Origin of the sequence: Hominilimicola fabiformis (genome assembly GCF_020687385.1) — a bacterium.
Lineage (GTDB): Bacteria > Bacillota > Clostridia > UBA1381 > UBA1381 > Hominilimicola > Hominilimicola fabiformis.
Map to the genome: position 1 here is coordinate 1 of NZ_JAJEQM010000009.1, position 110,920 is coordinate 110,920.

Sequence of the window (110,920 nt, forward strand, 5' to 3'; positions counted from 1 at the left end):
ATTTTGCTTATCTGCCCAAATAAAACTAAGTATTTTATCATAGAAAAATTAATTTACAGAAATAATCTCACACACTCAGTAATTTTTTATTTACAGTGCTTTTGCTACATGTATCGATTACTCGTTTTAATGATTTATGACTTGAAACCCATTCGACGAGCAGTAGCATGTCCAACTTGGTTTTAGCTTTAAAAGTTCCATTTTTTATAATACTTTCAATGGATTTTGACGAACGAAACATAACATCAAGTTTTAATTTCTTTAGCTGATATGCTATGACGTAGTTCCCAATTTCGATAGATTTTTCAAAAAAATCAGTGATGTTATTTATATCAAATCTCTTATATAGGTCGTTAAGATAAGACTTGAAACATCTGAATTCAGCTCTAAGTATATCTTCGTGCCATTCATCTTTCAAATCCTCTTGTTGCAGTTGCAGTCTTTTATTGTAGAAACTGATTTCAACTCTTTTGGATTTTAAAAAGGTCGCTTCTGTTTTTGGGTATTTTGGTTTATACGATTTTGTATGGAACATTATTTTCTGCGTATAACCCGAAGTTGGATCAAATGCTTGATTTATTAGTTTTATTGAATCCGTCACCTGTTGTTGACTTTCAAGTTTTATGTTGACGCAATAGTCAAAGCGAGATAGAGAGCATATCTCAATATTAGGCAAATTCGGCGATATTGTATTTAAAAGTCGATTTGCTATTTGTGGAATATCTAACGCATTGTTGCAATGAAATACGTCCACATAATTGTCTTTGTTTCCCTCAATCATTCGTGTAGGATTTATTCTATAAATTAGCATGGGTACAAATGTTGATGGTGTCGTTTCTCTTAGTGTAATATAAATTATAATACCATGCTGTGATAATATAGTACAGACATATTTTGTTATTTTATCTGTCTTTTTGTTTTCATATGCCATTTTAGGCCTATTTTCAAAATAGTAACTACCGAATTTCTTCAGTTCTTCATGTAAGGTAGCAAATTCACTACCAGTCAATTGATATGTACATTCAAATGTATGAGATGTCATAATAAGTATCTCCCTCCTAAAAAAATTATTTGCGAAAAATCGTATACGAATGGAAATCTTTAAATTCCTTTATCTGCACTAATATTCTTCGCTTAACTTAATGTTTTAAAGGAAAATAAAATTCTACATTTATTCTATTTTATATGACTATATAGACAGATTTGGAGTGGTTTACACTGTGATAAACAGAGATTTGAATTGTAGTTAAGATAGTTTGTAACAATTTATTTTGAGCCAACAGTGATTTAAGAATCTTAATGAGAGGATGATTTTTAATGTACTATAATGAAAATGAACTTCCGGCAATATTAACATTTGCGGAAGCTGTGGAGTATTTATATATCGGTCGCAATACATTATTAAAGTTATTGCATAACGGAACTATAAAGGGATTCAAAGTGGGGAATCGTTGGAGAATAAAAAAAGAAGACTTGTTGGAATTTATGAATACAGATAGGGCTTGACAGAATCAAGCCCTATAACGTTATTCTTTTCTGCCGAATAGATACATCAGAGCAGTAATCGGCAACAGAGAAATCAGTATCCATTTACCCATTAAAAACACCTCCTTACCAAAGCATAAGCAATACTTTTTTAATTCCTTTTAGTATCGTTCGTATCATACCGGAAACCTCCCTTCGATTATTCGTGTAGATAATGTATAAGTGAATAATTGAATTTTACTAAGATAAAAATTACTCAAGTATAAATGAGTAAAACGTAATTGACTAAAGTTATGAATTGTGATATACTGATTTAAACAAAAAGAACGGAAGTGAGAGAGCATGTTTATTGGAAGAGAACGTGAAGTAGCGGCATTGGACAGATTATACGAATCAAATAAATTTGAATTTGCCGTTATATATGGGCGCAGACGTGTCGGAAAGACAGCACTTATAAATCACTTTATAGATAATAAAGAAGCGATTTACTTTATGGGTGTTGAAAGTAACGAAAAACAAAATCTTGAAAATTTCAGTAAAAGCATCATTGAATACAGTAGCGGCATTGAGGCGGAAACGTCATTTCTGTCATTTCAAGCTGCACTTGAGTATGTGTTTAAGCTTGCTGAAAAGAAACGACTGATACTTGCAATAGATGAATATCCGTATGTAGCACGTTCATCAAAAAGTTTGGCATCAACTTTACAACTGCTTATAGATAAATATAAGGACACTTCACAGCTAATGCTTATTTTATGCGGTTCGTCAATGTCGTATATGGAGGATGAAGTGTTGGCATATAAATCACCGCTTTATGGCAGAAGAACCGCACAAATGAAAATACAACCTTTTAGTTTTGAAGAAACATGCAGATGTTTTAAGAATTTTTCGGACGAAGACAAAGCACTTGCGTATGGTATTGTGGGCGGAACACCTCAGTATTTGTTACAAATAGATGATAGATTAAGCATTGAAGATAATATAAAAAATACTTATCTGAATCCGATTTCCTTCCTATATGAAGAGCCGACAAATTTATTAAAGCAAGAAGTGAGAGAGCCGGCTATATATACTGCGATTATAACCGCTATTGCGGTCGGTGCGTCGAGAATGTCGGACATTTCAAATAAAGTCGGTGAGGACAGTAATATTTGTGCGAATTATCTTAAGAGTTTGATAAATTTGGGGATTGTAAAAAAGGAAACTCCGTATGGTGAGAAAACATCTCGAAAATCTATATATTCAATAGAAGATAATATGTTCAGATTTTGGTATAGATTTGTTCCTAATAATAATTCTGTTATAATGCGCGGTGCGGCTGATATTGTGTATAGACGTATCGAACCGCAACTTTCGGAATATATGGGTGCTGTGTTTGAGGAAATTTGTAAACAGTATCTTTGGAAACTGCTTCTTGACGGTAATTCACCGGTTGAGTTTTCGGAACTTGGGCGTTGGTGGGGAAACGATCCTATTGAAAAGAAACAGACAGAAATTGATATAATGGGCGAACAGGACAAACAGACGGCTTTATTCGGTGAATGTAAATGGACTAATGAAAAAGTTGATCTTGGTGTGCTTGAAACATTGATAAAACGCAGTAAGCTGTTTTCATATATTAATGTGCATTTGTTTTTGTTCTCTAGGTCCGGGTTCACAAAAGGCTGTATTGATAAGGCGAATGAACTCGGAAATGTATCTCTTGTAACCTATGCTGATATGTTGAAGTGAAAAACGTAAAGTCATACATTAAAAATATATAATATCTCTGTGTAATAAAATACACGGAGGTGAAATTTATATGTTCCAAAACGAACGATTTTGTACTTGCGGAGTAATTGAGGAAGTCCCTATTGTATTACAATGTATGATGTGGAATATGGTTGATACAATGGAAGTTGAATCAAAGGATTACTTTCAAGTATTTGAACTGTCAGAGTATGACGGTATGCAGAAAATCGTGCATTCACAAGAAATGCCGGAGTATAAAATGGAGTATCTTATTAAATTACAAGGTGCTCCTATTTTTGTGGGCAAAGTTTATGTGATTGACGATAAAACACATTCGACGATGCTGAAAGCAGAGGAGTATTAAGAGGAGGACGAAAGATGAAAGAGGAAAAATACACTTGTGACATATGTCACGAAGAACATGACGTATCAGAACTAACATATTTTGATGAATCGTATTTGTGTGAAGATTGTTTAAGACGTGAAACATTTATTTGCCGTGATTGCGGCGACAGACATTGGAATGATGATTCGGCAGATGGTGACTTGTGCCAAACTTGCTATGATGAAGATTATGTTAGATGTGAAAGATGTGATGCGGTAATTCATTATGATGACGCTTGTTATCATGAAGATGAAGAATATCACGACCACCCATATTGTCGAAATTGTTTTGATATGGATGAGATAATTCACGACTATTACTACAAACCAGAGCCGATATTTTATGGAGACGGTCCGAGATATTTAGGCGTGGAACTTGAACTTGATGACGGCGGTGAAAATGAATTTTGTGCAAGTAAATTACTTGACATTGCAAATGCTCAAAAAGAACATATGTACATTAAACATGACGGTTCACTTGATGATGGTTTTGAGTGCGTAACTCACCCAATGACACTTGACTATCACATTAATCAAATGCCTTGGAGAGCGATTCTTAACAAAGCGGTAGCAAAAGGATATTTAAGTCACCAAGCCGGAACTTGCGGACTTCATGTACATATAAGCCGAAATGCACTCGGAGCAAATTACGAAGAACAAGAGGCAACAATAGCGAAGATTCTCTACTTTTATGAGAAGTTTTGGAATGAAATCTTAACATTCAGTCGAAGAACGGAATCACAAGTAGAGCATTGGGCAAGACGTTACGGTGGCGGAATAATCAATCCGAAAGAAACGTTAAAGCATGCAAAGAACTCACATATGGGACGATATGCGGCGGTCAATCTTGAAAATGAAGCGACGATAGAAATGCGAATATTCAGAGGTACTTTAAAGTACAGTACATTTATAGCAACCTTACAGATGGTAGATGAAATCTGTAAGGTTGCTATTTCTTTGTCCGACGAATTTATGCAGAGTCTTACATGGCTTGATTTCGTAAAGGGAATAGCAGACGACAAACAAGAACTGATTAATTATTTGAAAGAAAAAAGATTGTATGTAAATGAACCGATAAGAAATGAGGTGGAAATATAATGTGCGGAATATATGGAGTGCTTAGTTACAAAGATAAGCTAAAGGATATGAACGAGCTTGTGGATTTGCTCAGCATGGAAAGTGCAGAACGTGGCACAGACGCAACCGGTGTTGCATATTCAATTTTAGGTAATATGAAGATAAACAAAAGTGCGGTAAGTGCATATAAGTTTAATCCGAATATTCCGAAATTCGTTAATGCCGTAATAGGTCACACAAGACACAGTACGCAAGGGGACAAGAGCAAGAACTATAACAATCACCCTTGGAGCGAGAGGGTGAAGAACTGTCAGTTTGCACTTGCTCATAATGGCGTACTGTTCAATGATAAGGAACTTCAGAAAAAGTATAACTTTAAGAGTAAAATCGAAACAGATTCATTTGTTGCAGTACAGCTGCTGAAATATAAAAATGCACTTAATTTTAAGACAATCAAATTCATGGCTGAAAGTATAGAGGGAAGTTTTAGCTTTAATATACTTGATAATCATAATAACCTTTACCTCGTAAAAGGTGATAGCCCGATTTCATTAATTCACTTTAAAGATGAGGGTGTGTATGTGTTCGCATCAACAAAACAAATACTTTGGAAAGCGTTGGTTGATTCTGAATTGTTTCAAGATTTGGAGAATGGCAAGTATGAACATATAGTTCTCAATGAGGGCGATATTCTGAAAATCAAAAGTAACGGCAAACGTGAAAGGGGTCATTTTAATTATACCGAGTCATACGGTAGACATTGGTACGATTACGGTTGCGATTGTTATATTGATACCGGGTATGAAGATTATTATGCGGAAGAATATCTCGAAGACATAAAGACAGTTGCCGCAATGTACGGCGAGGATCCGGAAGTGATACAGAAATTGTACAACGACGGATACACACTTGAGGAATTGGAAGAAATGATTTACACTTGATACTAAAACAGTGCCGTTAGGGTGGGTAAAACCAAACTAACGGCATTGTTTTTTTATTTTATATAATTATTAATTCAGTTATGGTATTCCATTGCGGTAATACAAATTCATCGAAACTTGTGTTTTGCAAAATGAGTAATCAAAAGATTATGATATGATTATTGCCAGAGTATTCTTGAGGACGATATTTTTGCAAATACACAAAAACCACCTCAAACAATGGATGAGGTGGTTTTGTGATGTAAAATTTATGGATAGGGTAAACTAATTAATATTTTACGATTGTTTCCAACTCTGTTATGCCTTTTTTTATCTTGTATGAGACAAACGGTGTAGCCGTTTTTTGATATACAAGGCTTGTATTCGGGTGGAACGATACCACTTCGGGAGTACCACCCGTTGTGCTTTCAACAGAGCAGAAAGAGAAGTTGTTTTTAACTGTAACAACCCCGTTGCTTTCAAATGATGTACATTCTGCACCGTCAACGCATGATACTGAAAAACCTGCGTCACGAGCTATGCAATCATAATCACTTGTGACTTTATGACGGCGAATATGTCCCCCTTCAATAGGGATGAGAGTAGTTTCGACTTTGATACCTTTGAAAGGAGACCAGAGAGAGAAAAGAGAATTTTCTTTCACAGATATTTTTAGGGAGAGTCTGCGAGTGAAAATGTAGCCGTCTATTTCAAATGAGAGAGTACTGTCTGCACCTGATTGATTGAAGAATTTGTTTGAGCGTGGAACACTGAAACCAAATTCCGAACTGTATGCAAATTTGCAGTATTTCTCTGACACATGAACATGATTGATGTAATGTAACCTACCCGGTGTGAGAGCGGTTACTGCATTACCGCTATGCTGAATTATCAGCTAAGCCTCCGACTGCAATACTGTTTGGTATTGGTCGAATAGCGGGAACGGTAACGGTTCTGCTTGCCAAAACGGATGATTTCCCGGAAGTGCAAGCAATATAAATGCTTTCAAACTCCAGTATGGTGAACCCGGAGAATTGTAGCTTTCTGACATATGTAAATTAGTGTATCTGTAACCTATTGTAAGAACACCGCCGTTATCGGTTATCGGATGAGAAAACCATTCTTCAAAGTGTCTTACGATTATGCCCTTGATAATTCCGTGACTGAACACGGGTACATCGGCATATATACACGCACTCCAGAATGCCGCTTGTGCAAATCTGTATGTAAGTGAACGTCCGTATACCAATGCACGACCTTTGTCGTCAAACCAATAGATATATTGTTTTGCAAATTCTGCGGCACGTTCTTTGTATAATGCACTTCTTTCGGGGTCGCTTTTTTCGCATACTTTGGCGTATATTAAGCTGTAGAAATGCAAAGCGAATGGAATATAATAATCACGTTGTTCCGTAACGCCGTCTTTATACCAACCGTTGCCGAGATAATATGAATCAAGTCTTTCCAAACCAAAATCGATTAAATGTTGGTCGTAAGGCTGTGATAAACTCTTTAGAGCAAGGTTTACAAGTACGGGGAACAGACGCCAGTTGTTATCCGATACTTCGTATGAATTGCTTAAAAGCAAGAAGTCCGCAAGATTCTTTTTTGCACTATCGTCAAGCGGTTCCCATAGCTTGTCGGGAGCTAAAAGCAAGCCGTAAGCTATAGCGGCAATTTCAACGAACTTTTGGTCGTAATTTCTAAATCCGCCCCAGTATTCTTTTGAGTTTGGGTTTGTTCCGGCACTTAAACCTTTGGTGTATATTTCCGAAAAATCTTCAATATTTTCGCCGCCTGCCCATAAAGGAACAAGTCCCCATAAAACTCTTGAAAAGCCCTGCATAGGAATTGTACGATCTTCGAAAGCGGCTCCGGTATGTCCAAGATAAAGATTGGCACATTCTTCGGAATAATGCTCTTTTAAAGGAAGCACAAGCTTTTCAAGCAAATCTGTAAAATATTTTTTATTATAAACTGTACTCATTTTGTATTTCTATTAATTATTTGATATATTAAATTATAACGATTAAATGTACGATTGATTTATTTAATATATCTATTATACAGCTAATTATTCTAAATGTCAACAGTTATTTATAAAAATAAAGAAAAATGCTTGTTTCCCTTGATAAAACAAGCGTTTTTTGGTTTGTTAATTTAATATATTAAATTATACTTGCTAAAAAATAATAGTACAATTGCTATAAATGTTTAGCTCGGTGATATAGTACCGTTAGTTGCATTTGTCGAAATACTGTAATCAATCTTTTTGAATCATAGTTACTATAAATTCTTTAAATGTAAGCCGGTATATGAATTTGTATACGGCTTGCGGTGTGTTAAAGTATGAATAAATACTGCATAAAAATCTTGTTAGTATAAAGAAAATATTTATTAAATCGTAAATAGAGAGAGAAACAAATTGTTTGTTTTAATTGATATATTGTTTGACAAGTCACTCGAAAAGTGATATATTAAATATAAGAAAGAAAATGAATTAAGATATATTGTTCTTGGAGGAATAACGTTAATGTCAGATAAAAAACCATTGTACAAACAAATTATGGATAAATTAAAAGAGCGTATAAAGTCGGGAGATTTTGAATACGACGCACCGTTTGTCACAGAGGACAGAATTACTAAGGAATACGGTGTGAGTCGTATAACCGCAATCAGAGCACTTGAGGAGCTTGAACATGACGGATTGATTAACAGAAAACGAGGCAGCGGTAGTTTTGTTTCAAAAAATGCGATGAGTATTCTTGGCAAGAACAAGGAAGACAATGCCGCAGTTACGATACACAAAAAAAACAGAGATATATCTCTTGTGGCATTGGTTATGCCGTTTGATATAAAGCTTGGTAATATGTTCAAATGCTTTGACGGAATTAATAGTGTGCTCAATAAGGAAAATTGCTTTGTCAGTATATATAATGCAAACAGAAGTGTGGAAAACGAGGAGAAAATACTTCGTTCACTTTTGGAACAGGGGATAGACGGCGTTATATGTTATCCTGTACGTGGTGGCAGAAATTTTGAAGTGTATAATCAGTTTTTAGTTAAAAAAATTCCTCTTGTGCTTATTGATAATTATATAGAAAATATGCCTATGAGTTATATTGTGTCGGATAACAGCGGCGGCGGAAAAGCACTTTGCGAATATGCATTAGAGCATGGACATAAAAAGATTGGATTTTTTTGCAGAGGTCGTGTGAATGAAACTATATCAATAAGGGATAGATATATGGGATATGCGGCGGCACTTGAAGAAAAAGGTTTAGGAGTTAATCTTGATTATGTATATGCGAACATTGACGACAAGTACGAAATGCTGACTGAAGAAGAAAGACAACAATACGGCGACGTTGAAAATTATTTGAAAACGATTGTAAATCGTATGCATGAACAAGGAATTTCTTGTGTTTTGTGCCAAAACGATTGGGTGGCAATTCAAGTATATAATTGTTGTAAGGCACTTGATATATCGGTTCCAAATGAAATGTGCATAATGGGTTTTGATAATATAAGCGAGCTTGACGAAATGGATGGCGGAAACAAGATAATAACCGTGGAGCAAAACTTCTTTGAACTGGGTGTGAAAGCAGGTGAAACCGTTCTTAGAGAAATAAACGGCGAAATGCCCGGAATTAAATACATTGTGCCTGTTAAAATTGCTGTTCGCAATTGAATTTTAAAAATAGACCGTTTGAAACAATCTAACGGTTTATTTTTTTTGTTAAAATTAAATTTTAGATTATGTAAAAACAGAAAAATACTGAACTTTGATATATTGTGTAATATAATTATACATAACAAATAAAAAATTGATATATAATTGGAATGGACGGAGATAATTTGAAGTTAAAATATATCATAAAGAAGTCTATTCGTATACAAATGAGACAGTGCAGAGTAGTTCTATACTCGTGGTACAAATCTTTGTAAAACGCAATGGTGTTTATATTGGAGGGAAGCACTAACGGTATTCAAATAAAACATATTCGTGATAATCAATCTATTGCAACATCAAAGGTTGAACTTTATGACGGTAATAATAGTGCAACAGGTGCAACGAAATTTTACTTGGGTATTGATTTTGATATATAATAGCGATATAATATATAACAAATATATCAAACCCAAATTTATTATATGGTATAAGAAGGAATTTCAAATGAGCAAAAATGTACATATAATATCACACTCTCATTGGGACAGAGAGTGGTATCTTCCGTTTGAACAACACAGAATGCGACTTGTTGAATTGATAGATAAATGTATGGAGGTTTTTGAAAAGGACGATTCATTCAAAAGCTTTTTCCTTGACGGTCAGACTATTGTGCTTGACGATTATCTTGAAATAAGACTGGAAAATAAAGAAAAACTTATTAAGTATATCAAGGAGGGTAAATTTATAATCGGTCCTTGGTATATCTTGCAAGACGAATTTTATACGAGCGGTGAGGCGAATATCAGAAATTTGCTTGTAGGTATGAAAGAAGCTGAAAAGTACGGCGCTATGTGCAAAATGGGATATTTCCCGGACGCATTCGGTAATGCGGGACAAATGCCTCAAATTTTAAAACAAGCGGGAATGGATACAGTGACATTCGGACGTGGTGTACGCCCTGTCGGATTTGATAACGAAATTCAAGAAAACGGAAACTATGAATCTCCGTATTCGGAAATGATGTGGGAATCTCCTGACGGTACGAAGATTTTCGGTATTCTGTTTGCAAATTGGTATAATAACGGCAACGAAGTTCCGACAGACAAGAAAAGTGCAAAAGAATATTGGGACGACAGATTGAAAAAAGTTGCGACTTTTGCGTCAACTGATGAATATTTGTTGATGAACGGTTGTGACCATCAGCCAGTACAAGCGGATTTGGGGAAGGCAATAGAAGTTGCGTCGGAACTTTATCCCGACATTAATTTTAAACATTCAAATTTCCCTGATTATATTAAGGCAATTAAAGAGAAAGTGCCAAATGATTTGGCGGTTGTCAAAGGCGAACTTACAAGTCAGGACACAGACGGTTGGTCAACGCTTATTAATTGTGCGTCATCACACATTTACTTAAAGCAGATGAACAGAAAATGTGAATCGGCACTTGAAAACGGTGCAGAGCCTGTCAGAGTTTTATCATCTGTTTTGGGACAAAATTATCCGTCGGACGAACTTGAATATTCATGGAAGAAACTTATGCAAAATCACCCTCACGACAGTATCTGTTGTTGCAGTGTAGATGAGGTACAAGACGAAATGGCAACACGTTTTAATAAGAGTAAGCAAGTTGCGGACTATCTTGTATCAGAGGGAACAAGATATATTGCAGATAAGATTAATACAAAGGAATACGAAAAGTATAAAAATGCACTTCCGTTTGTTGTGTTTAACACGACAGGCAGAAAACGCACATCAGTTGTGTCGGTGGAAATTGACGTAACTCGTAAATCGGGCTGGCTTAAAAAATGTGCGTATGATTTAGACGAAATAAATGTGCCAAACTATAAGCTTATAGATTCAGCCGGAAATTCAATACCGTTTAAAATCGAAGATTTGGGAGTTAGATTCGGCTACGATTTGCCTAAGGATAAGTTCAGACAACCGTACATGGCAAGACGTGTTCGTGTAACATTTGAAGCTGAAAATATATCCGCTGTCGGATATAAAACATATGCTCTTGTTGAGGGGGACGCAGAAAAAGTAACAGATACACTTGTCAGCGGTGAAAATTGTATGGAAAACGATGCAATTCGTGTAGAAATAAACAAGAACGGTTCGCTTAATGTAACAGACAAAGCAAGCGGCAGAACATATAAAGGTGTCGCTTATTATGAAGAAACAGGTGACTTGGGCAATGAATATATGTATAAAATGCCTGAGGGAAGTAAGGCGATAACAACGCAAGATACGGTTGCGAAGATTGAACTTGCGGAAGATGAGCCGTACAGAGCAATGTATAAAATCACAAACACAATTACAGTTCCGAAGTCGGGCGATGATAATTTCGAGGACGAAAAACGTCATATGGTATTCTTTAAAGAAAGAGTTGGCGGAAGAAGTAATGATACCGTTGAAATGAAGATAGAAACATTTGTTTCACTTGACAAAAACGGTAAGGGTGTAAAAATCAAAACGAGATTTGATAATGAAGTAAAAGACCATAGAGTTCGAATTATGGTGCCGACAGGTATAAATTCAGATGTACATAAGGCTGATTCTGTGTTTGAGGTTGTTACAAGAAATAATCGTCATAATGCAGGTTGGAATAATCCGAGTGGGTGTGAACACGAGCAGGGATTTGTGAGCATTGATGACGGTGAAAAGGGTATAGCAGTCGCAAATATAGGCTTGTACGAATATGAAATGTTACCGGATTTAGATAATACAATCGCAGTTACAATTCTTCGTGCAGTCGGTGAAATGGGCGATTGGGGCGTGTTACCGACTCCTAAGGCTCAATGCTTGGGTATAAGCGAAACGGAAATTGAAATTGTACCGTTTAAGGGTGATTTGATTTCAAGCGGAGCTTATGAGGAGTGCTATCAGTTCAAAACAGATATTATAACCGCCGCTACAGATTGTCATAACGGAGCAATGCCGCTTGATTATTCTATGATTAATTGGCAAGGTGACGGCTTGACGCTTACGGGTATCAAGCAAAAAGGCAACGGCGAAGATATAATACTTCGTTGGGTAAATGTAAGCGATAAACCTACAACGTTGACAATTCAAAAGAGTGATGTTATCGATAATCTTTACATCAGTAATATTATAGAAAAGAAGATTAAGGAAATTGACAGTGATAACGGCTATTTCAATATTGAGGCAAAAACGTATGAGATAATGACCGTAGGAATTGCAAAATAATGTATTATATAGGAATAGACCTTGGCGGAACAAATATTGCGGCAGAGGAGAAAAAGGTTGTTATGGCTCAGCTTTTCAACGATGCGGGAATTATAGGTTCGGCAATGCTTGCGATATAAATTAAGTATGTCCGACTTGAAAAATCTTTTTGCAGCATATATAATATACTTATTGGAGTGATTTTTATGATAGTATTTTTTGATTTGGACGGCACACTTATATCCGATGACGAGGCATATATAATACCAGACAGTGCGGTGAATGCAATACATAAGGCACAGGAAAACGGACATTTGATGTATGTCGATACAGGCAGAACCGTTATGAATGTTGAGCAAAGAATAAGAGATATAGGCTTTGATGGATATGTCTGCGGTTGCGGAATGTATATAGAATGTGGCGGTAAAGTGATATATCAGCATACATTGCCGACGAAGCTTTGCAGAAATGTCGCAAATCTTGTGTATGAATGTAATATGACGCCGATGTATGAACATTCTAAGTCGTTTTATTGTGATAAACGTAGCAGAAATTTAGACGGTTTTGTAAAGCTGAAAAGACGTTTTGAAATGCAGGGTAAAGATTTGTCACCCGATGTAAGTGACAATGATTTTGCTTTTGATAAATTCTTGGCTTGGTATGATGAAAAAAGCGATATAGAACGATTTAAAAGAGAAATTGAAAAAGATTTTGATTTTATTGTGCGTGGTGACGGCTTTTGTGAAATGACCGTAAAAGGATTTTCAAAGGGAACGGGAATTGAAAAAGTCCTTGAATATCATAATATTCCGATTAACAGTGCATATGCAATAGGCGACAGTATGAATGATTTGCCTATGCTTAATGCGGTGCCTAACAGTATCGTTATGGGTAATGGCAGTGACGAACTTAAAAAGTCGGCATCTTTTGTGACAAAAGATTTGCTCGATAATGGCATAGAATACGCACTCAAGCATTTTGGAATGATATAGCGATTAAATTTTAGAAGAAATTATTTATACTTTATAATAAAACAGTGTCGTTAGGTTGGTTTGAAAACCAACTCTAATGGCACTGTTTTTTTGCGTCAATAGGGTTATGGATAATGTTATGGCAAGTCAAGCTTTTAACAGCATATTTTACGATTTATATGACTTTTGTACCGAAAAACATGGTTGGTTTTAATAAATTTAACCGCACAGCTTAAAGTTTACCGCATTTTAATAAAAAAATTCCCGTGGTAAGATTAATAACAAGATATAGTTATTATGAGTAAAAGTATATAAAAACGGAAAGAGGGGAAAAAAATGAAAAAAATTATTTCATTGATGTTAGCTGTGACGATGATATGTGCATCTATCGGTTTGACGGCATTTGCGGCTACTACAACTACAGTAGAAGCGGAAGCGGACGGAGTATCAGCGTATACACTGCCAAGTTCAGACAAAAGTAATAGTAAAATATTAAAAAATACTGTAAGCAGTAAAGAAAGTGTCACTTATTATATACAAGCAAACAATACACCAAGAGCGACAATGTTTAAGTTGGCACAAGTAAATACCGGCGACAAGATTAATGTCGATATTAATTTTACATATCTTGATACTGCAACAATGGAATTGGAATATTGTCTTTTTGTTTCTGATAGCGAAATAACACTTACATCACACTCGCAGGATTTGGTAAAAGAGGAACTTGAAAAGCATACAGATGAAAGTAATATAAAAAACTGGTCAACAAACAAATCAAATATGAAGTATTCCCTGCCTAACGGAATTACGGCATCAAAGGATGGATACGTATATTTATATATAGGCTGTGGAGATTTAAGTGAGGATAAAACTCAAGTCACTAAGAAAATACAGTGGTCTATTGACTCATTTGATGTGAATATAGACAGTGATGGAGGTGGCGAAACAGAGCCGGATACAACACCAACGCCAACCACAACAATCAATCCGGATGTGACACCAACGCCAACCCCAACGGCAAGCCCAACCCCAACGCCTACTCTTGAACCGGAGTTAACTTTGGATGAGGTGTACTCCTCAAACATGGTACTCCAGAGAAAAGAACCTATTACTATTACAGGTACAGGAAAATCGGGGAATACGGTTTCAGTAAATTTTAATGGGGCTGATGAGCAAACAACAATAGAACATGGTTTATGGGAGATAACCCTTCCTGCTATGGAAGCTGTAAAATCAGCAACTATGACAGTATCAAGCGGTGATAACATGATTACTCTCGATAATGTGGCTGTCGGTGATGTTATATTCTGTACGGGACAATCAAATATGTTTAATCGCCTTGAGACTTTTCCAACGTTGATGAACGAAGAATTAAGTGAAGCTTACGAAGACGTGAGATATATGAATTCATTTGACGAGATTTCAGAGTGGAAGGTTGCTACTATGGAAAATTCAAAGCAATTTTCTGCACTTGGATTCTTGATAGGTAAGAGGATGATAAAAAAAGATTCTGATGTTCCTATAGGTCTTATAAGTTCAAGTTTGGGTGGGTCGTCAATAATGCAGTGGATTCCGACATATTCAGTAAATTGGGATTCACAAGCAAAGAGAATGATGGCGGGAGCAAGCTCAAAAGGCGGACTATATACACAAAGACTTCTGCCGCTAAAGAATTTGAAAGCATCTGCTGTTGTATGGTATCAAGGAGAGGCAAATACTACCTTTGAAAGCGGCACAGTGTATGAGCAAGCATTGACTTCGCTTATTAACAACTGGAGAAAAACATTTAATGATGAGGACTTACCATTTGTAGTCGTTCAACTTCCTACTGCGAATTTTGCAAAAATTTATTCGACAATACGCATTGGCACCGGAGTAAGAGCGGGACAATGGAATGTATCACAAAGAATGGATAACGTAAAAACAGTTGTGAGCAATGATACAGGAACTACAAATAATGTTCACCCAAATGATAAAGGACCTATTGCTGACAGAGCAGTTGCTTATATAGAAGATTTTATTAACAATACACAATCAAATGTTGAAAGCCCATCTTTTGATTATATGGAACGCAGTGGCGATAAACTTATTCTTCATTTCAAGAATACATACGGCTCTCTTTCAACCGATGATGGAGGTGTGCCGTTGGGCTTTGAACTTAAAGATGATGACGGAATATACAAAGATGTTACACCGACAATTAACGGCGATACTATAGAAATAGATGTAACAGATATAACAAATCCACAGGTTAAGTATGCATGGTCAGATACTCCGGGTATTGCAAAGGATTTAGTTGAAGCACAAACTGACACCCCAGCCGTGATTAATACATTTAATGCTGCAGGCAGACCTATAGCACCGTTTATGACTGATTTGACAGAGAAATATGCTTCTAAAGCTGTAAATAAAGAGTTGTCAACGACAGAGTTCTATAATTATGCACCGTATATATCAAAAGTAGAGCAGTCAGGCGACGACATTGTAATAAGTGCTTATGACACAGATGGTGTTGTCAGTAAAGTTGAGGTATATATTGACGAGGGAGAAATCAAGGCGGGTGATGCTAAACAACGTGACGACGGTAAATGGGTATTTACACCTGATGTTACATCGGGTGTGCACAGTGTTTATGCAATTGCAACAGACAATGATAACATTAACAGTCTTACCTGTGTTGACTATCCAACTTATAATATTATAAGACCGACAAGATATGATTATGTGAAGGGATATACAGAAAGTCCATCATCTGTTGAGTATAACAACGGCGATGATATGCTGGCAAAGGCAACGAATGACGTTAATGGGACAACAACGACGGTAACGTCGGCAATACCTACAGGAGAAACAACAAAGTCGTTGAAGTTGTCTGCCACCGGCAATAAGGCAACGGCTAATGCAACTATTCCTATAAGTAAGGCAGATAATCCGCAGAAAACATTAACAATAGAATACGACACGATGTTTGAAAGTGCTGATGATGCGATTGGTGCATCAAGAGGTATGTATGCTAAAACAAAGGAAGGAAATGAACTATGGCTTACATATTTCACCGCGTCGTCACTCAGAACAGCTATTACTAATACGGGAGGAAACTGGTGCTATGAACAAGCAATGTCTATAAAGAATAACCAATGGCACCATATAAAACTTGAACTTCATCCAAACACAGGAATATTTTCAGTATGGCTAGATGGAACAATGCTTCAAGATAATGTGAGTTTTGTAAAAGAAGGAAGTTCATTTGATACATGTAAAGGAGCCTTTGACACTTTAAAGGAAGGAATAACAGACTTGCGATTCTATCATACAGCTTCAAATAATATTGAAAATGCGACGTATATAGATAACGTTAAAGTAACAGAAGTATCATATTCGGAGGAGGAAATTATACCACCGGCAAAAATACAGGAAGCAACTCCACAGATAAGCATTGATTATATAAATGAAACACTTACCGGCTTTGAGTCACAGGAACCGTATACGATAAAGGTGGGTGAAGGTAATGCTAAAGATATAACGCTTGGCGAGGGCGTGACGACAATATCGCTTGATGATGAAAAAATCGGATATGCGGGGGATATGCAGTCGTTTACGATTATAAAGAAAGCACGTAATGCAGATAATTATATAGACAGTGAAGCTCAGTTGCTTACCGTTCCCGCACGTTCGATTATGTCTGATGACATAAAAATCGATAACGCAACGGAAAAGATTACAATTCCAACCGGTTATAAATATGGTACAACAAGTGCAGATTATACAACTATTACAACGGATGGAAAAGGAGAAACAGTAACAGTAGCACCATCAGAAAAGATTTATCTATATAAATCCGCAGTAACAACAGGTGAAAATAAAATGTTTAAGAGCGTAGTCAAGACATTTACAGCTCCGGCACGTAAAGAAATAGGAGAGGTTAAGATTGATTTCAATACGGAAACAATTAATACTACTACATCTATGCAGTATAGCACATACGACGAAACAGAGTGGACAAATTGCACCGACACAAATATGTCAGTAACAGCATTTGATAGTTGGGATGGTTCAACTGAAAAAGTTGTTAAATTCCATATTCCGTCAGATGAAGACAATTATGCAAGCGAGGTTGTAAGTGTTACAATTCCCGCTCGTCCGTCAATTCCTAATATAACAGGTGTTGCACCGACAACAAACGGCGGTCAAGGCAAACTGACAGGCACAACAACAGCTATGGAGTACAAGACAGCGGACGGTGGAACGTGGGCGGATTGTTCAGATGTCGAAACACCGGTTGATTCGGGAAGCTATATTGTACGCATAAAGGCTACAGCAACCTCATTTGTTGGTACAGAAACGACAATAATAACAGTACCACCGTTTTCAGCTATAAAGGAAGATACACCTAAAATTACGGTTAATTATAATGATGAATTGCTTGAGGGCTTTATAGATGGTGCGTCATACACAATTACGGTCGACACAGATGTGGCAGAAAAAATAGCTCCGACAGATGGCAAACTTGCCATTGCGGAAAAATATATCAATAAGACAATCAGCATTGTAAGAAAAGCGAGTGACGCAAATCATGTTGACAGTACAGTACAAACTATCACATTAGGTTCGCGTGCTGCACAACCTACCGGTTTGACAGGTATAAAACCGACTGCGGAAAATGGTAATGGCAAAATCACCGGTACTACTGCAGATATGCAGTACAAGGAGAAAGATAATAACGAGGACACATGGCATGATTGTACCGTAACTGAAACAGAAGTGACGGCGGGAAAGACATATATTGTACGTATAAAGGCGATTGTAGATGGTGAATTTAAGAGATTTGCAAGCATATGTACCGAAGTGGAGGTTGGAGAGTATGTTGCTCCGCAACCTTCAAAAACAAAGGAAAATACCCCGCAAATCAGCATTGACTACATAAACGAAACACTGACAGGTTTTACGGTGCAGGAGCCGTATACTATAAAGGTCGGTGAAGGTATAACTCAAGATATAACACTTGATGACAATGTAACAACAATATCACTTGATGATGAAAAAATTGGTTATGCCGGCGAATTATTGTCTATTGAAATTGTAAAAAAAGCACGCAATACCGAAACATATACCGACAGTGACGTGCAACAGTTGACAGTTAAAGCACGTCCTAAGGCACCTACAACCGTTCAAGGTGTAAATGCTACGGAAATAGGCGGCAAAGGCAAACTCACAGGTATGAATGGCATGCAGTACAAACTCAAGAGAACAGATGAATGGAGTAGTACGCAGTTGGTTGATACAGTTGAGGTTGATGCAGGCGAATACAATGTCCGCAAAGCTGCAACAGATACAGACTTTGCAAGTGAGGAGACAACAATTACAGTTGAAACGTTTATAGCTGAAAAGGAAATGACGCCTGAAATCGCAATTGATTATACAACAGAGGAACTTATAAACTTTGTTGAGGATGGAACATATACAATTAATGGTTTAGATGTTACATTAACAGATAACAAGTTATCATTAGCTAATTATATAACAAATGAACAGATAACGCTTTCGATAGTAAAGAAGGGTAATAATGTGACAACGGTTGCGAGTGAAGCACAGACTCTAATAGTTAAGGCACGTCCTGCAGCACCGACAAAATCGGAAATCATAGTAACACAACCGAGTGTGATTGGCGGCAAAGGTACTATTGCAGGTATCGCAGACACTATGGAATATAGTACGAATAATGGTATTAATTGGACTACGGGCGATGGAGATGATATAGGTGATATTGAGCCTGGAACCACATATAAAATCCGTTATAAAGCTGTAAGTGCAGACGAGGAAGCCGAAAGGCAGTTTAAGAGTGCAGAATATTCGGTTACAATTATTGCGTATGATGCAATGCCGGAAACGCAGCCTACAATCTCGATTAACTATGTAAACGAAAAGCTAACAGGCTTTACGGAAGGCTGTGACTATATAATAAAAATAGATGATGGCGTAGCGACGGATAAAGATAATGTAACAGAGGATATCGACATTGACAACACATATTTCGGTCATACCCTAAAAATCGTAAAAAAAGGTGATGGCATAAAAACAAGCAACAGTGAAGCGTTTGAACTTTCTATTCCTAAACGTTCATCCGCACCAAATGTAGCAGCGGTTGAAGAACAGACTTATCAAGGCAATGACGGCAAAATCACAGGTGTTGACACTACAATGGAATATAAATCATTGTCAGAACCTACATTCACATGGACGCAGTGTGCAGGCACGGAAATCACAAATCTTGCACCGGGGTCTTACGTTGTTCGTGTGGCGGCAGTTGCAGATGAATCCTTTGCCAGTGAAGTTATGAGTGTGACAATTAATGCGGCAGCAAAGGATGAGCCTACAGAACCGACAGTGAATATAACGTATGATGATAAAAATGGAAATGTTAATGCTATATTTACCAATATAACAGAAGAAGGCATGGTTTATGTTGCAGAATATAATGAGAATGGTACATTGCTTTCGATAAAATCAGATGAAATTTCAGACAGTGTAATTATTCCATTTACTTGCGTAAATAAGAGTAAGGTGAAGGTCTTTATATGGAAAAATGATATGAAACCATTATTTAATAAAGTATTTACATTGAATTAAGATGAGCATATCGGGCATATTCTGTGATAGGATATGCTCGTTTAACTGACAAAAATTAAGACGGAGTGAATGTTATGTTTAATAAGAAATTTAACTTGTTGAAAGAAGCGACAGAATATGGATTTATGCCGTATATGGAAACGTATATTCTGGACGGTAAGAAACGTCCAATAGTTGTGATATTTCCCGGAGGTGGATATGGAATGGTATCTGAGCGTGAGGCAGAGCGTATTGCTATGGCATATAACGCAGCAGGATTCCATGCGGCAGTAGTGTATTATTGTGTTGAACCGCACACACATCCGCTTCCTATACAAAATGCAGCTAATGCAGTTGCCATGCTTAGAGAAAATGCAGAAAAATGGAATATAGATACGGATAAGGTAATTGTATGCGGATTTTCTGCCGGTGGACATCTTGCAGCATCACTAAGTGCCTTGTGGAATGATTCTGAAATATTCAGCGAGCACGAGATTGAGTTAGCAATGCATAAGCCAAATGCTCAAATTTTAAGTTATCCGGTAATAACATCGGGTGAATTTGCTCATAAAGATTCATTTAAAAATCTTACAGGTACAGATGACGAGTCAAATCATCTATGGAGCAGTCTGTCGCTTGAGAGGCGTATTACGGATATAATTCCACCAACGTTTTTATGGCATACATATGAGGATATATGTGTTCCTGTTGAAAATACACTGATGTATGCAGCTGGCTTGAGGAGGGTTGGAGTACCGTTTGAATTACATATATTTGAGAAAGGCGAGCATGGTTTGTCAAGGGTGAGTGATGAGTTAATATGGTCCAAACGAAAGTTTGAAAGAGAGTATCCGTGGTTGAGTCTGTCAGTTGATTGGCTAAATCAGTTGTTTTAAAACGTGTATATTGATTAGGCAAGAGATGAGCCTATAAAAAGAGAATGAATAAAAGAATGGGAACTGTTATAAAATTTAAAGGGACGCTCTATTTTAAAGCGTCCTTTTAAATTGAAATATAAAAAATTTAACGCATTAATTAAAGATTATCCCGTTTAATATACACAAACAGATGTGGTATTATTGATACATATAAAAACGGGAGGAAGGATTATGACGGATTTTAACATACTAAGAAAACGATATTCGGAGGTTTTATGCGGTAGAGGACACAGCGGCAAAAGAACGGCTGATTGTATACTACGATCAGATGAACGTACAGAACAAAGGCTTGCACAGCTTGATACGCGCATAGAAAAGGCAATCACATCAAACGAGCCGGGAATTGTAAATGCAACGCTGAAGGGAATACTTGACATTTCCACATCATTTTCTCAGAATAACTCGCGATTCTATCATGATGAAAATATAAAAAATAAAATATTTAATGCGCTAAATGCCTTGGAGAAAGTATATAATGACACTATTGCGCCGCAAGGTAACTGGTGGTACTGGGAAATCGGTATACCTCTTAGCCTTAACAGTATTTTCACCTTGATGTATGATTATGCGGACAAGTCGCAGCTCAAACGATATATGGCAGCGGAAAGACATTTTAATGATAGGATAAAGCTTACCGGTGCTAACAGGCTTTGGGAGTCGGTTATTTTTGCCGTTCGCGGAATATTACTTTCAGACAGCGACAGTATAAAGTACGCCATATCTGGCATACAGGACGTAGTGGTTATAACAGACAGCGGTGACGGTTTTTATAAAGACGGTTCATTTATTCAGCATGATAATATACCGTATAATTGTGGATATGGACGCTCGCTTATACAGGAGCTTGCGCCGATGCTCTATACTTTCAAAGATACGGAATTTGAAATCAAAAATACAGATATAATTAATACTTGGGTTGAAAAATCCTATCTTCCTTTTATATATAACGGCAGAACTATGGACATGGTTCGTGGCAGAGAAATCTCGCGTTATTATGAGCAAAGTGATTTTGCCTGTTCACGCATACTCTCGGCAATGCTTATATTAACGGAGTTATCCGAATTTGATATACTTAGAAGTGTGATTAAAACTCACCTTACGGACAGCTTTTTTGAATATGCTTCGTTATTTGCGGTGGAGCTTGCGGAAGGCTTGCAAGAAGATGACAATATAGAACCTAAAGAAATCAAACCGTATTTTATGGCATTTAATAGTATGGACAGAGCCGTAAAGCACGGAAACGGTTATACAATCGGTCTTGCTATGCACTCAGAACGCACGGCAGCATTTGAGTCAATAAACGATGAAAATCATAATGCTTATCATACCTCGGACGGTATGCTATATACATATAAAAAGAATGAGCCGCAATCGGATTTTTTCTGGCAGACAATAGATTTACAGCGTTTGCCTGGCACGACTGTTTTACGCGGGTCAGCAGTAAAACCGAACATCAATGCCTCGGGTGATTTTACGGGCGGATGCGGGATAGGAGAAAATGGCGTATGTGCGATGGAGCTTATTTCAGACGAAAACAGTCTGACAGCAAATAAAGCGTGGTTTTTCTTTGATAAGGAAGTGGTTTGCCTTGGAAACGGTATAAACAGCACAGACGAAAACGAAACTGAGACAATAATCGAAAACCGACTTGTAACGGATAATTCGAGATTTACGGTACACGGAAGCGAAGAAAGTGAGGGTTATCTCATAAAAGGAGCATACCTTGACGGCAGCCATGATGTTGGATATTATTTTCCGGAGGAACAGGAGGTAAATATTCTGCGAGAGATACGTACCGGAGACTGGAATAATATGAGCATAAAAACAGACGGTAAGAGCTATAAGGGTATGTACCTTACAATGTGGATTAAGCATGGGAAAAAGGCAAAAGACGGCTCTTACGAGTATATAGTTATTCCTAAATGCAATGAAGAGGAAATAAAAGATTACTACAGAAAAAGCGGAATAAGAGTAATAGAAAATTCCGACTCAATACAGTGCGTGAAAAAGAATGGTATAACAGGCATTGTGTTTTTAAAGGATAAGACTCACAGCGCGGGTGGAGTGAGCTGTGATAAGCGCTGTGTTGTAATGACAGCACAGAACGGCGAGGAACTTGAGCTTTCGGTGGCTGATATAACTCATAATCATGATAGACTTTACATAGAGCTTGACTACAGCGCCCAAAGTGTGATGACCAAGAGTGAACGTATAAATGTAATACAGCTTGTTCCATATATATGCATGGAGATTAATATGAATGTAGCGAAAGGTGAGGAACAGCATATAAAATTCGGAGGTGTTAAAAATGTATGATGTTGCGGTAGTCGGCGGTGGAATATCCGGCTGTATAGCGGCAATCGCGGCAGCAAGATATGGAGCAAATGTTATATTGATTGAGAGGTACGGTTTTTTGGGAGGTACCCTTACGGCGTGTGGTACGGGACCTATGATGACTTTTCATGCCGGTGATGTTCAGGCGGTACAGGGCATAACGGATGAACTTATAGAAAGACTGAAGGCTAAAGGACTATCGCCGGGACATATTTTTGACACTACAGGCTATACTTATACAGTTACTCCGTTCTCGGCTGAGGGAATGAAACGAGAGCTGGAGACTATGATGACAGAAACCAGTGTTACGCTTCTCTATCATAGCATGGTTTGCGATATTGAATACATAAACGGCAGAATAAATAGCGTTGAGGTGTGCGGGAAAAGCGGTAAAAGACGTATAGAGGCTAAAATATTTGTTGATGCAAGCGGAGATTGCGACATAGCGTTTCTTGCAGGGCTTGAACCGAACAAGGGACGTGAAGGTGACGGCAAATGTCAACCTATGACGATGAATTTTAAGGTTATTAATGTTGATACTGAACGCGTCAAAAAATATATAATGAATAATAACGATGAATTTCCTCGTCTTGAAGGCGATTTAAGTAAAGTTACTCATGCGCCGAGACTATCTATAGGCGGTTATGTAAACACATTAGGAAAAGCGCAGGAAACAGGCAAGATTTCATTTCAGCGGGAAGACATTTTGTTTTTTGAAACAGACAGAATGGGCGAGTTTATTGTGAATACTACGCGTGTTATCAACGCGGATCCTACCGTTCCGGAGGATTTAACCCGAGCTGAAATTCTCGGAAGAAAACAGGCTTGGGAAGTGTTTGAACTGCTTAAAACAGAGGTGCAGGGATTTGAAAATGCAGAACTTGAATTTACCGGTCCGTTTATAGGGATACGAGGTTCGCGCCAGCTAAAAGGTAGTTATACTCTTACGGCTGATGACATTGTATCTTGCAGAGATTTTGACGATACTATTGCCTGCGGTGGCTATCCGATAGATATTCACGCTCCAGAGGGGAATGACGCCGCAATGTATGAAAAAACAAAGCTTTCGCTGGAATATGGGGATATATATCATATTCCGTACCGTTCGCTCATTTCTGATAATGTAAAAAACCTGATTACAGTCGGACGTTGTATAAGTGCAAGCTTTGAGGCGCAGGCGGCAATACGTGTATCGCCGATTGCAGGAGCGGTAGGTCATGGCGGTGGTGTCGCTGCCGGAATATGCGCTGTAAAGGATATAAATGTGCAGGATGTAGATGTGATTGAGTTAAGAAAAGAACTTAAAAAACAGGGTGCTTTTATATAAATACAATGGGCGGTCAGTTGTGTATGACCGCCCATTGTATTTTTCATATTAAATAATTTCATTATCAATACAGTTTTCCACCAGTTCAGCAAAGAGAGAATCAGGCCATGTAAACCATGGTCGCGTATATAGAGATGGATTGTCGGCGCAAAAACTCTCGTGCATATGATTTGTGTTATCATTTGTAGATGATAGAGTGTTAAGTATGGAGCGTATCTCAGAAGCATTATCTGATGTCAACGCTTGCATAATAAGCGAAAGATGCCATATGTATCCGGTGGGCGTATGAGGTGAGCCTATGCCTTCAGCTGCGCTGCCCTCATAATAGTACGGATTATCACAGCTCAATATGAATTTACGTGTATTTTTGTATATCTCACAGTCTCGGCTTTCGTAGCCTATATAGGGAATAGAAAGCAGACTTGGAATGTTTGCGTCGTCAAAAAGGGAATAATTACCCAGTCCGTCCGTTTCACAAGCATATATTTCTCCGTGTTTTTTGTGATTACAGACCGCGAACTCCTTTATACCTCTGTCAATCTCCGATTTAAGTACAATACATTCATCAGAAAGACTTTTATTTTTGCACACGTCATTTAACATCTCAGCCATATATCCGAGAACTACAGCAGCAAACATATTTGACGCAGTAAGATACCCAAAAGAACAGCAGTCGTCACTCGGACGAAAACCTGACCATGTCATGCCTGTATAGGCAAGAGGCTTATCGGAAAGCCTGTCTTGTACGGTTCCGTTAGGACGTGAAAAACTATAAAGCGACTTTTCATAATGGTGCTGTTCGTTTTTCCAAACAGTTAATATAGTTTTTACAGTCGCCTCAAGCTCCTGCTTGATAATTTCAGTATTGCCGGAATGCTTCCAATAGAGATATAAGATGCGTATAGGATAACACAATGAGTCAACCTCGTATTTTCGCTCGAATACCCACGGATTATTTGTGGGAATATCTTCAGTGTGACCATTTCTGTCAGGAATACGATTAAAAGCGTTTGCATAAGGATCAATCTGTATGTACATAAGCTGACGCCGTATGACGCCCTCTATTATCTTTGACACCTCTCCGTCATGCGAAAGTGGTACATAATGCGTAATCTGCGCAGCGCTATCACGAAGCCACATGGCAGGAATATCGCCCGTAAGAACAAAATATGTGTTGTCCTCGCACAGTTCAAGAGCCGTTTTTAATGTGCTCAAATAACATGCTTCATACATGCTGCGAATTCTTGGATAAGTGTTCAGCTTATCGCAATATTGAGCTATATGCTCTGTTATTATTTTCGGTATGTGCATTGCAGTTGCTCCTCATATACAAAATTATAAATCAATAGTTTTATATTCGTGTTCTTTTCGTTTTATTTTAATTGTGGCTGTTACACCACCTGTTTCATTGGTTTTAAACGATAAGCCACAGGTTTTATCAAAATATAGCTGAATTCTCAGATTTACATTTGTAAGCCCGTATTTTTCGATTGGTTCGCTGTAGTCCAATTCACGAGTAACGGCTTTATTTAACTCATCTGTATCAGTGCCGCAGCCATTGTCTGCTACCTCAATAAATATATAATCATCTTCAGAATAGACGCGTATTGTTATCATACCGCCTTCTTCAATTTCATCAAAACCATGGATGATAGAATTTTCAACAAGAGGCTGAATTGTTAATTTTACGATTGTACAGTGCAGAAGATTTTCGTCAATGTCATATACAACGTCAAATTTATCCTCAAAGCGTATCTTTTGTATAGATACATAGCTTGATATTTGATTTAATTCGTTTTCTATTGTAGTATATTCGTTGCCTTTATTAAGAGAATGGCGGAAAAAAGTTCCCAATGCGGACACCATTTTACTTATATCCGGTGCATGATGAGCACGTGCCATCCAATGAATTGAGTCAAGGGTATTGTATAAAAAGTGAGGGTTAATTTGAGCTTGCAAAGCCTTAAGTTCAAATATCTTTTGTTTTTTATATAAATCTTCAACATCGGTTATGAGAGAATCTATGGTGTTGAGCATAGAGTTGTAGGACTCACCCAGTTTGCCCATCTCGTCATGAGAGGTTATTTCTATCGGTATACGCTCATAGTTATTTTCAAAGCGTTCCATATGCTTTATAAGCTTTGTTATAGGAGCTGTAAGCCAACGTGTAAAAATAAAAATGAATATTAGAGCGACAAGTAATGCTATAATTCCTGTAGTTATCATTGATTTTTCGATTATATGTATATCACTGTTAAAATCATCAAGTTTTGAAGCACGTACAAGGATAAGAGAGCTGTCCTTGAGCCGGCTATGGTTTATAATATGTTTTTCTTTGTTTATCTGAACAAGCTGAGGCTTATCGGAATCAGCACTTATTGCTTTAAAAAATTCATTTTCGTTTACAAAGTTGTTTATGTAGCTATCATTCCACGTGTTTATTATGTGATTTTCATATACCAAAAAAAGCTTACCTGTATTGTTCATACTTATATGTGCAATATCATTTGTAAATTGCGAAAGATTAACATCTGCACGGATTATTCCGAGTATTTTATGGGTTCTCGTATCTATAAACGCACGAGCAACGCACAACAAGCCATTGGCATCAGAGGAATCCATAACGCACCAGTATGTGCTTCCGTTCAGTTCCTTTGTGTTTTTATACCATACCTCATTTTTGGAATAAACGGAAGCGGTCACATTCGAATCAAACGGAGATGGGTATGATGTACGGTTTTCAATATATAGACTAAGACGTGATACTGTTGCTTTTAAGGGGTCTATTTTTGAAAGTTCTTGTTCTATGGCGGCAATTTCTTCATAAGGAGACGGAGGATTGGACGCAGTCAGCATTTTTTCAATTGTCGAATTGGCTTGAACACTATACAGAATTTGCTCAATATTATTCATGGTATTTGTCATATTATTGACAGCGAGGCCTGTTATCTGTGCGTTATTGTCAGTTGTTTCATTTTCAAATCTTCTTGAAATGCTCGAAAATACGGTTAAACCAAAAATAATGATACATAATATAATAACCGCAATATATGAAAGCAACAATTTTGTACGAAATGACATATTATTGAACTTTTCAGACATGACAAACACCTCCTTTTTATAATATAATAGCCATTGCAAAATACTGAAAATATAAAGTTTATGAATTTTTATGGATATAGCTAATCCGTTTTATCATTATAAAGTTAAATTGGTATATATAAAAACACTTCTATGATATAATTATACCATAACCATATTAAATTTCAAGTCATAAAAATATTTGGCAGAGTAATACAAAAAAATATGCACTATTTAAAGTTTTCCGCTATTTACTAAATAAAGTATTTAGGGTATAATATTATTAGCAAGACTTATAAAGGAAGTGTTTTTAATGAAAAAATTACTTATTTTGTTTTTGCTTGCTTCTGTGATGTTATCAATGTGTTCAGGATGCACAGTGGAGAAAACAGTGGAATCCGCACAGGCTGTTACTGTTTTAAAAGTAATAAAACCAAACTATATCTCAGATTTCACGCAAAATATAGCTGAATTTAATGAAGCAAACCCAGATATTCAAGTAAAATTTATTGATGCACCCACTTCAACAGAAAAGAGGCATCAGCTATATGTTTCGGCGTTAAGTGGTAAAGACAGTTCAATCGATATATACTGGATTAATGATGAGTGGACTAAGGAGTTTGCTGAGCAGAAATACATAAAGGCTCTTGATGGAGAGATTTTATTAGATAATAGCAGATATATAATTGACGCACAGGAAAGATTTTCTGTTAATGATTCTTTTTATGCTATGCCTGTGGGAATGGATACTGATGTTATATTTTATAGGAGCGATAAGATTCATAACGTTCCTGAAACATGGGACGGAATTATAAATCTTTGCCGTAATTCCGATTTCGGACTACCTATTAAACTGGGACTTACTACCTCAGATATTCAAGATATGATGTATAATATTATAGAAATAAAAGAGGCGATGGGCATAAGCTATGCAGAAACGCTTAATCTATATAAGGAATTTATTGAAGAATACAAAGATATTGAAAATTACACTGATACAATAGCCGCCTTTAAAATTGGCAGTGCAGCGATGTTGATGGGAAACAGCTCTTTATGGAAAAAGCTTAATGGTGATACTTCGGCAGTTAAGGGAAATATAATGGTAGCAAGTCTGCCTAATAAAAATCAATTTGTAAGAAGTTATGCCCTTGCAATAAACTCAAATTCAAAAAATCAAGAGGCAGCAATAAGGTTTCTTGATTTTATGAATGGAAAAGAGCAGCAGAGAAGACTATCAAGAGATACATCGCTTATCCCGATAATAAGAGAACTTTATGACGATGAAATGATATTAGATGCAAATCCACATGTGAAGGGAATAAAGCAAAGTGTACAAAATTCAAGCTCTTTTGCAACAGTAAGTATTAATGGAGAGAATCTAAAAAAGCTGGAGGAAGCACTTATTAAATTCTTTAATAATGAAGAAACGTCAATGAATACAGGAAAAATATTTGAGGATTTGATGCAATAAGAATAAACTAATGTGATATTTAACAGGAAAACCACCATAGCCGCAATGTCATTAGTTAATATGATATTGCTTGGCACAAAATGAGAAAATGGTTTGGAAACATGTAGGTATTGAACCGATTTCCAAAAAGTTAGACCACAAATCTAACTTTTGGAAGTCGGTTTTTTGTGGCAAAATATAGTTATGAATTTAAGTTAAAAGTTGTACGGATACTTAAATAGTGATTGTGGTTACAGTCTTGGATTATCATAATAAAATAGTTTGACCACACCACTGATTCGAGTTCACCTCAGTAAAGCACTTTTTTAATTATTTTACATTCAAGTATATTTCTAAACTTAATTCTTTTTGTTTGCCTTAAATTAATGACATTGAACGTAGTTGGTGTTTTCCCTATATGTCTTGAGGCATAGATGGATTGTGACTCGCTCTATACTGCGATGGAGTTTTACCACAGATACGCTGAAATAACTCACTGAAATAGCGGGTGTTGTTGTATCCTACTTTTTCGGCAATATCATATATTTTTAAATCAGTTTTTTCAAGAAGTTCTTTGGCCTTTTCAATTCTTGTCTGTATGAGATAATTTTTGAAAGTTATATTAGTTTCCTTTTTAAATATAACGCTTAAATAGCAAGGTGAAATAAACACTTGCGAAGCAACCGTTTCAAGCGAGGCATCCCTTGCATAATTTTTTTCGACCAGAGCCTTTACTTGAGTTATTATATTTGCAGCCTTTTGTTTTTGAACACTTTCAATATATGATATTATAACATCTGTAATATTTTCAACAAAGGTTTTAAGTTCTGCAGGAGATTGAGTTTTTCTGATTAATGACCACGCATCCGTATTTTTAAAGAGGATTGTTGGATCGCAGTCAATATCATAGAGTGCATCTGAAATTGAAAGAATAAGTGACATACAGCGTCGCTGCTGATTATAAAGATTCATATCAGAACGTTCCATAACGTCGAAAAGCTCCTTGACGCTTTTTTTGCTTTGCTTTTCGTCGTTGTTTTTAAGTGCTTTTATGTAGGTTTCTATCAGTTTTGACTGATATGCCGAAAGCTGTGATTTTGGTTCAATATCATTAATATAAATAATGTTTCCTTGTCCAAGTCTGTCACTGTAATCGAGTGCTTGCAATGCAGAGGTATAGCTTGCCTCAAGTTCGGATATTTCCGAAGTAAAGATACCTATTCCTATATTATAATTAACGTTAAATTCAGTATCAATAAAGTCTCCCAAATTCTCACAACAAGAGAAAAGTTTTTGCTCGGATTCTCCTTCCGGTTCGTTAAAGCAGCAAATAAATACGAGGTCCGAATTACTAAAAAAGGGAATAAAGTTTATTGTTTTAGGAAGATGTTCGATTAGTGCCTCAAAAATCATAAAATTCATTCCGTAGTTGGTACTGTCTGTATCAAGACGTATTACAAATGTCGTCATTGCCGCAGTTTTTTTAGATATCTCAAATAGTTCAAAATCAAGAATACCGTATTGTGCACGATTAAATAAATAATTCAATAGAAAATAACGGCTATTTCTAAGCGTTTTGCGTAATTCAATTTCTTTTTCTGCTTTTTGTTGCTCAAGGTGTATTTCTTTTGTTAATTTGTCAACTATTTTATAAAGTTCAAATTCATCTATCGGTTTTAAAAGATATTGACATACGCCGTTATTAATAGCACTTTGTGCATATTCAAAATCATTGTATCCTGTAAGAAATATAATTTTTGTATTAGGCGAAATTTTATGAATTTGTTCTGAAAGCCATATGCCGTCTTTTGTTGGCATTTTTATATCTGATATAACAATATCGGGAAGCATTTTCTGAAAAAGCTCAAATGCTACCTCACCATTTTTTGCTGTTCCTACTACCTCAATACCTCTGGTATTCCAATCCAGTGAAGCAAGTCCTTCACGTATTATCTTCTCATCGTCACAAATTAACAACTTTACATTCATAATTCTCCATCCTATCTTATCTTTATATTAAACTATATAACATTTTAACATATTTTTATATTATTTCAAGTAGGAAATGATATAAATTTTATTAAAAAAATATGCACATTTTAAAGTTTATCGCTATTTATATTTGAAATACTATGGTGTATAATGTTAAACATAAAGAAAGACCAATATAAAATGTTCTGATAATGGGAAAGGACGAAACGTCTGAACCGTTATCAAAAAAGAAAGGAGATAAAATTATGAGAAAGAAAATTGCGGCATTATTGGCCATGCTAATGCTTGGAGGTGTGCTTACAGGCTGTGGCGGAGGAAACAAGGTTGCAACAGGCGGTGAAGATCCTAATGTTGTACCGGAGGATACATATGAAATCAACTGGTATATGCAGGGTATGCCACAGGAGGATGTTGCTTCCGTAGAGGCTGCTGTTAATGATTATCTTAAGGATAAAATTAACGCTACACTGAAAATGCACAGACTGGAATCAAATCAGTACAGCAAGCAGCTAAACACAATGATAGCGGCGGGTGAATATTTTGATATTGCATGGACAACGCCCGGAGTTCTTACTTATACGGCAAATGCGAGAAACGGTGCATGGCTTGCACTTGATGATTACATTGACACATATATTCCAAAGACAATTGAGCAGCTTGGAGAAATAGCAGACAATGCAAGAGTGGACGGCAAGCTTTATGCGATACCGACATATAAGGAAATGGCAGATTCAAGAGGCTGGACATATCGCAAAGATATTGCCGAAAAATACAATATCAATATGGATAATATTAAGACATTTGACGAACTGTTACCGGTGCTTAAAATGATTAAGGAAAATGAACCAAATATGCAATATCCGATTGACTGGGGCAGTGACAGAACACCTGAAGCTCTTATGAAGTACGAGGAAATCGCAGGAACAGCCGTTATTTTCTACGATACAGATAAATATGACGGCAAGGTTGTAAATCTTGTAGAAACTCCGGAATATCTTGAAGCATGCAAATGGGCTAATAAGCTTTATAACGAAGGTCTTGTAAAGAAAGACATTATGACTGCTACAGATTTTGAGCAGAGATTAAAGGACGGAAAAACTTTCTGTTATGTGGACTTCTTAAAACCAGGTAAGGCCAAGGAAACTTCCGCTAAGTTTGATTTTGAACTTGACCAATCAACAGTATCGGATATATGGCAGGATAATGGAGCCGGAACAGGTTCGATGCTTGCTGTTTCAAGAACATCAAAGAATCCGGAAAGAGTTCTTCGTTTCCTTGAACTACTTAACACTGATGCGACTCTCAGCAACCTTATCAACTATGGTATTGAAGGAAAACATTACACCAAGATTGATGATAATACTATAACAATTCCGGATGATACATCGTATACATTACAAGGTTATCAGTGGATGCAGGGAAATGTATTCCTAAATTATCTTACAGAAGGAGAAAGCCCTGATAAGGTTGAGGCTCTGAAAGCATTTAACGCAGAGGCTAAGAAACCTATCGATTACGGCTTTAAATTCGATAATACTGCGGTAGAAGCGGAAATAGCGGCATGTCAGACAGTTAAGAGCGAGTATCGTAAACAGGTAATTATGGGTTCAATGGACCCTGAGCCGATTATGAAAGAATATGCCGCTAAACTTAAGGCTGCCGGCATTGACAAAATTATTGAAGAAGCACAGAAACAGTATGATGAATTTCTTGCGAACAAGAACAAGCAATAACAAGAACAAATAATTAGGTATAAGTATAGCGGTCTTTGACCGCTATACTTATATGAGGGATATTTAGGAGATTTAGTTATGAAGAAATTAGTTTCATTAATTATCGCAATGTCAATATTTTTTTCAATAAACTGTGCTATCTTTGCGACAAACGTGTCATATATGGCTGATTTTGAGTCTGCAGATGCGAAATTTGGTAATAGCACAACATATAGCGGAACTAAAAACACAGCTGGCGATTATAGTGATTTTGTCAAACCGGAATGGGTAGCCGATGGTGGAAAGGAAAATTCAACAGGACTTCGCATAACCTACAAAGCTGCGACATGGTATGCAGGCGAGGTTTTCTTCCCAATTCCTGTAGCTTGGCAAAACGGTGCGGATGCTGAGTACCTTAATTTTGATTACAATGGCAAAGGTATTGTAAATATCAGCCTGTCAACAGGAAGTGCCGCAACAGACACTCTTACGAAAGGTACAAAGTACAGTTATAAACTTAATGCCGATACAAACGGTGAATGGCAAAGTATAAGTATTCCACTTTCGGAATTTAAAAATAACGGAAATCCTGTAACAATAGCCAATATAGGCTGCGTGACATTCCAAGCGGGCGAAAACGGAGGTTTGAGTAACAGTGCCTCTGAAACGAAAGCAATGACGGCAGCGGAGCTTGAAGCGAAAGCGAGAAACGGAAGTATAATCTTTGACAATATGGAGTTGTCCAATGTCGGAGAGAATGTTCTTAATCCAAATGCAACACCGGAACCTACAGAGAAACCGGATAATACAACAAGAACCATAGATTTTGATACTTATACTCTCAGTCATAAGCAGACCTGGGCAGGATTCAATAACAATGATAAGACCTACAGTGACAGTATAAAGTCAGAAATAACTGAAAACGGTAAAGAAGGTTGTGCTCTTGAACTGACTTACAAAGCTGCCACATGGTATGCCGGAGAGATATTTATGTCAATACCAAAGGAATGGGCAATAAATAAAAATTCAGAGTGTCTTGAATTTGATGCTAAGGGACAAGGAAAAATAAAAATATCTCTTGAAACGGGCGAGGTTGTAAACGGAATACGATATGGTCATGCAGTGACTATAAACACAAATGATGAATGGCAAAAAATCAGTGTGCCACTTTCTGAATTTGTAAATAACGGTAATGAAGTGCCGTTGACAGATGTGGTAGGAATGGCTTTTTCTGCGGCAGAAAGTGGAAACCTCGATAACAATGCTGAAGAAACAAAGATGATGAGTGCAGATGAACTTGAAGAAAAAGCTGTAACAGGATGTGTAGTAATAGATAACATCACGCTTGCGGAACAGGATACAACTTCCCCGACAGCTGCTCCGGAAGCGACAACTCAACCGACAGGAATATCGTATGTTGCGGATTTTGAAACAGCGGATACTAAGTTCGCAAGCGGTAAGACATGGGGAGGATTCAAAAATAAGTCGAATGATTATCAAGACTATATAAAAGCAAAATGGCTGCAGGACGGCGGAGTTGATGGAAGTACGGCTTTCTGTGTTTACTATCAATCGGCAACTTATTATGCCGGCGAAATTTTTGTGCCGGCTCCCGCAGTGTGGACAAATAACGGTGCAAAGGGGGCTGAGTACCTAAACTTTGATTATAAGGGTAAAGGAGCTGTAAAAATAAGTTTTTCAACGGGCAACACTGCCGATGGAACGCTTACAAGTGGTACACGTTATACGAGGAGATTTGAACTTGATTCTCATGGCGATTGGGCGAAAATCAGTGTTCCGCTTTCGGAGTTTGTAAATGGTGAAAATGCTGTTAATATGACTGAGATAGGCACTGTTACATTTCAAGCGGCTGAGAATGCCAATCTTGATAATAATTCAGACGACACAAAGGCAATGAGTGCAGATGAACTTAAAGAGATAGCGAGAACTGGTGAGATTATCTTTGATAATATGACACTGTCGGAAACAGAAGGAAAAACAACTCTGTTTTCATCTGTTAAAGTAACAGCGGAAATTGACGGAAAGGAAATCACTAATCTTACAAATGGAGATATAAAAATAAAAGCGATAGCATCTGATATTGAAAAAGATACAAATATGGTAATGATTGTAGCTGTATATAAAGAAAACGGTGTGATTGATACAGTTCGTATGGCTGAGCAGAAAATAATCGGAGACGGTGAATTGATGCTTGACTTGAATGTTACAGATGCTGAGCATCAAACTATGAAAGTGTTTATATTTGATGATTTTACAAATCTTCACCCGATAATCAATGTGACAAACTTTTTATAAATTAAACCACCTAGCTTAAAGTTTACCTCATTTTAATGAAAAATAGTACATGTTATAATAATTGCAAGATAAAGAGATTTATATATCTCTTTAATCATTGCAATTATTAAGTTTTTAAGGAGTGGATGAGACGTGAAAAAAAAGAAAAGCCTTATAAGAGATTTAAAAGAAAATGGTTCCTTGCTCTCAATGTGCATTCCAGGATTAATATTTTTTATACTGTTTAATTATTTGCCAATGTTTGGTATTATAATTGCGTTTAAGCAGTATCGTTATGATCTTGGAATATGGGCAAGCCCGTGGAATGGACTCAAAAATTTTGAGTTCATGTTTAGCAGTCCGGACGCATGGGTTATTACGAGAAATACGATAGCATATAATTTGTTGTTTATTTTCGGCGGTCTTGTATTTAATGTGGCAATGGCAATCGGACTTTCTGAATTGAGGAATAAAGCAGTTTCAAAGCTGTGCCAGACAGTAGTAATTATGCCGCATTTCTTATCATACGTAATTGTAAGCTTTCTTGTGCTGGCATTTCTTCACGTTGAGAACGGTCTGATAAATAGAAGTCTTATTCCGGCACTTGGATTAGAAGGTGTAGACTGGTACTCAAATCCGAAATACTGGCCATGGATTCTTGTTATAGTAAACTTTTGGAAAACAACGGGATATGGCAGTGTTGTATATCTTGCAGGTATAGCAGGAATTGACACCTCGCTTTATGAAGCCGCTAAGGTTGACGGAGCATCTCGATGGCAGCAAATACGATACATAACATTGCCGGCACTTGTTCCTCTTATGGTAGTTCTTACAATTTTAAATGTCGGAAAGATATTCAATTCTGATTTTGGTTTATTCTATCAAGTGCCGTTAAATACCGGTGCCCTTTATCCGGCTACAAATGTTATCAGTACATACGTATATAATATGTTGATGTCAGCGGGTACGGGAAGTGTAGGAATGGCTTCAGCGGCAGCTTTTTATCAATCAATTGTTGGATTTATACTTGTTATGACAACTAATTTTATTGTGAAGAAAATAAGCCCCGAAAACGCATTATTCTAAAAGGAGGTATAACAGTGAAGAAACAAGAAATTAATATCATAGATAGTATCAAACAGCCGGAAGTTAAAGCTCCGGCTAAGAAAAAAAGACGTAAAATCAAAGTTTCGGACATTATTCTTTATTTTATATTTTTTCTTATTGTAGTAGCTTGTGTTTATCCTTTGCTCGTGGTTCTTGGAGCATCGTTTACAAGTGAATCGGCAATTTCAGAGTTTGGTTTTCATGCTATTCCTAAAGAATGGAGTCTTGATGCTTATAGATATATAATTACATCTAAAGAAACGATTTTAAGAGCATATGGTGTAACTATTTTTGTTACGATTGTAGGAACTCTTATGAGTACATTGGTGGTTGCACTATATGCATATCCGCTTTCCAGAAAGGATTTTAAATACAGAAAACTGTTTACATTTATAGCGTTTTTTACAATGCTTTTCAGTGGTGGAACAGTGGCAGGATATATGGTGACAACAGGCATTCTTAATCTGAAGAACAGTATATGGGTACTTATTTTTCCTTATGTTATGAATGCATGGCACGTAATTGTAATGAGGTCATTCTATTCAATGTCAATACCGACTGCAATAATAGAGGCGGCGAAGATAGACGGGGCAAATGAGTATCAGATATATTTTAAGATTGTTCTGCACATATCTTTACCTGGATTGGCAACGATTGCACTGTTTGCAACACTTACTTACTGGAATGACTGGTGGCTTCCGCTTCTTTATATAACAGAGCCTCAAAAATATAATCTCCAGTATCTTCTACAAAGTATGATTTCAAATATTCAGAATTTGACCGAAAATTCAGCTCAGATGGGTTCGGCAAATCTTCTCGCTAATGTTCCTAAGGAAGGTGCGAGAATGGCACTTTGTATAATAGCGACTTTACCTATATTGTTTGTTTATCCGTTTTTCCAGAAATATTTTATTCAAGGATTGACGGTAGGTTCAGTAAAAGAATAATTTTATATTTATTCGGATAAGGAGTTCACTATGAAAATAAAAAGAGTTATTAGTTGCTTACTTGTTGCAGTTTTTAGCATGTCATTGTTGCTTGTACAGGAATCAGCACAAGCTAAAATTGGAACGGTACAAAAGATATTACCCTCGGAGCTTCATGTTGAAGGCAGATACATATATAATGCTGAAGGCGAAAAGGTTAGGCTTACCGGAGCGAATATTCCGGATTTGCAGTGGGCCACAGGCGGAGATAATGACCTTATGAAGAGAGTAGGACTTCTTTGTGACAGTTGGAATGCAAATTGTGTTCGTTTGTGCGTTCATTCTAAATTTTGGTTTGGACAAGAATGGTATCAGGGTAAGAGTTATGGTGATTACCGCAAAATGGTTGATAATGTAATTAATCAAATTACATCACGCGGAAAGTATGTAATACTTAATCTGCATGAATTTTATGCTATTACAGAACAGCAGAAGGATTTCTGGAATGATGCAGTAGAGGTTTATGGAAATAATCCGGGAGTTATATTTGGTTTGCTCAATGAACCTCATGATATTGACTGGGAAATGTGGCGTAACGGCGGTATGCTTGAAACTACCGATAGCTATGGAAAGAAAACACAGCGTGTATATGGCCATCAAGAAATTCTGGATATGATACGCAACAAGGGTGCAAAAAATATTGTAATTGCGGGCGGTCTTGATTGGTCATACTATTTTGACGGTCTGTGCGATGGATATAACGGCATGGAACATGGCTATAAATTAGAGGATAAAACGGGTAACGGTGTAATCTATGACACACACATTTATCCAATGAAGCCGGAATATAATCCGGTTGAAAAAGCCGTAGAGTGTCTTGTAGATGAAGCTCCTATACTTGTGGGTGAATATGGACACTGGGGAGAAAGACTTTTTGACTGGTATGACAATTATCTTTGCGAATATCCACATGTATGGATGAATGAAATCCATGATTTTATTGACCGTAATGAACTTAACTATACGGCATGGTCTTTTCACACGGGTGCAAATCCAAATATGTTTATGGACTATGACACATTTACACCATCAAATTATTCGGGTATATATATGAAATATAAAATGCTTCAAGAGCCTGAAACACGTCCGGAGGAAAAAGATAGACAGTATGTCGACCCATCACCACTTTCGACTTGGGAACATATTATTGATTTTGACGATAATACCGTGGACTTTAAAGTGTATGGCAAAGAAGTAAGGACAGAACGAACAGATAGTGGTTATGAAGGCAGAGGTCAGCTTATTGATTTTGACAGAAGCTGTGTTGATAGTTGGGACAGTGCTGCGATTGCTGATTTTGATAAAGATACTGATTTGAGCGGTGCAAAATGGCTTGCCGTGAGAATAAAAGGCGACGGTGATATGCGTAAAATCGGAATTGGACTTGAGTTGAAAGATGGTAGATTATTTACAACTTATATGCAGATGGATTTACATGATAACTGGAAGGACTGGTTTTTTCCATTAAGCTTGTTTAAGAATGAGCAAGGGATACTTGATACAACACAAATTAAGTCTGTACTCTTTACATCTCTTGATGACGGTCCCGGCAGTTTTATAATTGATAATATAAAAGTAGGAGGACTGCCATACGAAGAAATAAAGCCTTTTACGGTATCGAGCGTTACCCAAAAGGAAAGTATGACATGGAAGGCATGGGAAGACGATGAAAACACAGAAACAGACTCGTTTACTGTTACTAATGCAGTTGAAGAAAGCAGGGGACAAGGCTCGAATCCTGTTATGTTTAGCTATAATTGCCCTGAAGGTTCGTATGGAGGGCAGGCGAGGGCAACAATCCCTAAGTCTTGGGATATAGGCGATGCTGAATATTTTACATTTTGGGCAAAGGGCGATGGTTCTAAGCAACGCTTTATACTGCGTTTTGAACAGGAAAAAGGTACAAATCAAAATGAACAGCGTTCAAATTTCAAGAAACGTGAGTTTGAAAGATTTTGTATCGCATTCGATGTCAACAGCACGGAATGGAAACAGTATAAATTTAGGATAAGCGACCTCGGTATGAGCGATATGCTTCATCTTAACAAGGTAAGATATATCAGTCTTTTTAATATGACACTAAACTCTTCGGGACGACTTTGGATTGACGATTTTGCTTTTACGAATATTGGTGATAAACTCACAGGACAATCAGTAAGCCATGCAACGCCGGTCAAATCGGAACCGATAGGTGAACTGGTTACAAAATATCCTGCAAACAAAGCAATTCAAATTCCAAAGACATTTGAGGTTGAGGCAGGAATTGAAGAACATATTTCAATTCATATTATGAATAAAACGGAGCATGAGCTAAATGGTGAACTAAAGGTTGAGGGATTGCCTGTTGACAATGTTGATAATGCACTTTACAAGGTTTATCCGAAATGGGTTTCATATCCGCATTGGCCGTGGAGAAATTATTCGTATAGTAACTTTAAATTTACCATTCCTAAGGATAAAAAGGGAGAATATACAATAACCGTATCGGATGTATCGAATAACGGTATTGAGCCGCAGACCTATAAACTGATAGTAAAATAGAATGGAGGCAGAGAATGAGGATGATTAAAAAAATCTGTTCGGTTATATGTGCCGCTGTAATTGCTCTTGGTGGTGTAAACATTGTTGTAACCGCACAGGATACAGAATCACAAATCAAATATAACTATAAGATTTCAATGGAAAGTGACTCTGACTTTCGTATGGTCTACGGTTATAACGGAGGTACTATAAGCACTAAAAAAAGCTATGTATCAGGTAAGTATGGAAATGCTATGCAGATAACATATCCGGGACATGAGATTTCCGACCCATCAAAAAGATACAATGGCTTTGTAATGCAGTTTAAGAGCGAGCCGATAGAACTTGCTAATGAAAGTATTTCAATGCTTGACCTTATGAGAGATACAAAAAATATTTCCATGTGGGTACATACACCTCAGACAGTTGACCACGGGAATGGTGCAGCAGAGCATCGTGTTCTTGAAATCGCCATGGAGTATTCAAGTACAGAGGGGAACAAGAAGTATTCAAAAAAGTTCCAACTTCCAAACAACGGCGAATGGGAATACATAACAATACCGACATCTGCGTTTAAGTCCGGGTCAGTAACGATGGACCAAGGAATACAGAGCGATATTTATACGGCACTTAATCAAATGACAATAATTTTCCCGTATAAAGATTATTTTGGTGCTAATCCGACTTCAGATACACTTGAAACACCGTGGGAAGAACCATTGAAGATTGACGAAATACTTTTTGACCGTTCTACAGATGAAGTAAAGGCAATAACCCCGCCGTCAACCGGAGAAGAAGCGTATTTTGAAAATGCAAATATTTCAGAAGTTTTTGTAAAGGGAGTAAAAGTCGAGGACTTTGACAAAAACGCGTCATCAAATAATATTCCTGTGCCGGCGTCATATACTGCGGAGGATATTAAGAAAAATGTAACCGTAGATGTTGAGACACCTACTATTCCAAAGACCAATACACGCCAAGAACTTACGGGTGCATCATATGAAATAACCGCTCCTGAGTCTGTTCCCGGAAACGGAATGATTACAATCACTTCAGGCAGCAGAAAAGTAAAGAAAACATATAATGTAAACTTCACTGCCAGAAGCAGTATACAACCGGAAGTGAGCGATATTGAAGAAAACGGAAATAATATAAGTGTACCGGTGACAAATGAATCATCGAGTGTTTCCGTTGAAGCATGTGCTCTCGCAGTTGTAAAAAACAACGATGGAGTATGTACAAGTGCGTCTTTTGCTGAGCAACGCAGTATTGGTGCGGGTGATACAACAACATTTAATTTTAACATCAAAAAAGAAAGTGATAGTTCGGTAGAGATATACATTTTTAATAATGAAACCGATTATAAACTCTTATGCCCGCCTATAGAAGTGGGAAGCGGAGTAATGCAATACACTGCACCTTCCGGAACGATTTTTGAAAGTCATATAATAGCTTCTGACGGTGGTGAAACTATAAACATAAACGGAACCGTCACAGGAGATGGAACTGCATTTGTTGTGTTTAAAAAAGATGATAAATATATAGGTGCGTATACTATTAATACTGAAAATAATACAATAAACAGTGCTATTCATACCGGTGGAATGGCATATGGACAAATATATGCGGTTTTATCGTATGGAAATACAGTATCGAGAAAATTTTATAATGCCTCGCAGACAGAAATAAACTCATGTATAAGCGAGTATAAAACTCTCGGCACTACCGAATCTGATTGTGCAAATTATTTTGAAAAATATAAGGCAATAATAAATCTTGACAATTATTTGTCACAGGAATTAACATTGTCTGAAATTGCAAAAGCCGTGTCGGTTGCCGACAGAAACGTATCAGCAGTAAGCGATATACGAAAAAACATCGGTGAAGAACTTGTAGTTAAGCTTTTAAACAAAACAAATTCAATTCAAACTTTAAAAGAGATATATTCCTCATATAATGACTTGGCTGAACTTGACGGAGGAACCGATTATTTTAAAAAGTATATAACATCTGATAGTTTACTCAGCAATGTTCTTTCGGCTACGGCAAAAAATGATTATGATTCTATAGAATCGTTGAGAAGTGCATTTAATGAAAATGCTCTGCTTGTGGCTTTTGGATGCGTAAATGGTTATGGTGAGATTGGCAATCTTATTTCAGAAAATAAGAATATACTTGCACCTTATATCAGTTATAGCAGCCTTGAGGGACTTAGTGCCAGTAATCGTACAGGATATTATAAATATGTAACTGAAAAAAGAGTGGAGTCGTTGTCATCTTTAGGGACATTGCTTGATGAGTACATGAATTCTATCAGTAAAAATCCAAATAAAACGAACGGGATAGGCTCAGTATCAGGAAACGGTTCGGGAAAAGGCAGTACATCTATGATAGTTTCGCAAGTGACCGGAAATGATACTGTGTCATCTGAAAAAGACAATAAAATATTTACAGATGTAAATACGGACCATTGGGCGTATACTGCGATAAATTCATTAAAAAATCTTGGAGTTATCAGCGGACGCGGAGACGGAAGCTTTGGCACAGATAATTCCGTAACCCGTGAGGAGTTTGTTAAGATGCTTCTTGGAATTTTCGGAAAGGAAACGGAAAATGTTGATAATAAGTTCAGTGATGTGGATGAGAATAAGTGGTATGCTCCATATGTAAATACTGCTGCCGATATGGGTATCGTAAGTGGAATTGAGGAAGATATATTCGGTGTGGGAGAAAAAATTACACGTCAAGATATGTCAGTTCTTATAGTACGATATCTTAAGCAAGAAAACTGTGAATTGAACGGTGCTGCGATAGATAGCTTTACAGATGATGGTGATATTTCTGATTATGCTAAAGATAGCGTGTATGCACTAAAAAATCTTGGACTTATAAACGGTATGGGTGATGGAAGCTTTATGCCGAGGGCAAATGCAACAAGAGCACAGACTGCTCAGATACTTTACTCTGTATCTCTGTTTATGAAATCAAGAAACATATCGTATACGAATTTGACAGGCAGTGACAGATATATGCTTCTTGCCGGAAAGTTTATGGCACTGGATATAATTCCTTTTCCTAACGAGGAAAACGGTATTGTAACGAAAGGTCAGTTTGCAAAATATCTGGCAGGTTTTGTGAATGCTAAAAATTATGAGAAAAGCGATGACAAGACCATATTCAGTGATGTGGTGCCCGGAAGTACATATTACAATGAAATTCGATTTCTTTATGATAACGGTTATATTGATAAGAACAACTCAGTATTTGGGGCTGACAATCCGATAACTCTGGGTGAGGTTGCTATTATCATGTGCCGTGTACTGGGATATGATGTTTATGCTATCGAGAACGGCGGTAATATCAGTTCATACTACAGTGTAGCGGTAAGCAACGATATTATTCCGAATTTGAGAAAGACTATTGATGATACGCTTTCTTTTATGGATATATTGGAGATATTTGATTCGGCGTCCAAGGCATATATGGTTGTGGATGATTTGGATAAATCGTCAATATACTCTATTTCTAATATAACACCTTTGTATTATTATCATAGAATACTTACTCTTGATGATATAGTATATGTATGTGGAACTCGCACATTAGACGGAAGTGGAGGTCTTAGTGCAGATGAAGTGAGAATAGGTTCTTATAGTTTCAGTACGGATATAAAAGATGTATACAGATACCTTGGTTACAGAGTAAACGCTTTTTACGTTGAAGATGATGAAACTCTAAAATTTATTGAGCCGAACCAGAAAAATAATGTCCTTTCATTAGAGCAGGACTTGATTTCAGACTTTGATGGTTCTGTATTGAAATATTATAAAAATGAAACAACAAACTCGGAGAAGAAAGAAACACTTCCGAAGACAATAAATCGCTTGTATAATTACAATTATGTTGCTGAATATGATACAGAAGACATTAAAAACGCTGATGAGGTTATTCTGATAGACAGTAACAATGATGGAATGTATGATACAGTAAATGTAATCAGAGAAGCAATATACTGTATAAATCAGCTTACACCGTATGAAAATACATTATATGATTATTATAATCAGCCGTCGATAAAACTTAATGATTTGGAAACTGTAATTGTATATGACACTGACGAAAAGTTTACATCGATAGGAAATTTAAAGATTTATGATATTCTTTCAGTTATCGAGGATAAACAAAAAGAAAATGCTGTAATTTACATATCGAGGGAAGAAGCTGACGGAGTTGTTAAGAGGACTGCTCGAAACAACGGGAATTTAACAGTTAGTATTGATGATGCGGAGTATGACTTGACAGATATTCTTGCGGCACAAAATACAACATATTCATTATTGTCAGTAGGAAATGCTGTCAGTGTATTGCTTGACCATCGTGGCAGAATAGCATATGCCGAATTTGATGACAATGATGAGGTAAATAACTTTGCATATCTTGCACAAGCTTTTCCGGCAGAGCATAGCGATGGACCATACCTAAAAGTATATACTACATCCGGAAATATGGAAACATTAGAGTTCGCACGGAATGCAAAGGTAAATAACAAAAAAGTAAATGAATATACAGACATTGAAAAGCTATTCAAGGATGTAAATACAGACCCGGATTCAGTTAATCAGCTTATAAGATACAAGCTGAATAATAATGGTGAAATTCAGTCAGTAAAAACTGCACAATATGTAGATGCTGACGAGCTTTATACAACGGCAAGTGTATTCACCCGCAGCACAGACCTTTCTGACACATACTATAATGCAAACTATAGGAGTTTCCCGGGTTATGCAAGACTTTCGGAGAAGACAAAAATAATGTATGTTCCGGCGAGCAAATCATTAATGGACGACTCCCAATATTATGAGATAAAGCAATTTAAAGATTTGAAGTCTGCAACTTTTGGTACGGTGGAACTATATAATATGTCTAAGGACATGGTAGCGGGAATTGCCGTAATACGTTCGGATAATGCAGGAGGAAATGAGCTCACTTACAGTTCTGTTATGGCGGCGGTTAAGAATGTTTCGCTCACTTCTGTTGATGATGACGAGCGTTATTTACTAACTCTTTTATACAATGGTACAGAACAGGAATTTGTGACCGCTGAGGGAGTAGAACTTGAAAGACAGTATAATAGCAGCGAAGGACCTGTTACATCAACCATTGACGAGGGAGACCTTATAAGGATTGCAACGAATGCTAATAATGAAATTGTTGACTATCATAAAATATTTGATTTTGATAACAATGATAATCCCGATGTGGTAATCAGAGGCAATGAATACGGAGAAACAAAGTCATATATCGGTTCTGCAAAGACACTTATCGCATTTGATGACATGGCTGCTAATCCTGATACCGATGTTGTATCGGGACGTATATGGCAAGGCAAAAATCCATACTGGTTCACCGGTGTTCAATATTCAACGGAATTTGGCATTGTAAAATCAATAACAGGTTCATCAATGATTATACAGACATATCCGGGAACAGCAGGAAGCAACAGTCTGGAATGCGAAAGATACTTCAATCTTAAAAATAATCGTGTATATATTTTGGAGGACAGTCGCGAAGGAGTTCATTTGGGAAGTCTTGATGATATAATTCCATCTAATCTTGCAGGAGAGGCAAAAGCTTCGAGAGTGATTATTTCAAGACATAACGATGTGCCATCGATTGCGGCAATAGTAATACGATAAAGGGGGAAGTAACATGAATAAATTAAGAAAAATAATTGCGTTGATGCTTTCTCTGAGTGTAATATTTACAGCGGCAATATCAGTGTTTTCAGCTGAAAACTTTGATGATGACGGCAACAGAGATAATGATGCGGGACTAAGCGATGAGGAACAAAATGTTCTCATTCAAGACTCGCACCCTAAGCATGAACTGGATAACCCCGATGACGCGTACATAGAGGATATTGAATATGATACGTACATTATGGGTAAGAATGAATATGATGAAACAGTAAAAAAGCTTACAGCTTTTGAAATGTGGGTTCCTATTGATGATGGTTCATATCTTCAGCCAATCAAGGCAGGTGAATTTTTTCTGTCAGTGTGCCGCTACATAAACTGTGACTCATTTTATGACGAAGATGCAAACAAAGAAGACATGTGGGAAAAAGCCCATGATATGCTTAAAAGTATGGGATATGTAGATTTCAATATAGATTGTACGGATGAAATAAGTTTTGATAATGCACTCAGAACACTTGTAAATGCTTTGGGGTATAAGCAGATTGCTTATATGTATGGAGGCAATGATAATGCGTATATACAAATTGCCGCAAATTATGATATAACAAAGAACTTTCTGGATAACCGAAGTGCTTCTATCAGAAGAACTGATGCGGCATCTCTTCTTAATGATTCTATAAAGGCCGATGTATACATTTCATATGGAAATAACGGTCATAAAAGCATTAATACTTTAGAGTATTTCAAGGATGCTTATAAAATCACCGGAGTTGTAGAATCTGTTTCAGAGCATGCAATAACGAGTGGTGATACAATATATAAAGGTATTAGAATAGGAGATTATCTTCTTGCCAGTGACCGCAGTGATTTATATGATTACCTTGCGTGTAAGGTGGAGGCATATTACCGAAAGGAAGATTCCGGAGGAAATACTCTCTTATATATCTCTTATCACAAAAATAACAGCATAATAACGATAGACGGCGAAGATATTAAAAGTGTTGAAAATAACATAATACGATACTATAGCGACAATAAAACAAAAAAAGTATCTCTTAATTCATCAGCGAAAGAGATACTTAACGGATTTTCGCCAAAATCGTTAGACGAGGAAGATTTTTATAACTGCGATTATATCAGATTAGTGGATAACGATAACAATGGTAAGTACGATGTTGTTTTTGTATACAAATATGACATAATGGTTGTAAAACGTATTGTAGAGTCGCAGGGAATGATTTATGGTCTGTACAATGATGACCCAAACGGGTCATTAAAGGTAAATTTTGCTGACTGCGACATGACTGACCGTATGGGCAATCCTGTTGATGCTTATTATATAACAGAGGATTCAATTCTATCAGTTGCTAAAGATATTGAAACAAACAAGACAAAGATTATAGTAAGCAATTTGATGTATACCGGTGTAGTAAAGAGCACTAATGGCACTAAAATTAAATTTGAGGACAGGACATATAAGTATTCAACAAATGCTGAATACTATAAAGACGCAAAAGCAATTAAAAATGGAAATAAATATACGGTGTATCTTGATTACCGAGGTAGGATAGCCGGTTATGATTTGCTTAAAACTGACGATATACAATATGGATTCTTAATACAGGCTTGGATTGAGGATAACAGGAGCGATGTGATAGCCAAACTACTTCCTTATACCGGTGATATGAATGAATTCAAACTTGCAAGAAGTACAAAAATTGATGGTTTAACTTGCAAAGGTGCAGAAAAAATAATAACTGCATTAAAAATAGCAGCGGATTATCAGAGGTCTACGCTTGCAACACTGGATTCGTCATATAAGATAATGGCTGATTATAGTGATGACAGTTATGTGTATGTAAGAGTCCCAATTATGTATAAGCTCAACGATGAGGGAGAGATTAAATATATCGATACTCCATATCATAGCGACAATGAAAATCCGGAGTGGAATGATGTATTCCATGACAATTCTATGACAATGTATAACGATTTTTCTAAAAGGACATCTTCCATAAAACCGGGAGGCATGTATCTTAGAAATACACTTGCATTTAATAGTGATAACGGAAATAATGTGGCGATAAATTCAAAGACAAAGGTTTTTGTAGTTCCTGTTTCAAACGATAGAGGGGATATCGGAGATACATCACAGTATATTAAGACAAATTTAACCTATTTCGATGATTGGGTATATTATCCGCAGACCGGGACACAATACACAATCGAAAATCGCATTGAAGCATATAACGTGGATGAATCTCGGACAGCAGGTGTAATAGTATATTATACAAGTGACGTAATACCTGAGATAGATAAAAAAGTACCACTTACAGTAGTGGACGAAGTAGTAAAGGCAGTTAATGATAATGATGAGAGTGTAACTCGAATAATCGGCTGGCAGGGTAATGCTCAAATGCAGGTTGACCTTGCAGAAGATGTCTATCTGAAACGTTACTATAATGGACCTAACGGTTCAAAAATTATGTCGGAAGTAAAGCATGGTGATATAATTCGTTATGTTACAAACAGTAAAGGCGAGCTTGTGGATTATGTTAAGGTATTCTCTTTGAAGGATGAAGACAATCCTGATTATGTAAAAACAGGGAATGAAGAAGGAAAAACTGTTGAGCCGTCAACACTAAATAAAACAATGATTGCTGTGTCAGACGGAAAGTATGCTGAAAATGGCCATAATACATCACATATATACAATGCCATTGGTAGCTATAATTACGGTGCAATGTATAGATTGGTATATGGTACGTTGCTTTACAGAAACGGAACAAATCTTGTTCTGAAAACAAAGGTTGATACTGCTCTGGGACAGACAGACAAAATTGAAATAGCTGATTTCTCGGGATATAATGTGTTGTTTATTGATGAGACTACAAATAGAATATATGTTCCCACAGAGGATGATTTGCTCGCAGAGCAGAGTGCCGGAGAGGCAGCATCAAAGGTAATCCTTCATACCGAAGGCGGTAAACAGCGTCAACTAATTATAATAAAAAGGGCTGGATAAAAGCTCCTTTTATCTACTGCATAAATCGAACACAACAAATGAGAGACTGACTTATCTACAGACAGAAAATCCGAGGCGTGATACGTCAGAAATTGCACTTTCATTATATCAGTTTAAGCAACAAGATGGATATATACACGAATGACTGTCGTGTAATTTACGCATAAATTTATTATAGTAGGAGGAGTGATAAAAAGTGAATATTGATAAAGCGATTACATATGCGGAGAGCATCGTAAGAAAAAGCTTAAATTATTTCTATGATTGTTTTCCTACAGAACAAAGTGAAAATCTTGTGTTCAAAAAATTTGAGAACGTTTCATGGACTACCGGATTTTATGAGGGGATATTATGGCTTATGTATGAGCTTACAGGTGATAAAGCTTTTTATAATTCGGCAAAGCATCACAGTGAAATGTTTCATAAGAGGTTGGTTGACCGAGTTGAACTGGAGCATCATGATATGGGCTTCTTGTTTACATTATCAAGTGTTGCTGATTATAAGATAACAGAAGATGAACAGGCGAAACAAGACGGAATTGAGGCGGCAGAATGGCTTTTGAAGCGTTATCAGCCAAAGGGTAAATTCATTCAAGCATGGGGTTCTATGGATGATGCACAAAATTATCGATTTATTGTTGACTGTATGCTAAATATTCCGCTTCTATTCTGGGCGAGTGAAGTGACGGGAAACAGGAAGTATTACGATGCTGCTTATAATCATATGAAGACATCAATCGCAAATATTATCCGACCTGATGCGTCCTCATATCATACGTTTTTCTTTGACATGGCAACCAATGAGCCGCTTAGGGGAGAAACACACCAGGGATTTTCCGATGATAGCAGTTGGGCGAGAGGACAGTCATGGGCAGTATATGGTCTTGCTTTATGTTATCATTATACGCATGAGGAAGCGATACTGCCGCTGTTTGAACGTGTGACAAAGTATTTCATAGATCATCTTCCGGAGGATTATGTACCGTATTGGGATTTAATATTCTCCGACGGCAGCTGCGAACCGCGTGACACTTCAGCAGCTGCGATTGCAGCATGCGGGATTCTTGAAATGGAAAAATATTATCACAATCAAGAATTTCTTGATATAGCGAAAAAGATGATGTCAAGTCTTTCGGAAAAGTATACGACGGTAGATTATCTACAAAGTAATGGAATTATAAAGGACGGCATGTATAGCAGAAAGCATGGTCATAAATCGGAGTGTACAAGTTGGGGCGACTACTTCTATCTTGAAGCACTAATGCGTATGAAAAAAAGCGATTGGAAAATTTATTGGTAAGGAGAACAAATATGAAATACGGACATTTTGACGATTTGAATAAAGAATATGTAATAGATACTCCGAGAACACCGCTTCCATGGATAAATTATCTTGGAACAAACGGATTTTTCTCATTAATTTCAAATACTTCCGGCGGCTATTGTTTCTACAAGGATGCAAAGAACAGAAGAATTCTGAGATACCGATACAATAATATCCCTGCGGATAACGGTGGACGCTATTTTTACATAAACGATAACGGTGATTGTTGGACACACTCATATATGCCAATGAAAAAAGAACTTGATTTTTATGAGTGCCGTCACGGTATGGGTTACACGAAAATTACCGGTGAGCGAAATGGCATCCGCATTGAGCAGACCGCTTTTGTTCCTGTGGACGATAACTGTGAAATACATAGAATTAAGGTGACAAATACAAGCGGTGGGTCTAAAAACATAAATCTGTTTTCATTTGTTGAATTCTGTCTTTGGAATGCCCAAGATGATATGCTTAACTATCAACGTAACCTTAATACAGGTGAGGTGGAAATCGATGGCAACACTATATATCATAAAACAGAGTATAGGGAGAGAAGGAATCACTATGCTTTCTATTCCGTAAATACTCAAATAAGTGGATTTGATACGGATAGAGATACTTTTCTTGGTGCTTTTAACGGTCTTGACAATCCCGACAGTGTAATAAACGGTAGTAGCGGAAATTCAGTAGCTTCCGGCTGGTATCCTATTGCATCGCACCGGATTGATATTTCACTTAACGCAGGAGAAAGTTGCGAATACATATTTGTTCTCGGATATATTGAGAATGAAAATGATGAGAAATTTGAAAGTCTTAATGTAATAAATAAGACAAAGGCAAAGAAAATGATTGCAAGATATGAATCATCTGCACAATGTGATGCGGAACTTGATAAGCTTAAATCTTACTGGGATAATCTTCTTTCGGTATTTACGCTTGAGTCAAATGATGAAAAGCTTAACCGTATGGTAAACATATGGAATCCGTATCAGTGTATGGTGACCTTTAATATGTCAAGAAGTGCATCATATTACGAAAGCGGTATCGGCAGAGGAATGGGATTTCGAGATTCAAATCAAGATTTGCTTGGCTTTGTACATCAAATACCCGAAAGAGCAAGAGAGAGGATTGTTGATATCGCTTCAACTCAATTTGAGGACGGCAGTGCGTATCATCAGTATCAACCGCTTACAAAGCAAGGTAACAATGAAATCGGAAGTGGATTTAATGATGACCCACTGTGGCTGATTTTAGGCACTGTGGCATATATCAAGGAAACAGGAGATTATGGTATTTTAGACGAACAGGTGCCGTTTGACTGTGACAAAAACAATACGGCAACGCTTTTAGAACATCTTAATCGTTCGTTTGGACACGTTATAAATAATCTTGGTCCTCATGGACTTCCGCTTATAGGACGTGCGGACTGGAACGACTGCTTAAATTTGAACTGCTTTTCTGAAATCCCCGATGAATCTTTTCAAATTACGGGAGATGATGACGGCAAAATAGCAGAGTCTGTGCTTATCGCAGGAATGTTTGTGTATATCGGAAGAGAATTTGCAAGGCTTTACAAGGCACTCGGCAATGATGAAATGTATGAAAATGTTTCATATGAGATTAAAAAAATGACTGAAGCGGTATTGGAGCACGGATATGATGGTGAATGGTTCATAAGAGCTTATGATGCTAACGGTAATAAGGTTGGTTCCAATGAATGTGATGAAGGTAAAATCTTTATTGAATCGAACGGCTTCTGTGTAATGGCTGGAATAGGTAAGGAAGATGGCAAGGCACAAAAAGCACTTGACAGCGTTAAAAAATATCTTGAATGTGAATATGGCATTGTACTCAATTATCCGCCATATTCGAGATATCGACTTGAACTTGGTGAAATCTCGTCATATCCGCCGGGATATAAAGAAAATGCAGGAGTGTTCTGTCATAATAACCCATGGGTAATGATTGGTGAAGCAGCGATGGGTAACGGAGAAAGAGCGTTTGAACTGTATAAAAAGATTGCCCCTGCATATCTTGAAGATATAAGTGAAATCCACAGAACTGAACCATATGTATATTCGCAGATGATTGCGGGACGTGATGCGGTAAGAGCCGGAGAGGCAAAAAATTCATGGCTTACTGGCACGGCAGCATGGAATTATTATACGGTGTCACAATATCTTTTAGGCATACGCCCTGATTTTGACGGACTTATAATTGAGCCGTGTATTTCAAAAGGTATATCTGAATTTAAGATAACAAGAAAATTTAGAGGAACAATATATAATATTTCTGTAAAGAACATAGGAGAGGGAACGGTTAAAATAACAGCCGATAACGGAGTGGTAAATGGTACAACAGTTTCATCTGATGCGGAAATATGTAATGTAGAGGTGGTAATGTAATGAATTTCAATATACCAGATTTGGGGATTATAGATGACAGTTCAGGATTTCGCATTCTCTCCGCCACTACAGACGGAAGGTTTATCTCCGGTAAGGAAGGCGTAAAACATATACTATGTACAGGAGACGGAAAGGTTGAATTTGTAGCTTTCGAAAATCAGACTCTTGCCTATGTTAACTCGGTTCTTGGCTATGGTGCCTACTATCCGCTTCATTCTGTGAACAGAAAAGGTAAAATCAAGGCTGTGCTTATGGATTTGGATGGAACGTCGGTAAGAAGTGAGGAATTCTGGATTTGGATAATTGAAAAAACAACCGCCAGTATGCTTGATGATGAAAGCTTCAAGATTGAAGATAGTGATATACCGTTCGTATCAGGTCATAGCGTATCGGAGCATTTACAGTATTGTATAGATAAATACTGCCCGGGTGAGTCGCTTGATAAAGCGAGGAATTTCTATTTTGAACATGTTAATCATGAAATGAAGGAAATTATGGAAGGCAGAGGCAGAAAAAATTCTTTTGTTCCACAGGAGGGATTAAAAGAATTTTTACTCGCAATAAAAGCAAAAGGAATTAAGATAGGACTTGTAACATCAGGATTATATGAAAAGGCAATGCCGGAAATACTTTCGGCTTTTAGAACTCTCGATATGGGTGAGCCTACAGATTTTTACGATGCAATAATTTCAGCAGGATACCCGCTCCGCAAGGGAAGTGTTGGAACGCTCGGTGAGTTGTCACCGAAACCTCATCCGTGGCTTTATGCTGAAACCTGTGCAGTTGGACTCGGAATCAATTTTGATGAACGTAATAGCGTAATCGCTATTGAGGACAGTGGTGCCGGAGTATGTTCGGCAAGAATTGCAGGATATACAACAATAGGACTTGCGGGAGGCAATATAAAAGAAAGTGGAACAATGCCTATGTGTAGCCGCTATTGCAATAATCTCGCAGAAATACTTGATTACATAGAGGAGGAAGAGTAAATGGAGCGAAAAAATATAAAATGCCATTTTATATCCAATACCCATTGGGACAGAGAGTGGAAATTCAGTGCTCAAAGAACAAGACATATGCTTGTTACCGCAATTGATATGCTACTTGATATTTTTGAAAAAGAGCCGGATTACAAACATTTTCATCTTGACTCACAGACGCTCCCCATTCAAGATTATCTTGAAATAAAACCTCAAAAAAAGGAGATTCTGAAAAAGTATATAAGCGAGGGGAAACTTGCAGTTGGTCCGTGGTTTTGTTTGCCGGATGAGTTTTGTGTAGGTGGAGAGTCTCTTATAAGAAATCTTCTTCTTGGACATAAAATCGCAAACGAATTCGGCAAGGTTTCAAAGACCGGCTATTCACCGTTCGGTTGGGGTCAAATATCACAAATGCCACAGCTATATCATGGCTTCGGAATAGATTTTGCGTCATTTTACAGAGGTCTTAATACATACATGGCACCGAAATCAGAGTTCTACTGGGAGGGTGCTGACGGTACGACAATTTATGCTTCAAGGCTGGGTCAAAGACCGAGATATAATATGTGGTATATAATGCAACGTCCGGTGTTTTATGGTAAACGTGATGGTGATAATCGTCGCGTTTCATGGGGAGCGGGAGACGGAATATTCCGTTTTGCAGACCCGGCAAGGTGCGAATATGAATATCAGTATTCGCATAGAAAATATGAGTATCATGACGAATATATAGCTGAAAAGACGGAGCAGGCACTCTCTGAACAGGACGATGAGTGGACAACGCCTAACCGCTTCTGGTCAAACGGTCATGATTCATCAATACCGGATATGAGGGAAGCAAGGCTTATAAAGGATGCTAATGCTGTTTATGAAGGTGTCGATGTTTTCCATAGCACAGTTTATGACTTTGAGCAGAGCGTAATAAGAGATTTTAATAAAAACTCGCCAGTTTTAAAAGGAGAAATGCGTTATCCGTTTACAAAAGGCAGTGTAAGTGCACTGTTTGGTTGGATTCTTTCTGCGAGAACAAAGGTCAAACAGAAGAATTTTGAAACAGAACGATTGCTTACATCATATGCTGAGCCTATGGCTATTTTTGCAGCTTTATGCGGAGCGGTATATCCGCAGGAGTTTATTGATAAAGCATATAACTATATGCTTCAAAATCATGGACATGATTCAATCGGTGCGTGTGGCAGAGATGTTGTATATAATGACGTAGACTATCGGTTCAGACAGTCTCAAGAGATTGCAACCTGTGTGCTTGAAAGAGCTTTTATGGATTTATCCGGTGACATTGACTTTGCGGGATGGGATAAGAATGATATGGCACTTGTAATGTTCAATCCGGCTCCGTTTAAAAGAAGTATGACAGTTCCGTGTGAACTTGAAATTCCTCTTGAGTGGGAGTGTGACAGCTTTGAGATTGTCGATGCTGAGGGTAATGTATGCCCATATCAGAATATATCATCAATTAATCCTATGTATCAAATTGTTCAAGACTTGGCAGACGCAGTTGATGTGTTGCCTGTTTCAAGACATACGATAAGAATATTTGTTAAGGATATTCCGTCGATGGGTTATAAAACACTCAAGGTTGTACCTAAGTATCATACACGAGCTGCAACGCCGATCAATATGCTTTGTGGGATAAATACTATGGAAAATGAATATCTGAAGGTTAAGATAAATTCAAACGGTACGCTAAAGGTTACTGAAAAAGAAACCGGTAAGGAATACGATAATATCGGATATTTTAAGGACACAGGCGAAAACGGCAGCCCATGGGAGCATAAAACTCCGGAAATTGATGAGGAATATACAACTATTAATGAACAGGCGATTGTAAGTCTTGTATACAGTGGTGAGTTTGAAACGAAGTACAGAATAGTTCTTAATTGGGCAATTCCCGAAAATATAGTTGATGGTGGCAAAAGAAGAAGCTCACGTCTCGCCCCTTACAGAATAGAAATGCTTGTAACACTCAGAAAAGGTGCAAGATGGGTTGAATTTGAAACGAAAATTAATAACAATGTTCCTAATCATTACCTTCAAGTTTCATTTCCAACAGATATTGATACAGAGTTTGTATATGCACAGGGACAGTTTGATGTTGTAAAGCGTCCAATTGCGAAACCTAATTATTCGCTATACGATGAAATTCCGATGACAGAGCATCCAATGAATTCGTTTGTTGATATATGCAATAAAAATGAAGGCGTGGCGGTTTTGAATACCGGACTAAAAGCTTATGAAGCAGATAATGACTATAATCATACTGTGTATTTGTCATTGCTGCGATGCTTTGAACTTCGCATATATGTAACTCCCGAGGAGCAGAACTATTCGAGAATAGAGAACGGTTCACAGTCTTTTGGTGAACATACTTTCCGATATGCTTTTATGCCTCATAAGGGTGATTGGGAAGATGCTCAAGTATGGAAAGCTGCTGAAGATTTTAATATGGAAATACTAATTGGACAGACAGCACCAACAGAACATGGCAAGAATCCTCTTGAAAAGTCATTTATTGAACTTGAAAATGAAAATCTACACATAAGTGCCGTAAAACGCAGTGAGGACGGCTTAGGGTGTGTGGTGAGATTATTTAATCCGTCAAGTGAAACAGTTAAAAATAGAATTAGATTTAATGGTGGCATAGCGGAGATATCAGATAAACAATCGCCAATAGAAAGACAGGTACACTCGTTTGAACTTCCGTGTACGGAAAATAGGAAGTGGGCAAGTGTTAAAAAAGTCACGCTTGAGGAACTTTCAGAGACAGAGCTTTCAGTGGATACAAATGGCTGGTGCGATGTTGAAGTTACTCCAAAACAAATTTATACATTAAAATATGAATAATGTGCCGAAAACATAATTAATCGGTAGTGAGAAAAAGTTTACCTCGTTTTTTGAGGTGAACTTTTCTTTTATAATGTTAATATAGTAAAGGACTGTTTAGAATAGGTTTTATTTATTGGACAATGGATACCTTCCAATATTCTCTCTCTCTTTCTCCCTACAAAAAAACAGTCCTTTTTATATAATTAAATCGAAAGGGTGATATTCATGAAAAAATTCTTAAGTCTTGTAACGGCTATTGTAATGACAGTGTCGCTTTGCATTATGCCTGTTTATGCACAGACATATGAGGAAGCTGCAGCAGACGCTCAAAATGCGGAAATTAACTATAATCGTTCTGTGCCTCTTGAGGTCAAGGGAAATAAAATAGTTAAGCAGGGAACAGATGAAATGGTAGTTCTTCGTGGTGTAAATGTTCCGAGTATGGACTGGGGTATGGCAGAACATCTATTTGAGTCTATGACAATGGTCTATGATAGCTGGGGAGCTAATCTGATACGTCTGCCAATAAATCCTAAATATTGGAAAAACGGCAGCATATGGGACGAAAAAAACTTAACAAAGGAACAATATCAGAAATATATTGATGATATGGTTAAAGCCGCACAGGCGAGAGGCAAGTATATAATTCTTGATTGTCACAGATATGTTATGCCACAACAAGACGATCTTGATATGTGGAAAGAACTTGCTGTTAAGTACGGCAATAACAGTGCGGTACTTTTCGGTCTTTTGAATGAACCACATGATATAAAACCGGTAGGAGTTGAAAAACCAACTACAGTGGAACAATGGGACGTGTGGTATAATGGCGGACAAATTATAGTTGGTGGTGAAGAAGTAACTGCTATAGGTCATCAACAACTTCTAAACGAAATTCGCAAACAAGGTGCAAATAATATCTGTATAGCCGGCGGTCTGAACTGGGCATTTGATATAAGCGGTTTTGCTGATGGCTATAATGAACGCCCAAATGGATATAGACTAATAGATACGGCGGAAGGCCATGGTGTTATGTATGACTCTCACGCATATCCGGTTAAGGGTGCAAAAACCGCATGGGATACGATAATAGGTCCGGTAAGACGTGTTGCACCGGTGATTATAGGTGAATGGGGATGGGACTCATCCGACAAGAACATATCGGGCGGAGACTGCACAAGCGATATATGGATGAATCAGATTATGAACTGGATGGACGATACTGACAATCAGTATGACGGAATTCCTGTAAACTGGACAGCATGGAATCTGCATATGAGTTCATCGCCGAAAATGCTCTATTCATGGGATTATAAGACTACGGCATATAACGGTACTCATATAAAGAATCGCTTACTTTCATACAACACTGCACCGGAAAAGCTTGACGGTGTATATTCAACAGATTTCAGCACAGACGATGTATTCAGAAGCTATACTGCTCCATCGGGTAAGGCTTCGATTAAATATTCTGATGAAAGCGAAAATGTAGCGATAACACCTGAGGCGGCGAACTGGTATGCAACACTGAATTTCCCGTTTGATTGGGATTTAAATGGAATTCAGACAATAACAATGGATATTTCCGCAGCAACTGCTGGAAGTGTAAATATAGGTCTTTATGGTTCTGATATGGAAGTATGGACTAAAGCTGTAGATGTAAACACAGACGTTCAAACAGTAACAATAGGCATAAATGAGCTTGTGAAACAGGGTAATCCGCAGACTGACGGTAAGCTTGACGCCGCTCTTTCCGGCATATATTTTGGAGCCGCTACGGCAGATACGGGATCTATAACTATTGATAATGTAAAAATTGTAAAACTCGCTACACCTGTTTATACTGCCAATACATATCCTCATAAGGATATGGGAGAGGAAAGCTATATTGATATAGATACGACTGGCTTTAAAAAACAGACTACGGCGTGGAATTCCAAATTTACGGGAACAACAATGCAAATTACAGATGCGAATGTCTTAAACATAAATGGTGAGACAACAAAAACAAAATGTGTGACATATACAAGAGATGCAACTGATACTGAGGGTTGCAGAGCAAAATTTGACCTTAATACTGTTCCGTCTATGAATGCCAAGTATTTTACCATTGATATCAAATGTAATGGTATTGCACAGAAGCTGACAGTAAGTTTAAGTGGACTGGCATATATTACTGTAAATATGGCAGAGGACGATACTGATTGGCATCAATATATATACAGTTTAGAAGGTAATGTTGAATACCCTGAAGATATAACGTATGTTCAGATTTCAGCAGACACGCGAACAACTGCCGAATTTTATATTGATAATATTGGCTTCTCAAACACAAAGCCGAAACGTCTGATTCCGTATCCAGAAAAGACATTTGTTTATGATTTTGCTACTTATAATAAGAACACCACAAAATATGAGGCAGCAATATCCACAGAATCCGGAAGTGAGGGAGATACAATCGTTGCGACTAAAGAAGAAGGAGGGCTTGGATTTGATTCAAAAGCACTTGAGGTGAAATATTCAAGAAACGGAAACATACCGTCAAAGGCAAAGGTGGTTTATTCACCGAATGATTTCTTTAAAGGAAATGTAAATGACGATGAGCGTACTGCTAACCGTGCTACTTTAAAAACTGATATGGAATATATGACAGACTTTGTGTTTTATGGAAAATCTACAAGCGGCAAGAATGAAAAGATAAATGTTGGGGTGATTGACGCAGCAAGTGCGATGACTACTTATACAGACACTAAGGAATTCACTTTGACGACGGAGTGGAAACAATTTCGAGTTCCGTTTGATGAGTTTAAGATACTTGATGGAGGAAGCAATCTTGATTGTGCACGCGTAAGAGGTTTTATATTTTCTTCTGCTGAAAACAGTGGGGAAGGTTCATTCATGATTGATAATATAACTCATACAAGCATAAAAGGTGATATAGAATGGGGCTTACCAACTCCAACTCCTGAACCGACGCCTACTCCGCTACCGGACCCTGTAACTGTTACAACGGCAGAGCAGCTTGCAGCGATTACAAGCACTGAGGGAAATATAATTCTTGGAGCAGATATAGACCTTGGCACAACAGGCTTTACGACAAAAAGTGTGACACATCTTGACCTTAACGGTCATACATTGACATCTTCGGGACCGTTCGTAGTGGACCCAAGACACGAAATAACGATTGTTGACACAGGAAGCACCAAAGGTGCCATTATAAATACAGGTACAACGCAAACCTCTTATGGAATAAGAGGTACAACAGAAGCAGCGACAATAAATATTGACGGTGCAGAAATTGATGCGGGAGGTCAAGCGATATTGATTAATGTTGCAGGACGAAAGTGCAATATAAAGGACGCAGTAATTAACGGGGGCAGCTATGCCATAAACGTAGGAACGAACGGCGGTGAGATTAATATTGATAATGCTCTTATAAATAATAAAGCGGATTATAAAGGCTACGCACTTTATTTGCAGGGCGGTATTGCCATTATAGATGACGGAACATTTGGCTATAACGGAACCACAAACACTCTTCTTGTAGCACGTTCAAGTGAGTTGACAATTAATGGCGGCACATTCACAAATCCAAACAGTGGAAGAGGTGCTATAGTTACAGATAAACAATTTGTAGGTACTGTTACGATTAATGGAGGTGTTTTTGAGAATACAAATGCCGGAGGGTACAGTATCCTCGATAGCAATGAGGGCTATCAGTCTATAGACGCAGAAACAAGTGAGATTATAGCGTCACCGGTAATAAATATTAATGATGGAACATTCAAATCGGCAATAGGAAAAACAAAGCCAACAAACTCATCAGCAACTGAAATATCTATAAAAGGTGGGCAGTTTGCCGCAGACCCGACTGTGCTGTATCCAAATTGTATAGATACAGATATATATAGTATCACAAAGGTTGCCGAAGGCAAGTATGTTGTGACGGAAAAAGGAGTGGAACCAACACCGGAACCGACACCGGAGCCGGTAGCAAAAATTGTATCGAGTATTGAGGAAATTAACACTCTTACAGCGTCTGATGATTATGTAAAGTTGGGTGCAGATATTGATTTGGGAACATCAAGTATAAAGACAAAGTGTGCAATGCGTCTTGACCTTAATGGACATACATTGAGTGGAGGCGGCTCAACGGTCATAGAAGCAATGTATAACCTTACAGTTGTTGATACAGGTACAACAAAAGGCACAATCAAGAATGTTAATACATCAACTTCTTATGGTATAAAATTTGCAGTAAAAGATGCAGTTCTTACCATTGACGGAGCAAAAGTTGAGGCAATGAGTCAAGCGATAATGTTAAGCGGTACGGGTTCAATACTTCATTTAAAAGATTCTGTAATTAACGGAAATAGCTATGCGGTAAACCTTTCAAACGGTACTATAAATATTGAAAATACCGTTATAAATGATGATTCTGAATATAAGGGCTATGCTCTGTCAGTTGCCAATGGTACCGCGGTGATAAATAGTGGAATATTCAATTATAACGGGAATATGAGCAGTATTACCTTCTCGGGTTCAAGCGAAATTACAATAAATGGCGGAACTTTTAAGAATTCTGTTAGTAAAAGAGGTGCGATTAACACTGTAAAGGGCTTTTCCGGAACTCTTACAATAAACGGAGGCACTTTTGAAAATACCGCAGAGAATAACGGTTACAGTATTCTTGATGGTGATGAAGCCACTACAGAAACAGTGCCGGTAATAAATATCACGGGCGGAACGTTTAAATCTACTATTGGTGCGACAAAGCCCGCTAACACAACAACGGTCATCACTATTTCCGGCGGAACATATTCATTTGACCCGACAAACTATGTTACCGACACGGAAACATACAGAGTTATTGATAACGGCGATGGTACATACAAAGTAGCTCCGAATTCACAGGTGTATTCTGTCACACTTAATGCGTGCGGCGGAAGTGAAGTAATGGTTGAGGATTTTGAGGAAGAAAATATCCCTGATAATGGTATTGAACTTCCTATACCAACAAAAGCCGGATACAAATTTGACGGCTGGTACACTGAAGAAAACAATGGCAGTCAGGTTAATGGGATAACAAAAGACAATCTGTCTGACATCTTTAGAAACGAAGCAACAGTCACATTATATGCACACTGGACTCTGTTAAATTATACGATAACTTACGAGGGACTTAATGATGCAACAAACACCAATCCGTCAAACTATACGGTTGAAACTGAGGCAATAACTCTTGCCGCTCCCGGTACAAGAAAGGGATATACATTTGGCGGTTGGTACACTGATGTTGAATACCAAAACAAGATAGAAATAATCGAACAAGGCACGACGGGAAATAAAATATTATATGCAAAATGGGATGAAATAGCGTCAGGAAGTATTACCGCAAGCTTTGTATCAACGGGAACAATTCCGTCAGATATAGTACAAGGTACGATAAATGTGGCAGAAAAGGCATATGAAAATGATGAAGTTTCATTTACGGTTACGCTTCCTAAGGGATATACGTTGGAAAATGTTTTGTGTACTGCTGACGGAGAAAATTTAAACACTATTACAGAAGAAAATGGCAGCTATACATTCATAATGCCAGGTAAAAATGTTACGATAACAGTGAATGTACGTCCGATACAGTATACAATTAATCTGGATTTGCAAGAGGGTACAGGTACAACAACGACTATATACGGCAGTGTTGAAAATTTACCCGTTTTACCGAATGACAATCCGGAAAAACAAGGATATAACTTCAAGGGCTGGTTTGATGCACCGACAAAAGGAACTGTAATTACGATGGATAATCTTAATACCGCTTCAAATATGCTTGCACTGTTCGGAAATAATACAGAGCTTACAATTTATGCTCAGTATACAGAAGTGGGTAATTTTGTAGTTATATACTCTGCGGTAGGAGCGGATGAGGAAACAATTCCTACTGATAACACCCAATATAATATTGCGGAAACATCGATAATTAAAATTCCTAATCAAGAACCCAAAAAATTAGGATATACATTTGAAGGCTGGAAGACAGGCACTGATGACACGGTTTATAAATATGGTACACAGAATGACACATATACAGTCCCAAATGATATAAGCGGTGCTATTACATTTATTGCACAATGGTCAATAAATGAATATAAGATTACATATGAGCTTAATGGCGGAATAAATGCCGAAAATGCTCCTGTATCGTATACTATTGAAACAGATACGATAACATTGCCGGTTCCGACAAAGGATGGATATAACTTCGAGGGATGGTATACAGATGCTGCATTTGAAAATGCAGTTGCAGCTATTGCCAAAGGTTCCGTTGGTGATATGGTTTTATATGCAAAATGGTCGGAAAAAGATATGGCTGTATATAAGATAAACAGCTATGAAAAAGGGAATGTAAGCGTAAGAAAGCGTACAGACACAGATGATAGCTCAAGCGTTGTAATAGTTGCATTTTATAAAACATTAAACAATAATTCTGTCTTGATTAAGACGTCAATAGCCGAAATAGGAGCTATTGAAAAAGGTGATGATATATCAAAGACAGTGGAAGAACCGGAGGACTATTCTTATGCAAAAGTATTTATGTGGAATGACTTAAATGGAATGATGCCACGTTGTAATTCGCTGAAGATGGATAAATAATATAACAAAACATCTAAATATTAATTTATAAACAGAACATATAACCGACTGTAAATTCTTATCTTAAAAAACGTTACCCATGTCAAACTAAATGGAATTTTGTGTCGTTTGTATGTTCTGTTGGTTATTTATTATAAAATAAATTAAAAACGTGCAAATATTATACCAAATCAGAGTGGTTTTTCTATATACCCAATATAATTTATAGTGACAAAACGGATTAGCCATATCCGTAAAAGTGTATAAACTCTATGTTTTTCAGTGTTTTGCACATGGCTATTATAAATATCAAAGGAGTGAAAATAGTGTCAGAACTTTATCCTGTTCGCCTTATTCCTGTTTTTAAGGATTATCTCTGGGGTGGAACAAAATTAAAAACTGTGTTTAATAAAAAATCAGAACTGAATATACTGGCAGAAAGTTGGGAACTATCGGCTAATAAGGACGGTCAAAGTATAATAGCCAATGGTAAATATCAAGGATATGGCTTGAAAGAGTACATAGATATAGTTGGAAAGGAAATTGTAGGTACAAAAGGTCTTGCCCTTGACGATTTTCCAATACTTATAAAGTTTATAGATGCAAAAAAGAATTTGTCTGTGCAGGTTCATCCCGATGACGAGTATGCCACTTGCCATGACGGTGCAAATGCTAAGACAGAAATGTGGTACATACTCGATTGCAATGTTGGTGCATATCTGTATTACGGATTTAAAAAAGATATTACAAAGCAGGAATATCAAGATGCAATCAGAAGCAATACAATAACAGATGTACTTAATAAGGTGCCTGTTCACAAAGGAGATGTATTTTTCATACCTGCGGGAACTGTACATGCGATAGGAGCGGGAATTCTTATATGTGAAATACAACAGAATTCCAATACGACTTATCGTGTATATGATTATGATAGACGCGATAAGGACGGGAATAAAAGAGAATTACATATTAGAGAAGCTCTTGAATCTTCAAATTTGAAAAAATCTACTTATTCAAATTCTGTGCTTGATGGTGATGATATTATTTTGACTCAATGTGATTATTTCACCGTTCGTCGACTGAAAGTACAAAATAGAGTGCAGCTTAGAATTGATAAAACAAGCTTTCATTCACTTATAATTACAGACGGAAGCGGGGAATTGTATATGGGTGGAGAGATTCTTAAACTGAATAAGGGAGATAGTATATTTATCCCCGCTCAAAATAATGAATATACTGTTAGCGGACCTTGTGAAATTATATTATCATTTTTATAAAATTTTAAACAAACCTAAGGAATGGAGTGATTTATAGATGAAGTATTATATAGGAATAGATTTAGGTGGAACTAACATCGCTGCAGGAATTGTTGATAAAACAGGAAAAATTATTGCAAAGGATAGTGTTCCTACTTTGAATACACGTCCGATAGAAGCGATAATGCTTGATATGACTAAATTGTGTAAAACACTTTTAGATAAGTCGCAGATGGACATTAATAAGATTGAAGCAGTTGGCATTGGGTGCCCGGGAACGGTGGACAATAAAAATGGTATAATATCGTATTCAAATAATATCCCGATGAAGAATGTGCCAATGCGTAAATTTATGGAGAAACAGCTTAATATTTCAGTGAATCTTGAAAATGACGCAAATGCAGCTGCCTTGGGCGAATATACGGCAAATGGACATAATGCTTCAAGCTATATTCTGATAACACTTGGTACAGGTATAGGCGGTGGTGCAGTTATTAACAGTAAAATTTATAGAGGATTTAACGGTGTAGGAATAGAACCGGGACATATGACACTTATAAATGGTGGTGAAAGGTGTACTTGTGGGAAACACGGCTGCTGGGAAACATATGGTTCTGTAACTGCTCTCATAAATCAGACTAAATTAAAAATGACTGACAATCCGGACAGCTTAATGCATAAAATTTCGGGGAAATTCGGTGAAGTAAATGGCAGAGTGGCTTTTGAGGCGGCAAAAGCAGGTGATAGGGCAGGGTTGGAAGTGGTTGAGAAATATACAGAATATGTTGCTGACGGTATAACAAGTGTCATAAATATTTTTGAACCTGAGATTTTGGTTATTGGTGGCGGAATAAGTAAAGAAGGGGAATATCTTTTGAATCCAATCAGAAAATTTGTTGAAATAAATGAATTCAATAAATATAGACCAAAGACAAAAATTGAAATTGCATCTTTGAATAATGATGCAGGAATTATAGGTGCTGCCTTAAGTGCGAATAGATAAATAATATATAGTATAGAAGCAAATATTAATATTTGTACATAAAATATAGATAAATGTAGATAAATATAGATAAATGTAGATAAATGTAGATAAATGTAGTGTATTTTGTATTAAAGAAAGTGTAGATAGACAGTTAAATTAAATACAAAAAAAACCGACCTTTTAACTATGGAGGTCGGTTCTTTTATATTGCAATAATGCTATTGTATTAATTTGTTATTTCAACCGGTGTTAGGTTGTTATCCCAAAGGAATATTTTTATACTATCATTTTCTGATATCTTTAATGATGAAATATCAATGGTTGAAATTTTGTCAGCTTTAAGAGAACAATGTTCTTTTTTGATACCGTCAAGAGTTCCGTTTTCTGCGTACGATACTATATAACAGTCTATATCTGTATCATATTTAGAATATATTTTTACCGTTTTTGATGTTTTGTTATAGCTTGAACCGTATATCGAAAGAGTACCGTTTACATATTCAATGTTATAATTATTTTTAACACCCGATGTAAATGTACAATCTGTCGGGGTGATAACATATGTACCGACATCACTGTCTTTTGTGTACTCACATGAGAATATTGTATCAAGTGCGTCATCACCGACAAGACCCGATGAAGTAAATTTGTATGCAGGCACGACTGAATTTACGTTTGTACTCATATTTGCAGCAGTAATCGTAAGATTTGCTTTATTTATTGTAAAAGAAACTTCTGTCGAACCAACATATTCTAAGTTGTCACTCGGTACTTTTACAACAAGTTTGTAGTTGCCTGCGTTTATCGGAGCAGAGTCAAGCACCGTACCGCTGTCAGTCTGCCAGATATAATCAAATTCACCGTCATAGTCCGCACTTTCTGCAGTGCCGCTATACTGAACGGCAACACCGTCATATGTCTTGCTTTCAACGGTTACACCGCTTATATCAACCTTTTGGGCTTCTTTTATGGTAAGAGTGCCGTTTACGTATGTGATGTCATAGTTATCCTTGCTGCCCGATGTAAATGTACAATCGGTCGGAATAATAGCATAATCGCCAATCGGACTTTCAACAGTGTAGTCGCATGAGTATGTAGCTGACAGTGTATCTCCGTCAACAAGTCCGTCAGCTTTGCATGTAAATTCCGGAGCATTCATGCCGAAAGCAATAGATTTATTTTCAGCCGTAATTGTAAGAGCCGCTTTGTTTATCGTGAACGGAATTTCAACCGAGCCTGTGTGTGCGAAAGTTTCATCCGATACCTTTACGACAAGCTTGTAGTTGCCTGCGTTTATCGGAGCACTGTCAAGCACTGTTCCGTCTGCCGTTTCCCAAATGTATTCATAGTCACCGCTGTAGTTGTCGCTTGTCGGTGTGCCGCTATATTCAATCGGCTTACCGTCATATGTCTTATCTTCAACTGTTACGCCGCTTATCGAAACAGCTTCCGCTTCTTTGACTGTTACATCAAATGTATCGGAAAAACCTTTGTAGCGAACTGTTACGGTTTGTGTGCCGACCGTCTTTTTGTCGTAGCCGCTAAGTGTATAAGCCGTAGTAGTTTGAGTTGATTCGTCCTCGAATGTCACGGTAACAACCATGCCGTCTGTTTTCAAATCTTGTCCGACATAATATTCCGTAGTTGTCGGTGGGGTAGTGATTTCGATTTTCGTAATTTGAGGTTCTGCAACCGTAACGTCAAATGTAGCCGTTTGATTTCTGTATGTAACGGTTATTGTCTGCGTACCCGATTTTGTCTTGTCGTAGCCCGTTACGGAATAACCGGATTTTATTACTTCGCTTTGATTATCGTCATATATAGCCTTTACACTCATGCCCGATGTATCAAGGCTTTCGCCGTATTTGTATTCAAGTTTTGTCGGCTTTGTAAGTTCAATACTCTTTACGGAAATTACATTGACTTCAAATTCTGTCGACAGACCTTGATATGTAACCGTGATTGTCTGTTTTCCTAATTTTGTCTTGTTAAAACCTCTTACCGAGTAACCGTCGGGAACGGTAATTCTTTGGTTATCAGTGGTTACGGCTGTAACGACCATGCCGTCAGTGTTAAGGTCCTGCCCCTCAAGATATGTTGTCTTTGTAGGAGGTGTTACCTTGATAGACGATATACCGTTTACGGTAACGTCAAAGTTCGCCGAATAATCACCGTATGAAACGGTTACAGTCTGCATACCGACTTTTGTTTTGTCATAACCGCTTACCGTATAAGCCGTTGTTCCGACAGACTTGTCGGAATAATTTAATTTTGCGACCATTCCGTCAAGGTTAAGTTCTTCACCGAGTGCGTATGATGTTTTTGTCGGAGGAGTAAGAGTCATTGATGAAATTTTATCTTCATATATTTTCAAATTGTCAAGCTGTATTTTACCTACACCGCCGTAGAATACGAATTTTTCAAATTTATCGCCCGATGTTGTGACTTTTCTTGAATTAAGAACATTTCCCGACTTGTCGCTTATAGTCAGGAACAAATCCTTTTTGTTGTTTACGGCAAGATGAATATTGACCCATTCGCCTACCGGGATATTTGCGTTTTTGTTTACAGATAAATATTGGTCGTATGTAAGCTTATTAAATGCTGTTGATAAATATGAATCGGTCACTCCGCAAAGCTGTACATTTGATGTATCGTTTTGATACAACGCATCAAAGTCAAATACAAGGTATTTGTTTGCAGGAATGTTTGCAAATTCCGGCAAAGTTACGCTGTCGCCAAGCGTAATCTTTGGACCTCTTTCCGGATTTGCCGAGCCGCCGGTTGCTATTTCAAGTGATTTGTTGCCGTTATCCGTAAGTATTGCAAAGTGCGGGTATGAGTCTAATTTTTGTTTGTTTGTACCCAATGTTAATTTAAACGGTCCTAAGTCTTGATTTTGTTCAGTTAATGTTTGACTTTTGATTGTTATTTGAGAGTCGTCATAGCTTTCAAAGTCGTCATTTACATAGCTTGTAAGTTCACTGCTTACTATTGTAACGGTGAATGTTGTCGTTTTTCCTCCGTATGAAACGGTTAATGTGTTTGTACCGACTGTCTGATTATCAAAACCGCTTACGTCAAAGCCGTCCGTTATTGTTTTCGATGAGCCGTTCGCATAGTTTAGTTTTACGGATAAACCGCTTGTATCAAGTTGTTCACCTGTAAAGTAGGTTGTTTTGCTCGGATTTGAAGCTATTTCGATTGAGGAAAGTTCGCCCTCCGCTACCGTAACTTCAAATGTATCCGTCATGTCAAGGTAATGAACGGTTACGGTCTGCTTACCGACCTTTGTCGGGTCATAACCGCTTACAGTGTAATCTGTAATAGTTTTTGAGGTATTGTCCGAATAGTATGCTTTTACAACCATACCGCTTAGGTCAAGATCATCGCCGTAGGTGTATGATGTTTTAGTAGGTTCGGTTGTTATGTCGATTGAGTCGAAAAGAGTTGTTGTCGAAAGCGACATATAGCCTATATCAACTTGCACGTCAGGCACATAAAATGCAAATTTATCGATGTATTGACCGACTGTTCTAAACGAATTTGTATAAAGCTGATTGCCGTCAAGGTCGGTCATTGTGATTGTCGCATTTTTTGCATTTTTATTCGTGCTGTCATATTTTGATATTTCGATATTTACGTTAAACCATTCGTTAAGCGGAATACTGTTGTTATTCTGATATGAAAGGTAAGGGTCGTAAATAAGCTTATTGCTTGCTCCGTTTGTGGAATTGGTTACGCCGTAAATTTGCATTGTATCTTTTTCTGAATGATAGTATGCGTCAAAGTTAAGTACGATTTTTTCGTTATCGGCTAATTCAGTGAATTTAGGGACATAGCTTTCTTCGTTGAATTTTATTGACGCACCGCGGCTTGCCGAGGATGTATTGCCGGCGAAGCATGCCAAAAAGCTTTTGCCGTTTCTGTTTCCGAGGAAGTAACCGCTTGTTTTATCACCGCCGGAGCTTTTTGAACCGATATTTAAATCAAGACCGTCAAGCTTTTGCGATTGATCGGCTTTATCTTGCCGTGAAATCGTTATGTCTGAAAGGTCGTTGTCTTGGAAATTGTCACTGTAATATGTTGTGCCGTTTGTGACATTTACCTTAAAGGAAGCACTTGCGTTGCCTGATGAAACTGTAACAGTCTGTTCGCCGAGCTTGCTTGGGTCATAGCCGTTTGTTTCGTAATAGGTAAGTTCGCTTACTCTGCCGTTTTCGTATGTTGCGATAAGTTTTAAGCCTGTTGTATCAAGTTGTTCACCTTTGATGTAATTCTTCTTTGTAGGCTCGTGTTCAATACTGATATTTGTAACATTACCTCTCATTACCGCTTCACTCATATACATACTTACATGAGGAGGTTGGTTATATGCCGACTGTTCCGAAGCAACACCGCTTCTGTACACGCTGTCAAACATAAGACTCTTAATTTTATATTCACTCGGAATATTTGTTGTATATACTCGAAGCGCATCGTTTGTCGTAAGAGGGTAGATAACCTCCTCACGCCAGTCACCGAATATGTCGGCTTGAAGTGCCGGGTTTGCTTTTGTGCTGTTTATGCTTGTACAACCGTCTGCCTTGAAGATTGTGCTTCGTCCCGCACCGTTCCATGAAGTAATGGTTAGACCGTCAAGTTCTTCATCGTAAAGGTCGCCGTCCCAAAAAATTCTGAAATTCTGACCCATACTTGCATTTACTTTTTTAAACACATTGTTGCCGTATGCAACGTATGTACCTGCATTAGAGGACATCTGATAATATCCGCCCATGCCTATGTTTGCCATAAGACCACGTCCCGTATCATTGCTATCGGAAACGTGGAAGGCTTCTTCACCTGTTTTTGCATCCATAAGCGTCATACCAAAATCGCCGTGCTCATGAACGGAAAAGTATTCGAAATTATTGTTTGTAGGGTCGTAGTTGCCGATATGAAGTGCGTCACCGTGTTGTCTGCCGCCGTACCACTTCGGCATAAGCTTGTCCTCGTCGTTTACCTCATAGCAAAGCGTTGCGCTTATAAATTCATCATTACCGTCGTCGTCAACGTCTGCAACCGTCATATTGTGGTTACCCTCGCCGACATATTTTTCGTTACCGGGAGTGTATGCGTCGGTATCCTCGCTGTATGTATCAAATTTGTATTTAGGGTTTAGGACACCGTTTTCAAGGCTGATACCGCATGTGCCGTGACGCTGTCTGCCGTTTCTGCCCATGTAGTAACCTCTCCAGTAAACCGCATAAGGACGCTGACCGTCAAGCCATGCAACGCTTGCAACGTATCTGTCACAGCGGTTTCCGTTTGTATCGCCCCAACTTTCGTAGTCAAGACGTGGGATAGGGTAGTATATTGTATCGATTGTTTTACCTGTTTCGCCGTCAAATGCGGTAAAGTATTCGTTACCGTCCAATATGTAGCCGTTTTGATTTACATAGCTGACGGTATTGTCATTGGCATTTCTGATTTCATCAACACTGCTTGTTTCCGAAACGTATTTGCCCACACCGTCAATTGAACCCGGAGCCGTTTTGCAGGCAACTTCCGCTTTACCGTCCATGTCGAAATCGTAAACAAGGAATTGGGTATAGTGCGCACCTGCACGGATATTTTTACCTAAATCAATACGCCATAATTTTTTGCCGTTAAGCTTGTATGCGTCAAGATAAACATTTCCTGTAAGACCTGCTTGTGAATTGTCACGTGGAGCACAGTCCCATTTTACAACGAGTTCATATTCTCCGTCACCGTCAAGGTCACCGCATGAGGTATCACCGATAGTGTATTCATTTACCTTTTTTTCCGTGTACCACTGATTTTCAGGTAATTCGTTTCCGTCCTCGTCAGTGGTTATTGTAGTTGTTGTGGTAAGTGTTGACTTCGGTTTGTCAACGGGAATGTCAAAGTAATTCGAGCCGCTTGCAAACGGAGCGACAGAATCGCTTTTCTCTCCCTCAACACCGTTTACAATCGGTGCTACCTGATATGTGTCACTACTTGTACCGTTAGGGTCGATATAGTTTGTCGAATATGTTTCGGTTGCAAGAAATTGACCGTTTTTATATATATTGAATGGTACATTGCTTTCTGAAGTTCCGTACACTTCGTCCTCGTCAACCATAAGTCGCCAAGATAAGTAGTTACCGCCATTCAATGCTTGAACGACAAGACCTCTGTTTAATGATTCCATAGGTCTGTCAGATGCATCGTGGCTGTATAGTACAGCACTTGTACCGTCTATGACATCGTTGACTTCGGCATTTGAAACAATCGGTAATGTTGCCGGAATCATTGTACACGCCATTAGAACGGCTAATGCTTTTGCAGTAATTTTTTTCATTAGTTTACCTCCGTATCTGAAAAAATTCATTCTCTGCATAATTATAAATCTGATTTATGTTAAAGTCAAGATAAATATTGGTAATATCAATATATTAAGAGTAATAAAATATATTTTATTCGTGACTTTAATTCTTGATTATGATATAATTAGTAAAGAAACTAAAACAAACAACAGAGCGGTAGGTGGGGATATGTTATTGCGGCAAATAAAATATTTTTGCACGATTGTCGAGGAAGGCAGTTTTACGGAGGCGGCGGAGAAGTGTTTTATATCGCAATCGGCAATTTCACAGCAGATACAATCTCTTGAAAAAGAGTTAGGCGTTAAACTTATAAAAAGAGAAAACAGACGATTTTCTCTTACGCATGCAGGTGAATATATGTATAGGCACGGAACGGCACTTCTTTTAGAAGCTGAACGTATATGCAAAGAAGTACAGCGTATAGGTCGAGATGACGAGCTGATATTAAAAATTGCTTATCCGAAACATTACAGCAGTATAGAATTGAATAATGCAATCGCATTATTTTCGGAAAAGTATCCTGAAGTGTCTATAAGCGTTATTACGGGAACGCACGAGGAAATATATGACTTGTTACGTTCCGATGATATAGACATTGCCATAAATGACCAAAGACGTGCATTTTCGGACGAATTTGTGAATTTTGAACTTGGAAAAGCACGCTGTTATGCAGAGGTTTGTTTAAGAAACGATTTAAGTCAAAAAGAAAGAGTAACTGTTGATGATTTGAAAAATATGCCGTGTATTTTGATAACGTCAAAGGAACAGCAAAAGTCGGAACGTGAATTTTATCAGCAGGTACTGGGATTTGGCGGAAACTTTATTTATGCTCAAACTCTTGACGAGGGACAACTTATGGTTGCAGGTAATCGTGGATTTATGCCTGTTGAACGTATCGGCACATTTTGGAATATAAATCCTGCCGCAAAACGTTTACCGCTGTTACGAGACGGGAAACAGATACAGCGTAATTACTGTGCTTTTTGGAAAGTTAAAAATTCAAATTATTACATAGAGGAATTTGCAAATGAATTAAAAGTACAACTCAATAAAAATTAAAATACGCACATATTTGTGCGTATTTTTTACTTCACATAAGTTTAACTTATGAAAACGATTAAAATATTGATTTGATAATAACGGTTTGTTGTATTAAAATTAAATCATAAATTGAAAGTAAATGAGGTGCACGAAATGTCAAAGAATTTAATTATTTATTATTCAAGAAAAGGTCAAAATTATTGGAACGGAAGCATTAAAAATTTGGATAAAGGAAATACAGAGATTGTCGCAGAGTTTATTCAAAAAGCCGTAGGCGGAGATTTATTTGAGATTGAAACAGTGAAGGAATATTCAGCCGATTATTATGAGTGTATTGATGACGCAAAGCAAGAGCTTAACAGCGGCGCAAGACCTGAACTTAAAAAATACCTTGACAGCATTGATGAATATGAAAATATATTCATATGCGGTCCATGCTGGTGGGGCACTTATCCTATGGCGGTGTTTACGCAGCTTGAAAGACTTGATTGGAACGGTAAAAAGGTAATTGCCGTAATGACGCACGAGGGCAGTGGTCTTGGCAGTTGTGAGCGAGATTTAAAGAAAATATGCACAGGAGCGATTTTTGAAAAAGGTTTTGCCGTTCACGGTGCAGACGCTTCAAAATCAGAAAAGCTTGTTGCGGACCATGCAAAACAAATAGTGAAATAATAAAGGAGTAAGAAAAATGGCAATAACGGAATTTTCAAAAAATTATCATGAAAAAATGTTTCCGAAATACCATTCTGCTTTTTTGGAAACAGATCCCGAATTTATTGAGCGATTTGATAACTTTGCGTTTGACGAAGTTGTCAACAGCGATGACCTTGACGATAAAACAAGATTTATCGCAATTTTAGCCACACTTTTGGGCTGTCAGGGCGTAGATGAATTTTCGATAATGCTCGGTGCGGCAATAAATTTTGGCGTTACACCCGTTGAGATACGAGAGATTGTATATCAAGCAACGGCATATTTGGGAATAGGCAGAGTTTTTCCGTTTTTAAAGGTGATGAACAAAGTCTTTACTGAAAAAGGAATAAAACTTCCGCTTGAAAATCAAGCCACTACAACAACTGAAAATCGCCGTGAAGAAGGAACAAAGGCACAGGTTGAAATTTTCGGCGAGGGTATGCGTGACTTTTGGGAGTCCGGACCGGAAGAAAGCCGACATATAAATTTATGGCTTGCCGATAATTGTTTTGGCGATTATTACACGCGAAAAGGACTTGACTACAAACAGCGTGAAATGATTACATTTTGTTTCCTTGCGGCACAAGGCGGCTGTGAACCTCAGCTTACAAGTCATGCGGCGGCAAATATGCGTATAGGAAACGACAAAATATTTTTAATAAAAATTATATCGCAGTGTCTGCCATACATTGGCTATCCACGTTCATTAAACGCACTTAGATGTGTAAACAGTGCAGCGGAAAAGGAGGATTTTTAAAATGAGTAGAACATGGTTAATTACAGGAGTGTCAAGCGGTTTTGGATATGAAATGACAAAACAGTTGCTTGAAAAAGGTGATGTCGTAATCGGAACGGTTAGGAATACTGCAAAGGTTGAGGACTTAATACAAAAATATCCCGTAAATTTTGATTGCCGTATTCTTGACGTGACAGATGTAGCGGCGGTGCAACAGACGGTAAAGGAATCATTTGAAAAACACGGAAAAATCGACGTTGTTGTAAGTAATGCAGGATACGGCTTGTTTGGTTGTGCGGAGGAATTATCCGACGATGAAATCAATCACATCATCGCAACTAATTTAACAGGCTCAATTCAGCTTATAAAAACTTCACTTCCTTATTTAAGAAAACAAGGTGGCGGAAGAATTATTCAATTATCATCATATGGCGGTCAAGTTGCATATCCCGCAAATTCAATGTACCATGCCACAAAATTCGGTATTGAGGGCTTTTGCGAAGCGGTTGCACAGGAAGTGGCACAGTTTAATATCGGAGTAACCATTGTAGAGCCCGGAGGTGCGAGAACAGAGTTCCGTTACGGTAGTGCAAAGGTTGCAAAACTTATGGACGAGTATGAAAGTTGTCATGGCTTTTTGAATATGCTTGATGCTTCAAAGGGACTTGCACCCGGAGACCCCACAAAAATGGCACAACGTATAATTGAAAGTGTTGATATGGAAAAAGCACCGCTTAGAATGGTGCTCGGCTCACAGGCACTATCGGCAACGATTGAAAGATTAAAAGAAAGAATTGCATACTACGAAACACAAACGGAGCTTGCCGCTTCAACAGATATAAAAGGAGAGTAGTTAAACATTAGTCGGTTCAAATGTACGAGATGAGGTTAATTCTTGGGTTGAAGGATTAAATAAATAATGATATAATAAAAGTGAATAATCAGCAAAATTAAGCGACTTCGCCGCAAAATGCGGCAAGCCGCCTTTTGTGCGTTGAAGGTGAATTTATGGAACAGAACGAAATCAGAAAATTATTGCAAAATGTTGCAAACGGAGATATTTTAGTTGACGACGCATTGCTTCATATAAAAAATGAGCCGTTTGAAGATTTGGGATATGCAAAACCGGATTTTCATAGAAAATCGCGTCAAGGTGTATCGGAAGTGATTTACGGTGCAGGGAAAACCGCCGAACAAATCATAGGCATTTCAAAATCTTTTGCGGAACATGGACAAAAAGATATTTTAATCACAAGACTTGACAAAGCAAAGGCAGAGAAAATCAACAAAGAAATTCCGCTTGATTATTACGATATGGCAAATATCGGCATTATAGGCTCTATGCCGAAAGAACGTGTTGGGAAAATTGTTATCGCAACAGGCGGGACAAGTGATATACCGATTGCGGAGGAGGCGGCAATTACAGCTGAAATGCTTGGTAACAATACCGTACGTTTATATGATGTAGGCGTTGCCGGTATTCACAGATTACTTACGCATACGGAAGAAATAATGACCGCTCGTGTTGTTATTGCGATTGCGGGAATGGAGGGTGCACTTGCAAGTGTTATCGGCGGACTTGCGGATTGCCCTGTTATAGCTGTGCCGACAAGTGTGGGTTACGGTGCGTCTTTCGGAGGTATAGCGGCACTTTTGTCGATGCTTAATTCTTGTGCAAGCGGTGTAAGCGTTGTAAATATCGATAATGGTTTCGGAGCGGCATTTCAAGCAAGTATGATAAATCATATGGGAGGACTTAATGAATGAAAACTTTATATATTGAATGTAATATGGGTGCGGCAGGTGATATGTTGATGTCTGCATTGTTGGAGTTGCACCCGAATGCAGAGGAATTTTTGAATAGGTTAAATAAACTTGGTATTCCTAATGTAACCGTAAGTAAGACGGCAAGTGTGAAGTGTGGCATAACGGGAACGCATATAGATGTAAATGTAAATGGCGAACATGAGGACGAGCATATGCACGACCATCACGACCATCATCATGACCATCATCACCACCATCACCATACCGGTATGCACGAAATCGAACATATCATAGAACATTTTGATATTCCCGAAAAGGTACGCACAGATATATTGGCGGTGTATCATTTGATTGCGGAGGCTGAAAGCCACGCACATGGCTGTGAAATTGAACAAATACATTTTCACGAGGTTGGACAAATGGACGCAGTGGCGGATATTACAGGTGTCTGTATGCTGATAAATGAGTTGGGTGTTGATAAAATCATCGCTTCGCCAATTCATGTAGGTTGCGGTCAAGTGCAGTGTGCACACGGAATATTGCCTGTCCCTGCACCGGCAACGGCATATATATTAAAGGATATTCCGATTTATGGAGGAAACGTTCAAGGTGAATTGTGTACGCCGACAGGTGCGGCACTTTTGGCACATTTTGCAGACGAGTTCGGCAATATGCCTGTTATGCGTGTTTCAAAAATCGGTTACGGAATGGGTGCAAAGGACTTTGAAACGGCAAATTGTGTTCGTGTTATGCTTGGTGAAACGGAAAGTGAAGCACAACAAGTTTTAGAGTTAAAATGTAATATTGACGATATGACCGCAGAGGAAATCGGATATGCGACAGAGCAACTTCTGAAATTGGGAGCGGTTGATGTGTTTACCGTGCCAATCGGTATGAAAAAGAACCGCCCGGGAACTTTGCTTTCGTGTATATGTAAAACTTCGGACAAGGAAACAATGGTAAATGCAATATTCAGATACACTTCTACAATAGGTATTAGACAAAATATTTGTGAACGTTACATACTTGACAGAACAGAAAACACAGTAAAAACAAAGTACGGAGATGTTCGTGTTAAACAGTCGGAGGGGTATGGTGTAAAACGTGTAAAAGCCGAATATGACAACGTTGCAAGAATTGCGGACGAACTTGGTATTTCCATAAACGAAACACGCAGATTGATAGGAGAGGAATTAGAGAAAAATGAACAGCAAGTATGAGAAAATGATAGAGAATTTGAAATCGTTAGGCAGTGTTGCAGTAGCATTTTCGGGTGGCGTAGATTCTACATTTTTGTTAAAGGCGGCGAAGGAAGCACTCGGAAATAATGCTCTTGCCGTTACGGTACGCTCATGTATAATTCCGAGTAATGAGATTTGCGAAGCGGAGGAATTTTGCAAAAGTGAAAATATACGTCATATTATATGTGATGTTAACCCGCTTGATATAAACGGTTTTGCGGATAATCCGACAAATCGTTGTTATATCTGTAAAAAAGAAATATTCAGCCTTATAAAGCAAGTTGCAGCCGAAAATGGTATAAATGCGGTTGCGGAAGGCTCAAACCTTGATGATAATGGTGACTATCGACCGGGCATGAAAGCAATTCATGAATTGGGAGTATTAAGCCCTCTGCAAACGGCAGGGTTTACAAAACAGGAAATTCGAGATGTGTCCGAAGAACTCGGACTTCCTACTTGGAATAAACCGTCTTTCGCTTGCCTTGCGTCACGATTTGTGTACGGCGAAAAAATCACCGCCGAAAAACTTGAGAGAGTCGGAAAAGCGGAACAAATATTGAGAAATTCGGGCTTTAAACAGTTTAGAGTTCGTATTCACGGCGATATTGCACGAATAGAATTACTGCCGGAGGACTTTGAAAAAATGCTTAAAATGAGAGAAGAATTATATGCAAGTATAAAGGCTCTTGGATTTTCTTATGTGACTATGGACTTACAAGGTTATCGTACGGGTAGTATGAACGAAGTAATTGCGACTGATAAATAATAAATGAGCCTGTTGAGAAAATAAGGAAAGATAAAATTGTTTGGAATATTACAAAGTTTAATATTCCGTGTAAAAAAATTTATAAGATTGATAAGCTCGTAAAAATATGCTATACTTGAACAGTAAAGGGGTGATTGATGTGAATTATAATGAGAAGAAATTTGGCAATAAAGAATTGGAGTTTGCTATTTTTTGTATCGAAAATGTTGCAGATAAGTTAAATATTGATGCCCCAAAAGTTTATTCAATGCTAACAGAACAAACAAATATTTTGAATGAATATATTATTCCTGAGTATGAAATTTTGCACACGCAGAGTAAAGATTATATCATTAATGATATAATTGAAGTTATGAAAGAAAGAGGTGTGGAAATATGATTTTATATCATGGTTCGTTTATAGAGATTAACAAGCCGGATTTAAAACATTCCAGACCTAATGTTGATTTTGGAAAAGGTTTTTATACTACTCCAATATACGAACAAGCGGTAAAGTGGTGCAGTAAATTTAAGAAACGTGGGAAGAATGGTATTGTTACACGTTATGAATTTGATGAAAACGATTATAAAGCACTTAAAATTTTGAAATTCGATTCCTATTCTGAAGAATGGCTTGATTTTATTTTGAATTGTCGCAGCGGAAAAGACAATACAGATTATGATATGGTTATTGGCGGTGTTGCAAATGATAAGGTATTCAACACGGTTGAGTTGTTCTTTGACGGATTGATAGATAAAACAGAAGCAATAGGCAGACTACGATATGAGAAACCGAATTTACAAATAGCTTTTCGTACAGATAAAGCATTAACCTATTTGCACTTTGAAGGGAGTGAACAGCTGTGAATGCTAATCCGATTTTGTTGCAAAAGAAATATGCTCGTGTTGTGGAACTTTTTGCAAAGGAAAATGCAATTACTGTCGCAAAAGCATTGGATATTTTTTATCATTCACAGTTGTATGAATTAATGAGTAACGGTGTGTCTGATATGCATTGTATGAGCGATGAATATCTTGTGCATGAATTGATTAATGAACAAAAAGAAGTGAATGGTTAAGGATAATAAAAATATTATCAAATCACAATTTTTATTTTACAATACACAACCCCAATAAACCGCATTGTTAAGCCATTTCAAAGCATTTGTTTGAAATCGAATAAACGGTGAAGCGTTAGATAAAATGCAGGCGAATTTACAGCACAAAAAGATTTATGCGAACGGGATAAAGAAAGAGTGTGACTGCAAGTAGGGGAAAACAGGCAAGCTGATGAACCGCCTCCAATTAGTTAGATTTTTGGTCTGACTTTTGGGGGCGGTTCAATAGATATTGTCTTTTTTTTTATAATGAAAACAATAATACTTTTTATTGGTACTATTTTTTTTACACCGTGTAATGTATAATAATAAGTGAAAAACAAATAAAGCAGAAAACAGGAGGAATAAAAATGCTTACAAGACCTAATATATTCAATTATGCAAAAAAAGAGTTGTCGCAGGACGCAGTGATATGTTGGCTTTTGGAATGTTGTCATTCGGATGATGATAAATACAGACAGATAGGAATTGATTTTGTAAGATTTATACTTGATAATGAAAATATTAAAGAAAAGGATATAGAGCTTGAAAAAGACAGCCCGCGTAGTCAGTATAAGAATATGGATGTGTATGCAAATATTCGTGTCGGCAAAACAATAATACCTGTTATATTTGAGGATAAAACCGATACATTTTTACATGACAATCAAGAAAGCAAATATATAGAAAAGATTGAAAAATTGAAAACGGGCAGTCTTTTTAACGATAACGGACTTTGTTGGAGAGAAAAAGCACAATATGTATTTTTTAAAACAGGATATGTTTTTGATTGGCAAAGAGAAGTGATTGAAAATTTGGATAAAAATATTAATGCGGAAGTTAAAAGTATATATATTGATGACATACTGAACTTTATTTCTAAGCATAAAGATAAGGAGTTTATGCTTGCGGATTATTATGAGTATTTGTTAGACAGAAAAGCAAGTTTGGTCAATGGTATTGAAGATAAATGCAACCGATATTTCAGAAAAATATTTGGTGAGAACAGATGGTTTCAATATAATCATCAAGGTTGGGCGGCAAAAAGATTGGGATATATAGAAGATAGGAATGAAAAAAACAGAATTTATTATGAAGTGAGAACAGGTACACGATCGAATAATGGTAAACAGTCATATGTAATAATTTTTCATCAATATCGAGATGAAAAATCAATTATCGGTAATGAAAAAGAAAAGGACAAGTTGAGAGAATGCAGAAAGAAATTTTTTGAAGATGACAGAGAGTTCGTTGAACAAATTATTAATGAAAAAAACGAGATAGGGATAATTGAAGAAAAAACTGCAAAAAACGAAATGGCAAATCAAAGGAATTTATTTAAAGTGTTTATTGATGAAACAAATGAAGATACAGTTTGTGAATTCTTTAGAGAGTTCGTAGAAAGATTTAACGTACGGGCAACAGATACGCATAAAGATGAATATGTTATTTTTAGAGATTGATTTGCATTGTAAGTGGTATGTACAAAAAAATACACATTGTATGTTGTATAATAATAAATAATTAAAGAATAAAATTTGAAAGGTGATTTTTATGTATACAATACCGCCAAAGAAAATGGTTATTATAAATATTCTTGATATTCTGAAAAAGTATTCGGATATGGACCACCGTCTTACGCAAGCACAGATAATTGAGATATTAAAAAAAGAATATTACATGGATGTTGACAGAAGAACCGTAAAAAGGAATTTGATGAATCTTTTAGATTTTGATTTTGGTATTGATTATACGGAAATTATAAAAAAGAATGAAAAGGGTGAAGAAATACCTATTTGTACGGATTGGTACATAACAAGAGAATTTGATGATTCTGAAATTCGACTTTTAATTGACAGCGTATTGTTTTCAAAAACAATTCCGCAAAAGCAATGTAAAAAACTTATTGATAAATTAAAAGGATTATCAAATATTTATTTTGAGAAAAAAGTTAATCATATATGCAGTTTGCCGGAAATTCGTCCGGAAAACAAGGAGCTGTTTTATACGATTGATGTTCTTGACGAGGCAATTTCAAAAGGTAAAAAGGTGTCGTTTATATATAATTCATATGGCACGGACAAAAAACTACATCCAAAACGTGAGCGTGAATATGTCATAAATCCGTATCAAATGGTGGCGACGAATGGAAGATATTATTTGATATGCAATTATGATAAGTACGATACTTTATCAAATTATCGCATTGATAGAATAACCGGAATAAAAATGATGAATGAAAAAAGAAAATCGATTAAGGAACTTAAAGAGGGTGAAATTAATCTTCCGAAACATATGGCAGAACATCTGTATATGTTTGCCGGTGAAAGCATACGAGTAAAGTTTAAAGCGAAAAATTATATTATTGACCAAATTATAGATTGGTTTGGATTTGGACCGAAAATAACGAAACAAGATGAGGATACGTGTATGGTAGAAGTGGAAGTCAATGAGGAGGCATTTTTTCACTGGGCAATGCAATACGGTTTGCATATCGAGGTGTTAGAGCCGACATCAATGCGCGAGCGGATAATGAGTGCAATAAAAGAATTAAACGATAAATATGTTACTCATTAAGGATAACAGAAGAATAGTGATTAAAGGTTAAGGGGTGAGGTAAATGTCGGAATATAAATCAAGAATAAACATACAAGTAAAAAATGTTTCTGATTGGGAAAAGTTATTTGACATAAAGATGAAAGAAGAATGGGGACTTGGAGAAGATGCAAAAAAAGTTTTCAAAGTGCCGTATTCAAAAAAACAAACAGAATTTATAAAAGCAGAAGAGTGGTCTGTGGATTCTAAAAACTTGGAAGACTTAGTTAAAACTCTTGTCAAAACAATGGGCTATGAAAATTGTGCTGTTGTAGCTGATACAACGGAATGTAGTGGGATTGAGCAAAAGTGTGATTCGGTTGTGGCAATAGGTCGCCAATATATTATTCGCATATCTTATCCGAACGGTAATACGCTGAAAAGAGTAAATGTTTTCAATATTTACAACTATTTAAAAATCATAGATATTCATCTAAGCATAAAGGATATTGAATTTTTACGACAAATCTCCGAAAAATTTGCTTATGGTGACAATAATCAAACAGTTATTGTTATACCAAATGGCAGAATAATGATAAGACCGGAAGAATTTACGGGTAACTTTTTGTTGGAAAGTGTTACTATTCCTGAAAGTGTAAAACATATTGGAGAACATGCTTTTGCAAATTGTAAAAACTTAAGTGAAGTAATAATTTCCGATAATGTATTTAATATTGATTGCGGTGCATTTAGTAACTGTGAGAGTTTGGGAGAAATTTTTATTCCAAACAGTGTAACAAATATCGGAGCGGATGCTTTTTATGGTTGCAAAAATTTGAATAAAATAAATATTTCAAATAAGGTCGTAATCCTTGAAAAAGGTGTATTTGGCGGATGTGAAAATTTAAACGAAATAACTATTCCGTATGGCATGATAAATATTGGTGACGGTGCATTTGAGGAATGTAAAAGTTTAAGAGAAGTAAGTATTCCGGATAATGTAGCAAGCATTGGGGATTATGCTTTTTGGAATTGTCAAAGCTTAAACCAAATAACTGTTTGGTCAAATGTAACAAGCATTGGCTATTCTGCGTTTGATGGTTGCAAAAATCTTACGATAAGAGCATTCAAAGGCAGTTATGTAAAGCGATATGCGTTGGAAAATGAAATACCGTTTGAAGAAATATAATGTTCAGATTGTAGACAAAATCAAGGAGTGAGACAAATGCCGGAATATAAATCAAGAATAAATATAAAAATAGAAAAAATTTGTGATTGGGATAAGTTGCTCGATATTAAAATAAAAGAAGAATGGAAACTGGACAAGAGTGCAGAGGATATTTTTAGGGAAGCGTATTACAGAGGCGGATTTATAAAAGCAGGTGACTGGTCTGTTGACCCTGAAAGTTTGGAAGATATGGTTGAATATTTTGCAAAAACAATAGGACATGAAAATTGTGTTATTATGGCTGATGTGTTAGAACAAAATGCAGAGAATCCGTCTTGTAATTCTTTTTTAGCATTAGGTAATCAAAATATCGTTTGCGTATCTTATTTGAATTGTGATAAATTGAATGGAACAAATATCTTTGATATTTACGAATATTTAAAACAAATAGATTTTGAACTGAGTCCAATGGATAGTTATTATTTAAAACAATATTCTGAAGATTTTATTTATTTCGATACAAATGGAATAGAAGTTGTTATCCCGAAAGGAAGAAATGAGATAATAGCACAAGAATTTGCAGGGGATATTTCAGTGGAAAGAGTTGTTATTCCTGACGGCGTAATAAGTATAGGTGAACGTGCGTTTGAAGATTGCCCGATGCTTAATGAAGTAGTTATTCCGAATAGCGTAACAAGTATAGGTGAACATGCGTTTGACGGTTGCAGATATATTAGTATAAGGGTACATAAAGGTAGTTATGCGGAAGAATATGCAAAAGAAAATAAAATACATAGTATGGGATTTAAAGAAGATTACAATTAAAATACGCATTTCCGATAAACTGTTTGAAAAATTACAGCACACGTTAGCGAGATAAAATGTGACTAAACAAAGACAAGCTGATAAAGCTTGTCTTTATTTATTGATATATTAGATTACAATATATCATTTTATTTTGTGTATGACTTTCTGAGCATTTAAACAAATCAATAGGGGAGAAAATCAATAGCCATATCCCTAATGCCGTTCCTACGGCAGAGGGAGCGATTGAGATAGCGATTGCGGAAACGCCTTTTACAATTCACGGAAGTAAAAGCCTTGTTTTAGGTTATGGTAAAATCGGAAAAATATTATCAAAGGATTTATATGCCCTGGGTGCTCAAACATATGTGGAGGCACGAAAATATGCCGATCTTGCTATGATTGAGGGACATGGATATGAGCCGTTGCCGCTTGACAACTTAAAAGACCACATACACGAATTTGATATAATTTTCAACACCATACCTTCACTGATTTTGGACGATGAAATTTTAGCAAAAGTAAAAAAAGACGCTCTTATTATCGACCTTGCCTCCAAACCCGGGGGGATTGATTTTGATGCCGCAAAATCATACGGCTTAAAAGTAATTTGGGCATTGTCGTTACCGGGTAAAATTGCTCCCGTTTCGTCCGGAGCAATTATCAAAGACACGATTATGAATATTATCAAAGAATTGGGGGTGTAATAAATGGATTGGGAAAATAAAACCATTGGTTTTGCAATGTGCGGTTCATTCTGCACTTTCAAAAAAGCAATGGGGGTACTTGAAAAGCTCACGCAAACCGGTGCGAATGTTATACCTATTATGAGTGAGATGTCTTACAACACCGACACGCGATTTGGCAAAGCAGAAGATTTTCGTACCAACATAACAAATCTAACCGGCAACAACATTATATGCTGTGTTAAAGACGCAGAGCCGATTGGACCGAAAAACTTACTCGACCTACTTGTCGTACTGCCATGCACGGGCAACACTCTTGCAAAAATTGCAAACGGAATTGCCGACACATCTGTTACCATGGCAGTAAAAGCGCATTTAAGAAATCAAAAGCCTGTACTTTTAGCCGTATCCACCAATGACGGACTCGGTACTGCCGCTAAAAATATAGGAACACTTCTAAACTGCAAAAATCTATATTTTCTGCCTTTCTCACAAGATGACTACATAAAAAAGCCGAACTCACTTGTAGCCGACTTTGAAAAATTACCCGACGCGGCAATCGCCGCCTTTGAGGGCAGACAGCTCCAGCCTGTGCTGGGCTTTTAATATAGATTCCGTATGACAAAAAATACCGACTTCTGTTTGAAGTCGGTATTTTAAATTAATCAATTTCTTTGATTTTTGCAATCAAATCCGTATACAGTCTTTCAACTGCATTATACAATTCGTCACAATTATCAATGACTCTGTTTCTGAGTTTTTCTGTAAGTTCATAGCTTGCCTCATACAGTCTTTCAAAGCCCAAATTTGAGCAAACACCTTTTAGCGTATGTACCGCACAAAAAGCCTTTTCGGCGTCATTTTCTTTTAAGCCGTCTTTCAAATCATTAAAAGATGGATCTTCAGGAAACTTAAAAACAAACTTTTTAATCATATTTTCATCACAAAGTCTTTTGATAACGTCTTTATAATCTGAATCAATTTGCTCATAAAACTCTTTTAATGTCATCTGTTTTTCTCCTTTGTTTTACAGTGTATTTATGTTCATATCTCGTTCTATTTCCTGAATGGTTTTTTTATACGTTTCCTTTTTCACAGAACCACTACCGTCAAGTTCGGTTTTTATTCTGTCTTGAATTTCAACCAAACATTCCAAAAGCAATGGATTAAATGCACCGCATTCGCCGTTTAAAATCATTTCCATAGCCTTTTCGTGTGAAAATGCTTTCTTATATACACGCTCACTCACAAGTGCGTCATATACATCTGCTATTGAAACAATTTGAGCCGATATAGGAATTTCATCACCCTTCAAGCCGTCGGGATAACCCTTACCGTCATATCGTTCGTGATGCCAACGGCCTATCTCACAAGCCGTTTTTACCAACGGTTCGTCTTGATACAATTCAAGACTTTTCAACATTTTTTCGCCTATCACGGTATGTTCTTTCATAATTTCATATTCTTCTTTTGTAAGCTTGCCGGGTTTATTCAATATTTCTTCGGGGATACCTATTTTTCCTATATCATGAAGTGCCGAACCGTTTGTTATATAAAAACGTTTCGACCATGAAAGATGATACTTGTCCGTCTTTTGAACAATTTTTTCCAAAAACATTCCTGTCAGTGTGCTTATATTTCTGACGTGCATACCGCTCTCGTTGTTTCTGAATTCAACGATTTGGCTCAGTATGTCTATCATCATTTTATTGTTTTTCTCTTTTTCATAAACTTGATCGGTTATCAAATTTATAAGCCGTCTTTGTTTAGCGTACAATTTTATTGTGTTTAAAACACGCTGATAAACGACCTTTGCATCAAACGGTCTGCTTATATAATCCGACACGCCCATTTCATATGCGCGTCTTATATATTGATTAGAATCTTCGCTTGAAATCAGAATTACAGGAATATCTTCAATCCAATTATTGTTATTCATATAATTAAGCACTTCAAAGCCGTCCATACCTGGCATAACAATATCAAGCAAAATAATATCTATACCGGTGCCGTACTTTTCGATTATTTCAAGACATTCTTCGCCGCTTGACGCGTTGATGATCTCATAATCCGATTTCAGTATTTCAGTCAAAATCATTCTGTTCATATATGAATCGTCAACCACAAGCACGCGTTGTCTGTCTTTTACTTCTGATTCATTGTCAATGACGCCAAACTCATTTTCTTCGGTTACAACCATACCTTTTTGATGGCTTTTCACCTGCAACATCAATTTGTCGGCACGATGCATAGCCGATTCAATCGTTTCGTTGTGAGTCATAACTCCGCCTATGCTGACAGACAAACGTATTTTTGAATATCCGTCAACCTTAACCTCTTTGATTCTTGTTCGTATCTGTTGAAGTTTTTTATTAAAGATATTGTTGTGTATACCAGGGAGTACAAGTAAAAATTCATCTCCGCCAAAACGAATAATCTTATCTGAACTTCTTATACATTTTTTGATTGCACTGACGATTGTTTCAAGCGCCATATCTCCTGCATTGTGACCGTAGGAATCATTATAAAGTTTGAAATCGTCTAAATCAATCATTGCCACACCGGAATTTTCATTCAAATCTTTAATATTATCTTCGTAATAACGTCTGTTGTAAACACCTGTCAGAGGGTCACGATAAAGCTCGTTTTTGTAACCGGTTAGGTTATCCATTAGAATTCTTCTGCCATCGTTATCTATAAGATTTTCATTGTCAAGACGGTGCACCATTTCCATAACGCAAGGTACTCCGTCAATCTCCAAATACTTCGCGATTATTTGATATATGTTATTTTCCAAACATTCAAGCTTTGTATATTGCTTTTTTTGGGTCAAAGCTTTTTCGGACACACAGTTTTCACATTGCTTGTCCTTGTTCCAAAAATCATAACATCTGCACATATTCTCATCAAGTTCCGGCTCTTGACCGCATTGCATTCTGCGAATATCTGTGGATTTTATAATTCGTACAACATCAAAAACTTCTCTGTAAATTTTCATTTTTTCTTCAGCCTGTTTAGTTGTCAATTTTATATTTGAATCCATTAATTTACCTCCTCATTATAATATCAAACTAAACAATAACAAAATATACCAATTTAGGCTAAGTGCTTTTGTAAAATTAATCCTTTTTATGGAATTTAAAATTTTTTTCGCTACTTTATTGTATAATATTATACGAAAAAAGTCAACATTTATAACTGCATTTATCGCCGTCTTTTGAACTTTTATGCAAAATTGCATAAAAATATGCACCTCCAACAGTGTCTAACTTTTGGGGTGCATATCAGTAATCGCTTTTTGATTTAATTTTGTGTAATATATTCTCTAAAAATATCTCTTAACATAAATATATCACCACTAACCGATTTGATAGTTGCTATCATTAAATAATCTGCATCAATTTGTGAAAAGTTCAAACTTTTTCCTAATGAATTTACAAGCATTGACAAAAATAGTCTTTGTATACGTCCGTTGCCTTCTCTGAACGGATGTAAATAGTTCAAATCACAGTATAAATCCGTAAACTCAACTATAAATTCATCTTCCTTGATATTCCCCAAGAAATTTAAGTTTATAATTTTTTGGAAAATTCTCTGACCACGTTCCTCAATTTTATCGGCAGGACAAAATCTTGTACCTTTTTTACTCATATCTACCGTACGAATTGTACCTGCCCATTCATAAATATCTCCAAAAACATATTTGTGCAAATTTTTATAAAATTCAAAATCAACATTTTCAAACGGTATTTCTATCATTGCCTTTGCTATGAGCATACTCGTGATGCTACGTTCCATAATATCAAGTTTTTCAGCATCGTGTATATTAAATTTATTTTTCAGTACAGTGCTGTTTTCATAACAATCATCCTGCAACGGATTTAAAGAATATTCAGGCATTATACTGTACACCTTTCAAGCATTATTTTTATAAAGTCATCTTTTGTGAGTTTTCCGTTTAAAACTTCCATACAAAGTTCTTTTTCATCATCAGAAAGTTTGTAACCTTCTATTTCAACTGACGCAATCGCATTGTTTAAAACTTTTTCTGTTTCTTGTAATAAAATTTGATTCATATTGAAAACTCCTCTCTTATTTAATATTAATCAGTATATCACAAATAACATATTAAATCAACATTATAAAAAATACCGACTTCATTATTGAAGTCGGTATTATAATATTAGTCGTTAATTGATTCCCATTTCCAATTACGAACTTCAGGCAAGTCCTGACCGTATTCGGCAATGTATTGCTTATGTTCAACAAGTTTATCGCACATAAGTTGATTTAGGTATGCACCCTTATTGCCAAGCTGAGGCAAGCTTTCAACAGTTGCCTTAACAAGGTGGAAACGATCGATTTCATTTTGAACACGCATATCGAACGGAGTAGTGATTGTGCCCTCTTCCATATAACCAAAAACGTGAAGATTTCTGTTATGTCTGTTATATGTAAGTTCGTGTACAAGTTTTCTGTAACCGTGGAATGCGAATATAATCGGCTTATCCTTTGTAAAGATTGAATCGTATTCAACGTCGCTAAGACCGTGAGGGTGTTCAGACTGTGGCTGAAGTTTCATAAGGTCAACTACGTTTACAACACGAATTTTTAAATCAGGCATATTCTTATGAAGAATTGTAGCTGCCGCAAGAATTTCAAGTGTCGGTGTATCACCGCAGCAAGCAAGTACAACATCAGGTTCACAACCTTTATCGTTTGATGCCCAATCCCAAATACCGATACCTTGTGTACAGTGCTTAACAGCCTGTTCCATTGTAAGCCATTGCGGACGTGGGTGCTTTGATGTTACAAGAACGTTTACATAGTTCTTACTTCTGATACAATGGTCAAAGCATGATAGCAGGCAGTTGGCATCCGGCGGAAGATAAATTCTTGCAACGTCTGCTTTCTTATTTGAAATATGGTCAAGGAATCCCGGGTCCTGGTGTGTAAAACCGTTATGGTCTTGCTGCCATACGTTTGATGACAAGATAAGATTTAGCGATGCAATCTTTTGACGCCATGGAAGTTCCGATGTAACCTTTAACCATTTAGCATGCTGTGCAGCCATTGAATCGATTATTCTGATAAATGCTTCGTAACTTGCAAAGAAACCGTGACGACCTGTCAAAATATAGCCCTCAAGCCAACCTTCACACATATGTTCCGAAAGCATTGAGTCCATAACTCTGCCGTCTGTTGCAAGGAATTCGTCATTATCGTATTTTTCACCGTTCCAGTCACGGTTTGTTTCTTCAAACACTTTACCAAGTCTGTTTGACATAGTTTCGTCAGGACCGAATATACGGAAATTTTTGCTTTCCTTATTTAGTTTGAATATGTCACGAACAAATCCGCCAAGTTCAATCATATCCTGTCCCTCGACAGAACCCGGAAACGGTACATCAAATGCATAATCTCTGAAATCAGGCATACGTAAATCTCTTAAAAGCAAACCGCCGTTTGCGTGTGGGTTAGCACCCATTCTGTAATTGCCCTCCGGAGCAAGTGCGGCGATTTCAGGAACAAGTCTGCCGTTTTCGTCGAACAATTCTTCAGGTTTGTAGCTTAACATCCATTCTTTTAGCTGTTCAAGATGTTCAGGCTTTGACATATCCATAGGTACTTGGTGCGCTCTGAATGTACCTTCGATTTGGTTTCCGTCAACAACCTTTGGACCTGTCCAACCCTTTGGTGTACGAAGAACAATCATAGGCCACTTTGGACGTGACGCGTCATTATTTTCACGGGCATTCTTTTGGATTGCCTTAATCTTTTCGATTACTGTATCCATAGTTTCTGCCATCAATTTGTGCATTGTCATAGGGTCGTCGCCCTCAACAAAGTACGGTTCCCAACCACATCCCTTGAAGAATGATTCGATTTCTTCGTGTGATATACGTGAGAAAATTGTTGGATTTGAAATTTTATATCCGTTTAAGTGAAGTATAGGTAATACCGCACCGTCATTTATTGGGTTTAGGAATTTGTTTGATTGCCATGCTGTTGCAAGAGGACCTGTTTCAGCCTCACCGTCACCGACAACACAAGCAGTGATAAGATCGGGATTATCAAATACCGAACCGAATGCGTGTGCAAGTGAGTAACCAAGCTCACCGCCTTCGTTGATTGAACCCGGTGTTTCGGGTGCAACGTGGCTTGAAATACCGCCCGGGAATGAGAACTGCTTAAACAGTTTTTTCATACCCTCTGTATCTTGGCTTACGTTCGGATATACTTCCGAATAAGAGCCTTCCATATATGTATTTGCCACCATAAAGTTACCGCCGTGTCCCGGACCTGAAATGTAAATCATATCAAGATCGTAACGCTTAATAACTCTGTTTAAGTGAGTGTAAACAAAGTTTTGACCCGGCACTGTACCCCAGTGGCCTACTATTTTGTGCTTTACGTGTTCTCTTTTAAGAGGCTCTCTCAAAAGAGGGTTGTCAAGTAAGTAAAGTTGACCTGCCGCAAGATAGTTCGCAGCTCTCCACCATGCGTCCATTTTTGTAAGCATTTCGTCGCATAATGGCTGTTTTTCCAAACAATCATTTGAATTCATAAAAATTCTCCCTCCGTTTTTTTTTTACATGGCAATTTTATTCCCAAGCCGTAAAATTAAATGTCTAAAAATTGTCATACTACTCTCCAAGAATAAATTATACGCCTGTGTTAAATATTTGTCAATGTTTATTTTGACAAGATTAGCCTTTGTTTTTTGGATATAACTGTTCACTTTTTTGTTGCGTGTTTCTAACCAAAAAGATAACAATGATGATATAAAAATCAAACGTCTGTATGCAGACGATGTTGGTATTTGCGGTAAAGTTATTATCATACAAAATGCAATGAATAAGAATGTTAATGTAAAGATTCGGTATAATTCAAAGCAGGAAATTTTAAATAAAGAAATACCGCCCGTTAAAATTGTAAAGTTTATTGACAAAAATCTGTTTTATTTGATTTCGATAGAAAACGGGGAGTTGGCATATTACAGAATCAACAGAATTATTGATATAAAGCTTACGAAAACCAAAAGTATCGTATCTGATGAAGATTTGAAATTGCTTGATATTTTTGATTACGGTTATCATACTTGTAATAGACATTAACAGAATGTAAAATTTTTTTATTATCTTTCACTTGACAATAGAAAAAATATTATGCTACAATAGTACAAAAATGGACTGTCCGGAATTGTACTAAACGGAGGTGGACTATGTCGGTTGAAAATTATATCAATCAATACTGTTCATACATACATGAATGGGATGCGGTATATGAGGAATATGCGAAGTCTGTAGGACTGTCATATACGGGGTTGATTATTCTGTATGAAATTTATGAAATTGAAAACTGCACGCAAAAGAAGTTATGTGAATATTGTTTTATACCTAAGCAGACCGTTAATGCGGTGGTAACGTCTTTTTACAAAAACGGTTGGATTATGTTAGAGGAAATGCCGCAGGACAGGCGGAACAAGACAATTCACCTAACCGAAAAGGGCAGAAAAGATACTTAAGAAATATTAGAAAAAGTCAAAGAAAACGAAAACAAAGCCATGGAGCAGTTAAGCGAATCGGAGCGAGAAACATTGATGTCGCTTACAAAAAAGTATGTTACCTGCTTTAAAGATGTTATGTTGAAAGGATAAAATGAGTAAAAATAATCAAGATGTTTTAAATCGTCCGATACATTTAAAAATGTTAATCGGATTTTCATTGCCGACGATTTTGTCGATGGTATTTATGAGTATTTACACGACTGTTGACGGACTGTTCGTGGCAAGGCTTGTTAATACAGACGCACTGTCGGCGGTTAATATCGTAATGCCGATGGTATTTATCGCAACGGGAATAGGAACAATGTTCGGCAGCGGCGGTAATGCGTTGGTGGCGAAGAAAATAGGTGAGGGCAAAAAACAAGAGGCACGAGAAGATTTTTCACTGTTGCTTTTTACGTCGTTTGTTGTGAGTTTGGTTATATCGGTTTTGTGCTTTGTATTTTTAAAACCGCTTTTGAGGTTGCTTGGCTCTGACGATAATTTAATGACATATTGTATAGAGTATATGTATCCGATTTTGATAGCAATGCCGTTTACGGTATTCGGTATGATGTTGTCAATGTCGTATATAACGGTCGGAAAAGCACATTTCGGACTGTGGATGTCGATACTTGGCGGTGTGCTGAATATCGTGCTTGACGGGTTGTTTATAGCGATATTCAAGTGGGGTATTGCCGGTGCGGCTATTGCCACTTCAATAGGTTATGTTACAACGTCGATTATCGGACTTGTGTACTTCTTTGTGAACAGGAAACACGAACTGTATATAGTTAAACCAAAATTGAGATGGCACACGATTATTAAAAGCTGTACAAACGGCTCGTCTGAAATGATTGGAGTGTTCGCAGGAAGTATCGTTGCAATTTTGTTTAATAATATTCTAATGCGTATGGCAGGATCGGACGGTGTTGCGTCAATCACGATTATGCTTTATGTGCAGGAGCTTTTTAACGCGGTGTATCGTGGATATGCAACAGGTATTGCACCTGTCATCAGCTATAATTTCGGCCGTGACGATTCGGTGAGGCTGAAGAGAATTCACTCAATCAGTACAAAGGTTATATTGCTTGCGTCGTTTGTACTGACGAGTGTGTGTATTGTGCTTGCACCGACTTTGGTTGAATTCTTTGCCGGTGATAATCAGTCCGTTCTTGAAATGGCAGTGCATGGATTCAGAATTTTTGCGATAAGCTGTTTGTTTGTCGGAATTAATGTGTATTCATCATCACTGTTTACCGCATTGAATGACGGCAAAACATCCGCAATATTGTCATTTTGCAGAACTGTTGTTTTCTTGGTAGTGCCTGTGCTTGTACTTCCTATGATAATCGGCTTGGACGGTGTATGGTGGTCAATGCCGATAGGTGAATTGCTGTCGTTTGCAATGAGCGTGTACTATTTTAGAAAATTGTATTTCAGAAAAGTAAAAGCATGATAAAAAGCTATGGCTTAGCCATAGCTTTTTACTATTTTATGTTAAAATACAATCCCCAATCTTGATCGTTTGCATATGGGTCGGCGTAGTTTGCGGATATACCGTTTATCGAGGTAGGGTAGACGTATGCACAAGTGGCGGTACCGTCGGAGTTCAGCAGACTAAGCACGGAGCGGTGAGAATAATCCGCTCTTTTTTTATACTCGTTTGAGCCTATAATATCGCCGTAATCACTATACGCATTACCTGTAAGCGCACTCCAATAATGTGGGAAAGTATCGCCGTACAGTCGACATTTGCCGAACCAATAACCGTCCCAATGACGTATGGCGGTTTCATACAAATGACAGTCGGGCTGTAAGCCGTTAAAAAGTTCGAGTACATCAAGTTGAATTTTTGCGGCGTCAAGATACTTATTCTCATTTGTAACAATATATGTTTGAAGTAAAATGTTCGTCGCCGGTGCGACTATGCTCTGCTCATAATTTACTTCGTGTGCGGGATAATCAAGTGCTGTTTCGGCGATATAATCGGCATGTTTTTTAAACCACGCAATCATATTATCCGCCATATCGGTCATACCGCTTTCTCTCAAACACTCAACAAGTTTTACAATCGGCACTTCAATAGCATAAAAATGCTCACCGCCTTGGTTGTAAAAAAATAACATAATCTTATACGCAATTTCAAGCATATTTTTGTCCCTAAACAATTTGTAAAGTTCAATATAAAACAAGCTGAACCACGGATAATTGTAAAGGCGGGTAAAGGAATTATCGTAATTGTAGTCATTGAACACCTCGCCTGTTTCGATGCAAACAAGGTTGTTTTGTACGTATTTTATGTACTTTTTAAGACTATTTAAAAGCACTTCGTCATCGTGATTTTGCAGATATTTTGCAATAAGCACTCCCATACCGACACGCTCACGACCTCCGTTAAAGTCGTATTCACGATTATAATATATATGCTTTTCCTCATTGTCATAGATAAGATATGCACCGTCAAGCTTGCTTTTCGGATTGTTGTATTGCTGATTTTCAGCGATAAAATGACATCTGTTTTTAGCAAGTTCATCAAGACAAGGCAAGACCAAAATGTTGCAGTGAGTAACAACATCGTCAATATTTATCGAATATGAATACTTTCTCGGTGTATCGGCTTTTGTTGAAATGACAATTTTATTGTTTTCGATTTTGTAGTCAACAGATTTGTTATTTTCTCTGATTTGCAACTCAGAAAAATCAAAGTTAGGTGAAACGGTTATATTGATATTTTCACCGCTGAACAGTACGAAATTTTCAGCCGAAACATTGATAAAACGATTGCATAGTTGATTAACTTTGCTGTAAAAATCGTTTTTGCCGTTATGCCAAAATAATTTCCATTCAATCGTAAAACTTTCATTCGGCACAAGTGCGACAGGTGACGGGTGAAGAATAAAATCACCTCTGTCGTTGCTGATTTTTTCAAAATCACGCTCGACACTGTAACCTGAAAGACTTCCATCGGTCAGCGCAAGTCCGAGGTGTGGAGCTTCGCCACCCATTCTAAGACACATAACATACGAAATATTTTCGCCACACCAAATATGTGTGTGACATTTTGTCGTCATACACGCTTTAGCACCGCAGGTGTAATCATCATTAAAAGGCGTGTATATAGAAATATCTTTCAGTGACGTAAAAATGTCCTTGTCGGTGGTGTTTGTGAACGTGTATCGCTCTGTGATTATATCGTCTGATTGAGAGGAAGTCTTTTTTACGGAAATGCCTTTAGGGCATTTAACCGTACCCCATTCGGTGTTTCCCTCAATCCAATTCATTTTGTATTTATCGTTTGCGTTTATCAATTCTTTCATAAAATTAATCCTTTCTTTTATTATTAATATTTCCACATCTTTATCGCACGGCTTTGTTGCCTGAATTGATTAGGAGTGACTTCCTTCATATTCTTAAATACGCGGTTAAAATACTGACTGTTATCGTAACCGCACATTTTATAAATGTCGTGTATCGGAATTTTTGACTCGCATAAAAGCAGACATGCGCGTTGAATTTTGAGCGCATTTATATAGTGAGTAATCGTAATGCCTGTGTGTTCTTTGAATACACGGCAAAGATGACTTTTTGTTATGCCGAAATGCTCCGAAAGAGCGTCAAGTCCTTTGATTTCAAGGTAGTTTTTCTGTATGTAATTTCCGATTGTTGATAAATCGGAATCGAATGTGCGCTTGGCATTCGGATTGCTGAAAGGAATGTGCTTGTACAATATGTCAACTATTGCAAGCATACAGTCGTTACGCATATCAACGTTGTTGTAAGCAGTGAGCGAATATGTGCGGATAATCGGGAGTAAGTTGGGAGGGAGTGATATAAGTGGAGTTTTGAAACATTCCGTTATTTTGTCGTATTGCGATTTAGTAAAATGCTCTTTTATGTATGCGTCCGAAAATTCTATACATATTCCCGAAAAAGCACCATCCCCGAAACTTCTGTGCGGAGTTGAAGCAGAAATCATAAGTGCGTCACCTGTGCCGACTTTGTAAAGCACGTTACCTAAATACATACGCCGTTCACCGTTGCAGACAATATAAATTTCATACGCACCGTGCGATTCGTATATCGGATTGACGTTGCCTTGCTCTTTGTCCTCAATCCAAAAATAAATGTTGTCGGCAGTGTTGGATTGTAATACCTCCATAAATTTTCCGCTCCTTTCAAGATGTTTTTCGATATTTTGATTGTATATTATGATAATCAAATTTTCAATAGCAATATCACATTTCAGAGCAATAAATATCAAAATTGTTTCACTTTTAAAATGAAACAATTCTTGATTTACTTTAAATAAATGGTATAATTAAATTAATTATTTATTCGGAAAGGATTATGGTATTATGAAAGCAAAATTGACAAAGCCGCCTATGGGGTGGAACAGTTGGGATTGTTACGGTGCGAGCGTTACGGAGGAGGAAGTAAGACGTAATGCGGAGTATATGGCGAAAAATTTAAAGGAGTTCGGTTGGGAGTATGTGGTTGTTGACATACAGTGGTTTGAGCCGAACGCAAAAAGTGCGGATTACAACAAAAACGCATCGCTTATAATGGACGAGTATTCACGTCTTATGCCTGCGGTAAATCGTTTCCCGTCGGCAGAGGGCGGAAAGGGTTTTAAACCGCTTGCCGATTATGTGCACAGTCTTGGATTGAAATTCGGTATACATATTTTAAGAGGTATTCCGAAACAGGCGGTAAGACAGAACACAAAGATTTTGGGTACAACTCATACGGCGGCGGAAATAGCCGATTTCGGAAGTGTATGTGATTGGAACGGTGATATGTGCGGTGTTGATATGAGCCGTGACGGTGCACAGGAATATTATAATTCGATAATCAAAATGTACGCCGAATGGGGTGTTGATTTTATAAAGGTAGACGATATTGCAAGACCGTATCACAAGGCGGAAATTGAGGGGGTACAAAATGCGATACAGGCAAGCGGTCGTGATATAATTTTATCGCTTTCACCGGGTGAAGCACCGCTTAAAGAGGCAAAACATCTTAATGAATATGCACATATGTGGCGAATGACCGATGATTTTTGGGACGGTTGGGAACAGCTTAAAAAGATGTTTGACTATTGCCGTAATTGGTTTCCGTATGTGTGTGACGGCGGTTATCCCGACTGCGATATGTTGCCGCTTGGCAGAATAGGTATTCGTTCGCATGGCGGTGACAGAATGACTAATTTCACGCGTGACGAACAACGAATGATGATGACTCTTTGGAGTATGTTTCGTTCACCGTTGATGTTTGGCGGCGATATGGTGTATAACGATGAATTTACGCTGTCACTTATGACAAACAAAACGATTATCGAAATCGACCAAAACGGTTATGCAGGCAGAGAAGTTTACAGAAAAGGCAATGAAATCGTTTGGGCGGCAAACGGAAAAGACGGTAAATATTACGTTGCTCAATTCAATATCGGTGAAGAAGAAATTACCGCAAAAACCGATTTGGCGTTCGTGGGTATTATGCCGAACGAGAATGTAAAAATAACCGAAGTATGGGAAAATAAAAAGGCAGAACTAAACGATAATACAATCATTTCAACTGTTCCGCCGCACGGTGTGAAATTGTTTGAAATCGTGCTATAATAAGCATACGAAGTGTGCGATAATTGTACCTAACGCAATTCCGCCGATAATATCGGACGGATAGTGAACGTACAGATATAATCTTGAAAACGCAATGACACTTGCCAACAAAAATGCGGGATACGCAAACATTATATCAGTGTGCAACAAAACGGCTGCGGCAATGAATGATGACATAGTATGGCAAGACGGAAATGAATAGTCGTACGGTATCGGAATTAAAAGCGATACCGCACGGTTTATCCAACACGGACGAGGGCGGCAGATAATGTTTTTAAGTAAACAGTTGCCGATTAATACGCCCATAATAAGACCGACAAGTATGAGAATACCTGCTTGTCGGTATTTTTTATAACAGATTAATAGAAATGATATTGCTATCCAGACTATACCTCCGTCACCGAGTGATGAGAATTTTACCATTAACGAATCTAAGAATTTACAACGTAATTTATTTTGAATTAAGTCCAAAATCAGAAAATCAACTGTCTGTATCATAAAATCACACTTCTTTCTAAAATTCATTTGTTTTATAAGATGATTTTATCATACAAATGTAAAATCTGATAGCACATAAATCTAAAGAATTTTTAAAATTTTTATAAAGTGCGTTATTCTTGACAGCAAAATTTAACTAATATATAATGAGAATAAACAGCGAAAGGAGCGAGAAAAATGGGGTTTAGGACAACAAAATTAGGAGAGCGGGTATCGGTGGATACGAGGAAAATGTCAAACGGTGAAAGTGAACTTTTTGAATTTGACGAAGATACCAAGCCGTATTTTGTTGATTACACATTAACGGACTTTATTGTGAAAATGATAAATGAAAAACGTATAACAACGGCACAGATTGCGGATTTGAGTAATTTAGAGCCTAATTACATAAACAAACTGCGTATCGGGCAGATAAAGAAACCGTCACGAGATAAACTTTTGCAACTTGCGTTCGGATTATCGTTTACCGAAGACGAAACTCAACTGCTATTACGTTTGGCAGGACTTTGTGCATTGTATCCGAGATTTAAACGGGATTATATAATTATGACGTGTATAAGAGCAAACAAGAGTATTTGGGAATGTAATGACTATTTAATTGAAAACGGTGTAGATGGAGTGGTTACAGAAGAATAAAAATATTGACTTTTTATGTCAAAACAGGTATAATATTAATTAACTAAAACTATTTGGATATTCTATGCGATTAAGGGAGGTAAAAATGGGGGGCAAAAGGTCAATCATATCATTAATAATCGTCTGTCTTATAGGTTGTATGTTATGCGGCTGTGATAAAAAGCAGGATACAGAAAAAGAAATCGGCAAAAATGCACCTAAAATTGTGGTAGGCAGCGACAATTATCCGCCTTTCAATTATATAGACGAGAACGGAAAGCCGACAGGTATTGATGTTGATATTGCTACCGAGGCTTTTAAAAGATTGGGCTACCGTGTCGAATTTGTAAATATTGAATGGGAAGATAAAAAGAATTTAGTTGAAAACGGCGATATAGATTGTATTTGGGGCTGTTTTTCAATCAAAGGACGTGAGAACGATTATAAGTGGACAAAACCATATATGGTCAGCCGACAAGTGGTGGCGGTCAATAAAAGCAGTAATATATATTCTTTGAGTGACCTTGAAGGTAAAATTATTGCGGTTCAATCCACTACAAAGCCTGAGGAAATTTTTCTAAACCGTACCGACAGTAAAATTCCCGAAGTAAAAGAGGTGTTCAGCGTAGAGGACAGGGAGCAGATATACAAATACTTGGGAAAAGGGTATGTTGACGCGATTTCGGCACACGAAACGGCGATAAGACAATATATGCAGGATTATGATATGGATTACAGAATTTTAGACGAGAGCATATTTGTTACGGGAATCGGTGCGGCATTTGCTATAAATGACGATAGAGGAATTGAAGAAAAATTATCCGAAAAGTTTGATGAAATGCAGAAAGACGGCACAATGGAGATTATCGTAAGCAAATATCTTTCCAATGCCTATAAGTATTTGGAGGTGGACAGCCTTGAATGATAAAAAGTTTGAAAATGTCCGCAGCGGTAAAAGTTTTTGGTATAAAGAAATTATATTCGGAATTATTTTTTTGATAATTGTATTTGTCGGTTCTGCACAGGTCGACAAAAAAGCAGCTAAATCTCAAGTCAATTCTACTATAAGCTATGTTAAAACTCAATGCTCAATATATGCAAGATACAATGACGCAACGGAAACAAAAACGCTTATGAGAGTTATAGTAAATACGCAACAGGTAAATCGAGATATAGAGTTTTGCGGTTCGGAGCTTGATGTGGAAGCGTTGAAAAAATATGCGTCTGAACAACGTCTGACAGGTATTATAGTAATGGACGAAAACGGCAAAGTCGAAGAAGAGTGCAGCAGTGACGGATTAAATTCCGAAAGCTTGAAAAAATATATACAAAAAACTGCAGTGCTTGACGTTGCAAAATATCCGAAAAAGACTTATACGGCACATATTGATTTTGCTGACGGTTCGTATGTCAACTTAGCGTCACAGGGAAGAATTGATAAAACAGGTGTGATAGTTGGATTTCATCATACTAACGCTGAGTATGCAAAAAATTATAACCTTACTGTGCAAAGCTTACTTTCGGGATATGATACATATCGTGACGGAATAATCGCAATAACAGACGGACACAAAATAGTGGCGTCTAACGATGAAAGTATGGTAGGTAAAAACGTTAAAGAAAACGAGGTTGTCAGAAAACTGAGAAATAACGGTAAAATCGGCAAATTGGTTAGAGTACAGAATAAGTTTGAAGGCTATTACGGCAGTATGGATAAGAGCAGAGATTACTATATATATGTGTATCTGCCGGAATGTACGGTTTTTGAAATTGTACCGAGAAATATACTCTATGCGCTTGCAATGTATATAACATTGCTTATTATTATCCAACTTATCAAGCAGAGTTCGGAAAGAAAGTACCTTGTTGAACAGAATAAACGTGAGAAGGAATACAAGGAAAAGCTTATGGAATCAGCGAAAAAGGCAGAACAGGCAAACACTGCAAAGACGGAATTTTTACAGCGAATGAGCCACGATATTCGCACGCCGATAAACGGTATACGCGGTATGATAGAGCTTGCGGATTATTACAGTGATGATTTGCAAAAACAGGAGGAATGTCGTAAAAAGATATGGGACGCGTCCGGATTGTTGCTTGAATTGATTAATGAAGTACTTGATATGGGTAAACTTGAATCCGGCGAAATTCTTCTTGAAGAACGTGAATTTAATTTAAAAAAGTTGCTTGGTGACATTGTTAATGTGGTCGAGAAACAGTCGAAAGAACATCAGCTTGAAATTGTTCAATGCGATTATCAGATTGAACATTGGAACTTGATCGGAAGTCCTATACATATAAAGCGTATGCTTATGAACATATTGAGCAATGCCGTTAAGTATAACAGGTACAATGGCAAGATTATACTTGATTGCCGAGAGGTGAGTTGTATCGGTAATGTGGCGCTGATTGAATTTATTTGTAAGGATACAGGTATCGGAATGAGTAAGGAATTTCAGGAACATATTTTTGAGCCGTTCGCACAGGAATTTAACAGTGCAAGAAGTTCGTTCGGCGGTACCGGTCTTGGTATGCCGATTGCGAAAAGCCTTGTTGAAACAATGGGTGGCAATATTGAATTTGAAAGTGAAAAAAATGTCGGAACTACTTTCAGATTGAAAATTCCGTTTAAGATTGATGATTGCGTTCATATCGAAGAACCGACAGAGGAAGAACATAATGTTTCCATAGAGGGAGTACGCGTGCTTGTTGCGGAAGATAATGACCTTAATATGGAGATTACGGAATTTGTGCTTTCATCAGTCGGCGCGGTGGTAATAAAAGCGTCAAACGGTCAAGAGGCAATAGAGATTTTTGAAAAATCTGAAGTCGGAGAAATTGACATTATATTGATGGACGTTATGATGCCGGGCGTTGACGGATTGGCTGCAACACGAATTATACGCTCAATGAGCAGAGAGGACGCAAAGACAATACCGATTATCGCAATGACTGCAAATGCGTTTTCGGAGGATCGTCTCAGAGCTGTTGAGGCAGGTATGAATGAACATCTTGCAAAACCGCTTGAATCGACTGTTATTATTAAAACGATTGCGAAATATTTGAAAGAAGAATAATAAAAAAGCAGATACTGTGTTGTATCTGCTTTTTTGTACATTATATACAAATAATTCCAATAAAAACTGTATAAAAGGTAAAAATTAACAAATGAGTATTTACAAATTAAGTAATATATGCTATTATATATACAGATAACAGGTAAAGTTATCCAAAAAATACTTAAATTATTTAATTTACAAAGGAGTGTGTTTACTATGTTAAAGAAAATTGTTTCAGGAATGTTGGCAGCGGGAATGATGTTGGCGAGTGTATCGGCATTTGCCTGTGATTGCGGATCGGAGTACAAAAAAACTTATGAGTATCCATACATCGGAAATGACAAGCACCAGGTAGCATACCGCTGCAGTAATCCGAATTGCGATGATCCGTTTACATTGGTAGGAACATACGATTGTACATACGAGTGGGTTGAATATGAAAATCCGGATACATGGTCAATTTCGTGGGTTCAAATGTGTACTGTTTGCGGACATATTAAAGATTAAAACAAAATAAATGCCACATCGAGAGATGTGGCATTTTTGATTGCAGATAAAACCATAACTGTTTTATATACAATTTGATATATGCTTTAATGTACAAAATACGATTAAGATTTTTGCACACAATTAACAAATTTGCCGAAAGGACTTTATTTTTTGTCTAAAATGTAGTAAAATATTCCTTGTAGCGTTGTAGAACAGTAGTCTGTAAAAAACAGAACAAAATTTTTATGTAAAACGGAAGGACGGAGAAAAATGGAACAAAATTTACATCAAACGCAAACTGTTACAGTTATTGCACTTATAATCTTTGCATTAATAATGATTGCAATAGGTATATTCAGTGCAAGAAAGACGAAAACAATGGACGGATTTCTGCTTGGCGGCAGAAAAATCGGTGCATGGGTAAGTGCCTTTGCATACGGTACGTCATATTTTTCGGCAGTTATTTTTGTAGGCTATGCGGGACAGCATGGCTGGAACATCGGTTTGGGCAGTATTTGGATAGGCATAGGTAATGCGATATTCGGCTGTCTGCTTGCGTGGATGCTTTTGGCAAAACGTACACGAACGATGACACATACTTTAAAATCAAAAACTATGCCTGAATTTTTTGAAGGGCGATTTAATTCAACAAAGATGAAAGTCTTTGCCGCAATTATTATATTCGTATTCCTTGTACCGTACAGTGCGGCGGTTTATAAAGGACTCGGCTCAATGTTCACAACGATTTTCCCAACGGTATCGGTTAATACCTGGATGCTTGTTATAGCTGTTTTGACGGCGATTTATCTTGTTCTCGGCGGATATGTCGCAACGGCATACACCGATTTTGTACAAGGTATAATTATGATTGTCGGAGTATTTGCAATGGTAGTTGCTATTGTTAAAAATCCGAACGTAGGCGGTTTTTCACACTTCTTCTCAAATCTTGCGTCTGTTGCCGATAACGGTGACAAGATAACGGGCGCTCAGCTTACAAGCTGGTACGGCGGAGCAAATTGGAAATTCCTATGCGTAAATATTTTGCTTACAAGTTTCGGTACATGGGGACTTCCTCAAATGGTTAGCAAATATTATGCGGTTAAAGATATTAAATCAATTCATAAAGCGACTGTTATTTCAACAGTATTTGCACTTATAATCGGTGCGGGTGCATACTTTGTCGGCTCACTTTCAAGACTTGTTTTGAATAACCAACTACCTGAAGGCGGAGTTGATGCGGTTATTCCGAATACATTGCTTACAGCACTCGGTGACCCTAATATCGTAACAACAATCATTCTTGCGGTAATACTTATTCTTTTGTTGTCGGCGTCAATGTCAACGCTTTCATCAATAGTTTTGTCATCTGCATCGGCTATTTCGGTTGACTTAATTCCGGCAGTGAATAAGAATTACAGCGGAAAAAATCAAATGATTTTAACAAGAGCACTCTGTCTTTTGTTCGTTGCACTTTCATACATATTCGCAACGGGCAACATTACGATTATAGTAAATATTATGTCATTCAGTTGGGGCATAGTATCGGGCTGTTTTATCGGTCCTTACATATGGGGTATTTATTCAAAGAAAACAACAAAAGCAGGTGCCTGGGCAGGTATGATTCTTGGATTTTTGACTGTTGCGGTTACAACAATCGTGCTTACATCAATGAATAACGCAAGCTGTGATACTGTATACGAAGCATTCAAGCTTGCCGCAAAGAAAGCACCTGAAATGGGTGTTGCCGCAATGGCTGTGTCACTTGCAGCAGTGCCTGTTGTATCAATGTTTACAAAAAAATATGATGATAAATTCCTTGACGGAGTGTTTGCAAAGAACGCCGACGAGGATTAAAAAGGAGATATTATAAAAATGCCAATTACTGAACTACTTGAAAAAAACGCACAAATGTACGGTGATGAGGTAAGCCTTGTGGAGATTAACCCAAAGGCTATGGAACACGCAAAGGTTACATGGAGAGAATACTCTCTTATCGAAACAAACCCTATGGAGGCAGGTCGTACCGAGATAACTTGGAAAGAGTTTGACAAAAGGTCAAACCGATTTGCGAATTTGCTTCTAAGCCGTGGTATTAAAAAAGGCGACAAGGTTGCTATACTTCTTATGAACTGTCTTGAATGGCTGCCGATATACTTCGGTATATTGAAAGCCGGAGCAATCGCTGTGCCGTTAAATTACAGATATACGGCTGAAGAGATTAAGTATTGCCTTGAGCTTGCAGAGGCAGACGTGCTTGTGTTCGGTCCTGAATTTATCGGCAGAGTTGAGGAAATAAGCGACAGAATACCGGGCGTAAAGCAGACGTTTTATGTGGGTGCGGAATGCCCTACATTTGCGGAGAGCTATGACTATCTTGTTAAATTTATGCGCAGCATTAAGCCTGATGTTGAAATAACTGACGACGATAATGCCGCAATATATTTTTCATCGGGAACAACAGGTTTCCCGAAAGCGATTTTACACGCACACAGAAGTCTTGTTCATTCCGCAATTGTTGAACAAAAACATCACGGACAAACTCATGATGATGTGTTCTTGTGCATACCTCCGCTTTACCATACGGGTGCAAAAATGCACTGGTTCGGAAGTCTTATTTCGGGCGGTAAAGCCGTACTTCTAAAGGGTATAAAGCCTGAATGGATTTTACAGGCGGTGTCGGAAGAAGAATGTACAATAGTATGGCTTTTAGTGCCGTGGGCACAGGATATACTTGATGCGATTGAAAGCGGTGAAGTAAAACTTGACAAATACAAACTTGACCAATGGCGATTAATGCACATAGGTGCTCAACCTGTTCCGCCGAGTCTTATCAAGAGATGGAAGAAGTATTTCCCTAATCATCAGTATGATACAAACTACGGTCTTAGCGAATCAATCGGACCGGGTTGTGTACATCTTGGCGTTGAGAATATACATAAAGTCGGTGCAATCGGTAAAGCCGGTTACGGTTGGGAAGTTAAGATTGTCGATAAAGACGGCAATACCGTTAAGCAAGGCGAAGTCGGCGAACTTTGCGTAAAAGGTCCGGGCGTAATGCGTTGCTACTATAACGATAAAAAGGCTACCGATGAAGTGTTAAAGGACGGTTGGCTTTTGACGGGTGACGTTGCGAAAGAGGACGAGGACGGATTTATTTACCTTGTTGACAGAGCGAAAGACGTTATCATTTCGGGCGGTGAAAACTTGTATCCGGTACAGATTGAGGACTTTTTAAGAAAACATGATGCAATTAAGGACGTAGCCGTTATCGGTTTGCCTGATACAAGATTGGGCGAGATTGCGGCGGCAATTATTGAATTAAAGCCTGACCACGTCTGTACGGAGGCAGAAATCGAAGATTTCTGCAAAGAATTACCGAGATATAAAAGACCGCATAAGTTTATTTTTGCAGACGTTCCGAGAAATCCTACGGGTAAAATCGAAAAACCTAAACTTCGTGAAATTTATTGCGGTGAAAGCGTTGTCGCAAAACAAATTGAAAATTAATATTAATTCAAGAAAGGTGTCGCTATGACACCTTTTTTGTTGCAAAATTTTTGAGTTTGTATTATACTGTCTGTAAATAATATGTGAAAAAGATGTGAGTTATAATGGTGGATTATGAAATTAAATATACAAATCGAAAAACACTTGCGATATACATAACGAAAGAAGCAAGAGTGGAAGTGCGTTGTAACAAGCGTGTACGCAAAGCGGATATTGAACGGTTTATCTGTGAAAAAGAAAAGTGGATAAACGAAAAACTTGAATTAATGCGTAACAGAAAGAGCGTGTTGATTGGTAACGGAAGTAAGATTTTGTACTTGGGTAAAGAGTATGAAATTGTTGTTTCCGAAAGCAAAGAGGGTATGTATGACGATAAATTTTTTGTACATCCGAGCAGTGACAAAAGATACGTTTATATCGTTTTAGAGAAGTTTTATAAACAAAAAGCAAAAGAAATAATAGCCGAACGGCTGCACAAATATGAGCAGATTATGGGCTTGTATTCAACCAAATTCGGTATAACGTCCGCAAATACAAGATGGGGTTCGTGCAGCGGAAAGAACAGTATCAACTTCACTTGGAAACTTGTTATGGCGGATATTGATGTGATAGATTACGTTGTCGTGCACGAAATCGCACATATAAAAGAAAAAAATCACGGTAAGAATTTTTGGAACTTGGTCGGTAAATATTATCCGAATTATAAATCTGCAAGAGTGTATTTAAGAAATTTATCGGTAAGAATACAGCAAGATAACTGGATATAAAATTTTTTACAAAAAATTTTTTAAAAATGCAACGTTTTCCTTTGACCGTTTGTTTTATATATGAGGACCTCAAAAAAGTAAAAAATGCCGAACTTTTTCGGCATTTTTTTGTTTTCGCAACTTATTATCCTATATATTGGACTTAGGTTGTGATATAATTTAATCAAGTAAAAGTTTAAGTGGGGTGAAAAGTATGGATATATCAAGCAAAATGCAAAATGTGATAGAAGAACAATTAAAGGAAATTGAAGAAAAAGAAAATGTGAAGATAATTTATTGTGTTGAATCGGGAAGTCGTGCGTGGGGATTTGCGTCACCGGACAGTGATTATGACGTGAGATTTATATATGTACGCAATAAAGAGGATTATTTGAAATTGAATAAAAATCGTGATGTTATAGAGTGGCGACTTGATGATGTTCTTGACATAAACGGCTGGGATATACAAAAAGCACTTAGGCTGTTGTACAAGTCCAATCCGACTTTGTTTGAATGGAGTATGTCGCCGATAGTATACAAGACAACACCTCAATGGGAAAAGATTTCGGGAATTGTAAGTCAGTATTTCCTTGAAAAAACAGGTGTGTATCACTATTTGAGTATGGCAAAAGGAAATTACAGAGAATATTTGAAAACCGATGAAGTGAAATTAAAAAAATATTTTTATGTTATAAGACCTATTCTTGCGTGTAAGTGGATTTTGGATAAGAAAACCGCACCGCCTATGTTATTTTCGGAATTGATGAATGAGTGCCTTGACGATGAATTGAAACCAGAAATAAATCGCTTGCTTGAAATAAAAAAACAAACTTCCGAACTCGGAAAAGGAAAAAGAATTGATGTTATAAACGACTATATCGAAAAAGAACTTGCGGAAATTGAAAAGAAAGCCGATATAATTGAAAATGAATATAACGATTGGGAGATTTTAAATAAAATATTTTTAGAAATATTAGAGCAGTAGGGGTGGAAATATGGCATACAGTGAGCTTATAAAGAATTTTGAAAATATTCGTGATTATATAAGTCAATTTTATGTGTACGGATTTAAAAGACGTAAAGATTATGACAAAAAAAGCAGCAGAAGTTATGATAATGAACGTCGCAGAATTGAAAGTTGGCTTGGGGAATATATGTGTTTCACAAATGAGTCGGACGGCAAAAGTGCTTTTTTATCACTTGACAGCAGAACTGTTTTGCATAATCCGCTATACAAGGCATTTAAGGCGAAAAGCTTTACCGATAAGGATATAATGCTGCATTTTTATATACTCGATATTTTGAAAAACAAAAGTCTTTCGTCAAGTGAAATTGCCGATGAAATAGCGAATGAATATTTCTCAATGTTTGAGAGTGTCAAGGAATGTGATGAGTCAACCATAAGAAAAAAGTTAAACGAATATGAAAAGTTGGGGCTTATAAAAAGTGAAAAGCAGGGCAGAAAAAGAATATACAGTTTAAACGAATGTGATGTTGATTTGGATAAGTGGAGAGATGCACTGTCATTTTTTACGGAGGTTAATCCTATCGGAGTTATCGGCTCGTATTTGCTTGACAAATTTGACAATGAAGAAAATCCGTTCAGATTTAAACATCACTATATATTCAACGCACTTGAAAGTGAAGTGCTGTATGATTTGCTTGATATAATGAACGGCAACTGTAATGCGGAAATAAAATTATTTTCAAACAATATGCAAAAAATAAAAACATATAAAGTTTTACCGCTTAAAATTTATGTCAGTACATATTACGGCAGACGGTATGTTTTGGTGTGGAATTATATTTTTAAACGCTTTGCATTTTACAGACTTGACAGAATAAAAGAGGCTTGTAAGTCAAATGAATGTACAAATAAAAATGAAATGATGACAAGAGCCGATACTGCTGTGCAAAAATTATGGGGAGTGTCGTTCGGAAAAGAAAACTACATCGAAAAACTTGAAATGACTGTCCGCATAGCAAAGGGCGAGGAATATATTTTAAAACGGCTCGAAAGAGAAAAAAGAAACGGAACTATCCAAAAACTTGCAAACGGTGATTACAAGTTTATGACGGAAGTATATGACGCGTCGGAAATGATACCGTGGATAAAAACATTTACAGGCAGAATAGTTGAAATAAAGTGCAGTAATGAACGTGTTGAAAAACAAATAAAAGAAGATTTTGAAATGATGAAGAGGATATACGAGGTGCGGTAATGATATTCAGTGAAATTTACGGAGAATATTTTAATGCAGTGGCAAAAATTCTGGATACAGCAGTGCGTGGCGAGTTAAATGAAAATGATATAATCAGCATTGTCGGCGAAAGTGCATTCGGTGAAAGTATACTTAGTCTGCCGCAAAAAATAAAAAATGAGAAGTGGGGACTGTTAACGTCCGATTTGAAAACTCCGATAAAAAACAAACCGCAGATGCCGTTGACCGATACGGAAAAAAGATGGCTCAGAGCGGTTTTGAACGATTCGAGAGTGAAGTTGTTTGATGCGGACATAAAAGGCTTGGAGAATGTAGAGCCGTTATACAGTCAGGATATGTTTGTGTATTTTGACAGGTATAATGACGGTGATCCGTATAATGACGAACGATATATAAGGAATTTTAAAACTGTTTTAAAAGCCTTGCGTGAAAAACGTAAAGCAGTCGTTAAATTCAGAGGCAGAACAGGTAAAGTGCATAATAAATCGGTGATACCGTACAACATAGAATATTCACCGCAGGATGACAAATTCAGATTACAGGCATATGCAAGACATACTTTGTGGACGATTAATATTGCACGAATTGAAGATTGCAAGCTTGACGAAAAATTTGAAAAGACAGTTTCGTATAAAGTAAAAAAGGAAAAATTGGTGATTGAACTAATCGATGAAAGAAATGCACTTGAAAGAGCAATGCTGCATTTTTCTCATCTTGAAAAGAAAACAGAAAAAGTTTCAAACGACAGGTATAAGATTACTTTGTATTATGATAAAGATGATGAAACGGAGCTTTTAATAAGAGTTTTGGCGTTCGGACCTGTAATGAAAGTAACGGAGCCGGAATCGTTTATCGAGCAGATAAAACAAAGACTTAGAATGCAAAATAATTTAAAAAAATAGTGTTTCGCAACTTTTTTTCCGTGAAAAGAACAACTCATATGTGTATAATTAAAATCAATAAAGGTGCTAACAGCAATCGGTTCTACATAAGATTACCTGTTTTTGCTGACAGGTTTAGCGGGTTCGACTCCCGCATTGTTTATTAGAAGAGCACCTTGTATCTACATGAACAATTAAAGGTGCTAACAGCAATTTTTTAGATGCAAAATGAGCTACGATGAAAGTCGGAACTCTATTTAACAAAAAGCACCTTGCTATAAAGGCACACACAGCAATGATTTTTTGATTGATCCATATATTCAAAATGTGCCTTGTTTTTTTATTTTAATTATCAGGAGGGATTTTCAATGCTTGAATTATTAAAAGAGAAATCTAACAAAACATATACCGAAAACGGAGCGGTTACATACAAGGGAACAGAATCATATTGCCTTGATTTGTTTTCAACAATCGGTGCGTTAAGAAGTGCCGATGAAACAGAAATTATAAAGCGATTTATCAGAGCATATAACGAAAATCCCGATATGGCAATGAAAATTTTGTTTTATGCAAGAGATGTTCGCGGCGGAATTGGCGAAAGACGTGTGTTTCGTATAATACTTAAATTCCTTGCATTATATAACAAGCAGTCGCTTATTAAAAATATAAAATATGTCGGCGAATACGGACGGTTTGACGATTTGCTTGTACTGCTGTATACCGATTGCAAAGAATATGTTATAAAATTTATAAAAGAACAGCTTGAACAAGACATTGATTTAATGGCAGAAGGTAAGAATATATCGCTTTTGGCAAAGTGGTTGCCGTCAGTAAATGCGTCAAATAAAGCGACTAAATACAATGCCCGAAAAATAGCCAAAGCACTCGAAATGGATAACTGTGAGTATCGAAAAATGCTTTCACGTTTGAGAAACTATATTAAAATAATCGAAAATAATCTTAGAGAAAAAGACTATACATTCGATTATTCATATCAACCGTCAAAAGCATTGATGAAATATCGAAAGGCATTTATACGAAACGATAAAGACAGGTATAGCGAGTTTTTGCAAGATGTACAATCTGGAAATGCGAAAATCAATACGGAAACTCTTACACCTTACGATATTATTGCTCCTATTATCAATGAAGATATCGAAATAAGCGATGAGGAAAGAAAAAGTCTTGATGTGACGTGGGATAATCAAGCTGACTGCACAAATGATGAGAATGCTGTTGTTGTAGCTGATACGTCGGGTTCAATGTATTGGTGCAGTGCAACTCCGAAACCGATTTCGGTAGCGTTTTCACTCGCAATATATTTTGCGGAAAGAAACAGCGGTGATTTTAAAAATCACTTTATTACTTTTTCGTGCAATCCGCAACTTGTTGAGATTAAAGGTAAGGATATTTATGAAAAAGTGAAGTATTGCGAAACTTTTGCGGAATGTGCCAATACCGATATTCAAGCGGTGTTCGACCTTGTTTTAAGTACGGCGGTGAAAAATAAAACATTGCCTGAAGATATGCCGTCAAAATTGTATATAATATCGGATATGGAATTTGATTATTGTGCGGAAAATTCTGATGTTACAAATTTTGAATACGCAAAGGAAAAGTTTGAACAGAACGGATATGCTTTGCCTAAGGTGGTGTTTTGGAATGTTGCAAGCCGCAATATGCAATCACCTGTAGAAATGAATGAGCAAGGTGTGACGCTTGTTTCCGGTTGCAATCCGAGAATTTTTTCAATGGTTACGGAAGATAAGTGTACTCCGTATGAGTATATGCTTGATGTGCTTAATCAAGAGAGATATGCTGATATTAAGGCATAAAAAAGGCGAGATGGTTTTTGAACCGACCCCCAAAAGTTAGACCAAAAATCTAACTATTGGGAGGTCGGTTTTTTCATGGCAAAATATAGTT

At 37.2% G+C, this 110,920-nt stretch carries 74 protein-coding genes; 59 read left to right on the forward strand and 15 right to left on the reverse strand.

All coding sequences use genetic code 11. The features are described from left to right. Positions 1-67: 67 nt before the first annotated feature. Complete coding sequence (locus tag LKE05_RS07545; protein WP_147514813.1) at positions 68-1,042, reverse strand: hypothetical protein; 975 nt, start codon at positions 1,040-1,042, stop codon at positions 68-70. 275 nt (positions 1,043-1,317) lie between these two features. Between LKE05_RS07545 and LKE05_RS07550 the strand changes: the two genes are divergently transcribed. The 5 genes from LKE05_RS07550 (at position 1,318) to LKE05_RS07570 (ending at position 5,618) form a co-directional block, all read left to right on the forward strand. Further along, positions 1,318-1,506 (forward strand): helix-turn-helix domain-containing protein, encoded by a 189-nt coding sequence (locus LKE05_RS07550; RefSeq protein ID WP_022229289.1) that lies wholly within the window; start codon positions 1,318-1,320, stop codon positions 1,504-1,506. Between the two features lie 321 nt (positions 1,507-1,827). Next, a complete protein-coding gene (locus tag LKE05_RS07555; protein WP_147514812.1) occupies positions 1,828-3,216 on the forward strand; it encodes an ATP-binding protein in 1,389 nt (462 codons plus the stop codon). Between the two features lie 70 nt (positions 3,217-3,286). Further along, on the forward strand, positions 3,287-3,580 hold the full coding sequence (locus tag LKE05_RS07560) for a DUF960 domain-containing protein (RefSeq protein ID WP_147514811.1): 294 nt from the start codon (positions 3,287-3,289) through the stop codon (positions 3,578-3,580). 14 nt (positions 3,581-3,594) lie between these two features. Further along, positions 3,595-4,698 carry an amidoligase family protein gene (locus LKE05_RS07565; protein ID WP_147514810.1) on the forward strand — a complete coding sequence of 368 codons (1,104 nt, stop codon included), beginning with the start codon at positions 3,595-3,597 and terminating at the stop codon, positions 4,696-4,698. Next, positions 4,698-5,618 (forward strand): class II glutamine amidotransferase, encoded by a 921-nt coding sequence (locus tag LKE05_RS07570; RefSeq protein WP_147514809.1) that lies wholly within the window; start codon positions 4,698-4,700, stop codon positions 5,616-5,618. The genes LKE05_RS07565 and LKE05_RS07570 overlap by 1 nt, the downstream gene beginning before the upstream one ends. A 268-nt stretch (positions 5,619-5,886) precedes the next feature. Here the strand turns inward: LKE05_RS07570 and LKE05_RS07575 are convergent, their stop codons facing one another. Together LKE05_RS07575 and LKE05_RS07580 are read right to left on the reverse strand one after the other, a co-directional pair. Next, on the reverse strand, positions 5,887-6,492 hold the full coding sequence (locus LKE05_RS07575; RefSeq protein WP_337871097.1) for a DUF2264 C-terminal domain-containing protein: 606 nt from the start codon (positions 6,490-6,492) through the stop codon (positions 5,887-5,889). After that, on the reverse strand, positions 6,493-7,584 hold the full coding sequence (locus LKE05_RS07580) for a DUF2264 domain-containing protein (protein WP_308456431.1): 1,092 nt from the start codon (positions 7,582-7,584) through the stop codon (positions 6,493-6,495). It abuts the gene before it with no gap. Between the two features lie 546 nt (positions 7,585-8,130). Between LKE05_RS07580 and LKE05_RS07585 the strand changes: the two genes are divergently transcribed. The 8 genes from LKE05_RS07585 to LKE05_RS07620 all read left to right on the forward strand — a co-directional run bounded on the left by LKE05_RS07585 (position 8,131) and on the right by LKE05_RS07620 (position 24,632). Beyond that, entirely contained in the window at positions 8,131-9,288 is a 1,158-nt protein-coding gene (locus LKE05_RS07585) for a GntR family transcriptional regulator (protein ID WP_308456432.1), read from the forward strand. Between the two features lie 263 nt (positions 9,289-9,551). Next, entirely contained in the window at positions 9,552-9,707 is a 156-nt protein-coding gene (locus LKE05_RS07590) for a hypothetical protein (protein ID WP_308456433.1), read from the forward strand. A 67-nt stretch (positions 9,708-9,774) separates the two neighbouring features. Next, a complete protein-coding gene (locus tag LKE05_RS07595) occupies positions 9,775-12,477 on the forward strand; it encodes an alpha-mannosidase (protein ID WP_147514808.1) in 2,703 nt (900 codons plus the stop codon). Between the two features lie 185 nt (positions 12,478-12,662). Continuing rightward, positions 12,663-13,448, forward strand: coding sequence for a Cof-type HAD-IIB family hydrolase (locus LKE05_RS07600; protein ID WP_147514807.1), 786 nt, complete (start codon positions 12,663-12,665; stop codon positions 13,446-13,448). A 315-nt stretch (positions 13,449-13,763) separates the two neighbouring features. Then, positions 13,764-20,054: a sialate O-acetylesterase gene (locus LKE05_RS07605; protein WP_308456434.1), complete on the forward strand. Its 6,291-nt coding sequence runs from the start codon at positions 13,764-13,766 to the stop codon at positions 20,052-20,054. A 74-nt stretch (positions 20,055-20,128) separates the two neighbouring features. Further along, on the forward strand, positions 20,129-20,929 hold the full coding sequence (locus tag LKE05_RS07610; protein ID WP_308456435.1) for an alpha/beta hydrolase: 801 nt from the start codon (positions 20,129-20,131) through the stop codon (positions 20,927-20,929). Between the two features lie 213 nt (positions 20,930-21,142). After that, positions 21,143-23,287 (forward strand): polysaccharide lyase 8 family protein, encoded by a 2,145-nt coding sequence (locus LKE05_RS07615; RefSeq protein ID WP_308456436.1) that lies wholly within the window; start codon positions 21,143-21,145, stop codon positions 23,285-23,287. Then, a complete protein-coding gene (locus LKE05_RS07620) occupies positions 23,280-24,632 on the forward strand; it encodes an FAD-dependent oxidoreductase (protein ID WP_147514802.1) in 1,353 nt (450 codons plus the stop codon). Before LKE05_RS07615 ends, LKE05_RS07620 begins: the two co-directional genes overlap by 8 nt. 48 nt (positions 24,633-24,680) lie before the next feature. Here the strand turns inward: LKE05_RS07620 and LKE05_RS07625 are convergent, their stop codons facing one another. Beyond that, the gene (locus LKE05_RS07625; RefSeq protein WP_147514801.1) at positions 24,681-25,943 is read right to left on the reverse strand and encodes a glycoside hydrolase family 125 protein; all 1,263 of its coding nucleotides are present in this window, start codon (positions 25,941-25,943) and stop codon (positions 24,681-24,683) included. A gap of 24 nt (positions 25,944-25,967) precedes the next feature. Next, entirely contained in the window at positions 25,968-27,734 is a 1,767-nt protein-coding gene (locus LKE05_RS07630) for a cache domain-containing sensor histidine kinase (protein ID WP_308456437.1), read from the reverse strand. A gap of 292 nt (positions 27,735-28,026) precedes the next feature. Here LKE05_RS07630 and LKE05_RS07635 point away from each other — a divergent pair, with 292 nt between their 5' ends. Continuing rightward, the gene (locus tag LKE05_RS07635) at positions 28,027-29,184 is read left to right on the forward strand and encodes an extracellular solute-binding protein (protein WP_147514799.1); all 1,158 of its coding nucleotides are present in this window, start codon (positions 28,027-28,029) and stop codon (positions 29,182-29,184) included. Between the two features lie 393 nt (positions 29,185-29,577). Here LKE05_RS07635 and LKE05_RS07640 read toward each other — a convergent pair whose 3' ends face one another. Continuing rightward, on the reverse strand, positions 29,578-31,152 hold the full coding sequence (locus LKE05_RS07640; protein WP_147514798.1) for a response regulator: 1,575 nt from the start codon (positions 31,150-31,152) through the stop codon (positions 29,578-29,580). A 248-nt stretch (positions 31,153-31,400) separates the two neighbouring features. Here LKE05_RS07640 and LKE05_RS07645 point away from each other — a divergent pair, with 248 nt between their 5' ends. The 14 genes from LKE05_RS07645 (at position 31,401) to LKE05_RS07710 (ending at position 64,947) form a co-directional block, all read left to right on the forward strand. Next, entirely contained in the window at positions 31,401-32,888 is a 1,488-nt protein-coding gene (locus LKE05_RS07645; RefSeq protein WP_308456438.1) for an ABC transporter substrate-binding protein, read from the forward strand. 78 nt (positions 32,889-32,966) lie between these two features. Further along, positions 32,967-35,183: a CIA30 family protein gene (locus tag LKE05_RS07650; protein ID WP_022229582.1), complete on the forward strand. Its 2,217-nt coding sequence runs from the start codon at positions 32,967-32,969 to the stop codon at positions 35,181-35,183. Positions 35,184-35,372: 189 nt separating this feature from the next. Continuing rightward, entirely contained in the window at positions 35,373-36,248 is an 876-nt protein-coding gene (locus LKE05_RS07655) for an ABC transporter permease (protein ID WP_117966605.1), read from the forward strand. 14 nt (positions 36,249-36,262) lie between these two features. Further along, the gene (locus tag LKE05_RS07660; RefSeq protein WP_022229584.1) at positions 36,263-37,216 is read left to right on the forward strand and encodes a carbohydrate ABC transporter permease; all 954 of its coding nucleotides are present in this window, start codon (positions 36,263-36,265) and stop codon (positions 37,214-37,216) included. 30 nt (positions 37,217-37,246) lie between these two features. Beyond that, the gene (locus LKE05_RS07665) at positions 37,247-39,796 is read left to right on the forward strand and encodes a cellulase family glycosylhydrolase (RefSeq protein ID WP_022229585.1); all 2,550 of its coding nucleotides are present in this window, start codon (positions 37,247-37,249) and stop codon (positions 39,794-39,796) included. A gap of 14 nt (positions 39,797-39,810) precedes the next feature. Then, complete coding sequence (locus LKE05_RS07670) at positions 39,811-45,471, forward strand: S-layer homology domain-containing protein (protein ID WP_308456440.1); 5,661 nt, start codon at positions 39,811-39,813, stop codon at positions 45,469-45,471. Between the two features lie 13 nt (positions 45,472-45,484). After that, entirely contained in the window at positions 45,485-48,499 is a 3,015-nt protein-coding gene (locus LKE05_RS07675) for a hypothetical protein (protein WP_147514795.1), read from the forward strand. Between the two features lie 196 nt (positions 48,500-48,695). After that, positions 48,696-49,799: a glycoside hydrolase family 88 protein gene (locus LKE05_RS07680; protein WP_147514794.1), complete on the forward strand. Its 1,104-nt coding sequence runs from the start codon at positions 48,696-48,698 to the stop codon at positions 49,797-49,799. 11 nt (positions 49,800-49,810) lie between these two features. Beyond that, positions 49,811-52,228: a glycoside hydrolase family 94 protein gene (locus LKE05_RS07685; protein WP_147514793.1), complete on the forward strand. Its 2,418-nt coding sequence runs from the start codon at positions 49,811-49,813 to the stop codon at positions 52,226-52,228. Further along, positions 52,228-53,217, forward strand: coding sequence for an HAD family hydrolase (locus LKE05_RS07690; RefSeq protein WP_147514792.1), 990 nt, complete (start codon positions 52,228-52,230; stop codon positions 53,215-53,217). Before LKE05_RS07685 ends, LKE05_RS07690 begins: the two co-directional genes overlap by 1 nt. After that, complete coding sequence (locus LKE05_RS07695; RefSeq protein WP_147514791.1) at positions 53,218-56,070, forward strand: alpha-mannosidase; 2,853 nt, start codon at positions 53,218-53,220, stop codon at positions 56,068-56,070. It abuts the gene before it with no gap. 207 nt (positions 56,071-56,277) lie between these two features. Next, the gene (locus tag LKE05_RS07700; RefSeq protein WP_308456441.1) at positions 56,278-62,709 is read left to right on the forward strand and encodes an InlB B-repeat-containing protein; all 6,432 of its coding nucleotides are present in this window, start codon (positions 56,278-56,280) and stop codon (positions 62,707-62,709) included. A 305-nt stretch (positions 62,710-63,014) separates the two neighbouring features. Continuing rightward, the gene (locus LKE05_RS07705) at positions 63,015-63,965 is read left to right on the forward strand and encodes a type I phosphomannose isomerase catalytic subunit (RefSeq protein WP_022230329.1); all 951 of its coding nucleotides are present in this window, start codon (positions 63,015-63,017) and stop codon (positions 63,963-63,965) included. A gap of 37 nt (positions 63,966-64,002) precedes the next feature. Beyond that, a complete protein-coding gene (locus LKE05_RS07710; RefSeq protein ID WP_147514789.1) occupies positions 64,003-64,947 on the forward strand; it encodes an ROK family protein in 945 nt (314 codons plus the stop codon). A 208-nt stretch (positions 64,948-65,155) separates the two neighbouring features. Here LKE05_RS07710 and LKE05_RS07715 read toward each other — a convergent pair whose 3' ends face one another. Continuing rightward, positions 65,156-71,272, reverse strand: coding sequence for a rhamnogalacturonan lyase family protein (locus LKE05_RS07715; protein WP_308456442.1), 6,117 nt, complete (start codon positions 71,270-71,272; stop codon positions 65,156-65,158). A 199-nt stretch (positions 71,273-71,471) separates the two neighbouring features. Here LKE05_RS07715 and LKE05_RS07720 point away from each other — a divergent pair, with 199 nt between their 5' ends. The 16 genes from LKE05_RS07720 to LKE05_RS07795 all read left to right on the forward strand — a co-directional run bounded on the left by LKE05_RS07720 (position 71,472) and on the right by LKE05_RS07795 (position 84,416). Beyond that, complete coding sequence (locus LKE05_RS07720; protein ID WP_373367875.1) at positions 71,472-72,356, forward strand: LysR family transcriptional regulator; 885 nt, start codon at positions 71,472-71,474, stop codon at positions 72,354-72,356. A 135-nt stretch (positions 72,357-72,491) separates the two neighbouring features. Beyond that, positions 72,492-73,010 (forward strand): flavodoxin, encoded by a 519-nt coding sequence (locus LKE05_RS07725; RefSeq protein ID WP_147514268.1) that lies wholly within the window; start codon positions 72,492-72,494, stop codon positions 73,008-73,010. Between the two features lie 16 nt (positions 73,011-73,026). Continuing rightward, positions 73,027-73,788 (forward strand): carboxymuconolactone decarboxylase family protein, encoded by a 762-nt coding sequence (locus LKE05_RS07730; protein WP_147514267.1) that lies wholly within the window; start codon positions 73,027-73,029, stop codon positions 73,786-73,788. Position 73,789: 1 nt separating this feature from the next. Then, complete coding sequence (locus LKE05_RS07735) at positions 73,790-74,620, forward strand: SDR family oxidoreductase (protein WP_147514266.1); 831 nt, start codon at positions 73,790-73,792, stop codon at positions 74,618-74,620. A gap of 155 nt (positions 74,621-74,775) precedes the next feature. Then, positions 74,776-75,534: a nickel pincer cofactor biosynthesis protein LarB gene (larB, locus tag LKE05_RS07740; protein WP_147514265.1), complete on the forward strand. Its 759-nt coding sequence runs from the start codon at positions 74,776-74,778 to the stop codon at positions 75,532-75,534. Then, on the forward strand, positions 75,531-76,754 hold the full coding sequence (gene larC / locus LKE05_RS07745) for a nickel pincer cofactor biosynthesis protein LarC (protein ID WP_147514264.1): 1,224 nt from the start codon (positions 75,531-75,533) through the stop codon (positions 76,752-76,754). The genes larB and larC overlap by 4 nt, the downstream gene beginning before the upstream one ends. Next, entirely contained in the window at positions 76,738-77,541 is an 804-nt protein-coding gene (gene larE / locus LKE05_RS07750) for an ATP-dependent sacrificial sulfur transferase LarE (protein WP_147514263.1), read from the forward strand. Before larC ends, larE begins: the two co-directional genes overlap by 17 nt. Positions 77,542-77,680: 139 nt before the next feature. Further along, positions 77,681-77,920, forward strand: coding sequence for a DUF3791 domain-containing protein (locus tag LKE05_RS07755; RefSeq protein ID WP_308456443.1), 240 nt, complete (start codon positions 77,681-77,683; stop codon positions 77,918-77,920). After that, positions 77,917-78,387: a DUF3990 domain-containing protein gene (locus LKE05_RS07760; RefSeq protein WP_147514261.1), complete on the forward strand. Its 471-nt coding sequence runs from the start codon at positions 77,917-77,919 to the stop codon at positions 78,385-78,387. The genes LKE05_RS07755 and LKE05_RS07760 overlap by 4 nt, the downstream gene beginning before the upstream one ends. Then, complete coding sequence (locus tag LKE05_RS07765) at positions 78,384-78,599, forward strand: DUF3791 domain-containing protein (protein WP_147514260.1); 216 nt, start codon at positions 78,384-78,386, stop codon at positions 78,597-78,599. The genes LKE05_RS07760 and LKE05_RS07765 overlap by 4 nt, the downstream gene beginning before the upstream one ends. 389 nt (positions 78,600-78,988) lie before the next feature. Then, a complete protein-coding gene (locus tag LKE05_RS07770) occupies positions 78,989-80,080 on the forward strand; it encodes a hypothetical protein (protein WP_147514259.1) in 1,092 nt (363 codons plus the stop codon). Positions 80,081-80,195: 115 nt separating this feature from the next. After that, the gene (locus LKE05_RS07775; RefSeq protein WP_308456444.1) at positions 80,196-81,194 is read left to right on the forward strand and encodes a helix-turn-helix transcriptional regulator; all 999 of its coding nucleotides are present in this window, start codon (positions 80,196-80,198) and stop codon (positions 81,192-81,194) included. A 43-nt stretch (positions 81,195-81,237) separates the two neighbouring features. Beyond that, on the forward strand, positions 81,238-82,341 hold the full coding sequence (locus LKE05_RS07780; RefSeq protein WP_147514257.1) for a leucine-rich repeat domain-containing protein: 1,104 nt from the start codon (positions 81,238-81,240) through the stop codon (positions 82,339-82,341). A 36-nt stretch (positions 82,342-82,377) separates the two neighbouring features. After that, positions 82,378-83,145 carry a leucine-rich repeat protein gene (locus tag LKE05_RS07785; protein WP_147514256.1) on the forward strand — a complete coding sequence of 256 codons (768 nt, stop codon included), beginning with the start codon at positions 82,378-82,380 and terminating at the stop codon, positions 83,143-83,145. 236 nt (positions 83,146-83,381) lie between these two features. Beyond that, positions 83,382-83,831 (forward strand): NAD(P)-dependent oxidoreductase, encoded by a 450-nt coding sequence (locus LKE05_RS07790; RefSeq protein WP_308456463.1) that lies wholly within the window; start codon positions 83,382-83,384, stop codon positions 83,829-83,831. 3 nt (positions 83,832-83,834) lie between these two features. Then, positions 83,835-84,416, forward strand: coding sequence for a dipicolinate synthase subunit B (locus tag LKE05_RS07795; RefSeq protein ID WP_022229762.1), 582 nt, complete (start codon positions 83,835-83,837; stop codon positions 84,414-84,416). A 55-nt stretch (positions 84,417-84,471) separates the two neighbouring features. Here the strand turns inward: LKE05_RS07795 and LKE05_RS07800 are convergent, their stop codons facing one another. From LKE05_RS07800 to LKE05_RS07820, 5 genes are all read right to left on the reverse strand, one after another. After that, positions 84,472-84,819: an Hpt domain-containing protein gene (locus LKE05_RS07800; RefSeq protein ID WP_147514254.1), complete on the reverse strand. Its 348-nt coding sequence runs from the start codon at positions 84,817-84,819 to the stop codon at positions 84,472-84,474. Positions 84,820-84,837: 18 nt separating this feature from the next. Continuing rightward, a complete protein-coding gene (locus tag LKE05_RS07805) occupies positions 84,838-86,853 on the reverse strand; it encodes a diguanylate cyclase (protein WP_308456445.1) in 2,016 nt (671 codons plus the stop codon). Between the two features lie 260 nt (positions 86,854-87,113). Continuing rightward, positions 87,114-87,710: a Fic/DOC family protein gene (locus tag LKE05_RS07810; protein WP_308456446.1), complete on the reverse strand. Its 597-nt coding sequence runs from the start codon at positions 87,708-87,710 to the stop codon at positions 87,114-87,116. After that, a complete protein-coding gene (locus LKE05_RS07815; RefSeq protein WP_308456447.1) occupies positions 87,710-87,886 on the reverse strand; it encodes an antitoxin VbhA family protein in 177 nt (58 codons plus the stop codon). Before LKE05_RS07815 ends, LKE05_RS07810 begins: the two co-directional genes overlap by 1 nt. Before the next feature lie 107 nt (positions 87,887-87,993). Further along, positions 87,994-90,378, reverse strand: a complete 2,385-nt coding sequence (locus LKE05_RS07820) for a phosphoketolase family protein (RefSeq protein WP_308456448.1) — start codon at positions 90,376-90,378, stop codon at positions 87,994-87,996. A 178-nt stretch (positions 90,379-90,556) separates the two neighbouring features. On the opposite strand from LKE05_RS07820, the gene LKE05_RS07825 reads away from it, so the two are divergent. The 3 genes from LKE05_RS07825 (at position 90,557) to LKE05_RS07835 (ending at position 92,815) form a co-directional block, all read left to right on the forward strand. Beyond that, on the forward strand, positions 90,557-90,928 hold the full coding sequence (locus LKE05_RS07825) for a WYL domain-containing protein (protein WP_308456449.1): 372 nt from the start codon (positions 90,557-90,559) through the stop codon (positions 90,926-90,928). 107 nt (positions 90,929-91,035) lie between these two features. Next, positions 91,036-91,338, forward strand: coding sequence for a MarR family winged helix-turn-helix transcriptional regulator (locus LKE05_RS07830; RefSeq protein WP_308456450.1), 303 nt, complete (start codon positions 91,036-91,038; stop codon positions 91,336-91,338). A gap of 181 nt (positions 91,339-91,519) precedes the next feature. Then, entirely contained in the window at positions 91,520-92,815 is a 1,296-nt protein-coding gene (locus tag LKE05_RS07835; RefSeq protein WP_308456451.1) for an MATE family efflux transporter, read from the forward strand. A 31-nt stretch (positions 92,816-92,846) separates the two neighbouring features. Here LKE05_RS07835 and LKE05_RS07840 read toward each other — a convergent pair whose 3' ends face one another. Both LKE05_RS07840 and LKE05_RS07845 read right to left on the reverse strand, forming a co-directional pair. Further along, positions 92,847-94,676: a hypothetical protein gene (locus LKE05_RS07840; protein ID WP_308456452.1), complete on the reverse strand. Its 1,830-nt coding sequence runs from the start codon at positions 94,674-94,676 to the stop codon at positions 92,847-92,849. A gap of 23 nt (positions 94,677-94,699) precedes the next feature. After that, positions 94,700-95,518, reverse strand: coding sequence for an AraC family transcriptional regulator (locus LKE05_RS07845; RefSeq protein ID WP_022229768.1), 819 nt, complete (start codon positions 95,516-95,518; stop codon positions 94,700-94,702). A gap of 196 nt (positions 95,519-95,714) precedes the next feature. Here LKE05_RS07845 and LKE05_RS07850 point away from each other — a divergent pair, with 196 nt between their 5' ends. Further along, complete coding sequence (locus LKE05_RS07850) at positions 95,715-96,977, forward strand: glycoside hydrolase family 27 protein (RefSeq protein WP_308456453.1); 1,263 nt, start codon at positions 95,715-95,717, stop codon at positions 96,975-96,977. Here LKE05_RS07850 and LKE05_RS07855 read toward each other — a convergent pair. Then, entirely contained in the window at positions 96,972-97,475 is a 504-nt protein-coding gene (locus LKE05_RS07855; RefSeq protein WP_308456454.1) for a phosphatase PAP2 family protein, read from the reverse strand. The two genes, LKE05_RS07850 and LKE05_RS07855, sit on opposite strands and share 6 nt — an antisense overlap. Before the next feature lie 216 nt (positions 97,476-97,691). Between LKE05_RS07855 and LKE05_RS07860 the strand changes: the two genes are divergently transcribed. From LKE05_RS07860 to LKE05_RS07910, 11 genes are all read left to right on the forward strand, one after another. Beyond that, positions 97,692-98,111 carry a hypothetical protein gene (locus LKE05_RS07860; RefSeq protein WP_308456455.1) on the forward strand — a complete coding sequence of 140 codons (420 nt, stop codon included), beginning with the start codon at positions 97,692-97,694 and terminating at the stop codon, positions 98,109-98,111. Between the two features lie 85 nt (positions 98,112-98,196). Beyond that, positions 98,197-99,015, forward strand: a complete 819-nt coding sequence (locus tag LKE05_RS07865) for a substrate-binding periplasmic protein (RefSeq protein ID WP_308456456.1) — start codon at positions 98,197-98,199, stop codon at positions 99,013-99,015. Next, positions 99,008-101,167: an ATP-binding protein gene (locus LKE05_RS07870; RefSeq protein ID WP_022229773.1), complete on the forward strand. Its 2,160-nt coding sequence runs from the start codon at positions 99,008-99,010 to the stop codon at positions 101,165-101,167. The genes LKE05_RS07865 and LKE05_RS07870 overlap by 8 nt, the downstream gene beginning before the upstream one ends. A gap of 198 nt (positions 101,168-101,365) precedes the next feature. Beyond that, positions 101,366-101,656, forward strand: a complete 291-nt coding sequence (locus LKE05_RS07875; protein ID WP_022229774.1) for a hypothetical protein — start codon at positions 101,366-101,368, stop codon at positions 101,654-101,656. Between the two features lie 252 nt (positions 101,657-101,908). Further along, positions 101,909-103,492, forward strand: a complete 1,584-nt coding sequence (locus LKE05_RS07880) for a sodium:solute symporter family protein (RefSeq protein ID WP_308456457.1) — start codon at positions 101,909-101,911, stop codon at positions 103,490-103,492. Positions 103,493-103,510: 18 nt separating this feature from the next. Then, on the forward strand, positions 103,511-105,145 hold the full coding sequence (locus LKE05_RS07885) for a class I adenylate-forming enzyme family protein (RefSeq protein ID WP_022229776.1): 1,635 nt from the start codon (positions 103,511-103,513) through the stop codon (positions 105,143-105,145). Between the two features lie 104 nt (positions 105,146-105,249). Next, positions 105,250-105,912 (forward strand): M48 family metallopeptidase, encoded by a 663-nt coding sequence (locus LKE05_RS07890; RefSeq protein WP_308456458.1) that lies wholly within the window; start codon positions 105,250-105,252, stop codon positions 105,910-105,912. Between the two features lie 193 nt (positions 105,913-106,105). Further along, positions 106,106-106,876 (forward strand): nucleotidyltransferase domain-containing protein, encoded by a 771-nt coding sequence (locus tag LKE05_RS07895; protein WP_308456459.1) that lies wholly within the window; start codon positions 106,106-106,108, stop codon positions 106,874-106,876. A gap of 10 nt (positions 106,877-106,886) precedes the next feature. Next, a complete protein-coding gene (locus LKE05_RS07900; RefSeq protein ID WP_308456460.1) occupies positions 106,887-108,113 on the forward strand; it encodes a WYL domain-containing protein in 1,227 nt (408 codons plus the stop codon). Beyond that, positions 108,113-109,015, forward strand: a complete 903-nt coding sequence (locus LKE05_RS07905; RefSeq protein WP_308456461.1) for a WYL domain-containing protein — start codon at positions 108,113-108,115, stop codon at positions 109,013-109,015. The genes LKE05_RS07900 and LKE05_RS07905 overlap by 1 nt, the downstream gene beginning before the upstream one ends. Positions 109,016-109,362: 347 nt before the next feature. Further along, positions 109,363-110,829, forward strand: a complete 1,467-nt coding sequence (locus tag LKE05_RS07910) for a DUF2828 family protein (protein ID WP_308456462.1) — start codon at positions 109,363-109,365, stop codon at positions 110,827-110,829. The last annotated feature ends 91 nt before the right edge of the window (positions 110,830-110,920 follow it).

What these genes read in the sequence shown, in the direction of transcription:
- LKE05_RS07545 (WP_147514813.1), bottom strand. Translation starts at nt 1,042, where the DNA reads ATGACATCTCATACATTTGAATGTACATATCAATTGACTGGTAGTGAA.
- LKE05_RS07550 (WP_022229289.1), top strand. Translation starts at nt 1,318, where the DNA reads ATGTACTATAATGAAAATGAACTTCCGGCAATATTAACATTTGCGGAA.
- LKE05_RS07555 (WP_147514812.1), top strand. Translation starts at nt 1,828, where the DNA reads ATGTTTATTGGAAGAGAACGTGAAGTAGCGGCATTGGACAGATTATAC.
- LKE05_RS07560 (WP_147514811.1), top strand. Translation starts at nt 3,287, where the DNA reads ATGTTCCAAAACGAACGATTTTGTACTTGCGGAGTAATTGAGGAAGTC.
- LKE05_RS07565 (WP_147514810.1), top strand. Translation starts at nt 3,595, where the DNA reads ATGAAAGAGGAAAAATACACTTGTGACATATGTCACGAAGAACATGAC.
- LKE05_RS07570 (WP_147514809.1), top strand. Translation starts at nt 4,698, where the DNA reads ATGTGCGGAATATATGGAGTGCTTAGTTACAAAGATAAGCTAAAGGAT.
- LKE05_RS07580 (WP_308456431.1), bottom strand. Translation starts at nt 7,584, where the DNA reads ATGAGTACAGTTTATAATAAAAAATATTTTACAGATTTGCTTGAAAAG.
- LKE05_RS07585 (WP_308456432.1), top strand. Translation starts at nt 8,131, where the DNA reads ATGTCAGATAAAAAACCATTGTACAAACAAATTATGGATAAATTAAAA.
- LKE05_RS07590 (WP_308456433.1), top strand. Translation starts at nt 9,552, where the DNA reads ATGGTGTTTATATTGGAGGGAAGCACTAACGGTATTCAAATAAAACAT.
- LKE05_RS07595 (WP_147514808.1), top strand. Translation starts at nt 9,775, where the DNA reads ATGAGCAAAAATGTACATATAATATCACACTCTCATTGGGACAGAGAG.
- LKE05_RS07600 (WP_147514807.1), top strand. Translation starts at nt 12,663, where the DNA reads ATGATAGTATTTTTTGATTTGGACGGCACACTTATATCCGATGACGAG.
- LKE05_RS07605 (WP_308456434.1), top strand. Translation starts at nt 13,764, where the DNA reads ATGAAAAAAATTATTTCATTGATGTTAGCTGTGACGATGATATGTGCA.
- LKE05_RS07610 (WP_308456435.1), top strand. Translation starts at nt 20,129, where the DNA reads ATGTTTAATAAGAAATTTAACTTGTTGAAAGAAGCGACAGAATATGGA.
- LKE05_RS07615 (WP_308456436.1), top strand. Translation starts at nt 21,143, where the DNA reads ATGACGGATTTTAACATACTAAGAAAACGATATTCGGAGGTTTTATGC.
- LKE05_RS07620 (WP_147514802.1), top strand. Translation starts at nt 23,280, where the DNA reads ATGTATGATGTTGCGGTAGTCGGCGGTGGAATATCCGGCTGTATAGCG.
- LKE05_RS07625 (WP_147514801.1), bottom strand. Translation starts at nt 25,943, where the DNA reads ATGCACATACCGAAAATAATAACAGAGCATATAGCTCAATATTGCGAT.
- LKE05_RS07630 (WP_308456437.1), bottom strand. Translation starts at nt 27,734, where the DNA reads ATGTCTGAAAAGTTCAATAATATGTCATTTCGTACAAAATTGTTGCTT.
- LKE05_RS07635 (WP_147514799.1), top strand. Translation starts at nt 28,027, where the DNA reads ATGAAAAAATTACTTATTTTGTTTTTGCTTGCTTCTGTGATGTTATCA.
- LKE05_RS07640 (WP_147514798.1), bottom strand. Translation starts at nt 31,152, where the DNA reads ATGAATGTAAAGTTGTTAATTTGTGACGATGAGAAGATAATACGTGAA.
- LKE05_RS07645 (WP_308456438.1), top strand. Translation starts at nt 31,401, where the DNA reads ATGAGAAAGAAAATTGCGGCATTATTGGCCATGCTAATGCTTGGAGGT.
- LKE05_RS07650 (WP_022229582.1), top strand. Translation starts at nt 32,967, where the DNA reads ATGAAGAAATTAGTTTCATTAATTATCGCAATGTCAATATTTTTTTCA.
- LKE05_RS07655 (WP_117966605.1), top strand. Translation starts at nt 35,373, where the DNA reads ATGTGCATTCCAGGATTAATATTTTTTATACTGTTTAATTATTTGCCA.
- LKE05_RS07665 (WP_022229585.1), top strand. Translation starts at nt 37,247, where the DNA reads ATGAAAATAAAAAGAGTTATTAGTTGCTTACTTGTTGCAGTTTTTAGC.
- LKE05_RS07670 (WP_308456440.1), top strand. Translation starts at nt 39,811, where the DNA reads ATGAGGATGATTAAAAAAATCTGTTCGGTTATATGTGCCGCTGTAATT.
- LKE05_RS07675 (WP_147514795.1), top strand. Translation starts at nt 45,485, where the DNA reads ATGAATAAATTAAGAAAAATAATTGCGTTGATGCTTTCTCTGAGTGTA.
- LKE05_RS07685 (WP_147514793.1), top strand. Translation starts at nt 49,811, where the DNA reads ATGAAATACGGACATTTTGACGATTTGAATAAAGAATATGTAATAGAT.
- LKE05_RS07690 (WP_147514792.1), top strand. Translation starts at nt 52,228, where the DNA reads ATGAATTTCAATATACCAGATTTGGGGATTATAGATGACAGTTCAGGA.
- LKE05_RS07695 (WP_147514791.1), top strand. Translation starts at nt 53,218, where the DNA reads ATGGAGCGAAAAAATATAAAATGCCATTTTATATCCAATACCCATTGG.
- LKE05_RS07700 (WP_308456441.1), top strand. Translation starts at nt 56,278, where the DNA reads ATGAAAAAATTCTTAAGTCTTGTAACGGCTATTGTAATGACAGTGTCG.
- LKE05_RS07710 (WP_147514789.1), top strand. Translation starts at nt 64,003, where the DNA reads ATGAAGTATTATATAGGAATAGATTTAGGTGGAACTAACATCGCTGCA.
- LKE05_RS07715 (WP_308456442.1), bottom strand. Translation starts at nt 71,272, where the DNA reads ATGAAAAAAATTACTGCAAAAGCATTAGCCGTTCTAATGGCGTGTACA.
- LKE05_RS07725 (WP_147514268.1), top strand. Translation starts at nt 72,492, where the DNA reads ATGTCAAAGAATTTAATTATTTATTATTCAAGAAAAGGTCAAAATTAT.
- LKE05_RS07730 (WP_147514267.1), top strand. Translation starts at nt 73,027, where the DNA reads ATGGCAATAACGGAATTTTCAAAAAATTATCATGAAAAAATGTTTCCG.
- LKE05_RS07735 (WP_147514266.1), top strand. Translation starts at nt 73,790, where the DNA reads ATGAGTAGAACATGGTTAATTACAGGAGTGTCAAGCGGTTTTGGATAT.
- larB (WP_147514265.1), top strand. Translation starts at nt 74,776, where the DNA reads ATGGAACAGAACGAAATCAGAAAATTATTGCAAAATGTTGCAAACGGA.
- larC (WP_147514264.1), top strand. Translation starts at nt 75,531, where the DNA reads ATGAAAACTTTATATATTGAATGTAATATGGGTGCGGCAGGTGATATG.
- larE (WP_147514263.1), top strand. Translation starts at nt 76,738, where the DNA reads ATGAACAGCAAGTATGAGAAAATGATAGAGAATTTGAAATCGTTAGGC.
- LKE05_RS07760 (WP_147514261.1), top strand. Translation starts at nt 77,917, where the DNA reads ATGATTTTATATCATGGTTCGTTTATAGAGATTAACAAGCCGGATTTA.
- LKE05_RS07770 (WP_147514259.1), top strand. Translation starts at nt 78,989, where the DNA reads ATGCTTACAAGACCTAATATATTCAATTATGCAAAAAAAGAGTTGTCG.
- LKE05_RS07775 (WP_308456444.1), top strand. Translation starts at nt 80,196, where the DNA reads ATGGTTATTATAAATATTCTTGATATTCTGAAAAAGTATTCGGATATG.
- LKE05_RS07780 (WP_147514257.1), top strand. Translation starts at nt 81,238, where the DNA reads ATGTCGGAATATAAATCAAGAATAAACATACAAGTAAAAAATGTTTCT.
- LKE05_RS07785 (WP_147514256.1), top strand. Translation starts at nt 82,378, where the DNA reads ATGCCGGAATATAAATCAAGAATAAATATAAAAATAGAAAAAATTTGT.
- LKE05_RS07795 (WP_022229762.1), top strand. Translation starts at nt 83,835, where the DNA reads ATGGATTGGGAAAATAAAACCATTGGTTTTGCAATGTGCGGTTCATTC.
- LKE05_RS07800 (WP_147514254.1), bottom strand. Translation starts at nt 84,819, where the DNA reads ATGACATTAAAAGAGTTTTATGAGCAAATTGATTCAGATTATAAAGAC.
- LKE05_RS07805 (WP_308456445.1), bottom strand. Translation starts at nt 86,853, where the DNA reads ATGGATTCAAATATAAAATTGACAACTAAACAGGCTGAAGAAAAAATG.
- LKE05_RS07810 (WP_308456446.1), bottom strand. Translation starts at nt 87,710, where the DNA reads ATGCCTGAATATTCTTTAAATCCGTTGCAGGATGATTGTTATGAAAAC.
- LKE05_RS07815 (WP_308456447.1), bottom strand. Translation starts at nt 87,886, where the DNA reads ATGAATCAAATTTTATTACAAGAAACAGAAAAAGTTTTAAACAATGCG.
- LKE05_RS07820 (WP_308456448.1), bottom strand. Translation starts at nt 90,378, where the DNA reads ATGAATTCAAATGATTGTTTGGAAAAACAGCCATTATGCGACGAAATG.
- LKE05_RS07830 (WP_308456450.1), top strand. Translation starts at nt 91,036, where the DNA reads ATGTCGGTTGAAAATTATATCAATCAATACTGTTCATACATACATGAA.
- LKE05_RS07835 (WP_308456451.1), top strand. Translation starts at nt 91,520, where the DNA reads ATGTTAATCGGATTTTCATTGCCGACGATTTTGTCGATGGTATTTATG.
- LKE05_RS07840 (WP_308456452.1), bottom strand. Translation starts at nt 94,676, where the DNA reads ATGAAAGAATTGATAAACGCAAACGATAAATACAAAATGAATTGGATT.
- LKE05_RS07845 (WP_022229768.1), bottom strand. Translation starts at nt 95,518, where the DNA reads ATGGAGGTATTACAATCCAACACTGCCGACAACATTTATTTTTGGATT.
- LKE05_RS07850 (WP_308456453.1), top strand. Translation starts at nt 95,715, where the DNA reads ATGAAAGCAAAATTGACAAAGCCGCCTATGGGGTGGAACAGTTGGGAT.
- LKE05_RS07855 (WP_308456454.1), bottom strand. Translation starts at nt 97,475, where the DNA reads ATGATACAGACAGTTGATTTTCTGATTTTGGACTTAATTCAAAATAAA.
- LKE05_RS07865 (WP_308456456.1), top strand. Translation starts at nt 98,197, where the DNA reads ATGGGGGGCAAAAGGTCAATCATATCATTAATAATCGTCTGTCTTATA.
- LKE05_RS07875 (WP_022229774.1), top strand. Translation starts at nt 101,366, where the DNA reads ATGTTAAAGAAAATTGTTTCAGGAATGTTGGCAGCGGGAATGATGTTG.
- LKE05_RS07880 (WP_308456457.1), top strand. Translation starts at nt 101,909, where the DNA reads ATGGAACAAAATTTACATCAAACGCAAACTGTTACAGTTATTGCACTT.
- LKE05_RS07885 (WP_022229776.1), top strand. Translation starts at nt 103,511, where the DNA reads ATGCCAATTACTGAACTACTTGAAAAAAACGCACAAATGTACGGTGAT.
- LKE05_RS07890 (WP_308456458.1), top strand. Translation starts at nt 105,250, where the DNA reads ATGGTGGATTATGAAATTAAATATACAAATCGAAAAACACTTGCGATA.
- LKE05_RS07895 (WP_308456459.1), top strand. Translation starts at nt 106,106, where the DNA reads ATGGATATATCAAGCAAAATGCAAAATGTGATAGAAGAACAATTAAAG.
- LKE05_RS07900 (WP_308456460.1), top strand. Translation starts at nt 106,887, where the DNA reads ATGGCATACAGTGAGCTTATAAAGAATTTTGAAAATATTCGTGATTAT.
- LKE05_RS07905 (WP_308456461.1), top strand. Translation starts at nt 108,113, where the DNA reads ATGATATTCAGTGAAATTTACGGAGAATATTTTAATGCAGTGGCAAAA.
- LKE05_RS07910 (WP_308456462.1), top strand. Translation starts at nt 109,363, where the DNA reads ATGCTTGAATTATTAAAAGAGAAATCTAACAAAACATATACCGAAAAC.